This window comes from Cobetia sp. BMC6 (genome assembly GCF_029991385.1).
Lineage (GTDB): Bacteria > Pseudomonadota > Gammaproteobacteria > Pseudomonadales > Halomonadaceae > Cobetia.
In genome coordinates this window covers 1-115,343 of sequence record NZ_JAKUMF010000008.1, presented here as the reverse complement: position 1 = coordinate 115,343, position 115,343 = coordinate 1, and the positions used below count along the sequence as shown (strand labels likewise).

Genomic DNA, 115,343 nt, shown 5'->3' with positions numbered 1-115,343 from the left:
CGGCCGGGCGTCGCTTCAGTCTCATCCACCGCAAGCGCGGGTGAGTCACCGCCGCCATCCAGGCCACGCAGGAAGACATACAGCACCCCGCCCATGCAGCGCTCGTAATCGTAGTCCTCACCGAGGCGCGCCTTGAGCAGGCGATGCAGCGCGAGGGTGTAGAGCACGTATTGCAGGTCGTAGCGGTGCTCGACCATGGCGCGGGCCAGTGACTCGCCAAGATAATCCTCGGGGCGCTCGCCCAGATAGTTGGATTTCCAGTCCAGCACGTACCAGCGCCCGCCGGACTGGAAGGTCAGATCGATGAAGCCCTTGAGCATGCCGTGCATGCGACGTGGCGCGAGCCTGGGCCGCGAGCGCGGCAACGGTTCCAGCGCAGTGACCACGGCATCCAGCGGCAGACTGCGTGCGTGCACGGCCGGCAGCCAGAATTCCAGCTCCGGCAGCCAGGCCTCCAGCCGGTTGAGCAGGATAGGCTCGCCCTCGAAGCCCTGCAGCGGGCGGGTCAGCGCCTGCTCCAGCCAGTCGGTGAGGCGCGGCTGCCAGCTGGCATCGAAGCCACCGAAATGCAGCCGCGAGCCCACCAGCCGCTCAAGCTCGCCGCGATAGTCATCCGCACCGAGACGATCGAGATCCACCGCTTCCAGCAGACCATGCAGGAAGGTCCCCGGGCGCGGTCCGCGCGGGAAATCATGCAGATGGATCTCGCCCACCGTCATCGGCAGGCCGCCGGCCAGCAGCGGGCCGGACTGCCCCGCCACCTCGCGGTCCGGGCGCGTCAGGCCCTGCTCGCCCTCTTCCAGCGCGATCTCGGTGGCGCCCTCGGGCACGCGGTCATCCGCGGCATCGGCGGTGTCTTCCAGCGCCGCCGTCACCTGACGGGCATCGGTGAGCAAGGCGGTGTAGGAGGCGATCCACCAGTCATCCTCGATACCACCCGCGAAGTGGCGCGCGCCGTGGAAGTGCTGATCGCGCTCCGCCGGGGGCTGATATTCATGGCCTACTGGCGTGGGCAGGCCGGAAACGCGCGCCAGTCCGGCAGACTGCTGATCACACCAGCCGTGCAGCGCGGCCTCGATGGCGCTGGCCTCGATATCCGGGGTATCACTCAGGCCAAGCAGGTAGCCGACGGCGGTGGACGGCAGGCTCAGCTGCTTGCTGAAACCGCCCTTGCCGATAGGCGCCAGCCCCAGCCAGCAGGCGAACTTGGGACGCGTCAGCGCCACGTAGAGCAGACGCACATCTTCCATCAGCCGTGCATGGTCGGCCGCCGCGATGGCCTCCCTGGAGGGCTTCTTGACCAGGATGCTGTCATCGAGAGCGTCATCCTCCTGATCGACTCTGTGAGCAGGCACTTCCTCGTTATCGTCTTCCTCGTCAGCGCCTCCCTCGTCATCACCTTCCACGTCAGCCGAAGCCAGCCAGCGCTGCTTGAGGGTCAGCAGGCCGAAATTCCTGTCCGGCTCGGCCGCGCGGAAGCTGGCCATGAACGGCAACAGCACGATGGGATACTCAAGCCCCTTGGACTTGTGGATGGTGACGACGCGCACCAGCCCCTCATCACTTTCCAGTCGCTGACTGAGGCTGTCGCTGTCCAGCGCTTCATGGCCGGATTCCAGCGCCTGATGCCACCAGCGCAGCAGCGCCTGCTCGCCATCGAGGCGCTGGGCGGCATTCTGGGCCAGCTCACCAAGGTGCAGCACATCCGTCAGGGCGCGCTCACCCCCGGCGCGCACCGCCAACCGCTCACCGACCCGGAAGTCGCGCATCACGCCGCGCAGCATCGGCAGCACGCCACGCCGCTGCCAGTCGCGGTGATAGCCATCGAAACGCTCGACCTCACGCTCCCAGGCCAGCTCATCCACCGCGAGGCGTTCGACCAGCGAGAGATCCTCGGCCAGCAGCCGCGTCGCCAGCGCCGCGCGCAGGCGGCGGTCATCACGCGGATGGGCCACGGCCTCGAACAGCTGCAGCAGTTCGAAGGCCTCCGGCGTGTCGAATACCGAGCTCTTCTCGCTCAGATAGACGCTGCGAATGCCGCCTTCGGCCAGCGCGCCCCGCACCGCCGCAGCCTCGCGGCCGTTGCGCACCAGCACGGCGATATCGCTGGCGGCCACGCCACGCGGCGCCGCATCCCCTTCGTCCATGAACACCAGCCCCGGCTCGCCCGCCGCCAGACGCTGCTGTCCTTCCAGCAAGGCCTGGATCTGGGCGCGACAGGCACCACTCATGGCGCGGCGGTGGTCATCGGCGCTCAGACGCTCACCGCTGGCCCACCACAGATTCAGCGCGCAGGCGGCCTCTTCGCGGCCATCCGGATGACGCAGCACCAGCCGGGTGCGCGTGCCCTGGGCCTCGACCGGCTGGAAGGGAATGTCCTCACTGCCGAAGGGCGCCTGATGCTGGGCGAACAGGGCATTCACCGCGGATACCATCGCGGCGCTGGAGCGGAAGTTGCGCGGCAGGGTGAAGCGCGAGCTGGTGACCTTGCGCGCCGCCAGATAGGTGTCGATATCGGCGCCGCGGAAGGCATAGATGGCCTGCTTGGGATCACCGATCATCAACAGCGTGCTGGGCGCCTCGCCAGCATCGATGCCGACATCGTTGCTGAAGGCATCGCCATCAGTCGGGCCATCGCCCGCCGTCTGCGGATAGATGCGCCGGAAGATGCGGTACTGGACCGGATCGGTGTCCTGGAATTCGTCGATCATCGCCACCGGCAGCTCCTGACGGATCTGGCGCGCCAGTCGCTGGCTGGCCTCGCCATTGAGCGACGGGTCCAGTGCGTGATCGAGATCATTGAGCAGGTCCGAGAACTCCCACAGCCCGAGGCGGCGCTTCTCGCAGATCAGGGCACGGGCGACGCTGTCACGCGCGTGCACGGCGACCTGATCCAGCAGCACGGCGTCCGGGGCGGGCACCTCGGCCAGCATGTCCAGCGCCGCGAAGAAGGGATGACGCGGCGTCTGGCAGTTCTTCCTGGTGCCCTTCTCGAGCTTGGCCTGACTCAGCCAGCACAGCTTCTTGCTGTCGAGCATGTCGGCGGCGAAGTCGTGCTCGCCGCTGGCCAGCCAGGCGGCCGTCGCCGCCAGGCGGGGCTCGAGTTCGGCCTCCTTGTAGCTGTTGCCGTTGAGGGCCTTGCTGGCGAAGGCTTCGCCCATCACCGCGCGGATGGCCGCCTCATCGAAGCTTTCCTCGACGGCGCGCCGGGCGGCCTCCTGCTGCTGACGCCACTGTTCGGCATTGCCGAGCAGCTCGCTCAGGTCATGCGGGGCCTCAAGACATTCGCCGTCGCGGTACAGCGGGCGTGGCGTGCCATCCCGCAGCAGGCCGCGCAGCTCTTCTCCCAACGCGTCAGGCCCGGCCCAGCGCCCACGGATCAAGGCCTGCCATTCGCGGGCCAGCGGATAGAACTCGCAGCGCCAGTAATCCTCGACGCAGCGCGCCAGCAGCGACTGGCCATCCTGCAACAGCTCGGCGCCGAAGCGTCCGCCGGCATCGAAGGCATGTCGACTGAGCATGCGCTGGCAGAAGCCGTGGATGGTGAAGATGGCGGCGTCATCCATCAGGCGCGCGGCCTGATCGAGGCGCCGTGCCGCGGCAGCCTTGAGGCGCGCTGCGTCCTCGGCAGGTGATGGTGTCAGCAGCGGTGCGAGCAACTCGGCCAGCACCGGATCAGGACTGGCACGCTCCAGCAGCGCCTCACGCGCCTGCTTGAGGCGCGCTCGAATTCGGTCTCTAAGCTCCGCGGTGGCGGCTTCGGTGAAGGTCACCACCAGTATCTCCGGCGGCGTCAGCGGGCGCGGATAGCAGACGCCCGCGTCCTGGCCGGGCAAGGGCCCGAGCACCAGCCGCACGTAGAGCGCGGCGAGGGTGAAGGTCTTGCCGGTACCGGCACTCGCCTCGATCAGGTGCTGACCGAGCAGCGGCAGCGTCGGAATATCGAGGGCCTGGCCCTGCTGGCTCTGATCCATCTCGTCACTCATTGCCGCTTCCTTGTCCTGAGCGATGCCACTCCTCACGCCACTCTCCACACCGCGCATGTCTTCCACTCCGGTATCGCTCATGACGTCGCCTTCCCGGTGGCAAGCTCCACCGCGCGTTCGCCGAGAATGCCCTGCCGCACACCGATCATGCTCTCGATCAGCGGCTGGTAGAGCTGCACGCTGTTGAGCACGCCGCCGGCCTGTGCAAAGGCCTCGAACTCCGGCCACAGCTCGCCCAGCGCGCCTTCCTGCCGCCTGAGCGCCTGGGGGCCCTTGAAGATGTCTTCGCTGAAGCGGGTTTCCATGGCGCGCGCCAGGCCGTCGGCAAGCCAGGGCTTGTGAATGGCCCCGAGCGCCGTCTCAAGGTTTGCGCTGCCGTCCGCGGCCTGCGCCTTGAGTGCACCGAACAGGGCATTGCGATCCTCCTCGCCCACCACCTCCCAGAGGGTGGTCGCCAGTTCCAGCGCGGCCGCCAGCGGCGCCTGCCAGCCCTGGGCATAGGCCTTGACGAGATGGCGCAGCGCGGCCTCGGCCTGCTCGATGCGCAGCGCGGGGAACAGCAGCCAGCGGTCCTCGAACACCGCCAGCCACTGATAGCCCTCACGGCTTGCGCCCTGATCACCTGCCACTTCCCCGAGGCCGGGACGCGCGTTGGCCATCAGCCAGTCGAGGTAGCCGGCCAGCAGACGATGCGGCTTGCCGAGCTTCCTGTAGCGCCCTTCCTTGCCGGGCTTGAGGGTGCCGAAGTGGGTCGCCTCCAGCGTGGCCAGCAGGCGGCTCTCGCCCTCGGCGTCATCGCGCAGCTGCTGACGGCTGATCAGACGCGTGGTGAGGGTCACGCGCAGCATCTCGCCGCCCTCATCCTGCATGATCAGCGGTACCTCGAGGGTACGCGGCGGCAGCGAGATGGCATCGCTGAGCTGGTCACGCCAGCTGGCCAGCTGCTGATCGAGACGCTTGAGACGCGGTTCGATCAAGGCATCGGCAAAGCCCAGCGCCGGCAGCCGCCCAGCCCGGCGCAGACGTTCGGCGGCCAGCGGCAGTGACTGCCCGGCAAGCGCGGCGTCCAGCAGCTCGCGGGTCAGGGTGAAGTTCTCCAGCCCGTCGGGGGCGAAGGGTTCGTTGTCTTCATCCGGCACCTCGGCATCGCGGAAGCGCACGCCGACGCGGTCCAGCCCCAGCTGCCAGGGCCGGCGCAGGAAGCGCGCCAGCGAATCGGCACCGAGGCGCAGATGGGACTCCGGCGCCTGCTCCACCAGCTGCCTCAAGGCAGTCACTGCCGCCGCTTTCACCTGACTGGCATTGCTTGGGTTTTCCTGAAGTGTTTCAGTCACTTGAGCCTGACCCGCCGCGCGATACAGGCTCGACCAGCTGGCGTCATAGCTGAACAGATCGACGGCCGCTGCCTGGGAGGCATGGAAATAGCGCCGCGAGAATGGCTGCAGCGGGTGTTCGGTGATCAGGCGCTCTCGCAGCGCCGCCTCGCGCGAACGCTTGGTGGAGTGCGGCTGCTCGGGCTCCCAGCCCAGCTCGATGTAGTCGAGCAGTTCACCGACCAGCACCGAGGGCGGCCGCTCGCCGTTGTCGCGCTGGTCACGCCCGACCCACGAGATCGACAGGCGATCCCGCGCCGCCAGCAGCGCCTCCAGGAACAGGTAGCGATCATCGTCGCGCCGTGAGCGGTCCCCCGCCTGCGGGCGGCTGGCCATCAGGTCGAAATCCTGCGGCATGCGCACCCGTGGGTAGTCGCCATCGTTCATGCCCAGCAGGTGCACTTCGCGGAAGGGAATCGCACGCATCGGCATCAGGGTGGCGAAGTTGACCCGCCCGGCGAGAAAGCGCTGGGCGAGACCACCGCTGTCCAGCTCGCCGCGCAGCGCCTCGCGCACCACCTTGAGCGACAGGCAGCCCTCGAAACCGGCCTGCTGCCAGCCCTTGTCGAGGCGTGAGAGCGCCGCCTGCAGGCGCGCCAGAATGTCGAATTCCTCGGCGCTGTCCGGGCTGAGGCTCTCTTCCCACAGCCGCTGCAGCGTGGTGGCCCAGTCCGCCGGCGTACGCGAGGTATCCAGCCAGCGCCGCCAGCGATCCAGACTCTCGATCAGCTCGCCGACCTTGCCTGCCAGCTCGGCCTCGAGACCGGCCACTTCATCGAAGGGCACCACGCCGTCGAAGCTCAGGCCGTTCATGTCGACAAGGCCGTCCATCAGATCGTCCATCGGAGCGCCATTTTGCTCATCTCCAAGTTCCCCCTGCGCGGGACCCCCGGCCGCCGGGGTGCCGGTGGCGTAGCCCAGCAGCATGCGCTCGAGCCCGAAGCGCCAGCTGTTCTCGTCGAGGGGCATGAAGCCGAGCTGCTCCCGGTGCTCACCGGAGAGTCCCCAGCGCACGCCGCTGTCGGCCAGCCAGCGCCGCAGACGCTCGAGCTCGCCCTCCTCGATGGCGAAACGACGCCGGAAGGCGGCGACATCCAGCGCATCCAGCACCTCGCTGACGCCGAGGCGGCGCTCCGGCAGCTCCAGCAGCATCAGCACCAGCCCGAGCAGCGGATTGGCCTGGCTGGCCACGCGGTCGGCGATGGTGAAGGGAATATGGCGCGGATTGCCCGGCGGCAGCTGACCGAACACCGCCTCGATATAGGGGGCATATCGGTCGATGTCGGGCACCATCACCAGGATGTCGCGCGGCAGCAGCGGCTCGCCCTCACCGCGTTTCTCGGCCTCATGGGCGCGCTCGAAGGCCGCCAGCAGGCGGTCATGGAGGATCTCGACCTCGCGCAGCGCCGAGTGGGCGCTGACCAGACTGATGGAGTCGTCATCGGCCGCGAGCACCCGCGGACTGCCCTCGGCCAGGGCACGCTCGCCGGGGTGGACCAGCTCGAGTATCTCGTCCTGGATCTGCTGCAGCAGCGGTGCCTGCTCGGGTGGCATGTCCTCGCTGATGCGCGGCACGAAGACGTCCAGCTCGAGATCGAAGCCGCTGTCACGCCCCGACAGTGCACTCTCGAATTCATACAGGCTGACGATGAAGTCACGCCCCTGTGCGCCAAGCCCTGCCAGCAGCGGGTTGGCCTTGAGGTGCAACTCCTCCTCCGCCAGCCCGATCAGCGCCGGCGCCTCGGGGTGACGGGCACGCTGTTGCGCGAGGCGCTCGCTGTCCATGCGCTGGCTGTCTGCTCGCGAACTGCGCCGCACGGCTTCGCGGTCGGAGACGATATCGCCCCAGTAATGGCGGCAGGGATTGGTGATCATCAGGTAGATGTCCATCACCCCGGACAGCGCATGCAGCGCATCCAGCGTCTGGCCCGGCAACGCCGAGATACCGAACACGAACAGGCGTGGCGGCAGTGGATGACGACGTGTCGAGGGCAGTGTCTCCAGCGCGCGCGCCGCCGCGACGAAGCGACCATGCAGGGCGGCACGGTGATGCTGGCGGCTGCTGGATGGCGCATCGGCCAGCACCGCGCGCCACAGTGCCGGCTGCCACTGCTGGCTATCCGGCAGGTTGTCGGGCAGCAGATTGGCCGGCAGCTCGCTTGCGGCCTGCTGGCGCGCGAAGGCATCCCGGAAGTTGTCGTCTTCCAGCCCGCTCTCCCAACTGCGTACCCACTCGGGGCGATAGTTGAGGTACTGATCGAACAGGTCCGCCAGCTGGCAAGCCAGCTGCCACTGCTGACGTTCGGCCTCGGGACCCTCGGGCAGCGCTGGCAATGCGTCCTCACCGACCGCCTCGATCAGCTGGCCACGCTCGTCGCGACACAGGTAATCCCTGAGCGGCGCATAACATTCGGCCTGGGATTCATCGGCCAGCAGCCCCGGCAGCAGGCGCAGCAGGCGCAGCAGGCGCCAGGCAAGCGGGCCCTTGTCGAAGGGCGACAGTTCCGGAATCTCGTCGCCCAGCACGCCGCCCAATACCCCGCGATAGGCACGCCACACGAAGCTTGAGGGCAGTGGAAAATCCACCGAGGCGGCGATGCCATCGGCCTCGGCCAATGACAATCTCAGCCACTGGGCCATGCCGTTGGACTGGACGAGGAAGGTTTCCGGCACCAGCGGAGGCTGAGGCGCGGCCTTGATCACCTTGAGGGCCAGATCGCGCAGGTCCTCGAGGTGATTGGCGTGAAGAACGGTAAACATGCGGGCATCCTGCTGGGAGTGACAACCCGGCCATCGTGGCCGTGGCAAGCCGCTGCGCGGAGAGACAATGAATGGCTCTATCCTAGCGTCGCCGTGGCGCCGGCCCAAACGAAAAACGCGCACCACCCAGAGGGTGATGCGCGTTTTCAGGCAGAGGCAGGCCACAAGGGCCTGCCTCTCATCCTGCGATAGCAGACACGCTGATCAGACGATGCGCATCAGTTCGCGGCCGCGCGGGCTGATCGCCAGCCACAGGCCGAGCACCACGCCCATCAGCGACAGCGCCGCCACGTACCAGGTCGGCGACAGCGGCGAGACGGTCATCATCAGCGAGACCAGAATCGGCGTGAAGCCACCGAAGATGGCGTAGGCGACATTGTAGGAGAACGACAGGCCAGTGAAGCGCACCGCCGGCGGGAAGCCGCGGATCGCGATGCTCGGCACCGCGCCGACGATGCCGACGCTGAAGCCGGTCAGGCAGTAGAGCGGCACCAGCAGGCTGGGGTCTGAGTGCATGGTGGCGAGGAAGACCCAGTAGGTGATGCCCAGCAAGGTGCTCCACAGCACCAGGGTGACGCCGGCGCCGATGCGATCGACCATGTAACCGGAGACGATGCAGCCGACGCACACCGCCACGATCGCCAGACTGTTGGCGGAGAAGGCCGCGGCGCGGCTCAGGCCCTCGAGGCCCGCGATCAGGCTCGGCGTCATCAGGATCACGACCACGATGGCAGCGGTCAGAATCCAGGTGACCGCCATCGCCACGGCAATCGCCGGACGCTGCTCCCGCAGGATCATCTTCAAGGGCAGCTCGGCGGCCAGCGCCTTCTTCTGCTGCATCTCGGCGAATACCGGCGTCTCGTGCAACCAGCGACGCAGATAGACCGAGAACAGCCCGAACACGCCGCCGATGATGAACGGAATCCGCCAGGCGAAATCACTGACCTCTTGCGGGGTGTAGACACTGTTGATGGCGCTGGCCATCAGCGAGCCGAGCAGGATGCCACCCACCAGGCCCATCGAGAGCGTGCCGCAGGCCAGACCATTGTGACGCGGTGCGACGTGCTCACTGACGAACACCCAGGCACCCGGTACCTCACCTCCGACCGCCGCGCCCTGGAACAGACGCAAGATGATCAGCAGCAGCGGCGCCCACATGCCGATGACGGCATAGGTCGGCAGCATGCCCATCAGCAGGGTCGGCAGCGACATCATGAAGATGGACAGCGTGAACATCTTCTTGCGGCCCAGCGTATCGCCGAAGTGGGCCATGATGATGCCACCCAGCGGGCGCGCCAGATAACCGGCGGCGAAGATGCCGAAGGTCTGCACCTGACGCAGCCACTCGGGAATGTCGGGCGGGAAGAACAGCTGGCCGACGACGGTGGCGAAGAACACGAAGATGACGAAGTCATAGAACTCGAGGGCGCCGCCGAGAGCGGACAGACCGAGTACCTTGATATCACCACGCTTGAGCGAATTTTCGTTGGGCAAATCGTGTGCAGCGGGGGCGGAGCCCGCTGCGGGGACGGAATCGTTCATGGATCTCTGTTTAGCGGGGGCTGGTGTCCAGCGATGGTCAAGGGTGATTCACGCGTCGCACATCTTGTCTTGGAGGCTTTCAGTCGGGGAGACATCATCGAATCGAGAGACGTCATCCTGTCGAAAGACATCATCGAATCGAGAGACATCATCCTGTCGAGAGACATCATCGAATCGAAAGACATCATCCAACCGAGAGACATCATCGGTCACGGAGCGGAAGTCGTGCTGATGATGACTGAAAGCACCGGGGTTGCCCCGGAGGCGTGGCGATCATGCGGAATCCTGCCAGCGTACGACGCATCACTGTATTGCAAAAAACACAATACAGGTCGATGCAATCATGCGTCTCATGTATCGCGTCCAGAGTAGCAAAGGCGACCTTGGCTGGGTAGCGTTCGCTCACTGTTTGGCAGGGGTCTTGCGGGAAATCACGCCGACCTTGCCAAGAGTTGGCATGAAAAACCCCGGTGCCTCGAGAAGGCGGACCGGGGTGGTGAACGTCATCCTGTGCAGTTCAAGCAATGAGGGACGTGGTGGGTGTCATGCAGTGAATCATCTTCCCGCGCCTGCCGAGCGACGCCCGAGACCTGGATTCAGATTCAGGTTCAGGTTCAGGTCCAGGTTCAGGTCCAGGTTCAGGTTCAGGTTCAGGTTCATCGACAAGCGTCAGCTGCAGTAGCCCCAGCCTTCCAGGCGCTGGCGAATGTCCTCGACCCGCTGGCGGTTCTTGCCGAGATCGGAATGCCCTCTGCGCGAGACGCTGCGCACATGACAGACCCCCTCCTCTTCATTGCAGACGATTTCCACATCATCAACGAAGCCCAGCACGGGGGTGTGGAACTCGGCGTGCAGATAGCCGCCATCTTCGCTGACGATTTCAGCATGACCCATCGATTCTATGATGCCGTGCAACTTCTCCATCGCACTGACGCAGCAATCCTGCGGCATCGGGAGTGGCGCAACATAATGCTTGCTGTCAGTGGCCTGGGAACTGACCCCGTTGGGGGTGCTGGGGGCCGGAGCCAGCATGCCATCATGCAGGCCGAGATTGTCGGGACGAGGTGAAGCAAAAAGACCTTGGCGCATTTCGAATCCTTCCTGTCATCTCTGGGCGTCGGTAACAGCATCCTCTGTCACCAGCCTGATTGTTATCCAAGTCAGCTTGAAGACGTTGCGAAGACTGTGCGCAAGAAAGCCCCATGCGGGCTTCTCCGCTGATGTGATTCGCTTGAGGCAACTCCCACACGCTGCCATCGCGCGGGCTTGTCGGTGAATGACAAGGGCCTCGACTTTCAGCGTAGCGACTTTTGTCGATTTTGCCCGTGGAAGGCCTTGATCCAGATCATCTGCCTGATAATGCGCCGCACCTTGAGCGGCTTGAGGCCGTGCCCTCTTCCGCCCCAGCGAAGCCAGACCGTACACTGGGCAGCATTTCACCCGGCCCGGCTTGCCCCAGCCCCAGCCGCCGGCCAGACGACTTCGCAAGGACCCCATCGTGAGCTTCCGCTTTCTGCACACTTCCGACTGGCATCTCGGCCAGAGCTTTCACGGCCAGAGCCGTCATGTCGAGCACGCTGCCTTTCTCGACTGGCTGCTCGGGCAGCTCAAGACTCTGGCGCCGGATGCGCTGCTGATCGCCGGAGACCTGTTCGATGTGGTCAACCCGAGCCTGGCCGCCCAGGAACTGCTCTACGACTTCATCGTGCGCGCCCACGAGCAGGACGCGGCGCTGGAGATCGTGATGATCGCCGGCAATCACGATTCCGGCTCGCGCATCGAGCTGCCGGCCGCGTTGCTGGCACGTCTCAAGACCCATGCGCTGGGGCGTGTGCGCTGGGTGGATGATTCCGCCGACGGCGGCGATGCTCACAGTCTCGACTGCCAGCATCTGCTGGTGCCCCTGCATGATCGTGACGGCAAGCGCCGCGCCCTGTGCCTGGCGGTGCCCTTTCTGCGCCCGGCCGAGGTCACCGGCCTGAGCAGCGGCGAGCAAGCCGAGCAGGAAGGGCAAGCTGCAGGCAAGGCCGAACGCACCCGCAGCGAGGCCTACCGCGACGGCGTGGCCCGCGTGCACCAGCAGCTGGTCAGTGCTGCGCGCGCCGCCCGCCAGCCCGGCGAGGCGCTGATCGCCATGGGCCATGCCCACATGCGTGACGGCGAGGTGTCCGAGAACAGCGAGCGCCCGATCCTGATGGGCGGCGAAGAGGCGCTCTCGACCAGCCTGTTCCCCGACGACATCGCCTATGTGGCACTGGGCCACCTGCATCGCCCGCAGCGCGTGGGCGGCGAGGAGCGCATCCGCTACTGCGGCACGCCGCTGGCGATGGACTTCTCCGAGGTCGACTACGGTCACCGCATCCTCGATGTCACGCTCAACAATGAAAGCCTGGAGAAGGTCGCGGAGCATCGCGTGCCCTGCCATGTCGCGCTCACGCGCGTCGGGCCTGCGCCCCTGGCCGAGATCACCGCTCAACTCACGGCGCTGGTCGCCGAGGCGCAGGCGGATCTCGAGCCGACACGCTGGCCGTGGCTGGAAGTGACCGTGCAACTGGAAGCCCCGCTCATCGACCTGCGCGCCCGCATCGAGGCGCTGCTGGAAGGCGCGCCGCTGCGACTGATCAAGCTGGTCACCCGCTACCCGGCCCCCAGTGCCGAGCATCGCGCGCCGAAAGGCGTGAAGCTCGATGAGCTGGGGCCGATGGGGCTGTTCGAGCGTCACTATCGCGCCACCTATGACAATGAGCCGGACCCGACGCTGATCGAGGATTTCGCCCAGCTGCTCGAGGAGGTCGAGGCCGCGCGCGAGACGCGTCTCGAAGGCGAGCCAGCCACCCGACCTGCTCGCAAGGCCGACAAGGCGGCTTCGATAGACAAGACTGGCACGGCAGACAAGGCCAAGGGAGGTCAGGCATGAAGATTCTCGCCCTGCGCCTCGACAACCTGGCCTCGCTGGCCGGCGCACATGAAGTCGACTTCGAGAAGGCACCGCTGTCCGATGCCGGCCTGTTCGCCATCACCGGCCCCACCGGGGCCGGCAAGAGCACGCTGCTCGATGCCCTGTGTCTGGCGCTCTATGGCACCACGCCGCGCCTGCGCCAGACGCCGAGTGGCGGTCAGCTGGAGGATGTCGGCGAGCATCAGTTGACGCTCAAGGACCCGCGCAGCCTGCTCCGGCGTGGCTGCGGCGAAGGCAAGGCCGAGGTGGATTTCATCGGCCGCGATGGCCTGCGCTATCGCGCCAGCTGGACGGTCAGCCGCGCGCGCGGCAAGCCCGGCGGGCGCCTGCAGAATGCCAAGCAACATCTCCAGCTGCTGCCCACCGGCGATGACACCCAGCCGGCTCAGACCCTCAACACCACCAGCAATGACGCCAAGGCGTTGATCATCGACAGGCTGGGGCTGAATTTCGAGCAGTTCACCCGCGCCGTACTGCTGGCGCAGAGCGAGTTCAGCGCCTTCCTGCGTGCCAATGACAATGAACGCTCGGAGTTGCTGGAGAAGCTGACCGATACCGGCCATTACTCCGAGATCTCGATGGCCGCCCATGAGCGCGAGCGCGCCGCCCGCGAGGCCGTCAATGAACTGGAGCGCAAGCTGGAAGGCCAGCTACCGGCCAGCCCGCAGGAGCGCCAGGCGCTCGAGGAGGAGGTGCGTCTGCGCCAGACGACCATGACCCGGCTCAGCGAACAGCATGATGCGCTGACGGCCTACCACCAGTGGACCACCACGGCGGGCGAGCTCGAACAGGCCCTGCGTCAGGCGCAGCAGGAGCAGACCGAGGCCCACGCCGCCAGTGATGCGCTTTCCCGTCAGCGCGAGCAACTCAGCGCCCTGGAAGCCCTCGCGCCGATTCGCCCTGCCCTGCTGCGCCTCAAGGCGATCGCGCCGCAGCATGCGCAGCTGGTCACGCAACTGGCCCAGCTGGAGCAGCAGCTCGGCGCCCTGTCGCCCAGGGTTGAGCAGGCCAGAGCCGCCAGGCACACCGCCGATGAACGCATGCAGCGCTGCGATACCTGGCGTGGCGAGCAACTGCCGAAACTTGAAGAGGCACGTCAGGTGGCCTCGCGACTGGCGCAACAACGCGAAGCACACGCCAGCCAGCAGAGTGAACAGCAACGCCTGCGCGACACGCTCGGCCAACATCAGCAGGAGCTGGAGGCACAGGATCGCCAGCGCCAGCAGCTGGAGCAGCAACTCCAGCAGCTGCAGGCGACGCTGGTCGACGAGTCAGGCCAGCCGCTGCGCGATGCCGAAGACTATCGTGACCAGCTGCAACGTCAGCGCGATGCATTGCTGGAGCTCAAGCCCGTACTCAGCGAGCAGATCAGTGGTCTGGCTCGCCGTGATGAGGTGCAGCAGCGTCTTGTCGAGCTGGAGCAGCAACTGCCCCGACAACAACAGGCGTTGCGGGATGTGTCTGCCCGGCAGGCGCAGGCATTGCAGGCCCGTGATCAGGCGCGCCACGAGGAAGACGCCGAGCGCCGCCAGCAGGAGCAGGAGCGTCTGGCACGCAGCGACAACGTGATGGCGCTGCGCCGTGGGCTGGTCCAGGGCGAGGAGTGTCCGGTGTGCGGCAGCCACGAGCACCCCGCCGCCGGCCAGGCCGCACCGGCCGAGGCGCTGATCGCTCAGCTGGAACAGCAGGCCCGCGAGCGCCTTGACCAGCGCCGCCAGGCCACGGCCACCGCGCAGCAAGCCATGGAGACGGCCAGTCACGAGCACGCCCGCCTCGAGGAGCAGCTCGGCTATCTGCAGCAGGAACAGACCCAGCTGCACACGGAGCTGCAACGCCTGCAGCAGCAGGCGCAGAGCTGCCAGACGAACCTGACCGAGCTTCTGGCCCGGCATTCGCTGTCGGAGCAGCCTCAGCTTGCACCCTTGCCGCAGCTGCCGGCTGCCCACGCACTGCAACTGATCGAGCAGCGCCTTGGGGAACTGGACGCCTGCCAGAACACGCTGGTGACGACACTGCGTCAGCTGACGCCGCTGCGTGAGCAACGCCAGGCACTGGCAACACGCCACGCCACGCTGACGACGCAATGCCAGCATGGCGAGGCGCAGCTTCAACAGTGCGAGACGCAGATCACTGCGCTGGCGCGCGAGATCGAGCAACTCTGCGCCACGCTTGCCCAGCAGCTGAGCGCAGACCCCAAGCGACAGCATGCCAGCGTGAGCGACTGGTCCGACTGGATCGAGTCGCTGACCACCCGGATGCGCAACGAGCAAGAGGATGCGCGGCAGGCACTGCAGGAATTGAGCGACCAGCAACAGCAGCTGACGCAGCAGCAGGCCAACCTGCAGCAACGCCAGACGGAGCTGCGCGAGGAGCAAGACTCGCTCGACCGCGAACGCGCGCATTGGCAGACAGCGAACCCCGGCCTGGATGACGCGCGCATCGCGGAGTTGCTGGCCGTCGAGGATCACGAGCTGCAGGCACTGCGCCAGCAACTGCGCAGCGCCCACGAGCGCGTCGCACGCGCGGATGCCCTGTGTGAGGAGCGCAATGCGCGTCAGCTCACCCACTGGCAGGCCGCTCGGGCCTCCAGCTGGCAGACGGTACTCGAGCAGCTGGCAGCAGCGCTCGCCGTGGAGACGTCAGGAGCAGGTCCCGCTGGAGAAGGTCCGGCGAGAGAAGGTGTGGCAGGAGAAGGCACGGCGGGAACTGAAGAGATGGGCGTCATCCGCGCCCAGGCCCAGCAGACACTTGCGCTACATGCTCGCTTGCAGGCTCATGCGCAACCCCCACAGGAAGATGCCGCTGGCGCGCCGGAGGATGCGCAGCCACAGTCCGAGGAAGATAGCCACGCGCTTGGCGAGGCGTTGGCCACTCTGATCGCGGCGCTCAAGTCACCCCTCACTGCCGTGCGCGAGGCCCATCAATCGGCGCAGGCGGCGATACTCAATGATGACCAACGCCGCAGCGGCAGCGCCGAACTTGGCGAGCAGCTGGCCCGCGCCCGCGCAGTCCATGAACGCTGGGGCGCGCTGTCGGAGCTGATCGGCAGTGCCAGCGGTGCCAAGTTCCGCACCATCGCCCAGGCCTTCAATCTCGAGCGCCTGATCGAGCATGCCAATCTGCATCTGGCCAATCTGGTTCGTCGCTATCGTCTGGCGCGCGGCGCCAGCCCGCTGGGGCTGGTGGTGGTGGATACCGAGATGGGTGACGAGCTGCGCAGCGTGCACTCGCTGTCCGGCGGCGAGACCTTCCTGGTCTCACTGGCGCTGGCGCTGGGCCTGGCGGGCATGGCCTCCGGTGAGCTGCGCATCGAATCGCTGTTCATCGATGAAGGCTTCGGTAGCCTCGACCCGGATTCGCTGGCCCTGGCGATGGAGGCATTGGATGGCCTGCAGGCCAGCGGCCGTCGCGTCGGGGTCATCTCGCATGTGGCCGAGATGCATGAACGCATTCCGGTGCGTATCGCGGTGCGCCCCTCGGGCAACGGCCAGAGCCGACTGGAGATCGAGGGCTAGCGGCGGTCAGGCGTCACGAAGCCAGGTTCAGCGTAGCCGCTTGAGGCAGCTAGGTATCGCGGAGCCGCTTGAGGCGCCGGCTGGCGAGCTGGTCCGCCAGTCGGGTCGGCTCGGGCAGCTTGGTCTTGCCCAGACAGTGCAGGGTCATCGCCAGCGCCGTGTCCAGGTTCATGCGCTGGCCCGGCGAGACGAACACCGGCTTGACCTTCGCGCGCGAGCGCAGCACGGCGCCCAGCTGGCTGCGCTGTTCGCGTTTGGGCAGCTCGCTATTCTCGATGATGCCGAGCTCGCCATCCGCCTCACGCACGCGATCGGTCAGCGCGACCCAGTCGCCGCGCTCATCGCCCGGTTCACCATGCTTGCCGCACAGACGCTTCTTGGCCACGCCGAAGGATGGCAGGTCACACCACAGGCCGAGATGCGCCGCCACGCCCAGGCGGCGCGGGTGCGCGATGCCATGGCCGTCCACCATCAGGCATTCGGGCGCACGCTCCAGCGATTCGAGGGCGGCGATGGCGGCGGGCAGCTCCCGAAACGACAGCAAGCCCGGTATATACGGCATGCGTGTCGGCTGACGGGTCAGCTGCTGCTCGAGGGGCTCCAGCGTCGCCAGATCCAGCGTCACCACCGCCGCGCGTGTCACCTCGCCCCCATCCTCGAAGCCGATATCGACCCCGGTGATGGTCGCTGGCCACTCGCCGGGGCTTGCTCCCCAAGGCGGTGTCAGTGTCAGTCGAGTGGCCATTTCGCGTTGCTTGGCAACGGCGGCGGCAGGGTCGAGATTCCAATCGTGCAGTGCTGTCATCCACTCACTCATGCATTCCCTCTCGGCGGTTGCGGGTCTCTCTCCCTCAGATGCTATCGATCGCCCTCACCTTCAAGCTGCTTGCCCAGTGAACGCAGCACCTCCGCCGCCTGATTGCGGAAGGTGTCCAGCCCATTGCCGACCTCCCCCATGCTGCGCTCCAGCTGACGCGACAGCCGATTGGAAAGCGGCTGGTCCGCGCGGGACATCAGCTGCTCCGGCGTCATGTCGAGCACCAGGCGGTAACGGATGTCGCCGGGCGCCGCGGCCGCCAGCGGGTCACTGAACGCCTCACGGGTGAAGCGCGCGAAGTCGATGCTGGCCGCCTTGTCACCGCCGTCAGGGCGAATCAGCAGGCGATGGATCTGACCACGCGTATCGCTGAGCACATCCTCGACCTTGCCCAGCGCCTCGCCCTGCGGTGACACCACCGGCGCCAGACGCAGGGCCTCCAGCGAGACCAGCGGGATGCGAATCTCCGGCGTGGCGCTGCTGGCGGGCATGCTGGACTCGGCATGGGCCGCACTGAGCGACAGCCAGGGTGTCGCCAGCAGAGCGCACAGCATCAGCTGGCGGGCAGGCGTGGCCTGCAGGCCACGGCGCAAGGCATCGAGTGAAGAGATCATGTGGGCATCCTCGGGAATTGATGAGCGGTGGAGCTATGATGAGCGGTGGAGCTACGATGAGCGGTGGAGCTATGATGAGCGGTTGACCTATGCCAGCACAGGATACCAGCCCCGGTGACGCCTTTCGTCCAGGCACAAAAAAACCGGCACCTCGTGAGAGGTACCGGTCTTTTCAGAAGCCGTGGCCAGCACTGCGATCAGTGCCGGCCCGACTCAGGCCTGATCAGGCGCGACGACGGTCGTCGTTGCCACCTTCACGGCGCTGCGGACGAGCGCCCGCACCGTCTTCTGCCAGTTCCAGCGGACGGCCAGCGACGCGAGCACGCGCCATCTTGGACACGATGCTGGTCGGCAGACCGCTCGGCAGTTCCACGACACTGTGCGTGTTGCGGATGTCGATGCGACCGATGCGTGAACCTTCGATGCCGCCTTCGTTGGCGAGAGCGCCAACCAGCTGGCCCGGCTTGACGCCGTCACGGTGGCCGACGGCCACACGGTAGAGCTTCATGCCTTCACGCGCGACCGGCGCGGAGTTGCGACGCTCACCGCGTTCCGGACGCTCGGTGCGCTCACCGCGCTCGTTGCGACGCGCACCCGGCTTCGGCAGAGACTGGATCGGCGTCTCTTCGGCGCGAGCCATCTTGACGAAGACAGCAGCCAGCTCGACCGGATCGTGACCTTCTTCGACCAGGCTCTGGACCAGAGCGCGGTGACCGTTGGAGCTGCTGCCCAGGGCTTCGACGACGCGAGCACGGAAGGCGGCGTCACGGTGGCTACGGATCTCTTCTTCGCTCGGCAGCTGGCGTTCGGTGATGCGCTGGCCCAGGGCCTGCTCCATCCAGCGAACCTTGCGCATTTCGCGACCGCTGACGAAGGTGATGGCGCGACCTTCACGACCGGCACGGCCAGTACGACCAGTACGGTGGACGAAGGATTCGCTGTCACCCGGCAGGTCGTAGTTGAAGACGTGGGTGATACGCGCCACGTCCAGACCACGAGCGGCGACGTCGGTCGCGACCAGCACGTCGACCTTGCCACGCTTCAGGCGAGTCACGGTGCGCTCGCGCAGGGACTGGTCCAGATCACCGGACAGCGCTGCCGCGGAGATACCGCGAGCGATCAGCTGTTCGACGACTGTGGTACAGGCGGCACGAGTACGCACGAAGACGATGGCCGCATCGACGGTCTCGACTTCCAGCAGACGGGACAGCGCTTCCAGCTTGGCGCCGCCTTCGACACGCACCATCATCTGTTCGATGGTGGAAGCGGTACGCGATTCGGACTTGATGGCAACCTTGACCGGATCAACCAGGTAGCGGTTGACGATACGCTCGATCTCGGTCGGCAGCGTCGCGGAGAAGAAGACGCGCTGCGCTTCCTTCGGGGTATCGGCGACGACGCGCTTGACGTCATCGATGAAGCCCATGCGCAGCATCTCATCGGCTTCATCCAGCACGAGGGCTTTCAGGCCGTTCAGGTTCAGGCTCTTGCGATCCAGGTGGTCGATGACACGACCCGGGGTGCCGACGACGATCTGCGCGCCGCTCTTGAGGCTACGCATCTGCTCGCGGTAGTCCTGACCACCGCAGAGAGTGGCCACTTCCAGGCCACGCATGAACTGACCGTAACGTGTGAAGTTGACGGCGACCTGTTGGGCCAGCTCACGGGTCGGGGCCAGCACGAGAACCTGCGGTTCACGGCGGTCGAGGTCCAGACGGGTCAACAGCGGGAGTGCAAAGGCAGCGGTCTTGCCGGTACCCGTCTGTGCCTGGCCGATCATGTCACGGCCTTCGAGCAGACTCGGGATGGTCTGAGCCTGGATCGGGGACGGGGTTTCGTAGCCCAGCTTCTCGAGAGAGGTCAGGACGGCAGGCAGCAGGGCAAGATCGCTGAAGCGATCGACGACGGAAGTCGTGGTCATGTATATCTCACACCTAAATGGCTACAAGTAAGGCTTGCAGCTGAAGAATGGGTCGGGTTGAACCGACACGAAGCGTAAGGGCTCCGTCTGGCGATGCAGTCAGGCACGAGGCGCTGGCATCATCAGAAAAAACGTACGAGTGCTGGACGTCTTGGCATGGACGGGCCCGGGTTGCTCTGAAGGTGGACGCAATTCCACTTTCAGGCACAACGCTGCGGCGACCGTACAGCAACCAGAGGCTCTTCTACTCAGAGTCTCGGGGCGCTCCATCATGCACACTGTGGACAGGGACGGGTCTTGCATCGCGGCGGCCGGACATCGATCGAATCGAGGGGTCACGGATGGCTGGGGCAAGCTACGCCACGCGGTCCGGGAGGCGCGAAATACCGGCTGATGGCCACAAGAAACGGCGATCACGTCGGGCTCGGCTACTCAGGATGGTGGGTCACTACATGCGAGGAGCTGGCATTCTAGCAGCCTCTCACGCATTCTGCATCCTTTCTTTTGACCTTGGTCGCAGGCCAGCCGCCTTCGGGCAGGCATGCGCCCTGCCATCACGCCTCGCTGAACAGCCACCTGACAGGAGCCTGCATGACTGACGCGCAAGACCATGACGCCCCCTCCCCGGAGCATCCCGCCGAGCATGTCACCACGCTGTGGGTCGACGCCGATGCCTGTCCGCGCGCCGCGCGCGACATCCTGGTGCGCGCGGCGGAACGCACCGCGACCCCCACCTGGTTCGTCGCCAACCATCAGGTGCCGCTGCCGCGCTCGATGCACGTCAAGGCGCTGTCGGTTCCACAAGGGGCAGATGCTGCCGATCAGTTGATCGTCGAGCGCGCCCACCCCGGCGACATGGTGATCACCTCCGACCTGCCGCTGGCGCTGGAGGCGATCGAGAAAGGCGCGCTGGTGATGACGACCCGCGGCGAAGCGCTGGATGGCAACAACATTCGCGCCAAGGTGCAGATGCGCGACTTCATGGAGAGCATGCGCTCCAGCGGCGAGCACACCGGCGGCCCCTCCGCCTATGGCCAGCGCGAGCAACGCGACTTCGGCAATGCGCTGGACCGCTGGCTGGCGAAGATCAGACGCCCGACACCGCGCGCCTGATCCAACCGCCGCTGCTCGCCATCAACTCGGGCGCGATCAGCTCACACTTCAATACCTCAGGCGTGACGGCGAATGCCCTGGCCCGGCAGACGCTCGCGGTCATGGGGAGCGTCGAGCGCCAGGCTCGGGCCGACCGGCACGATAGCGGTGGGATTGATGGTCTGCTGACTGGCGTAATAGTGGGTCTTGATATGCGCAAGATCGCAGGTCTCGGCGATGCCTGGCCACTGATACAGCTCGCGCAGATAGTGCGAGAGATTGGGATAGTCGGCGATACGGCGCTGATTGCACTTGAAGTGCCCGAAGTAGACGGCATCGAAGCGGATCAGGGTGGTGAACGTGCGGATGTCGGCTTCGGTCAGCCATTCACCGGTGAGATAGCGCGAGTCGGACAGCCGGCGTTCCAGTGAATCCAGGCACTCGAACAGCGCCGTGAAGTGACGCTCGTAGACCTCCTGCCGCGTGGCGAAGCCGGTCTTGTAGACGCCATTGTTGACCTTGTCATAGACCTCGGCATTGATGGCATCGATCTCGCCGCGCAGGTCTTCGGGATAGAAGTCCAGATCATTGCCGGTCAGCGAATCGAAGGCGTCATTGAAGATGCGTACGAGTTCCGCCGACTCGTTGTTGACGATGCGACCGGTCTGCTTGTCCCAGAGCGCCGGCACGGTGACACGGCCGGTGTAGTGCGGGTCGGTCAGGGTGTAGAGCTGGTGGTGATAGCGCACGCCATTGATCGGATCACCGCTGGAGCCTTCTTCCTCGAGATAGCTCCAGCCATGTTCGAGCATCAAGGGGCTGGTGTAGGACATGCCGACCAGCGGCTTGAGCCCCTTGAGAGAGCGCATGATCAGCGCGCGGTGCGCCCAGGGGCAGGCCAGCGAGACGTAGAGGTGGAAGCGGTCTGCGCTGGCGGGCACGGCCGCTTGTCCCTGCGGCCCCTCGAGCGGGGCATCGGGCGCCACGACCCAATCCCTGAGCCGCGCGCTCTCGCGCTTGAATTCACCGCCGGTGCTGTCGGTGTCATACCAGCGATCCTGCCACTTGCCGTCGACCAGTAAGCCCATCTTGCACACTCCTTATATGGCTTGAGGGGATGCCCCCAGCCTAAGAATCGAGCGCGACAGCGCAAGCGAATTCACTGCGTGGCAACGATCGAGTTTCTCGAACGATCACGCCGCGCGCTCTTCTCAAGCCCTCACTCTTTTCAGGCCCTGCGCGCTTTCAGGAGCGCCGCTCGCTTGCCTCCTGCTCGACGGCAGCGTGCAGCTGCGCCTTCATCGCTCGGACGGCGGGACCCGCGCGATCATCGTCCGGCAGATAGAGCATCAGCGACACTTCACGCTCGCCGCCATTGGCCAGCGGCAGTGGCAGCAGCCGCCCTCGGGCCAGGGCCTCGCTCATGCGGGTACGGGGCAACCAGGCGAAGCCCAGTCCGCGTTCGGCAAGATCGACTGACGTGGCCAGGTGGCTCACCGTCCAGCGCGCCTCGGCCTTGAGCCAGCCGGCATCCATGCCGCTGGAACGGCTGCTGTCGCGCACCACCAGCTGGCGATGCTGCACGAGATCACGCAGATCCAGCGGCCGCCCGAGGGCGTGCAGCGGGTGCCCCGGCGCTGCCACGGCGATGAAGGTTTCACGCAGCAACGGGGTGCCGAGATGGCCATCCAGCATCAAGCCGCTGATCAACAGGTCCGCTTCCTTCTCCTCGAACAGCTCGCGCCCGCCGGTCAGCGTCGTCTCGTGCAGCTGGACACGCACCTGCGGGTAGGCCGTCGAGAAGGCTTCCAGCGCCCGTGCCAGCACATCCGGCGGAAACAGCTGATCCACCGCGATGGCGATCTCGCTCTCCATGCCTTCCGACAACGCATCGGCCACATCCTCGAGTGCCCGCGCATTCTCGATCAACTGACGCGCCCGGCGCAGCAGCAATTCACCCGCCTCGGTCAGCCGGACATTGCGCCCGACCGGCTCCAGCACCTGAACGCCCAGCAAGGCCTCGAGACGATGCACGGCGTGATTCAGGGTCGAGGGGCTCTTGTGGATCGCGGCCGCCGCCCGCGCGAAGCTGCCGTGGTCCACCACGGCGGCCAGCATCTGCCACTGAGCCAGTGTCACGCGTGACGACATCGGGATTCCTCTTGCAGAACGTACGGGAATGCACGGGGCAATCCTGACATGCCAGACGCAAAAAACCAGACACCTGATACTGCAACCCGACGGGAGCAAAAGAGCATTCTGTGCTGTCAGACTCCCGATATCTGGTCGCAATCCTCGGACATCAGGACGGCATCCTCTGAAATGCAGAAGGCCAAATACGCTATTTTGCGTAACTTTACAAAATTTAACACCAAGCAGGATTTACTGCCTGAACAGCGTTTCCTAAGCAAAAATGGCGCTATTTTCGCCAGACCTCATGTTGCCGGTACCGCCAATTGCGCCGTCAATGATCTAAACAGGGTTGAATTACTCATACTGGACATGCGTCCAGCCTATCGAACGATGGGAACCTTGGTTAAGGTTCGAATGCCTCATTGTTGCCATCTTTTCATTTCACATAACTTTATCGGTCACATATGCTGCGAATCCTTCATTCGCTCCCTCGCGCGCACAAGTATCTTCTTTTACCTGTTGCCACCATGGTTACCGTGCTGGGTGCTCACAAGCTTCTCGAAACATTCGATGCTCCTGATGTCTCTACGGCCTCACAGTCCATCGCCATCGACCTGGCCAGTGCAAATTCCAGCACCCCGGCCAGGCTGCCGCTGGCGATTGCTGCCGCCGATGACACTCAGTCTCCCCTGAGCCCGGCGCAGCTCGCCAATCAGACGGCGACCAGCCCGGCCTCCGGTGACATTCCGCTGGCAGCACTGACGCCGAGCGAGATCGTCGCCATCGATTTCGACATGCCGACGCTGCTGACGGATGCCAACTATCATCCCGACAGCCAGACGACAGGCCCGATCGTGGCACTGGCGCCGGCGGCAGTGAAGACCGCGGAAGCCGTCATCGGCACCGCGACCGACGAACAGGCCGGCGGCACCTCCTATGACGACCTCTCCGTCGACCCGGTCGAGCTCGGCGAAAGCCCGACGCTGCAGACCGAGCTGGCGGCCGAGGAAGTCTATGTGCCCGAGTGGCAGACCTATACCGTGCAGGCCGGCGATACCTTCGCCGTGATGGCGGAGCGCTCGCTGGGCCTTGGCTACAGCGAAACCACGCGCATCCTCAAGGCGCTGCCTGACAAGCGCGTGCTGACCCATTGGCGCATCGGCGACAGCTTCGATTACAAGCTGGATGAAGACGGCAACCTGCTGGCGTTGCGCATCATGAAGGACGCGCGTCGCGGCTTCATGGTCAAGCGTGAGGCCGGCGGTGAAAGCTTCAATGTCGCCAAGATCGAGAAGGCAACCCAGGCCACTCAGCGCATGTTCGCCGGTACGGTCAGTGGCAGCTTCTCCCTCTCGGCGGAAGCCACTGGCCTGGGCGTGGCGGAAGTCAGCCAGCTGACCCAGGTGCTGGGCAAGAAGATCGATTTCCGTCGCGATACGCGCAAGGGTGACAAGTTCCAGGTGCTGGTCGAGTCCGACATGATCGACGGCACCAGCATGGATTCCCGCATCCTCGCCGCACGCTACGAAGGGTCTCGCAAGTCACTGACCGTGGTGCGCAACAGCAGCGATGGCCGCTACTACACCCCTGATGGCAAGGGCCTCGACCCGGCCTTCAATCGCTATCCGCTGGCGCACAAGGCGCGCATCAGCTCGCCGTTCAACCTCAGCCGTCGCCATCCGGTGACCGGACGCATCAGCCCGCACAAGGGCACTGACTTCGCGGTGCGTATCGGCACACCGGTGCTTTCCACCGCGGATGGCGTCGTCGAGCTGGTCGGCAACCACCCGCTGGCCGGTCGCTATCTGGTGCTGCGCATGGACAACGGCTACAAGACCCGTTATCTGCACCTGTCACGCCCGCTGGTCAAGAAAGGCGAGCGCGTGACCATGGGTGAGAAGATCGCCCTGTCTGGCAACACCGGCCGCTCCACCGGCCCGCACCTGCACTATGAGGTGATGGTCAACAACCGCCAGGTCGATGCCATGCGTGTTCAGCTGCCGAACAACAAGTCTCTGTCCGGCAAGGCGCTTGCCAACTTCAAGCGTCAGTCAGAGAACATGCTGGCCAAGCTGGAAGCCGCCGACAACACTGGTGCCATCGCCAAGGCCTCTACCCCGAGTCAGGGTGACGAGAGCTAACGCGAACCCAGGCGCGCGCCCTCAAGCATAGGGCCTGCGCCTGACATGAAATACGCCTGACATGAAATGTGCCCGACAAAAGAAAAGGCCCCTCACCTCACGGTGGGGGGCCTTTTCTTTTGTCGGTGTCTCGGCCAAGGATCAGGTCACTTTTTCATGCCCTTGTTGGACGCCTGCTCCAGCAGCTCTTCCGCTTCGCTGCTCGCGCCCTCCTCTCGCATCTTGGCCACATCGGCATACAGACAGACGTAGGTACCGCAGGATGCACAGAACACCTTGTCGTCGGGATTGTGGACCTGCGAGACGCGGACTCGCTGGCTGCCACAGTCCGGGCACGGCTTGGGAATACGCAGTTCCTCGGAAAGATCTGACATGAAGCATTCTCCTGTTCGGTGTCTGGGCCGCTCGCCTTGAAGCTGGTCGATTGGCGTCTCCCCAAGACATGGGGCCACTCACACGGCATGCAACCCCGCTGGCGGGGAGTCGCTTGTCATTCGGCTCGAGCTACCTCACCGAGCTACCTCGCCCAGGCACTGCCCGGCACTACGCTCAGACGCAAAGCCCCGGCACGGTGGCCGGGGCTTGAGGGGCAGGCGCGAACAGACAGGTGTCACGCGGCGCTGATGCTGCCGGCAAGCGACTCATGACTGGTGCCGTGACTTGCGGTGTTGGACATGCGTGCGACGGGGCGCTCCGGCACACGGTGCTGGCCGTGTGATCTGGCGCCATCACGCGTCAGGCGGAACTCTTCCTGCAGCGCCATCTCACGTGCCGCCAGGCGAAAATCGCCCATCGAACACAACGCATGGCCGTTCGGGCACTTGAGGATGTGATCATCCGGCAGATCACGGGCAGGCCAATCCAGCGCTTCGTTGCATTCGGGACACTGAGGGCCATTACGGGTCGGGACTGATGGGGTAAACATGCGCGAACTCCTTTTCGACGCAAAAGATGACGATGTCATGACCAGATTCTCAGTACAGAAAACATCAAGACGTGGCTCGGTTTGCGTGCGCATGATGGAGACAGATAGCGACAGACTCCATTGCACTTTCGGTTAGATACCACAATTTTATCGCTGGTCAGTCTCTGCGCTCACGGCTGCGGAAGGTATCGCGCAGAGCGCGGAACACACTTCATGGCAGCGCGACGGGCAAGAGTCTGACAGCACTATCTTACAGTCTGATAACACCTCGCGAATGACGCAGATCAAACGCATACCAGATCAGGGGGTGTCCGCCGCACCATTCTTCAGACGGGCGTCAGACGGGCATTCATGGGCTTGAAGCCAAAAAAATCCCGACCAAAGGCCGGGAAAACACTCTCAGGCAGAACAGGACCTATCGCGGAAGCAACGCGGCTCGCCGCAGGTCGACCAGGACGCTGAACAGTCGTCAGCGGTATCACGGAAATCTCGACTCTACCTGCAGTGCCAGAAATTCAGTTTCGCTGCCCCGGGCAACAAGCCCGCGACCAGGGCGAAACAACGAATCCGACTGGCACTGAGGTAAAAATTCTTGTGCGCCCTCACACGCACTGGCGAACACTGGGCCTTACCGGCGCTTGCTTCAGGCCGAGGCGTCCAGCTGCTGGACCACCTTCTGCGCCATCAGGGCCGGGTCAATCGCAGCTCGCTTGCGGGCACTGACTTCAAGGCGATCACGCAACATGAACCAGACACCCAGAAACTCATCACATTCTGCACAACTGACGATGTCATCATCTGCCGGGGAATCTTCGAGGTGAACCCGGTTGCTGCCACAGCGTGAACACTCCATGGGAACCTTGCGTACTGTGTTCATCTCGATGCCCTCCATTGGATCCATGATGAAAACCTTGTACTCGAAACCGGTGGAGCGGGCGGCATGACGATGTGAAAACTTGCGGCAACCTGACAAGGGATTGAAAAAGCGGCTCTGCGGCTCCATCAATGTTGTATCAGGTGATCTCCTGCCTGCCCCGCCGTGCTTCGACAGTTGCAAAGTTAGACACTTCCAAAACCGTGTACAAGTTTTAACGCGTATCAGAACGTATCTGTATAGCTAATGTAGACGCATTGGCAGGCGTTTTCGTGTGCGCTGATCAAGCGTTTACCTCTCCCCATGCGCCCGCTGTGGCACGAGAGCGCCCCGCCAGAGCCGTGTAACACTTCGCTACAAAAAAGCCTCTTTTGACGTGCAAAAACAGCTTGCTCCACTCTTCAGGCAGCCAATCAGCGAGCAGAAAAAGCCTCGAACGCGCACTGATTGCGGCATATCCACGTGCCTTGCCTCGACTTCTTGCCTTGAACGGCGTGAGCATAGATATCCATGCAATCCTTCAGCACCTCACCTCCCTGCTCGCCCCCTCTACTCGCCCCCTTCGTCGGGGCCCTGCTGACAGAGCGCTTGCGGGCGGCCTGTTCGCGACAGGTACGGAGCACCAGAAAGCTCACTCTCGTGGCACGACGACATTGCCCCTTTACACCTTGCATGTGACAGACAGGGGAATTCTCGTACAAGTTTTTCTTTCACCCCCTTGAAACTTGTCGGTCTCGTCAGGATCTCAATGGGTAGGGTCATGGTTCTGGCGAATCATTTGCGCCACGAGCGAGAAGGAAGCGCTTGAGGGACCGGACCAGAAGTACCGATTCAACACGCAAGGAGTACGGCATGAGCAATATGAACCGCAAACAGATTCTGGGTGCGATCACCGCGACCACGCTGCTGTCCACTACCAGCATGGCCATGGCCAGTCCGCAGGGGCTCTACTCCGCAGATGAGCTGATGGATGCCGATGTCTACCTGCAGAACGATGACAACAACGTGATCGGTGAAGTCGAGGACATCCTGCTCGACGACAACATGCAGGTCGCCGCTCTGGTCGTCGAAAGCGATGACTCCATGGGGCTGGACGAGAACCAGTACGTCGTGGAAACGGGCAAGTTCACCCTCGAGACCGAACAGGGTGATGATTTGGATGCCCTGGAATACCGCATCCACCTCGACATGGATGTGAGCGAGTTCGAGCAGCAGCCGAACTACACCACCGACTGGTGGCAGGACACGCGCAAGAGCGCCGCAGCGGCCTGGGATGAAACCAAGAACACCGCTGCCAGCGCCTGGCAGGACACTCGTCAGGCGACCGCCAATGCGCTGACCACCGCCGGCAACGCCATCAGCGGTGCCGCCAATGACACTGAGCAGGAAATGGAAGAAGAGACTCAGTGATAGCGACCCTGCAAGAGATCACCCGAACCGGATGATCCGCGCCAATGCAGAGGAAAACGCCTCATGCCCCACGGCATGGGGCGTTCGTGGTTCAGGACCACGAGAAATCACGCCATTGATGCACTGGTGGGGGAAAGAAGAGAAAGAACAGCAAGAGAGGCCGAAGTGACAGGCACAAAAAAAGCCGCCATTGGCGACTTGTCGGGGCACTGGAGCTTTTGAGCATCAGCTGAATGAAACCCCACTGGAAGGCATGCATGGTGGGCCCAGCAGGACTTGAACCTGCGACCAATCGATTATGAGTCGAGTGCTCTAACCAACTGAGCTATGGGCCCATGCAGCGCGCATATGATAGCGAAAGCATGAGCCTCGGGAAAGCCCGAAAACTCAACAACATAGCGATTCTCCCCTCCCGGCTGCGGCGCGAGATGTGCGTTGATCATCCCCGTCAGCCTGCGGCTGCGACGAGTGTCGCGAACCCTTGGAGCCGCCGCCTGTCCAATGTCCCATCTGCAGCATCGAATCTTTTCCAGGCGCTCATGGCGGGCCTCACCCGATCAAGCCCCTGGCCATCAGGAGTCATGACATGTCATTGCCTTTCTCTCGCTGGACCCGCGCCCTGAGTCGTACGCTTGCGCGTCGCTCGACCGACAAACCCGCCAGCCGCCTCACCGCCATAGCCACCAAAAGCCGCTTCGGCGCCCCGATCAAAGCCGCGGCACTGGCCTTCGCCATGAGTGGCATCGGTGTCAGCCTGCCGACACAGGCCGCCTGGCAGCTGGTGCCCGACAGCAGCGGCGCCACCGCGACGCTGACCGCGCAGGGCAGCCAGGGCAATGTGGAGCACGTGCATTACCTCAATGGCCTGAGCGGCACCGTGGGAGATGACGGCAAGATGAGCATTCCCTTGAGCGTCGGCCAGACCGACCTGCTCGACAAGGTCGGCGAGCTGCCGCCGTGGCTGTCCGGCGTCAGCCAGATGCGCCTGGCCACGCTGACCCTGAATCTTGACCCGCTGGCCATCGCGGCGCTGGAGCCCGGTCAGACGACGCGCATGCAGGTGCCCTTCTCGGCCACCGATGGCAACCGCACCCACCGCGAGACCCTGCCGCTGGAGGTCACCCGTCAGGATGCCACCCACCTGACCTTCATCAACGCCGACCCCATCTCACTGGACAGTGCAGAAGTCGCCAGGAATCAGGTCGGCAGCACCCTGCTCAACCTGCTGGGCTACGGCAAGCTGGTAGGCGACATTCCCGTCACGCTGCAGGGCGAGATGGTCGACCAGTAACCTTCAGCACAGCGCGACGCCGCCAGACAAGCGCGGCGATCCCGTCGCGAGCACGTTCATCGCGTCATCAGAACCGCCCCACGGGGCAGTTTTTTTGTGCCGGTAGCAGCCGAGGATGACGGCCTGCGCCAGCCAGCGAGGGCGCGCATGACGGCGGTGGTCAGCCCTCATGACGCCACGACATAAGAGAATGATAAAAATAATTCTCATTCATGGTTCAGAAAGCGGTCATCTGAACGTCTACCCACAGGAGAGAACGACGAACAAGAATCATTCCTATATAAATCATTCCGGATGGAACACCGCGCTCATGAAAGACTCCGCCGCACATAATGCCACTCGCTCCCTGCTGATGACCCTGCCCAGGCACCCTCTGGCACTGGCGATTGGCCTTGGCCTGCCCTTCGCCGGTCAGGCCATGGCGGCCGACCACCGTGAGTCTCAGGACGAGACCCTCGACACCATGACGGTGACCACCACAGCGGCTACCAAGACCGACACCGGCTACCTGGAAACCCCACAGGCCGTCTCCACCATCACGCGCGACGATATCGACAAGCGCGCAGCCGAGACGGTCCAGCGTGCCGCGGACTACACGCCGGGGGTTTATACCAATCAGCTCGGGTCATCAAACCGCTATGACTTGATGGTGATGCGAGGATTCACAGATGAGTCCATCAGCAATACATTCCTCGATGGACTGAAGCTGATGGGTGACTCAGGCACCAATAGCTCGATGACCATCGACCCCTACTTTCTCGACAGCATCGAGGTCGTCAAGGGGCCCTCCTCTGTACTCTATGGTCGCTCCTCTCCGGGTGGACTGGTCGCGATGCAGTCCAAGCGCCCCGAGTTCACAGACTCCGGTCAAGTACGTTTTACCGTTGGGAATAACAATCAACGCAGTGCAGCCTTCGACCTTACCGGCCCGCTGGATGAAGAAAAGCGCATCGCCTATCGCCTTACTGGTTTGACTAGCGCGGCAGACACCCAGTATGACTCTCTAGAGGAAGAGCGTTATGCCTTCTCTCCCCAGATCACCATGGACGTCACCGACGACACTACCGTCACCTTGGTGGGCTACTTTCAGAAGGACCCGGAAGGCGGGGATTATCAAGCATTCCCATATGAAGGAACAGCGGTCAGCTATAATGGAATAAAGCTCGATAACAACACCTACCTGGGTGATGAGGAGTACGACAGCTTCGACAGAACTGAGCGTATGCTTGGCTATGAACTCGAACATCGCTTCAACGATAATTTGATTGCACGTCAAAAATTTCGCTATCTGAGTTCAGATGTCGAATATGGCACCGTTTATGCTTATGGATGGGCTTCAGATACAGAACTTTCTCGCTATTACTCCGGAGGCGAAGAGAGTCTGCATGCCTGGACTGTCGATAACCAGTTAGAACAACGCTTTTCCACTGGCAATTTCAAACATACTGTTCTCTTAGGTGCGGATTATCAAACTAGAGAAACTAATGTTGACTGGGAAAATGGCACTGCGAGCAATTACGACACCACCAGTAGCGATAACGATACTGATATTACAATAACATCGACAGACAGCCAGAAGAGAGAGCTAGATCAAACTGGTGTATACCTGCAGGACCAGATTAACTATGGCAAGTGGAACCTTGCTGCAGGGCTCAGAAATGACTGGGTTAAGGTCAAGAATACAGATAATGATACTGGTATCGTCAGCAAACTAAATGATAACGAGGTTTCTGGACGTGTTGGTCTAATGTATAGCTTTGAAAATGGCATTTCGCCATATGTAAGCTATTCAACATCATTTACGCCAAACACAACAACAGATGAAGATGATAACCTGCTCGACCCTACAACTGGCAAGCAAGTTGAAGCTGGATTGAAATATCAGCCCAATGGGACACGTGACCAATATAGCATCTCATTGTTCCGTATAGAACGTGAAAACTCTTCATCCAAAAGCCCTGACAATGACTATTATGAGCAAATCAGAAAAATTGAATCACAAGGTGTAGAGCTTGAAGCTAAAACTCAAGTCACAGATAATTTTTCTCTGCAAGCCGGCTATAGCTATACCGACGTAACGCTACTGGAGGCTGATGATACCTATGAAGGAAATAGTGAATATCAAGTTCCCAAACATCAAGTTAGCATCTGGGGTGACTATGCATTCGACAGAGGCGCTCTCGCAGGCCTGAGCACAGGTTTAGGGGTTCGCTATTATGCCGACATATGGGCTGACAGGGAAAATACTACCAAAATCCCTAACTATACCCTTGTCGATGCAAAGCTGGGTTACGACCTATCCCAAGTCGGCTGGGCCGGTACCAGCGTACAGCTCAACGTCAGCAACCTGCTTGACAAGGAATATGTCGCGTCCTGCTATGACACCAGCTACTGCTACTACGGTGCAGAGCGCAGTGTGACCGCGACACTGACCTATGATTTCTGATTTCGAAAACTCCGCAGTCCGTCGATTCTGAATCGACCCGCACGACCCGCCGGCGGCAAGGATGTCGCCGGCACCATCGCCCTGAACCACTCATCGTCTGATAGCTCTGGCGTGTCCAGCACATGACACCGGGGATGCCGGCCACCGGGATTGCCGGCCACCGAGATTGCCCGACACAGGGGTGCTCGGTGACGACTCACTCTGCCGATGCCCACGGCAGACGTGACTGACCACGCCGACGGCTTTGCCAACAGCTTCACCAACAACAACGACCGCAAACGCGGCACTTGATGAATGTCCTGACTGGTCCTCGCACCTGAGCCATCTGTCCCAGCTGGCTGCGAGTCTCTTCCAAGTCTTTATCTGCGAACATTCGCATAAGGTTATGTAATGCACAGCCTTCAAGATTCCGCCGCCACCTACGGCGCTGCCGCAGGATCCTCCGTGTCTGACGCCCAGACCGACGCCTGTGCGCGCTCACTGTCCAGCTCGCCGCGCGCCGCCTTGTTCTCGCCTGCCAACATGGATGCCTGGCAGGCAGGCATGGACCGCATCAGCAGTCTGGTGGCTGAACAGCTCGACAGTGTTCAAAAGCCGTTCAGTGGCATCACCCCGGAGGCCCTGCGTCCGGCCTTTGCCGACCTCGATCTCGAGACGCCCCTCGAGAACCTCGAAGCCGGTCTGGAGGAGCTCAAGTCGCTCTACCTGAAGGATGCCGTCTATTTCCATCATCCCCGCTACATCGCGCACCTCAACTGCCCGGTCGTGCTGCCCGGCGTGTGGGCCGAGAGCCTGCTGGGCGCGATCAATTCCTCACTCGACACCTGGGACCAGAGCGCCGGCGGCACCCTGATCGAGCAGCGCCTGATCGACTGGACCACCGAGCGCCTGGGCCTGGGCCCGACCGCCGATGGCATCTTCACCAGCGGCGGCACCCAATCCAACCTGATGGCACTGCTGCTGGCGCGTGACGCGGTCTGCGAGAAGCTGCCCAACCACCCCGGCAACCAGACCCACGGCCTGCCGCCGGAAGCCGGACGCCTGCGCGTCTTCGCCTCCGGCATCAGCCATTTCAGTCTGCAGAAGGCCTGTGCCCTGCTCGGCCTCGGCCACAACGCCGTCATCCCCGTCGCCGTGGATGAGCGCCGCCGCATGGACCCCGAGGCCCTGCGTGACGCCCTCGACAATGCCCGCGCCGAAGGCCTGATCCCGATGGCCGTCGTCGCCACCGCCGGTACCACCGACTTCGGCAGCATCGACCCGCTGCAGGCCATCGGCCGTGAATGCCACGCCCGTGGCATCTGGTTCCATGTCGATGGCGCCTATGGCGGCGGTCTGATCACTTCTCGCCGCCACGGTCACTGGCTCAAGGGCACCGAGATGGCGGACTCCGTCACCATCGATTACCACAAGACCTTCTTCCAGCCGGTCAGCTGCAGTGCCTGCGTGGTACGTGATCGCACCCAGCTGCGCCACGTCACCTATCACGCCGACTACCTCAACCCGGAGCTTCAGGCCCGCGAAGGCACGCCGGATCAGGTCAACAAGAGTCTGCAGACCACTCGGCGTTTCGACGCCCTGAAACTGTGGATGACACTGCGCCTGATGGGCGCCGATGCCCTCGGCGACATGCTCGATTGCGTGATCGACCTCACCCGCGAGGGCTACCAGCTGCTCGAGGCGGCGCCGGACATCGATGTCGTCCAGGCCCCGGAGCTTAGCACCCTGGTATTCCGCTTCCATGACGCCAACGAAGAGACCCTCAGCGCCGAGCAGTGGGACGCCTTGAACCGCGAGATCCGCAAGCGCCTGTCACGCAGCGGTGAGGCCATCGTCGCCGCCACCAAGGTCTCGGGCCGTCAGTACCTGAAGTTCACTCTCCTGAACCCGGAAACGCGCCAGGAAGACCTGGCCGCCGTGGTCGAGTTGATCCGCCAGCACGGCCAGGCGCTGGTCAAGGCGCATCATCTGGCCGTCAGCACCACCGCCCAACCGAACCATGGCGCACCACTGGTCGACATTCCGGCCGCCAGCCGTCGCAGTCACACCACAGAAGCCAAGGAAAGCCGTCATGCATGACACCTCGAACCCTCACGTCACAGACACTCTGGAAGCGCGCGATGATGTGCTGGATTTCGTTGCCATCGGCATCGGCCCCTTCAACCTCAGCCTTGCCTGTCTGAGCGAGCCGCTGGAAGACGTCCAGGGCGTCTTCCTCGAGCGCAAGGCCGCGTTCGACTGGCACCCGGGCATGCTGCTGGAAGATGCCAGCATGCAGACGCCCTTCATGGCGGACATGGTCTCGCTGGCCGACCCGACCAGCCACTTCAGCTTCCTCAACTATCTGAAGCTGCATGACAAGCTCTACAACTTCTACATCCGCGAAGACTTCTTCCTGCTGCGTCGTGAGTACAACCAGTACTGCCAGTGGGCGGCGCGCGAGCTGAGCTGCCTGCGCTTCGATCACGACGTCCAGGACATCCAGCATGTCGGCGACATCTATGTCGTGCGCGGCACTCGCCCCAGCACCGGCGAAGCCTTCGCCTATCGCGCACGCAAGCTGGTGCTGGGCACCGGCACCCAGCCCTACCTGCCGCAAGCCGCCGATGCCGTGCGTGACGTGGTGCCGGTCGCGGGCAGCCGCGTGTGCCACAACGCCCACTATCTGGCGCGCAAGGAGGAGCTGACCTCCCAGCCGGCTATCACCATCATCGGTTCCGGCCAGAGCGCCGCCGAGATCTATCTCGACCTGCTGCGCGAGATCGACCAGCACAGCTACCAGCTCAACTGGATCACACGCTCGCCGCGCTTCTTCCCGCTGGAATACGGCAAGCTGACGCTGGAGATGACCTCGCCGGATTACATCGATTACTTCCACGCCCTGCCGCGTGAGCAGCGCAACACCCTGCTGGCGACCCAGAAGGGCCTCTACAAGGGCATCAATCTCGAGCTGATCGACGAGATCTACGACACCCTCTACGCCAAGCAGCTGCAAGGCGTGGTGCCCACCACCCTGATGACCAATACCGAACTGACCTCGCTGAACAAGCAAGAGACTGACGGCGACTTCACGCTGGGGCTCTATCAGCGCGAACAGCAGCAGGCCTGGCGTCATGACACCAGCGCCGTGGTGCTGGCCACGGGCTATCACTACGTGGCGCCGCCCTTCCTGCGCAGCATCGAATCGCGCATTCGTCGTGACGAGGAAGGCCGCTACGCCGTCGGTCGCTTCTACGCCGTCGACACGCAAAGCACCGCAGACGCTGACGGCAACGAGGGCGATCAATCACCGTTCGCCGGCGAGATCTTCGTCCAGAATGCCGAGCTGCATACCCACTCGCTGGCTGCACCAGACCTGGGCATGGCCTGCTATCGCAACAGCTGCATCCTGCGCGCCATCACCGGTCGTGAGGTCTATACCATCGAGCGCCGCATCGCCTTCCAAAGCTTCGGTACTCCGGGCAGTGAAAAGGGCAGCGGCAATGGCTTCACACCGCTGCCCGCCGCACACCTGCCCTACGGCGAGACGGATATTCACGCCGGCACCGCCTCTACCGACAGCTCTTCTATCGGCACCGTCTCTGACACCCAGGCCGACACGACTCACACCGCTGCACCGCAACACCGGGAGACCACCGCATGAACATGCCAGTCGACATCACCAGCGCCGCAAGCGCCGAACAGTCCAGCAGCGCGGCAAGTTCTCACAGTGCGGCGACCCCGTCACAACAGATATTCGGGACGACCTCACTCGCCGTGCCGGCACCGCTCGATCTGCTCAGCCCGGCACCGGGAACGCGCTTCACCCGCCGCGCGGTTGAGCTGGAGCAAGCCCAGGCTCGCCTGCGCAAGCCGCAGGACGACAGCACGAGCGAGCGCGCCGAATTCGCGCTGCGCCCGCTCGACCTTGCCGCCGACATGGCGATGGTGGATGAGTGGACCAGCGGCGAACGCGCCAGCTTCTGGGGAATGAGTGATGACCTCATCACCACCAAGTACGACTTCTACCAGGGCCTGGAAGAGAGCCAGCACGCCCAGGGCTGGGTCGGTTTCTACAACGACCAGCCGGCCTTTCTGGTCGAGCTCTATGACCCGGCGCACGACCCGCTCGGCAAGCATTACAGTGTGCAGCCCGGCGACTTCGGCATGCACTTCCTCGTCGCGCCGCGCAGCGAGGACCAGGCCCCCATCAGCGGCTTCTCGCGGGCGGTGATCGAATCGATCATGGCGATGATCTTCGCCGGCCAGTTCCGCGATGAGCATGCCGATGAAGGGGAAGATGCAGTCCGTCCCGTGACCCGCGTGGTGGTGGAGCCGGACAGCCGCAATCGCGCCATTCATCCGCTGAATGCCGCGGTGGGCTTCGTCGATCATGGCCCGCTGGATCTCGACGGCAAGCCGGCCCGCCTGTGCTTCTGCACCCCGCAGGACTTCCGCGCCGCCCTGGCCAGCCGCAGCCCGCGTCTGGACAACGGCGTGACCGCCAACCCGGCCGCGGCCAGCCAGCATCTCACCGGCCCGGACTGGCAGCAGGCCAATCGCCTGCTGGTGCGCAAGGCGCTGGCCGAGTTCAGCCACGAGCGTCTGATCCACCCGCAATGCGCCGATGACTGCGGCACCCGCACCGCCTGCCAGAGCCATGACAACTGGCATCACTTCCGCCTGCCGCTGGCGGCGCAGGTCAGCGACACGCCGCCGGTCAGCCGCCGCGCGGCGGAATATCGCTTCGTGGCGCGCCGTTTCCAGCTCGATCACTGGCTGGTCGATGCCGCCTCCATCCAGCGTCTGGATGCCGACGGCAACGCCCTGCCGCTGGACGCGCGTGAGCTGATTCTGGAACTCAACGACGTGCTGGAGATTCCGCCACGTCTGCTGCCGGTCTATCTCGAGGAGGTCAGCGCCACGCTCGCCTCCAGCGCATGGAAGATGCAGCGCGCCGTGCGCGAGAATCAGTCCGCCCGCGTGCTGGCGGGCGCCTCCTTCCAGACCCTGGAATCGGCGATGAGCGAAGGCCATCCGTGCTTCGTCGCCAACAATGGCCGCATGGGCTTCGATGCGCTGGACTATCGCGCCTACGCGCCGGAAGCCGCCCAGCCGTTCTCGCTGGTGTGGATCGCCGTGCATCGCGACAACGCCCATTACTCGGCCGTGGATGGTCTCGATCCGCGCCGTCTGCTCGAGGAAGAGCTGGGTGAAGCCGAACTCGCCCGCCTGGAACAGCAGTTGACCGAGAAGGGCCTTGCGCCCGCCGACTACCTGATGATGCCGGTGCACCCGTGGCAGTGGAGCCACAAGCTGGCGATCACCTTCGCCGCCGAGATCGCCAGCCAGCACATCGTCTGTCTCGGCCTGGGGGAGGACCGCTATCAGGCGCAGCAGTCGATCCGCACGCTCTACAACCGCAATCAGCCGAATCGCCGCTATGTGAAGGTGGCGCTGTCGATCCTCAACATGGGCTTCATGCGCGGCCTGTCGCCCTATTACATGCGTGCCACTCCGGTCATCAATCAGTGGCTGCAGGGCCTGATCGATTCGGACCCATCCTTCGAGAAGTGGGGCTTCCGCCTGCTGCGTGAAGTCGCGGCCATCGGCTATCGCGATGATGTGCTGGAAGACGCGGACCCGGCGGCCGTCGGCTATCGCAAGATGCTGGCCAGCCTGTGGCGTGAGAGCCCGGAAGACGTCAAGGACGAGGGCGAGCGCCTGATGACCATGGCCGCGCTGCTGCATGTCGACAACGATGAGAAGGCCTTGCTGCCGGCGCTGATCGAGCGTTCCGGCATCGGCGCCGAAGCGTGGATCGACAAGTGGCTGACGGCTTACATGACGCCGCTGCTGCACTGCTACTTCAAGCACGACCTGGTGTTCATGCCGCACGGCGAGAACCTGATCATGCGTCTGCGCGATGGCGTGCCGTGCGGTGCGCTGATGAAGGACATCGCCGAGGAAGCGGCGCTGTTCGCCACCGAGGAGACGCGCGCACTCGAACTGCCGGCAGGGGTCGAGCGTCTGGTGGTCGAGGTGCCGGAACCGATCCGCATCCTGTCGCTGCTCACCGATGTCTTCGACTGCATCTTCCGCTTCGCGGTACCGCTGCTGGTGCGCGAGCAGGTGATGACGGAGGAGGCCTTCTGGTCTCGCGTCGCGGCCTGCATCCATGACTATCAGGATGCCCATCCGGAGATGGCCGACAAGTTCGCGCGTCATGATCTGTTCGCGCCGCGCTTCACGCTGTCGTGCCTCAACCGCCTGCAGCTGCGCAACAACCAGCAGATGGTCGATCTCACCGATCCGTCCGGCGCCCTGCAGCTCAAGGGCGAGCTGGATAACCCCATCGCGGCCTTCGCCCGCCGCTAGGCGGTGACACATCTGGCGATCATCAGGTCGCGATGACCTGGTGATCGCCATGACCCGTCAGCTACGGCCCGTCAGCCAAGACCAGCTAACTACGACCAGCTAACTACGACCAGCTAACTACGACCAAGCAGCACCGAGACCGCCCTCGTCATGCACGGGGGCGGTCCTTGGCGTGCCTGACACTCAACCATTGATAATGATTCGTAACAACAATACCATTACCCTCCCATCACGACAGATCTCATTGCGAGCCGTGGATGTCCTCTCACGCCAAGCCCCCAGTTCGGCCTCATCGCGACACGGATGAGCGAACGCCTGACGCACACGGGCCAGAAGCTGAAACGCCCGCTGAGCTGCAGGCTTGTGCTGCACAGCAATACCGTCACTCGCTGGACCAGCTGTTTGCCGAGCATCGTCACGAACTGACCGGCTTTCTGGTGCGCCAGCTGGGCTCGCATGAGCTGGCGGAAGACATCAGCCATGAGGTCTATCTGCGTCTGCGCCTGACCGGAGACTGGCCCGCCAACCCGCGCGCCTGGCTGTTTCGCATCGCTCGCAACCTGATCATCGACCACCACCGCCACCAGTCCCGCGCACCGGAATTCGAATCGGTGTCCGAGGGCGATGAACGCGTGGCGGCCGCCCATCTGGACCCGGAGAGGAGCCTGGCGCGCCGCCAGAAGCTGCAGGTCGTCGATGCGGCACTCTCCGAGCTGGCGGGCCATTTTCGCCTCGCCCTGACCTGGTATCGCCTCGAGGGCCTGACCAAGCGCGAGATCGGCGAGCGACTCGGCGTGTCCGAGCGCATGGCAGGCCGCTACGTCACCCAGGCGCAGCAGCACTGCGAGATGCGGCTGGCCGCGGCGGGCTGTTATCGCAATGAAGTCAGCCGCGACTGCGCCGCCAGCCAACAGGACACCGCGGATTCGCTGCCAGCCGTGCGCCAAACGTCAGCCGCGCCCGGCAAGGCGCGACGACGAAGCCGGCGTGATGACATCCCGACAACAAGAGGCGATCAGCACTGATGGCCCCGCGGAGCACGGATGGGCGAACGTCTCCGCGTCATGTCGCCCAGAATGAATCGCCCCTAGCCTGACGCCCTGACCACGGATGACGATGCTTTCATGTTCACTCTCGACCACCTGCGCTTTGACCTCGGCGAGCGCTGCCTGCTCAAGACGCAGTCTCTCGATTTCGCCCCCGGCAAGGTGCATGGCCTGATCGGCCACAATGGCTCCGGCAAGTCGACACTGCTCAAGCTGCTGGCGCGTCAGAACACCCCGACCAGTGGCAAGCTGGCGCTGGACGATCGCCCGCTCTCGCAGTTCGGCAGTCGGGAATTCGCGCGGGCGGTGGCCTACCTGCCTCAGCATCTGCCGGCGGCTGAAGCGCTGACCGGCCGCGAGCTGGTCGCCTTCGGCCGTTATCCGTGGCACGGCCTGCTCGGCCGTCCCGGCCCCAAGGATGAAGAAGCCATCGAGCGCGCCATCGCGCTGACCCACACCGAAGCCTTCGCCGAGCAGCAGGTCGATACCCTTTCCGGTGGCGAACGTCAGCGCGTGTGGCTGGCCATGCTGCTGGCACAGGGCAGTCGTTATCTACTGCTTGATGAACCGCTGGCGGCGCTGGATATCGCCCATCAGATCGAGGTGATGGAGCTGGTCTCGCACCTGAGCCACACCCTCGGGCTTGGCATCATCATCGTGCTGCACGACATCAATCTGGCGGCGCGTTACTGCGATCGCCTGGTGGCGCTGCACGGCGGCCAGGTGCTGGCCGAAGGCGCGCCCGACGAGATGATGAACCCCGTCACCCTCAAGGATATCTACGGCGTCGAGATGCAGGTGATCACCCCGCCGCAGAGCCAGCAGCAGATCGCGGTGCCGCTATGAAGTGGCTGTTGGCATTGATCAGTCTGAGCCTGCTGGCGGTGGGGGCCGCCAGCGCTGCCACGACGGACGATACAGCCCAGCCACCGGCCGGCTTCGTCGATCGCCCCATCGTGGCACTGGACTGGACCCTGGCCGAGACCCTGACCGGAATCGGGGTACGCGCCATGGGCGTGGGTCAGGTCGCGACCTACGCAAGCTGGGTGGATCAACCGGCGCTGCCGCAGGGCACGCGGGATCTCGGCCTGCGCACCCAGCCGAACCTGGAGCAGCTGGCCGCCCTCGCCCCCGCCGATATCCTGATCAGCCCGATGCTGTCCAGCCTCGCGCCGCGCCTGTCGGCCATCGCGCCGGTCACCAGCATCGCCATCTATACCCCGGACGCCGACACCTGGCAGACACTGGTCAAGGCGACCCGCCAGCTGGGCAAGCTGACGCAGCGCGAGCCCCAGGCCGAACAGCTGATCCGCCTGAGCACCGCTCGCCTCGCCGGTTACAACGCCGCGCTGCGCCAGCAGGCGGCACGCAAGGGTCAATCGCCCCTGCCGCTGTTGATGGTGCAATTCATGGATGACCGCCATGTGCGCATCTTCGGCGACAACAGCCTGTTCCAGGCCGTGATCGAGCGCATGGGCATCGCCAACGCCTGGCAAGGGGACACCAACGCCTGGGGCTTCGCCACCGTCAGTCTCGAGAAGCTGGTGACGCTGAAGGGCCGCATGGTGGTGGTGGAGCCGCTGCCGCCCGGCGGACACCAGGCACTGGCGCATAACGGTCTGTGGCAGGCCATGCCCGGCGTGCGCGAGAACAGTCAGGCCTCGGCGCCGCTGTTCCTGCCGCCGGTCTGGAGCTTCGGCGCCCTGCCCTCGGCCAATCGTTTCGCCGCACTGCTTGCCAGCCATCTGATTGATGATGAGGCGACACTTGAGGGGGAGACCACCGATGGCAACCACTGAGCAGGCCATGAGCACCCGCCCCGCATCAGGCCGGCGACCGCTGCATCTCTCGCCGGGCCGGGCCTGCAGCCTGTTGGCCCTGGCCCTTGTGGTACTCGGCAGCCTCGCGCTCAACCGTGAAGGCCTGAGCCTGATGCAGGGCCTGACCGCACTGTGGGCATCGCCCGACTTCAGCGCTGCGGCCAGTCTCGGCCAGGCAGACAGCGCGCTGCTCTCCGCGCAGCTGGTGGCCCATGTCAGCTGGTGGCCGCGTCTGGTCTGCGCGCTGCTGGCCGGTGGCGCGCTGGGCATGGCGGGCGTGCTGATGCAGCAGGTGCTGCGCAATCCACTGGCTGCGCCCACCACTCTCGGCGTCGCCAGTGGCGCGAGTCTGGCGATGATGCTGGCGACGCTGTTCGCCCCGGCACTGATGGCCGGCACGGGTCTTGGGGGAGACGGCTTCCAGCTGGGCCGTGAATGGGTCGCGCTGGCCGGTGGCCTGGCCGCCATGGGGCTGGTATTCGCGCTGGCCTGGGCGCGAGGCATGTCACCGACCGTGGTGGTACTGGCAGGGCTGGTGGTCAATCTCTACATCGGCGCGCTGGGCATGGTGCTGTTGCTGTTCAATCAGGAGGCCCTGCACGGCACCCTGGTATGGGGCGCAGGTTCGCTGGCCCAGAACAGCTGGGATGGCGTGATCACGCTGCTCTCCCGTCTGCTGCCGGGCATGTTGCTGGCACTGGTGCTGATGCGTCCGCTGGCAGTACTGGACCTCGACGAGGCCAATGCCAGAAGCCTTGGCGTCTCGCTGCGCAAGCTGCGCCTGATGAGTCTGGGACTGGCGGTATTTCTGAGCGCCTGCGTGGTCAGCGTGCTGGGCATCATCGGCTTCATCGGCCTGGCCGCGCCAGCGTGCGTGCGTCTGATGGGCGCGCGCCGCCTGGGCCAGCGCCTGCTGTGGGCACCATTGTTCGGGGCGCTACTGCTGGCGGTGACGGACCAGGTGGTCGCCAGTCTCGATGGCCTGCTGCCCAACCTGATTCCAACCGGCGCGATGACGGCGGCCCTCGGCGCGCCGCTGCTGCTGTGGCTGATTCCGCGCCTCAAGATGGCGCAGGGGGCTGGCCCCGCCAGTCATCACGGCATGTCACTGACGCATCGTCACCCCCGCCCCGACCGCCTGCTCGGCTGGCTGCTGGCCGGGGTCTGCGTGGCCCTGATGCTGGCCCTGCTGGTCGGCAATGGCGCCGATGGCTGGACCCTGGGCAGTGACATGCTCCAACAGCTGATGGCCGGCCAGACCAGCGTGCTGGACTTCCGCCTGCCACGGGTACTGGCGGCGGCAGGCGCCGGCGTACTGCTGGCCCTGGCCGGCACCCTGTTGCAGCGTCTGACCAGCAACCCGATGGCCAGCCCCGAGATTCTCGGCATCAGCGGCGGCACCGCCATCGCCCTGATGCTGACACTGCTGCTGGTCCCGTCACCGGGGCAGCTGACCCTGCTGGGCGCAGGCATCTGCGGGGCGCTGGCCTGTCTGGCGCTGCTGGTGATGCTCAATCATCGCAGTGGCTTCATTCCCGAACGCGTGCTGCTGTGCGGGGTGGCGATCACGGCGCTCTACGATGCGGTGCGCGGCATCATCCTTGCCGATGGCGACCCGCGCGGTCAGCAGATTCTGGCCTGGCTGTCCGGCTCCACCTATTACGTGGGTCTCTCCGCGGCGGTCGGCGTGCTCGCGCTGGCGATCATCGCGGTCCTGCTGGTGCGTCCGCTGGCGCGCTGGCTGGACATCCTGCCACTGGGCATGGCGAGCGCCAGTGCGCTGGGCATCGGCGTGACCCGCGCCCGCCTGGTGCTGCTGGGCGCGGTGGCGGTGCTCACCGCGCTGGCGACCCTGATCGTCGGCCCGCTGTCCTTCGTCGGCCTGCTGGCCCCGCATCTGGCGCGCCTGCTGGGCCTGAGCCGCGCCCGCGAGCACATGCTCGGCGCGGTGCTGTGCGGCGCGCTGTTGATGGTGCTGGCCGACTGGCTGGGCCGCCAGCTGCTGTCGCCCTACGAGATTCCCGCCGGCCTGATGGCCTCGCTGATCGGCGGCAGCTACTTCCTGTGGAGCCTGCGCAGAAGCTGACGCGCATACGCACACGCAGGAACGACGAAGCCCGCCACCGAAAGGTCGCGGGCTTCGTCGTTGGTGGACGTTGTGGAGCTCGTGAACTGCATGAACTGAGTGAACTGACGGACGCAGCCCGGGCTCAGTTACCGAACACCACCGTGCGCTTGTCATGCAGGAAAACGCGACGCTCGAGGTGATAACGCACGCCGCGCGACAGGGTCAGGCACTCGATATCACGGCCCTTGGCGATCAGGTCTTCGGGATAGTGGGCGTGATCCACCGTCTCGACGCCCTGGGTGATGATCGGCCCTTCATCGAGATCATCATTGATGTAGTGCGCGGTGGCACCGACCAGCTTGACGCCCTTCTCGTAGGCCTGGTGATAGGGGCGCGCACCCTTGAAGCCCGGCAGCAGCGAGTGGTGGATGTTGATCGCCCGCCCCGAGAGCTTCTCGCACATGTCGCTCGACAGCACCTGCATGTAGCGCGCCAGAATCACCAGCTCAGCCCCGGTGTCCTGCACGATCTGCCATACCCGAGCCTCCTGCTCGGCCTTGGTCTCGGCGGTGATCGGCAGGTGGTGATACGGCAGGCCATGCCACTCGGCCAGCGGTGCCATGTCCGGATGGTTGGAGATGACAGCGGTGATGTCCATCGGCAGCTGGCCGATGCGATGCCGATAGAGCAGGTCGTTCAGGCAGTGGTCCGAGCGCGAGACCATGATGACCACCTTCATGCGCTCATCCGGCGCACTCAGGCTGACGTCCATCTCGAAGTCGGCGGCACGCGTACCCAGGCCCTGCTCGAAACTCGCGGCATCGAAGCCGTCATCGAGGGTGCCGGCCTCGGTCTGCGGACGAAATTCGGCCCGGATGAAGAAGCGCCCCGACAGGCGGTCATCGAAGGAATTGAGCTCGGTGATATAGCAGCCCTGCTCGCGCAGGTAGCGTGTCACGACGTCCACCGTGCCGATGCGGCTGGGACATTGGGCGGTCAGAATCCAGGTATCACGCATACGTAGGTGCCTGTCATGTAAGGATTATCTATTGTTGGAAGCAGCAACGTCAGGGTTGCATCCGAGGCCCTGCGCGACAAACCAATATTATTGAGGCGGGCTTCAGTATTTCTGAAGCCCGCCTCCTGGCCCGGGCAAGGCCCCTGGCAGTCGATTCAGGTCATTGCGTGCGCCTGCGACAGACCTCTCTCCAGACGCAGATCTATCTCCAGACGCAGACCTCTCTCTCCAGACGCAGAATCAGCCCTTGATGCAGACCCCGAATTCCTCGCTGGCATCCAGCAGCCAGCGGCCGAGGTAATCGGCGAAGCTTCTGCGCACCACCAGCTCGAATTCGCTCTCGCTGACGCGGCGCAGCACCAGTGTCGCCTTGGCGAACACCGCCGGCACGCCACGTCCGACCGGGAAGGCACGCGGGTGCACATCGGTGGGCGTCGACTTCATCAGCACCTGACGCGCCTGGTCGCCACTCAGCGAGATGACGGTCTGACCACCGCTGACGTTGACCACCTGATAGCGGCCGGCCAACGCCTCATGCAGCGCCTTCTCGACAGTGAAGGCTTCCTCGCCGGGCACCAGGATCAGCCACTCATCCGGTGACAGCCACTGGATCGAGCGACCGCCCTCATTCTGGTGGAGGGTCGCCGGCGTCAACGGCAGCGCCAGACCCAGCGCCGCCTCGACACCCTCGGCGAAGCCCGGCTGCGCGGGGTCACCGCGCAGCGTCAGGTGACCGAGAAACGCCTTTTCCTGCAGCACGATGCCGGCATCGCCGTCATCGCGGGCCGTGAACAGATGCGCCAGCGGCGAACGGGCGCACTGAGCGTGGACCTCGGGCGTCGGGCGCTGGTCGATCACCGACGTCTGAGAACTTGTCATGTCCTGCGGCTGCGCATCGACGGCGGCACCCGCTTGCGGGTCGAGTGTGGTGGCATCAGACATGCTGGCGCTCCCCTTTCTTGTCGTAGAACACCGGTGAGGTGATTTCGGCTTCCAGCGTCGTGCCATCGGCCTGCGGCAGGAACACCGTCTCGCCGATGCGCTTGGCACCGCCCTTGACCACCGCCAGCGCGAAGCCATGTCCCAGCGTCGGGCTGTAGTAGCTGGAGGTCACGTGGCCGACCATCGGCATCGGGATGGCATGCTCGGGGTCGAAGACGATCTGCGAGCCTTCCGGCAGCACGATGCGCTCATCGCCGGCCTTCTTGCGCGTCGGAATCAGGCCGACCATCTGCTTGCGGTCATCGCGACGGGTATCCGGACGCGACAGCGCACGCTTGCCGATCCAGGAATACGGCTTGTTGTAGCCGACGCACCACTGCATGCCGAGATCTTCCGGGGTGATCGAGCCATCGGTGTCCTGACCGACGATGATGAAGCCCTTCTCGGCGCGCAGCACGTGCATGGTCTCGGTGCCGTAGGGCGTGAGGCCGTACTTCTTGCCGCACTCGAACAGGCGCTTCCAGACATGCAGCCCGTAGTTGGCCGGCACGTTGAGCTCGTAGGACAGCTCGCCGGTGAAGGAGATGCGGAAGATGCGCCCGGGAATGTCGGCAATCAGTCCTTCACGCACTTCCATGAACTTGAAGCTGTCGCGATCAAGGTCGATGTCGGTCAGCTCGCCGACCAGCGCACGCGCCTCGGGGCCGGTGACGGTCAGGGTTGCCCAATGATCGGTGACGCTGGTCATCTGCACGTCCAGTTCCGGCCATTCGGTCTGGTGCCACAGTTCCAGCCATTCCAGGATCGAGGCCGCGCCACCGGTGGTGGTGGTCATCAGGAAGTGGTCTTCGGCCAGACAGGTGGTGACACCGTCGTCCATCACCATGCCGTCGTCGTGACACATCAGGCCGTAGCGCGCCTTGCCGACGCCCAGCTTGGCCCAGGCATTGGTGTAGATGCGGTTAAGGAATTCGCGCGCATCGCGACCGGTGATGTCGATCTTGCCCAGGGTCGAGGCGTCCAGAACGCCGACCTTCTCGCGCACCGCCAGACACTCGCGCTCCACCGCGGCATGCATGTCCTCACTGCCCTGCGGGTAGTACCAGGGGCGCTTCCACTGGCCGACATCCTCGAACTTGGCGCCCTGCGCTACGTGCCATTCGTGCATCGCGGTGTAGCGGATCGGGTCGAACAGCTCGCCGCAGTGACGGCCGACGATGGCGCCGAAGGTCACCGGCGTGTAGTTGGGGCGGAACACGGTGGTACCGGTGTCGGGGATGGTCTGCCCCAGACAGCGCGCGGCGACCGCCATGCCGTTGATGTTGCCCAGCTTGCCCTGGTCGGTGCCGAAGCCCATCGCGGTGTAGCGCTTGACGTGCTCGATGGACTCGAAGCCTTCACGGGTGGCGAGCTCGATACCGGCGGCGGTGACGTCGTTCTGCAGATCGACGAACTGCTTGGGCGCGCGAGCGGTGGGCTTGTCGTGCGGCACCTGATAGAGCGGCAGCATCGGCGTTTCTGCAAGTTCGGAGACCGCAGGCACCTCGGCCTGGGCGGTCTCGAACTCACAGGCTTCCACCGCGGCGACACCGCTGGCGTAGGCCGCGACCAGCACATCTTCCAGCGCGAAGCTGCCATTGGCGGCGCCGCAGGCATCGAAGCCCTTGAGCATCGGTGCGCCCAGCGCGGGCAGGAAGCCGTGGATCTCGTCGCTCCATACCGGACGCGCACCGGTGTGCGCCGCCAGGTGAACCACCGGGCTGTAGCCGCCGGAGCTCGCGATGGTGTCGCAGGCGAGCTCTTCCACTGCCCCCGTCACGCTGAAGGCATCGATATCGATGGCCGCGATGCGTGCGCCTGTCACGCGACGCTCGCCCTTGGCCTCGATCACCGCGGCGCCGGCGATGATGCGAATGCCCGCGGCACGCGCCGCCTCGACCATCACGCCGGCAGGGTCCGGACGCGCATCGGCGATCGCGACCACTTCACGACCGGCCGCCGCCCAGGCAAGTGCCGCGCGATAGGCGTGGTCGTTGTTGACCGACAGCACCAGCTTGTCACCGGCGGCGACGCCGTAACGGGTCAGATAGGTGGTGACGGCACCGGCCAGCAGGTTGCCCGGCACATCGTTGTGGCTGTAGACCAGTGGCCGCTCGTGGGCGCCGGTGGCCATGATGACGCGATGGGCACGCACGCGGTGCAGACGTGAACGTGCCTGCTGGGCGCCGCGGGCATTCAAGGGCGCGAGGTCAGCCTGATGCTCGGTACGGCGCTCGTGCAGGGTCACGAAGTTGTGATCGTGGTAGCCGTTGGCGGTGGTGCGCGGCAGCAGCTGCACATCCTCGCAGGCTTCGAGTTCCGCAAGCACCGCGTCACGCCATTCGATGGCAGGCTGGCCATCCAGGGTCTGATCGAGACAGTCCGCCGACATGGAGAGCAGCGAGCCACCCAGCTCTTCCTGCTCATCACACAGGATGACGCGCGCGCCGCTGCGGGCCGCGACCAGCGCCGCCATCAGGCCCGCCGGGCCGGAGCCGATCACCAGCACATCGGTGTGCTGATGCAGGTGATCGTAGATGTCCGGGTCCTCCTCGAGCGGAGAACGCCCGAGACCGGCGGCCTTGCGGATGTACTTCTCGTAGGTCATCCACAACGAGGCCGGCGCCATGAAGGTCTTGTAGTAGAAGCCCGGCGGCATGAACTTGCCGCCCAGCTTGCCGACCTGCGGCAGGAAGCGGCTCATCAGGTCCTTCTGCGCCTTGACCCAGCCGCTGACGGCGTGGGCTTCCAGGCCGTCGTAGAGCGCCTGCTGGGTGGCACGCACGTTGGGCACCTGGCCGGCTTCGGTGCTGCCCAGCTGCAGGATGGCGTTGGGCTCTTCGGCACCGGCGGCGACCAGACCGCGCGGACGCGCATACTTGAAGCTGGCGTTGAGCACGTCGAGGCCGTTGGCCATCAGTGCCGAGGCGAGGGTATCGCCTGCCAGGCCCTGATAGCGCTTGCCATTGAAGGTGAAGGTCAGCGGCGTGGCGCGATCGATGCGTCCACCCGAGGCGAGACGGCGCGGGGCAGCGGCGGTCTGGTTGTCTTGCTGGCTCATGCGCTCACCCCCTTGGCTTGCGTAGTCGGATCGGCTTTCGTCTCACCGGTGATGGTGGGCTGCTCGCCCATGCGATAGGTCTCGAGAATCTCGTAGGTCACGGTGTGGCGGGTGATGTTGAAATACTTGCGACAGCCCACGGCGTGAATCCACAGCTCGTGGTGGACGCCACGCGGGTTGTTGCGGAAGAACAGATAATCCCCCCACTCGGCATCGGAGCAGGCTTCGGGGTCCTTCGGGCGCTCGATATGCGCCTGGCCCTTGACGTGGAATTCCTCTTCCTCGCGCAGCTCGCCGCAGTAGGGACAGAAGATATGCATCATGGTCGGTCGTCTCCTGACGGCAGGTTCAGTGCGCGACGCCAGCGGCGCCGTGTTCGTCGATCAGCTTGCCCGTGTTGAAACGGTCATAGGAGAAGGGTTCTGCCAGCGGATGGGTGCGCCCCTTGGCCAGTGTCCAGGCAAAGACGTTGCCGGACCCCGGCGTGGCCTTGAAGCCACCGGTCCCCCAACCGCAGTTGAAATAGAGCCCCTTCACGGGCGTCTTGGAAATGATCGGACAGGCGTCCGGGCAGGTGTCGACGATGCCGCCCCACTGACGGTTCATGCGTACCCGCGAGAAGATCGGGAACATCTCGACGATGGCCTGCAGGGTGTGCTCGATGGTCGGGTAGCTGCCACGCTGGCCGTAGCCCACGTAGCCGTCGATGCCGGCACCGATGACCAGGTCGCCCTTGTCCGACTGGCTGACATAACCGTGGACGTGGTTGGACATCACCACGGTGTCGAGAATCGGCTTGAGCGGCTCGGAGACCAGCGCCTGCAGCGGGTGGGATTCCAGCGGCAGGCGGAAGCCGGCCTTCTCGGCCATCACCCCGGAGTTGCCGGCGGTGACCACGCCGACACGCTTGGCACCGATGAAGCCGCGTGAGGTTTCCACCCCGACGATGGCGCCATCCTGCTTGCGGAAGCCAGTGACTTCGGTCTGCTGGATCAGGTCGACGCCGAGGCTGTCGGCACCGCGCGCGAAGCCCCAGGCCACGGCGTCGTGACGTGCCACGCCACCGCGCGGCTGCCAGGAGGCGCCGAGAATCGGGTAGCGTGCGCGGCTCGAGCAGTCCATCGCCGGCACCAGTTCCTGCACCTGCTGAGCATCCAGCACTTCGCCATCGATGCCCTGCAGACGGTTGGCATTCACGCGCCGCTGGATGTCACGCATGTCCTGCAGGGTGTGGCCCAGGTTGAGCACGCCACGCTGGGAGAACATCACGTTGTAGTTGAGATCCTGGGACAGGCCTTCCCACAGCTTCATGGAGTGCTCGTAGAGCGCCGCCGCCTCATCCCACAGATAGTTGGAGCGCACCAGGGTGGTGTTGCGCGCGGTATTGCCGCCGCCCAACCAGCCCTTCTCGATCACCGCGACATTGGTGATGCCGTGCTCCTTGGCCAGATAGTAGGCCGTGGCCAGACCATGCCCGCCGCCACCGACGATGACGACGTCGTATTCCTTCTTGGGTTCTGGACTACGCCAGACCTTCTGCCAGTTCTCATGGTGGCTGAGCGCATGCTTGACCAGCCCGAATCCCGAGTAACGCTGCATTTGCCACCCTCCTCACATCTTTGCCACCGCAAGCGCTGTCCGGTGCTCTCGCCCGAGTGATGTCTGTTGTTGTCACCCGAGTGATGTCTCTGCGCTTGCGGCATGTGTCGTTGTTATCGTTGTCTCTCGCCAGCGCCTTGTTCAGGCAAGCGCGGCGGGGTCGGTCACGCTGTTCGATGCATAGACCGGGAAGCGGGCACAGACTTCCTCGACCTTGCCGCGCACCTCGGCTTCCACCTTGGCGCTCTCGCCGGTGGACAGCGCGTCGAGCAGATCACAGATCCAGCCGGCCAGTGCCTCGCATTCCGCCTCGCCGAAGCCGCGCGTGGTGGCGGCCGGAGTGCCGATGCGCAGCCCGGATGTCACGAAGGGACTCTGCGGGTCATTCGGCACGCTGTTCTTGTTGACGGTGATATGGGCGCGGCCCAGTGAGGCATCCGCGTCCTTGCCGGTCACGCCCTGACGGATCAGCGAGACGAGGAACAGGTGGTCATCGGTACCGCCGGAGACCACGTCATAGCCGCGCGCCATGAAGACCTCGGCCATCACGCGGGCATTGGCGATCACGCGGGCCTGATAGCTGACGAAGTCCTGGCTCATCGCTTCCTTGAAGGCCGCGGCCTTGGCGGCGATGACGTGCATCAGCGGGCCGCCCTGCTGGCCGGGGAAGACGGCGCCATTGAGCTTCTTGTGCAGCGCTTCATCACCGGTGGCGGAGAGAATCAGGCCACCGCGCGGGCCGCGCAGCGTCTTGTGCGTGGTGGTGGTGACGACATGGGCGTAGGGCAGCGGGCTCGGGTAGTGACCCGCCGCGACCAGACCGGCCACGTGGGCCATGTCGACCATCAGCCAGGCGCCGATCTCGTCGGCGATATCGCGGAAGCGACGCCAGTTGACCACCCGCGAGTAGGCGGAGAAGCCGGCGATGATCATCTTCGGCTTGTGCTCGCGCGCCAGACGTTCCATTTCCTCGTAGTCCAGCTCGCCGCTCTCGGTCAGGCCGTATTGGATGGCGTTGTAGTGCTTGCCGGAGAAGTTGGGCGCCGCGCCGTGGGTCAGGTGGCCACCATGCGCCAGGCTCATGCCGAGGATGGTGTCGCCCGGCGAGACGAGTGCCATGAACACGGCCGCGTTGGCCTGGGCGCCGGAGTGCGGCTGCACGTTGGCGTAGTCACAGCCGAACAACGCACAGGCGCGCTCGATGGCCAGCGTCTCGACCTTGTCGACGAATTCGCAGCCGCCGTAGTAGCGCTTGCCGGGATAGCCTTCGGCGTACTTGTTGGTCAGCTGACTGCCCTGAGCCTCCATCACCAGCGGGCTTGCATAGTTCTCGGAGGCGATCAGCTCGATATGCGCTTCCTGACGCGCTGTCTCTTCGAGGATGGCCTCGGCCAGTGCAGGGTCGAGTCTGGCCAGTCGGTCATCACGGGTGTAGCCATGTTGCTGAGACATTGCGCGCCTCCGGTAAGCGGATCGTTGTTGTTGGAGTGGATCGATGAAGGGTGATCAGTGTTCGTCTGTTCGCTCAAATCCTGTCGAGTCAGCCGGCGCCAAGGCCATGGGTGGCTGTCTTGACCCGATACTAGCCCTGCCCCCCTGCGGCAAACTGCTTGTCAGCGTCACCCCGCAGCGCGAATGCGACATCGGCAGGCAAAAGCGACATCTCGACGGCCCGCGCAGAGCTGCTGCGAATAGTGGCTGCCCGCCACTGGCGCTACACCGAAGCCCCTGCGGGCAGGTATGCTAGACACCGATATCGTGCGATCAGGCGCCGGATGACGACTGATCCATGCAAGCGCGCGCCTGAGGAAGGGAGTTGAGAATATGCTGATGGAATTGCTGGCGGTGATGGCACCGGTACTGTGTGGCGCCGCCATCGGCTTCTTCTGGGTCAGGCTGGGCAACGACTACCCGATGGCCTTCGTCACCCGGCTGGTGCTCTACATCGGCACGCCGGCGCTGATCCTCAATGCGCTGGGTAGCGCCGAGATCGACAACTCGAGCTTCCTGCGTACGGGCCTGGCGACGCTGTCCGTGATGGCTCTGCTGCTGGCGCTGAGCTGGCCCTTCGCGCGCCTGATCGGCAAGCCCTGGAAGGTCGCGGTGGCGCCGTTGCTGTTCTCCAACGTCGGCAACATGGGCCTGCCGGTCTCGCTCTACGCCTTCGGTCAGGCCGGCTTCGCCTACGCCATCACCATCATGGTCACCATGTCGCTGCTGCAGTTCACCCTCGGCGCCTGGCTTGCCAGCACCAGCGGCAACCCGCTGCGCAGCGTGGTGCGCTCGCCGACCATCTGGGCCAGCATCGTCGCCACCCTCATGCTGCTCTGCGATGTGCACATGCCGCGCTTCGTCGCCAACAGCCTGGAGTTGATCTCCGGCTTCACCGTGCCGCTGATGCTGATCACCCTGGGCGTGTCGCTGGCCAGCATTCGCGTCAGGAATCTGGCGGCGGGCGTGGGCTTCAGTGTCCTGCGCATTCCCTTTGCCGCCCTGTGTGCCTGGGGGATCGGCACCCTGCTGGACCTGCCCCCGCTGGCGCTGCATGTGTTGACCATGCAGATGGCCATGCCGGTGGCGGTCTACAACTACATGTTCGCCCAGAAGGCCGGGCGTGAGCCGGAGTACGTCGCTACGCTGGTATTCTGCTCGACGCTCGCCGCCTTCCTCTATCTGCCCATGCTGCTGGCGGCGATGGGGGCGACACTGGGCTGAGCAGACTGCGGCTGCCCGAGCATTTCCGCAGTGAATGACAGGCACAAAAAAACCACGCGAGCCTGAGCTTGCGTGGTCGTGTGACACCTTCCTGCGGAAACTGCCGTGCCGTGAAGAAGACGGTATTGCACCATCCCGATATTGAGCAGCACGGCGCTTCCTGTTGCGACGATCAGCCTTGTAGTCCTGCTGGCACCCGCTCCCGGCCTGGAGGTGGCGCACTGTTCCCCTGTGTCATCATTGCCCTTTTGACCAAACCCGTGACTGGAGTGGCAGTCGTGGACCTGACGTGAACGCTCTCCGCTCTCGACCCGCAGCTGAAGGTGGCATGCAGCCCAACGGGGCCTTGTGCTTATGGCACCAGGGCAAACCCTGGCATGGCCTGGCGGGACTTCCCGCAGAGCCCCCTGCACTGCATGCGCTCATTCACGTGGCAACATCTGAAGGGTAGCCCCGAAGTCGTCTGCACCTCCAGATGGTTTGTGCCGTCTTCCTGCGCGAGTCGACTTGCTCATGAACCTGAGCATGAAGTCTTAGAGCACTCATGCCGAGCAGACTGTCAGCGCACCTCGGGCGTGGCGGCTGGCAGTCCCGCCAGGCCCTCGGCCTGCTGCTGACGCAGCTGGGCCAGCGTTGTCACGGCATGTCCCCTGGCTTGCCATTCGGCGCGCTCATCATCATCGGCCCGAATGATGAAGCGTCCAAGCAGGGTGTAGAGCAGCCCCAGCAACGGTGACAGCCAGCAGGCGAAGGCCAGCGGAATGTACAGCAGCCCCTCCATGCCCGCGCCACCGGCCATCAGCCCCAGTGAACTGACCACCACCGCACCACCGGCATTCCAGGGAATCAGCGGTGAGATCAGCGTGCCACCCTCTTCCAGTGAGCGCGACAGATTGAGCGTCGAGTATCCCTCACCGCGATAGATCGGCGCGTACATGCGCCCCGGCAGAGCGATGGAGAGGTAGGGGTCGCCCGCGATGACATTGGTCAGCGCCGCCGTGGAACTGGCCGCGACCTGCAGACCGAAGATACCGCGCACCTTGACCAGCACCGCGGCACACAGCGCCTCCAGACAGCCGATGATTTCCAGCAAGCCCCCGAAGGCCAGTGCGATCATCACCAGCAGGATGACCCAGGCCATCGACATGATGCCGCCGCGATTGAGCAGGCTGTCGATCTCGCTCACGCCGGTGCTCAAGGCGTAGCCGCCCTGCATATAGCCGAACAGTGCCTTGACCGCCTCGCCCTGTACGCCGAATGCCACGACCGCCCCGGCCAGCACCCCGACGAACAGCGCCGGGAGTGCCGGCATGCGCGCAACGGCCAGTGTCATCACCAGCAGCGGCGGCATCAGCACCCACAGATTGAAGGTGAAGTGTCCGGAAAGCCCTTCGGTGATGGCGGTGATGCGCTCGAGATCCAGCACCTGACCGGCGGCGAGCAGGTTGCCGGCGATCAGGTAGATCACCAGTGCGATCAGCATGGCGGGAATGGTGGTCGGCATCATGTTGCGGATGTGCGCGAACAGATTCACACCCGTCACCGCCGGCGCCAGATTGGTGGTATCCGACAGCGGCGAGACCTTGTCACCGAAGAAGGCGCCGGACACCACCGCACCGGCGGTCCACCACGGCGGAATGCCGAAGCCGGCCCCGATGCCCATCAGCGCAAGCCCCACCGTGCCCACGGTGCCCCAGCTGGTACCCAGCGCTACCGAGACCACCGCGCACAGCAGCATGGCCGCCGCCAGGAAGTATTCCGGCGAGACCAGCTTGAGTCCGTAGTAGATGATCATCGGCACGCTGCCGGAGGCGATCCAAACCCCGACCGTCATGCCGACCAGAATCAGGATCGCGATGGAAGGCAGGCCGACACGCACGATGCGCATCATGCCCTCTTCCATCGCCGACCAGCCGTGGCCCAGCTTCCAGCCGACCAGCGCCGTCATCGCGACGCCACAGATCAGCGGTACGTGCGGAGTGAATTCACCGAAGACAAACAGTTGCAGGGCCAACACGGCCAGCGTTGCCAGGATAGGCAAGCTGGCCATGGGCAGGGAGGGGCGTTGCGGTGCATCGACATCACGAGTCATGAGACATTGCTCCATTAGCCAGTTTTACTTGTTGTACCCCCACGCTAACCGACCCATGTCCCGACAGATGACTGACAGCGTCACCGGCCTCCCTGTATGCGACATCGTCTACGACTTTCCGCCTATCACTTGCGCGAGATTCATTCACCTCGCCGGGGACTGTCACCAACTTCATCTTGTGGTGAAAAGACGCTCTCCACTAGAACCTCAGATCCTCAGTAATCGATCACCACATCGCCATTGGGCACACTGCAGCAGGACAGGATGAAGCCTTCGGCGACGTCTTCATCGGTGATGCCGCCGTTGTGTTCCATCTCGACCTCGCCCGAGACCTTCTGCACCCGGCAGGTGCCGCAGATGCCCATGCCGCAGGCCTTGGGAATATGCAGGCCGAGCTTGGCGGCGGCGGCGTGGACGGTCTCGCCCGGGGCGATCTGCACCGACTTGCCGGTGGCGGAGAACTCGACCCGCGTGAGATCGGAGCGGTCCAGCTCATCGGCCAGCACCTCGGCCTGTTCGGCCTGCTCGATGGCCTCTTCCTCGACATCGACCGGCGTGGCACCGAAGGATTCCTCGTGATAGCGGCTCATGTCGAAGCCGTGGCTGCGCAGCAGATGCTTGACCGCATTCATGTAGGGCGTGGGGCCACAGCAGAAGATCTCGCGCTCCATGAAGTCCGGCGCGATCATCTCGAGCATCGCATCGGTGAGATAGCCGCGATAGCCGGACCAGGTCTGGCCGGTCTCGAAGCGTTCACAGATGACGTGCATGTTGAACTCCGGCACGCGGGAATCCATGAACTCGAGCTGACGCCAGAAGATGATGTCGCGCGGGCTGCGCGCACTGTGCACGAAGGAGATGTCCACATTGGCATTGGTATCGAAGTACCAGCGCGCCATCGACATCAAGGGCGTGATGCCCACGCCACCGGACAGCATCAGAATGCGTTCCGCCGGGTAGTCGATGCAGTTGAAGTTGCCGACCGGGCCGTGCACCGCCAGCACATCGCCTTCATTGAGGTTGTCGTGCAGCCAGTTGGAGACCAGCCCGCCCGGCACGCGCTTGACGGTGATCGAGAAGCTGTAGGGCACCGACGGTGAGCTGGAGATGGTGTAGGAGCGCATGATCTGCTGGGCATCGATCTCGAGCTCCAGGGTCACGAACTGCCCCGGCTTGAAGAAGAACATCACCGGCTGTTCGGCCATGAAACAGAAGGTGCGAACGTCCCAGGTTTCCTGAATGACCTTCACGCAGCGCACGCTATGTCGACCGTTGGTCCAGGTCTGCGTCGTAACTGGATTGAAGTTGCTGAGAGTGGTGCTCATGAAGGCCTCGCTGGGCATGTTGTTCTTGGAGACATGTTCTTGAAGAGACAGTGTCAGGCCACCCTGCGCTGCGTGCGCGGCCAACGGTGGGACATGCTCAGGATTGTCGAGTCAGCGCCCGGCAAGCATTTATCCGTGCACGACAGAAACATGCCCGATCACTCCAATCCCGCCCCCGCAGCGCCCTGCCGCCGCCTCATCGCTACGCCTGCCTGTGCCTCAAAGCCCCTGCGCAGACGACCGGCGTCGGAAATACATCATTGAGCGTCGCCATCAGACATAAGTCGTGACTTGACCTCAGCCACACTGCGATCCATGCGTGGCAATGCCACTCAGATGTCATGCGGACTGCCTGAACTTCCACGCTGACTATCCTGTCGAGCGAGCGGCACTCTGCCTGCGCCGCCCTCGACACCCGAACCGACCAGGACGGGATGACGCACCGCGCGATGCATTGGCACTCCCTCATGGGGCCCCGATGTAGCCCCGCGGTGCTGCCCGGCAATGGTCTGTTCACTCGTTCCCTCTGTCCCGGCTTCACAACAACAATGATCAGCACACTCACTCAACCCAAGGCGACCCTGCTCCCGGCGCCTACCGACCGTGCGAGGACACCGCGATGAGCGACTTACTGGAACACGCTCAGGATCAGCAGCGTCAGGCGGTACGCGAGGCCGCCGCGCGGCTTCTAGAGGCCCGCAGTCCCGGCTACACCCTGCCCCAGCCCTTCTACAATGATCAGCGCCTGTTCGATCTCGACATGAAGGAGATCTTCGAGCGCGAGTGGCTGTTTGCCGGTCTCAGCAGCGAGATCCCGCTCAAGGGCAACTTCATGACCATGGATGTAGGCAACAGTCCGATCATCATCGTGCGCGGTGACAACGGGGCCATCCATGCCTTCCATAACGTCTGTCGCCATCGCGGGTCCCGCCTGTGCAGCACCGAGCGTGGCAAGGTCGCCAAGCTGGTGTGCGGCTATCACAAGTGGACCTATGAGCTGGATGGCCGCCTGCTGTTCGCCGGTTCCGACATGGGTACCACCTTCGATACCAGTGAATACGGCCTGCACCCCGTCCACGTGCGCTCAGCCGGCGGCATGCTGTTCATCAACCTCGCCGAGCAGCCCGAGAACTGCGAGCCGTTCTTCAAGACGCTGGAGTTCTACCTCAAGCCCTACGACATGGAGAACGTCAAGGTCGCGGCCAGCTCCTCCATCATCGAGGAAGGCAACTGGAAGCTGGTGATCGAGAACAATCGCGAGTGCTATCACTGCGATGGCTCCCACCCGGAGCTGCTCAACACCCTGCAGGAATTCGATGACACCGATGACCCGCGTGCCACCGAGGCCTACAAGGCGCTGGTCGCCAAGAAGCAGGCCGACTGGGATGCCGAGAAGGTGCCCTATCAACTGGTGCGCTTCGGTCGCCGCAATCGCATGACGCGCACGCCGCTGCTGGAAGGCACCGTCTCGATGACCACGGACGGCACCCCGGCGTGCAAGAAGCTGCTGGGTCGCCTGCAAAGCCCCGACATGGGCTCGCTGCGCATCCTCAACCTGCCCAACTCCTGGAACCACTTCATGGGCGATCATGCCGTGGTCTTCCAGGTCGACCCGATCGGCCCCCTCAAGACCCGCGTGACCACCAAATGGCTGGTGCACAAGGACGCGGTGGAAGGTGTCGACTACGACCTGGCGAAGCTGCGCAAGGTGTGGGACGCCACCAATGATCAGGACCGTCAGCTGGTGGAAGAGAACCAGCGCGGCGTCAACTCCAGCGCCTATCAGCCCGGCCCCTACTCGGCGACCTTCGAGTTCGGTGTCGTCGACTTCGTCGACTGGTATGCCGAGCGCATGCAGGAAGCGCTCAAGGGACAGCAGGAGCCGCATCTGCAGCTGGCCTGAGGGCTTGAGTCCTTGAGTCCTCGAAACCTGAGACTCTGAAAGACAGGCAAGAAAAAACCCGCCACCGGCAAGCCGGTGGCGGGTTTTTTTGGCTTTCACTCGGGCAACACGCCGATGGCGGGTCACCCGAGAGGTACTACGGCTGGATTACAGCTGCGTGTCCAGGCTCATCATCAGGCTGAGCGCCATGACGATGATGATGGAGAAGCCGAACAGCTTGCGTGCCCAGGAGGCATCAGGCTGATCCTTGAGGCGCCAGGCGGCCAGATACAGCCACCAGCCACCCGTGACGGTCGCGACTACCAGATACCAGATGCCGGTATATCCCCACAGTGTCAGCAACAGCGACACCGGGATGAAGCCGGCAATGTACCCCGTCACTACACGCTTGGCATGCTCCATGCCTCGCGCTACCGGGAGTACCGGAATATTGGCGGCCCGATAGTCATCGACACGAAACATGGCAATCGCATAGGAATGCGGCATCTGCCACATGCTGAAGATGATCAACAGCAGCAGCGCCCCCATGTCCGCCTGACCGGTGACGGCCAGGTAGCCGACCACTGGCGGCGCAGCGCCGGACAGTGAGCCGATGAGGGTGCCATACACCGAGCCACGCTTGAGCCACATGCTGTAGGCCCCGACATAGATCACGAAGCCCAGCCCCACGGCGATCATCGCCATGAGATTGGTCATCGCGGCCAGAAGCCAGAAGCCTGCAAGGCCCAGCACGCTGCCGAAGACGAAGGCCCCCTTCAGCGAGATGTCGCCCTGCACCAGAGCACGGCCCTGGGTACGTGCCATGTGGCGGTCGATATCGCGATCGATGCAGTTGTTGAACACACAGCCTGAGGCCACGATCAACGCCACCCCGACCAGGGTGGCGATGAACAGCGCCCAATCCACCTCACCACCGGAAGCGAGAAAGAAGCCGCCGCTGACGGTGATCAGGTTGCCGAAGATAATGCCCGGCTTGGTGGTACGCAGGTAGTCCTTGATCATCAGGCTCACGCTATCAGATGGGCATCATGTTCTGATTCAGCTCGATCATGATCCATATGGAACCACCAACGACGATTGCCACGATCACCACGGTGAACAGCATGGCCATGACATTCCAGCTCTGCTCCTTGGAGCCGTCCAGGTGCAGGAAGAAGTACAGCTGCACGAAGACCTGAGCGATGGCGAAACCGTAGATGGCCCAGATCACGCCGACACCCGGATCATCCATCATCATCACCATCCCGAACGGGATGATGGTCAGGATGATGGAGAGAATCAGACCGGTCACGTACTGCTTGACGCTGCCGTGATTGTCGTTGTGGTCGTTGTTGGAATGGCTCATAGCATCACTCCTGTGAGATAGACGACGGTGAAGACGCAGATCCAGATGACGTCCAGGAAGTGCCAGAACAGGCTGAGCATCATCAGACGACCGCGATGCACTTCCGTCAGACCTTTCTTCTTGACCTGGAAGATCAGCAGCGCCATCCAGATCAGACCGACGGTCACGTGCAGACCGTGGGTGCCGACCAGGGTGAAGAAGGCAGACAGGAACGCGGACTTGTCCGGACCCTGGCCGTTCACGATCAGGTGGTAGAACTCATAGATTTCCATCGCGATGAAGCCTGCGCCACAGGCGAAGGTGATCATCAGCCACTTGATCACCGCGGAGCTGTCTCCGCGGTTCATGCCCAGCATCGCCAGGCCGTAGGTGAAGCTCGAGGCCAGCAGCAGCGCGGTCTCGACCAGCACGAAGTTCAGCTCGAAGATCTCGGCGCCCGTCGGGCCACCGGCATACGCCTGGCTCAGTACCACGTAGACCGCGAACAGCATCGCGAACAGGATGCAGTCGCTCAGCAGATAGAGCCAGAAACCGAAGACCTTCAGGCCGTTGGTATCGTGATGCTCGTGATCGTCATGGGCGTCATGCGCCCCATCGTGAGATGTCATTGCATTATTCGCCATGATTACCCCTGAACCACTGTGTCGTTAGGTGTGCGGGCGCTGGGCAGGGCGCGACGCTCGCGACCCTCACGCTCGACACGCTCCACTTCCTCGACGGACACGTAGTAGTCGATGTCGTAGTTGAAGGAGCGCACGATGAAGGTAGCGATCATGCCGACCAGCCCGACCACGGCCATCCACCAGATGTGCCAGATCAGTGCGAAACCGAACACCAGGCTGAAGGCGGAGATGATGACGCCAGCAGCGGCGTTGCGCGGCATGTGGATCGGCGCATAAGGCTTCTTGGCCTCCTGCTCGATGCCACGTTCCTTCATTTCCCAGAACTCGTCGAGCTCGGAAACCTGCGGCTCGTGAGCGAAGTTGTAGAACGGTGCCGGTGAAGTGGTGCTCCACTCCAGGGTACGACCGCCCCAGATATCGCCAGTGGTGTCCTGCAGCTGCTTGCGGTTCTTGATGCTGACCGCGATCTGGATCACGGTGCACGCGATACCGATCAGGATCAGGACAGCACCGATGAAGGCGACGACCAGGTACGGCACCCACAGCGGGTTGTCGACGTGCTGCAGACGACGGGTCATGCCCATGAAGCCGAGGATGTACAGCGGCATGAAGGCGAGGTAGAAGCCAGTGATCCAGAACCAGAAGGAACGCTTGCCCCACTTCTCGCACAGCATGAAGCCGGTCGCTTTCGGGAACCAGTAGGTGATACCGGCCATCGCACCGAAGACCACGCCGCCGATGATGACGTTGTGGAAGTGGGCGATCAGGAACAGCGAGTTGTGCAGTACGTAGTTGGCGCCCGGAACGGCCAGCAGAACGCCGGTCATGCCACCGATGGTGAAGGTGACGATGAAGCCCAGGGTCCACAGTACCGGAGAGGTCATTTCGACGCGACCGCGGTACATGGTGAACAGCCAGTTGAAGATCTTCACACCTGTCGGGATCGAGATGATCATCGTCGCGATACCGAAGAAGGCGTTCACGTCAGCGCCGGCACCCATGGTGAAGTAGTGGTGCAGCCAGACGATGAACGACAGGACGGTGATGACGAGAGTCGCCCACACCAGCGAGGTGTAACCGAACAGCTTCTTCTTGGAGAAGGTGGCGATGACTTCGGAGAACACACCGAAGACCGGCAGCACCAGGATGTACACCTCAGGATGGCCCCAGGCCCAGATGAGGTTGACGTACATCATCATGTTTCCACCAAGGTCATTGGTGAAGAAGTGGAAGTCGAGGTAGCGATCGAGCGTCAGCATCGCGATGGTAGCGGTCAGAATCGGGAAGGCCGCGACGATCAGGACGTTGGCGCACAGTGCGGTCCAGGTGAAGACCGGCATCTTCATCAGGGACATGCCCGGCGCACGCATCTTGAGGATGGTGGCGATGAAGTTGACACCTGTCAGCAGGGTACCGACACCGGAGATCTGCAATGACCAGATCCAGTAATCCACCCCGACCCCGGGGCTGTAATTGGCCCCCGACAACGGCGGATAGGCCAGCCAGCCAGTCTTGGCGAACTCACCCAGACCCAGAGAGATGTTGACCAGCAGCGCGCCGACCACGAACAGCCAGAAGCTGAGCGAGTTCAGGAACGGGAAGGCCACGTCACGTGCGCCGATCTGCAGCGGCACGACAACGTTGATCAGACCGATGACCAGCGGCATCGCCACGAAGAAGATCATGATCACGCCGTGGGCAGTGAAGATCTGGTCGTAGTGATCCGGGGGCAGATAGCCCTGACCACCACTGGACGCCAGCATCTGCTGGGAACGCATCATGATCGCATCGGAGAAACCACGGATCAGCATCACCAACGCGACGATGATGTACATCATGCCGATCTTCTTGTGATCGACAGAGGTGAACCACTCATTCCACAGGTAGGCCCACTTTTTCTTTACCGTGATGAAGCCGACAAGGGCTGCACCACCGAGGATTACCGCCGCAAGCACGATCATGATGATCGGCTCGTGATACGGAATCGCCTCTAATGTGAGTTTTCCAAGCATTGCTTATTCCTCGGTTGCCATCGCAGATTCAGCGTGACCAGAAGCGTCATGATCGGACATGCCGTCTTCGGCGCTGTCGTGATGCATTCCACCCTTCTTCATGTGGCGCATCTGATCATCGCTCATGCCCAGCTCCATGCCGTCCATGTAGGGCGCCATGATCTGCTCATACAGGTTCGGCTTGACCTGACCATAGAAGGTCGGGGCGACGTCCTCGCTCGGCTCCTTGAGAGCGGCAAGACCAGCGTCATCCAGCACCTTGCTGCTGCCGCGTGCCTTCTCGATCCAGGCGTCGAAGTCGCCTTCGCTCATGACATGCGCCTTGAAGTGCATGTCGGCGAAGCCGGCGCCGCTATAGCTGGCAGAGATACCGTCGTAGGTACCCACTTCACTGCCGATCAGGTGCAGACGGTTTTCCATCCCCGCCATTGCATAGATCTGGCTACCGAGCTGCGGGACGAAGAACGAGTTCATCACCGTGTCGGATGTGATGTGGAAGCGAACCTGACGATCCACCGGCATGGCCAGTTCATTGACCGTCGCGATGCCCTGCTCCGGATAGATGAACAACCACTTCCAGTCCATGGACACGACCTGCACCTCGATCGGCTCACCGCCGTCGACGATCTCGGCACGCGGGTCCAGCTCGTGCGTGCTCTTCCAGGTCAGGATGCCCAGAGCGAGGATGATCAGGCACGGAATGCCCCAGACCACGATCTCGATCTTGGTGGAATGCGCCCAGTTGGGCGTGTAGGTCGCCTTGCTCTGCTTGGTATCGCGATAGCGCCAGGCGAACCACAGCGTCATGAAGATGACCGGGATAACAACCACGAGCATCAGGTAGGTAGCAGTCAGGATCAGCGACTTTTCGGATTCACCGATAGGCCCCTTGGGATCGAAGAGTACGGCGTCACAGCCGGACAGCATCAATAATCCCGCGAGGATAGGGAGTCCCCGCAGAGCCCCCCGCATTAGGCTTTTTCTCATCTCACGACCTCGTTGGAACACGCCATGGCGTCATGACGAGCCCACATGTGGAACACAGCGTTCGAAGAAATGACCAACAGGAAGCCGTCGATCTTTCGAACGAAATCAGAAGATTTCCCGCAGGCGGGCACAGGATAGAGAAAAGACAGGGGGGCTGACTACGGGGCAGGATGACGCACCAGGGGCCACATGCGGATGACTTCGGCCATCCGGTGCGCGCCAATCATGCCTTGAGCGGCATGAGTTCTCTCACGCTCGAGGGAGGTTAAAGCAGCGGGATCGGAGGGGGAAGCCGACACTCACGGCAATGATGTCGCGACAGTGCATGCCTTGCAGGGCCAGACAGCTCGTCATTCACCGGCCTTCTCCGCGATGCCAGCCCCCCTGCCCTGCTTGATGATGCCCGTGAGAATCACGACCTTGTCGCGTCACAATTCAGTGCATCCCCACAGATGTCCTCGCCATCGGCGCACCAGGTGGCGTCGAAGCAACCACTACCGCCACACGATACTGCGCAACAAAACCCCAATAAACAGCCACCAATTGAAATTAAATGCCAAAAATTGTACCGATAAGCCTTTCAAAAGTTGCTGAAGTACTCCCCCAACCCGGGCGAGAGAGGCATTTTCCCGACATGATACTTGTATGAGGCCGGCGTTCATTGACGAGAAAACATGCATCATTATCGATCATTACCTGACAGGTAAATGCACCATGATGCGTCTCACATGATGCTGGCATTCCCGATCAACAGGGGACACTTTTTCGCAACCTTGGCATGCCATTCTCATGATCAATGCCGAACCAAATGGCCTGATGAGTGTCATTTTCCGTCATTCATTTACGCGGACTCACCACCTTTCTGCCAGATGACGCCCAGCCTTCCATCATAAAAAATACACAAATAAACACACCTCAGAAACTCTCTGGTTACCAATTTTGCACAAAAATCCGGTTTCCCGCCCCCATTGTGTGACTTGAGTCAGACAAGGAATGAACTCGACCGCGGCGTCAGGAACAACATCCTCGAAAAAGGTCAAGACCTGCGACAATTGACCACACCAAAAATAGGGACAATGATCTGGGAGAATTTCCCGGGGCCTTTTCCACGCCCAGCGGCCACACAGGTCTCTCTTCACCAGCACCATCGGCCTGAGGTCAGGCGCGATTCGCGTTCCCCATCAGCGATGATTCGCGGCCGCCACTCGCCGCGACGGCCAGATTCTCGAGCTCTCGGTCTAGCGGTCTCTTGGCTTGCCGGGTCTCTTGGCTTGCCGGGTCTCTTGGCTTATCGGGCTCTGGGCCTGGCGGGCTCACACTCTCTCCAATGTCAGGGCCGTGCGACATGCTGCCTGAGCGGGTCGAGAGCCATGCCCTGAAACGCCCGCTTTGCGATGACAGCTCTGCGATGACAGCTCTACAGCTACAGCTCTGCAATGACAGCTCTACAACAACAGCCCTGCAACGAGAGCCCTACCATGACTGCCTCCTCGACCACGCATTCCCTCATCGCCGCCGACCAGCTTCCCGCAGGCATCCTCTATCGCCTGTTCTCGGGCAGCATCGCGCCCCGGCCGATCGCCTGGGTCTCGACCATCGATGCGGCAGGCAACACCAACCTCGCGCCCTTCTCGTTCTTCACCATCGCCAGCATCAATCCGCCGGTGCTCGCCTTCAGCCCGCTGCGCAATGGCGAAGGCAAGACCAAGGACACCCTCAACAACCTCGGGCAGGTCGCGGAATGCGTCATTCACATCGGTGGCGAGGCGATGAGCGAGGCGCTCAATCTCACCAGCGCCAGTCTCGCCGCCGACGAGGATGAGTTCACCCACGCGGGCCTGAACAAGGTGGCCATGCCGCCGCTTGCGGTCCCGCGCGTGGAGGGCGCCCCGATCGCCTTCGGCTGTCGACTGCGCGACATCATCTCGTTCGGTGATCAGCCGCTGGCCGGTTCACTGGTGCTGGCCGAGGTGGTGGTGATGCATGCCGACGCAGCGGTCTGGGATGGGCGGCATGTCGACAATGAGGTGCTGCGTGCCATCGGGCGCATGGCCGGCAGTGACTATGCACGCACGGATAGCCTGTTCAGTTTACAGCGCCCCGAATGACTTTCCGGCACGGATAGGAAATCCATAAACCTTAATACAATCAATGCCTTTCAGCGCACGACAAGGATGGCTCAAGGTTTGACGCCACCACCTGCAACTGGCAGAAAGGCGCATGTTGCACAAGGCTTCAGACCAAGGTCTGAACGCTTCCACCAGGCGGGACAAGGTCCCTCATTCTGACTCGAGATGCCCACAGGAGCGGCTATCGAAAGAAAACATACGAGGTAACTCCATGTCATCGAATCCGTATGTGACGGATTACCAGATCGGTCAGGACAATGTTCAGCGACTCGGGCTGGATGTCCACAAGCCGGTCTTCACCATCAGTGCGCTGCTGATCGTAGGCTTCATCCTGTTCACGCTGCTGATGCCCGAGTCGGCCGAGTCGGCACTGGGCGGCGCCAAGGCATGGTCCATCACCCATGGTGATTGGCTGTTCATGCTCTCCAGCAACTTCTTCATCCTGTTCTGCCTACTGCTGGTCCTGCACCCGGTCAGCCGCCTGCGTCTGGGCGGACGCGACGCCAAGCCGGAATTCAGCCGGATGGCCTGGTTCGCGATGCTGTTCGCGGCCGGCATGGGCACCGGCCTGATGTTCTGGGGGGTCGCCGAGCCAGTGGCGTACTACACCGACTGGTCCGGCACGCCACTGAACGCACCACCGCGTACGCCGGAAGGCGCAACGGCGGCACTCTCGGCCACCGTCTTCCACTATGGGCTTCACCCGTGGGCCATGTATGCCGTGATCGGCCTGTCGCTGGCCTTCTTCGCCTACAACAAGGGCCTGCCGCTGACGCTGCGCTCGGTGTTCTACCCCTTGCTGGGTGAACGTGTATGGGGCTGGAGCGGCCATATCATCGATATCGTCGCGGTGCTCGCCACCCTGTTCGGCCTTGCCACCTCTCTGGGGCTGGGCGCGGCACAGGCGGCCTCGGGGCTGGACCATCTGTTCGGCATCGGCGATGGGCTGGTCAGTCAGATCGGCGTGATCGTGGCGGTCACGCTCGCGGCCATCTACTCGGTGAGTCGCGGCCTGGATGGCGGCGTCAAACGCCTCTCCAATCTCAACATGATGCTGGCCGCGCTGCTGGTGGTGTTCCTGTTCATCGTCGGCCCGACCATGGACATCATCACCGGACTCGGCACCACCAGCGTCGGCTATCTGGAATATCTGCTGCCGCTCTCCAACTGGATCGATCGCCCCGACGAAGGCTGGTTCCATAGCTGGACCATCTTCTACTGGGCCTGGTGGATTTCCTGGTCGCCGTTCGTCGGCATGTTCATCGCGCGTATCTCGCGCGGACGCAGCGTGCGCGAATTCGTCACCGCCGTGCTGGTGGTACCGACCCTGGTCACCATCGTGTGGATGACCGTCTTCGGCGGCACCGCACTGGAAGAGGCACGAGCCGCCGGCAGCGAGCTGGCCCAGGGCATCGACACTCCCTCGATGGCCATGTTCCAGATGTTCGACAGCCTGCCGCTGTCCTCCATCACCTCCTGCGTCGCCATCGTGCTGGTGCTGGTGTTCTTTGTGACCTCCTCCGACTCCGGCTCGCTGGTGATCGATTCCATCACCGCCGGTGGCAAGCAGGATGCTCCGACGCGCCAGCGCATCTTCTGGGCAGCGGCCGGCGGCCTGATCGCCTGTGCCCTGCTGTATGGCGGCGGCAGCACCGCACTGAGTGCGCTGCAGGCGGGCGCCATCTCCACGGGACTGCCCTTCACGGTGGTGCTGCTGGTGATGTGCTTCTCGCTGTTCCGCGGTCTGCGCTGGGAGAAGCGCGAATACGATCGCGCCAACGCAGCGACCTGAGCCACTGCGCGCAGTGAAAAGAGGCGAGTGAGCACCCACGCAAAAGGGCCTGTCAGTCGACAGGCCCTTTTGTTCATCTGGCAATCAGTGTCAGCGCGCGGCGCGCAATCTTTCAGGAGTGCCGCGCCTAGCGCAGTCCCGGCAGCAGATACTTGTCCAGCGCCTGGCGCACCGACGGCAGCAGGATATCGGAGTGCATCACCAGCTCGCGCACCAGTTCCTGCAGGCCCGGCACGCCCACCTCGGCATGCTTTCTGAGTGCCATGCGCGCGCAGGTATCCGCGCAGGCATGCTCGGAAATCTGCACGCCCAGCGCCACCAGCCGCTCACGAAAGTCTTCGTGATCAATCAGCTCCACGATCATCATCGTCATTCTCCTTGCTCGCTGACGGCGGGCATTGTCATTGGTATTGACCCACTCTGTTCTGAGCATAGCCTTTCTGAGGATAGCCGAAATGCACGACGGGCTGTCTCCGACATTCTGGTCAGACCGGGGCGCCCTCTGCGTGCCTGCCCACGCCACTGGCGTAGGCATTTGCGTCAGGCGCGTCTGGCTCGGTTGCGGTCTATTGCCTCGATCTATCCGCTCGGTCCAGCCCGCTTGCCATGTCCGCCTCACATGTCTGCTTCAGCTCTCCACACCCGCCGAGGCGGGTTCGGCTCTGGCCAGACGGCAGGCGGCGTACTTGAACTCGGGAATCTTGCCCACCGGATCGAGCGCCGGATTGGTCAACAGGTTGGCGGCGGCTTCGGCGTAGCAGAATGGCACGAAGACCATGCCGGCCGGCGTCAGCGGATCGGCGCGGGTAGCGAGGGTGATCTGGCCACGTCGCGTGGTGATCGAGAGCGGCTCGCCCGGCGTGATACTCAGGCGCTCCAGCTCCACCGGATTGAGCGTGGCCACGGCGGCCGGCTCGAGATTGTCGAGTACCGCCGCGCGGCGCGTCATCGAGCCGGTATGCCAGTGTTCGAGCTGACGGCCGGTGGTCAACACCGTCGGATAGTCGTCATCCAGCGTCTCATCCGGCGGCGTGGGCCAGGTCGGTACGAAGCGGGCACGGCCGCTGGCGCGCGGGAAGCCCTCGCCGAATACCACATCCTCGCCCTCGCCCCCCGGCGTCAGGCACGGATAGGTCACCGAGTTCTCCTCGGACAGCCGCGCCCAGTCGATGTTGTCGAGGGAATCCATGCCTTTTTGCATCTCGGCGTAGATCTCCTCCGGCCCGGCGTAATCCCAGTCAAGCCCCATGCGCCGCGCCAGCTGCTGGGTGATCCACCAGTCCGGCTTGGCCTCGCCCGGGGCGCGCAGTGCCGCCCGGCCACGCTGCACCTGCCGGTTGGTATTGGTGACGCTGCCGTCCTTCTCCGGCCAGGCGTACGAAGGCAGCACCACATCGGCGAACTGTGCCGTCTCGGTGACGAAGATGTCCTGCACCACCAGGTGCTCCAGATGCGCCAGCGCGCTGCGCGCATGCTCGAGATCCGGGTCCGACATCGCCGGATTCTCGCCGAGAATGTACATGCCGCGGATCTGATCGGCGTGGATGGCGTGCATGATCTCCACCACCGTCAGGCCCGGCGTCGCCGAGAGCGGGGTCTGCCACAGCGCTTCCAGCCGCTCGCGCGCCGCCGTGTCGCCCACCGGCTGATAGTCGGGGAACACCATCGGAATCATCCCGGCATCCGAGGCACCCTGGACATTGTTCTGACCGCGCAGCGGGTGCAGGCCGGTGCCTTCACGCCCGACATGACCACACACCAGCGCCAGCGCGATCAGGCAACGCGCGTTGTCGGTGCCGTGGGTGTGCTGCGAGATGCCCATGCCCCAGAAGATCATCGCGCGCCTGGCGGTCGCGTACTCGCGGGCCACGGCGCGAATCTCTTCTGCCGCCACGCCACACAGCGGCGACATCGCCTCCGGCGTCAGCGCCGCGACATGCTCCGCCAGCGCGGCGAAGTCCTCGGTGTGTGCCTCGATATAGGCCTGATTGGCCAGCCCCTCGCTGATGATGACGTTGAGCATGGCATTGAACAGCGCCACGTCCGCCCCCGGCGTGAACTGGATCGAGCGATGCGCCTGACGACGCAGCGCCAGCGCACGCGGGTCGATCACCACGATGCGTGTGCCACGCTTGGCGGCGCGCTTGAAGAAGGTCGCCGCCACCGGATGATTGACGCCCGGGTTGCAGCCGGTCAGCACGATCAGATCGGACTGCTCGGCCTGCATGAAGGAGGCGCTCACGCCGCCCGAGCCGACGCCTTCCATCAGCGCCGCCACCGAACTTGCATGACACAGACGCGTACAGTGATCGACATGGTTGGAGCCGAAGCCGGTGCGCACCAGCTTCTGGAACAGCCACGCCTCCTCGTTGGTGCACTTGGCGCTGCCGAAGCCCGCCAGGCTGTCGGGGCCATGCGCGCGCTTGAGGCGCATGAGCCCCTCGGCCGCGACCTCGAGGGCCTCGTCCCAGCTGGCCTCACGGAAGTGGGTCAGCGGGTGGGCGGGGTCAAAGTTCGCATCCAGCCCCTTGGCTACGCCGTCACGGCGGATCAGGGGGCGGATCAGACGCTCCGGATGGCGCGGATAATCGAAGCCGAAGCGCCCCTTCACGCACAGCCGGCCGTGGTTGGAGGGCCCGTCGCGGCCACTGACCGCGATGATGTTGTCCAGCCGCGTATCCGCGACGCGCTGTCGGCGCTTGTCAGTCTTGAGGGAGTCGCCGTCCGCCATGCCCTGCTGGGCATCCGCCAGGGTCGCGACCGGCTGGCCCTCGACACTCAACGCCTCGCCGCTGCCGCGACTGACCTGATACTCCAGCTGACAGCCCACGCCGCAGTACGGGCAGATGGAGGCGACGCGCTCATCGACGGCGGCGCTGTCGCCGAAGCCCTGCTCATCCACCTGGGCGGCAGGCATCAGGGCGCCGGTCGGGCAGGCCTGCACGCACTCGCCGCAGGCGACGCAGGTGCTGTCGCCCATCGGGTCCTCGAGATCGAACACGATGCGCGTATTGCTGCCGCGCCCCGCCAGCCCGATCACGTCATTGACCTGTACCTCGCGACAGGCGCGCACGCACAGGCCGCAGCTGATGCAGGCATCATGATTGACCGCCATCGCGGTATGGGAGTGATCGAGAGCGCTGGCCTGCGTCGGCAACCACTCCTCCACCGTATCCCCCAGCCACTCGCGGACCGTCTCGCGGGCGCCGCACAGGGTCTCGCGAGCGCGCCCGACATCCACCGCCAGCAGCTCGGCCATCGCCATGAAGTGGCTGCTGACATCGGGGTTGTGCGCCTCGGCGGGCATATCGGCGGCGAGCAGCTCCACCACCATCGCACGCGCCTCGCCGGCACGCCGTGAGCTGGCACTGCGCACCACCATGCCCGCCCGCGCCTCGCGGATACAGCTGGCGGCGAGAGTGCGCTCGCCATCGATCTCGACCATGCAGGCGCGACAGTTGCCATCGCCGCGATAATCCGGCGCTTCGCTGTAGCAGAGATGGGGAATCGTCTCACCGGCACGCTTGGCGATCTTCCATAGCGTCTCGCCGGGATAGGCCGTCACCTCCGCACCATCCAGCGTGATGGTGAAGCCATCCTCGCGCAGCGGCTGATCATCCGAGGATGAGTTGGCCAACCCTGTCAGCGCATTCATGCCTCACCTCCCGTGGCGTCAGCCGCATGGCTCGTGGCGATCAAGCGCACCCCGCTGCTGGCGAGGGTCTCCCGGAAGTCCTTGAGCAGGCCGAGCACCGGATTGGGCGCGGCCTGACCGAGCCCACAGATCGAGGCGTCCATCATCACCTGCGACAAGCGCGTCAGTAGCGTCTCATCCCACTCATCGCCGCTGAGCGCCGCCAGCATCTGACGCGTGCCGACACGACACGGCGTGCACTGGCCGCAGGACTCGTCCATGAAGAAGCTCATCAGATTGCGCGCCACCGCTGCCAGATCGTCCTTATCCGACAGCACCACCACCGCGGCCGAGCCGATGAAGCAGCCGTGGGCCTGCAGGGTGTCAAAATCCAGCGGCAGGTCCGCCTTGCTGGCCGGCAGAATGCCGCCGGAGGCGCCGCCGGGCAGATAGGCACGCAGACGATGGCCGTCGGCCATGCCGCCGCCATATTCCTCGACCAGCTCGCTGAGCGTGATGCCGGCCGGTGCCAGATACATGCCCGGGCGTCTGACGCGCCCGGAGAGCGAGAAGCTGCGCAGCCCCTGACGTCCCTGACGGCCGGCCGCGACGTAGTGGTCATGGCCTTCGCGATGGAGCCGCGCGATCCAATAGACCGTCTCGACGTTGTTGACCAGGGTCGGGCGACCGAACAAGCCACATTGCGCCACGAAGGGCGGCCGCTGACGCGGCTTGCCGGGCTTGCCTTCCAGCGACTCGATCAGTGCCGATTCCTCGCCACAGATATAGGCGCCGGCGCCACGCCGCAGCTGGATATAGCCCGGCGCGACGAGGCCTGCGGCTTCCAGCTCCGCGATGCACTCGCGCAGCACCTCATTCAGGGTCGGGTATTCGTCGCGCAGATAGAGGTAGAGCGCCTCGGCCTCGATGGCATGCGCACTGGCCAGCGCGCCCTCGAGGAAGGTGTGCGGCTCACGCTCCAGATAGCAGCGGTCCTTGAAGGTGCCGGGCTCGCCTTCATCGGCATTGATCACGCAATAGCGCGGCCTCGCCTCGGCACGCACGAAGCCCCACTTGCGAAACGTCGGGAAGCCCGCCCCGCCCAGGCCACGCAGACCGGCCTGCTCGATCATCTGCGCCAGGTCCTCGATGCTGACCTCACCGCCATCCAGCGCGGCGAGCAGCCCATAGCCACCACTGGCGCGATATTCCGCCAGCCGCGGATAGTCGAGACTCGCTGCCGGCGCGGCATGCACATGGCCTTCGGCAATCGCCGCCGTGACGCCTTGCACGCTGGCGTGGCCGAGATGGTAATGCCCGACCTCCGCCACCGGCGCACTGTCGCAGCGCCCCATGCAGGGCGCACGCAGCACGCGCACCTGTTCGGGGTCCAGCCCCGAGGCGAGACCGGCGCGCAAGGCCTCGGAGCCGGCCAGCTGGCAGGACAGCGAATCACAGACGCGCACGGTCAGCGCCGCGGGCGGCGTCTCGCCATCGCGAACCACGGTGAAGTGGGCATAGAAGGTGGCCGTCTCGTAGACCTCGGCCATCGGCAGGCGCATCCACTCGGCCAGCGCGCGCAGATGGGCCAGTGTCAGGTAGCCGACCTCATCATTGAGCACATGCAGATATTCGAGCAGAAGGTCACGCTGCGCCGGGGCATCGCCCAGCAGGCGCTGTACCTCGGCCCAGGCCTCGGCATCCAGCGGACGGCCGCGCAACTGGCTGCGCGAACGGCGGCGAGCGACAGGTGTCGGCTCGGTCAGGGTCTCAGGCGTCATGGCGGCACCACGGTGTTGTTATTGGGCAGGAGCAGGCAAGGACTGGCGTATCGCGCGAGGAGTGAAGTCTCGGGCGCGAAAGTGGTGCGCGGTCAGGGAGCACGCACCACTTTCCTTCACTGTAGATCGCAATCTACAAAGCGGGCACACCTGCGACAACCGCTCTGAGCGCTGAATCGCCCCCTATGTCAGTCACGCATATGCCGGCGTCGTATCCAGCTAACTCGCTCTCGCCCAGCCCTCACACAATCACGAGGGCCGGTGGCGACCTGCCCCGCAGTCAGACTCGCCACCGCGCTCCGGATTGCCATTCCACCCCCTTCCCACATCGCAGCCCCGGGAGACACCCACGACAACACCTCGCTTCACGCCAGCTGCCCTGCCCGGCTGGCGACACCAATAACAACATGAGGTCACCACATGTCATCGAATCCGTATGACACGGACTACGAGATCGGCCAGGACAATGTCCAGGTCATGGGTCTCGATGTTCACAACCCCGTCTTCGCGATCAGCGCCGTGCTGATCGTCAGCTTCATCCTGTTTGCCATCCTCTTCCCAGCGGGCGCGGAAAGTGCCCTGGGCGGCGCCAAGGCCTGGTCCATCGCACATGGCGACTGGCTGTTCATGCTGGCCGGCAACCTCTTCGTGCTGTTCTGCCTGCTGCTGATCGTGCACCCGGTGGGCAAGCTGCGCCTGGGCGGTCAGAAGGCGAAGCCCGAGTTCTCGACACGCTCCTGGTTCGCGATGCTGTTCGCCGCTGGCATGGGCATCGGGTTGATGTTCTGGAGCGTCGCCGAACCGGTGGCCTACTACACCGACTGGTACGGCACGCCACTGAACGCACCCGCCGGGACGCCGGAAGGAGCACGCGCCGCGCTGGGCGCCACCATGTATCACTGGGGCCTGCATCCCTGGGCCATCTACGCCGTGGTCGGGCTGTCGCTGGCCTTCTTCACCTACAACAAGGGCCTGCCGCTGACCATCCGCTCGGCGTTCTACCCGATACTCGGTGAGCGCACCTGGGGCTGGATGGGGCATATCGTCGATATCCTCGCCGTGCTGGCGACCATCTTCGGTCTGGCGACTTCGCTGGGGCTGGGCTCCGCTCAGGCAGCATCGGGGCTGGACTACCTGTTCGGCGTCGGCGATGGCCTGCCGACCCAGATCGCGATCATCATCCTGGTGACGCTGGTGGCCATCTACTCGGTCAGTCGTGGCCTGGATGGCGGCGTGAAGCTGCTTTCCAACATCAACATGATCATCGCCGCTGTCCTGATCATCTTCATCCTCATCTTCGGGCCGACACTCGCCATTCTCATGGGCCTGGGCACCACCACCCTCAGCTATGTGGAATATCTACTGCCGCTGTCCAACTGGATCGGCCGCCCCGATGAAAGCTGGTTCCACGGCTGGACCGTCTTCTACTGGGCGTGGTGGATTTCCTGGTCACCGTTCGTCGGCATGTTCATCGCACGTGTCTCGCGCGGCCGCACCGTACGCGAATTCGTCACCGCCGTGCTGCTGGTACCGACACTCGTCACCATCGTGTGGATGTCAGTCTTCGGCGGTACCGCACTGGAACAGGCCATCAATGGCGTCGGCGCGCTGGCCAATGGCATCGATTCCGTGTCGCTGGCCATGTTCCAGATGCTCGACAACCTGCCGCTGTCCGGTGTGGCGTCCTTCATCGCCATCCTGTTGGTACTGGTGTTCTTCGTGACCTCCTCGGATTCCGGTTCGCTGGTGATCGATTCGATCACCGCCGGCGGCAAGGTGGATGCACCGATCAGCCAGCGCATGTTCTGGGCAGCGATGGAAGGCCTGATCGCCGGTGCCCTGCTCTATGGCGGCGGAAGCGCTGCGCTGGGCTCGCTGCAGGCGGGCGCCATCGCCACGGGGCTGCCGTTCACGCTGGTACTGCTGGTGATGTGCTATTCGCTGTTCCGTGGCCTGATGCAGGAAAAGAAGGCACAGGACATGCTCATTCGTCCGGTCGCCGGCGCCTGACATGCGGCGCTGACCATAGCTTTACTGACCAAAGCTTTACTGACCAAGGCGGTACTGACTGACAGGCCGCAAGACATGGGCACAAAAAAACGCCGCCCCCGGCAACCGGGGGCGGCGTTTTCATTGGATGACCCGAACGTCATCCAGGCGAGATCAGGAGTTTTCCTGAGCCAGCTTCTGCACCTTCTTCATCAGGTCCGGGTCGTTCTGGACCGCTTGACCGATGGAGTTGAAGGTAGCGACTTCCAGACCGGAGTCTTCGACAGCGCTGACCATCTCGTCGTTGGCTTCCTGACGCACGCTCTGCTTGGCAGTCTCGTCGTCGGCTTTCTGCAGCTTGCCGGCGAATTCCTGAGAGATGCGTGCGATGTCCTGAGAGGCCGCAGCGAACTGTTCCAGCTGAGCGTCAGTGAAATCGCCAGCCTGAGCCTGTGCCGCCTGGGCAGTAGACTGACCCTGGGCCGGTGCGTCAGCAGCGAACGCCGGTGCCGACATCATGCCCGCGGAAATCAGGGCAGCCGTCATGTATGCAGTCATCCGTTTCATTGCAGCCTCCAGCAGTGATCAATAAGTGTTTGCCCTAACTCAGACGGGCCTGACGACAGGATGTTCATTTTTTCATGCAACTCTTTGAAAACATTCTGTATCGCCAGAGTTACATGAGTCGCAGATCAGCAACGTAAAAACCGCGGGGCCGCGCATGGCGGGCGTCATGACGGCTGGACGCGCATACAGCTTGCGCCACGATTGTGAAAATATCTGCAGCAAGCCGCGTGAGGTCTGCCCGCCACGCACTCGCCCCGCCCTCGATACAGACATGCCTCTGCGCTCGCTACGCGCTCTAGCAAGGCATGCCACCTGCTGCCGCCGCTATCGGTATGTCGCCACTGGCCTTTTCACAGGCTGAATGAGGGTGGCATGTCATGAAGTACCACATAAATCGCGCGCCAACGGGCAGCAAACTCTCGGCGACTGTCTTAGTCTTGAAGGAGAGGCTGTCATCCCGGGTGTGCCATTCTCCTGTGCAACCTGCTTCTGCAGCCCAGGCTGGCTAGCCCAGCTCATAACATTCGTTGCCGGAGGACTGCCATGTCCACGCACATACCGTCCACGCAGAGACTGTCCAAGCAGAGACTGTCCAAGCAGAGACTGTCCAAGCAGGTACTGTCCACACAGATACCGCCCGCACTGCCTCGACTGCTCTCGCATCACAGGCTGATGCCGGGCCTGATGAGCCTCTTGTTGGCCCTGCTGCCGGCCCTGCTGTTGAGCTCGCCGGTGCATGCCATCAGCCTGCTGGATTCGGATGCCGACCTGAACGCGCCCGCCGAGACATCCACTGGCGCGCCGCCGCCCCCGACCTCGCCGGACACCGCGGAGACCACCATGACCGCCGCCAATGTCGACCCCGCCGCCAACCCGCTGCTGGGCGAGACCTGGAACCGACGCTCGCTGGTGCTGATCGCGCCGGATGAGCAGGACCGGGACCTCGAGCGTCAGCGCGAGGAACTGCGCGCCACGCGTGGCGAGATGCAGCAACGCGACATGACGCTCTATACGCTGATGGGCACGCGCGGCATCCACGATGGCGTGCCGATGAGCTTCGAGGAGGTGCGTGCCCTGCGTGATGCCATGCAACTGCGCGAGGGCGCGCCCTTCACCGTCATCCTGATGGGCAAGGACGGCGGCAAGAAGATGCAGCAGGAAGGCTTCGTCTCCCCCGACCAGATCTATCAGGTGATCGACAACATGCCGATGCGCCAGCGCGAAGCCAGTCAGGCAGCGCGCAAGCCCCCCCAGGGCACCGACGAGCACACCTCGCCCGACCCCTTGAACGATGAGGACTGGCAGTGGGAGGAGTGACCTTTCTGTAAGGAGCGACCTTCTGTGAGGAGCTACTTTCTGTGTTGCATGAAAAAGCCCCTGTCAGCTCGGCTGACAGGGGCTTTTTACCGTCTGCGCGGCTTCAGCGCAGTACGCCTTCCTCACGCAGCAGCTTGAGGATTTCCGCCGCGCCCTCCTCGGCGCTTACGCCTTCCAGCCGCTTGCCACCACCCCCTTCGGCCTTGGCGGCCGCGGCCTTGAAGCGGTCCCGCGCGCTGGTCGCCTTGATGCGCTTCAAGCGCTTGGGACGCTTGCGAGCCGGGGCCACGCCGAAGGTCTCGGCCTGTGCATCATGCACCAGCTCGCCGCTGGCCAGTGTGGACAGCTCACCGCGCCGCGCCTGTGCAAAGGCCGACTGACGCGCCGCCGGCGCCGCGGAATCGACGCTGACAAGTGCCGGCAGCTTCACGCGCAACCGTCGCCGCTGGCCACGCGGCAGCGCCTGCAAGGCGGTGAGATGCGCGCCATCGCAGCTCTCGATCGCGACGATACCCTCCACCAGCGGCCAGCCAAGACTCTCCGCCAGCAGATGCGGCAGCAGGCCACTGCCCTCACCGGTCTCGCCCTGGCCGCCACACACCACCAGCTGCGGTGCCGCCTGCTTGAGGCGCGTGACCAGCAGCGGCCAGACATCAACGACCGGTTGATCAACAGCCTTGAGCGGGTCAGCGCCAGGAGCATTCGGCGTCACCAGCGTCAACGACTCCAGCCCCATGCCCAGATAGCCGCGTAGCGCCTGATCCTGCTCGCTGCCGAGCGCGATCTCGCTGCCACTGGCATGCCAGGCGCTGAGGCTTACGGCACCGGGTGCCGACTGACGCTCCAGCGCCAGACACAGCTCCAGGGCGCGGGCGTCCTGCTCGGCGCGCCGCAGACGCCCCGAAACCGGGTGCTGCCCCAACGACACCAGACTCACGACCTCAAGCGGCGCCGAGGCCTGCTGCGCAACGGACGAACGATCTGCCTTCATGTCCTTCTCCTTTCCCCTGTCACAGGCGCGAGTTCAGGCCGCGTCGGCGGCAAGCGTGGCGGATGACGCACTGGATGATGTCGAGGGCGCGGCAGGTGCCTGACCCGCCGCCGAGGCATCACTGACGGCACTGCGTTCGGCCTCGAGCTGCTGACAGAGGCTGGCGAGAATCGCCCCGGCGTCACCGATCACCGAAAGATCGGCACGCTTGACCATGTCACAGCCGCCATCGGTGTTGATGGCCACCACCTTGTCGCAGCGCTGGATGCCCTGCAGATGCTGGATGGCCCCCGAGATACCCACCGCGACATAGACCCGCGCCGTCACCCAGGTACCGGTGGCGCCGACCTGGCGGGCACGCGGCATGAAGCCGTCATCCACCGCCACCCGCGAGGCGCCTTCGGTGGCGCCCAGCAGGCTGGCGGCGCGGTGGAAGCCATCCCAATCGCGGATGCCGTTGCCCGCCGAGAGAATGAATTCGGCCTCGCCCAGCGCGATCGCGGAGGGATCGACGGCCACCGGGCCAAGGTCTTCGATCACGTCTGGCACGGCGCGCGCGGTGCTGGCCGCCTCCCACTCGAGCGGCAGCGCGGCGTGGCGCACATCTTCCACCGGCTCGGCGCATTCCGCCTCGCACAGCACGATACGGGTCAGCGGGCGGGTCAGGTCCTGCTGACCATTGCCGCTGCGCCCGGTGACGCTCACCTCGACAAGCTCGCCACGCCCGATGGCGGCAAGCTCGCCGTCAAGCTGATAGGCATTGCCGCTGGGCCGCGCCAGCGCATCGCCCCGGCACAGCAGGCGCGCACCGAGACGTCGGCCGCGTTCGCCGCCGCCGGTACGGGATTCCGGCAGCAACCACAGCCGTGGTGCCAGCTTGCCATCGATGGCCTCAAGCTCCGCCAGCTGAGCCAGCGGCGCGTAGCCATCGTGGAGAGTATCGGCAAAGTGCAGCCAGCGATCGGCACCCGCCGCGCCGAGTCCGACACTGTCGGCGGCGTCACCATCCTCACGCAGCGTGCCGAAGGTGATGGCCAGCACCGCGCCCTGATGGGCGGGGTCGGCATCGGCGATCTGACGCGCCAGCCCCAGTACATCGCGGTCGTGACTCGACAATCGCCCACCGGTCATGTCCGGCACCACCGCGATCAGGAAGGCGGGTGATGCGATCTCGACCAGCGGCAGTACGCGCGCCTTGGCCACGACTGCGGGCTGGCCAGCACCCGCCGCGGCAGGCCCGGAGCGGCCACTGCGGTCGATGCGCTTGCGACCATTGGCGGCGATGAAGTGGCCGACGTGCGGATCGCGACGCGTCACGCCCTTCGGGCCCATCCAGCGTTCCTGAGGGGCTGCCGCGCCGCGGCCCAGCGCCTGCAGCGCGATGAGATGCTGCGGGTGCAGGCGATTGCGTGCCTGCTGCTCCAGACGCGGGTCACGGCGTGGCAGTGACTCGCGCTCGGTTGCTTGTGGATCGACGGGAATCGTCATGCCGCCACCTCCGCGTCAGTGGGCTGCGTGGTCGACGTCGCCAAGCCTTGCGTGGACGCTTCCAGTACCAGCGCCCGCGCCATCAGTTCCGCCAGATCCAGCACCTGGGGTTCGGCTTCACCGGCCGGAGCCACCACGCCTTCCAGCATCGCGGTGCACTGCGGGCAGCCGACCGCCACGACCTCGGCGCCGGTCTCGCGCACATCGCCCATGCGCATGTCGGGGATACGCTGCTTGCCGGGGATGTCCGTCACCGGCGCTCCACCACCGCCGCCACAGCAGCGTGAGCGGAAACCGGAGCGCTGCATCTCGCGCACTTCCAGCCCCAGCGCCGCCAGCAAGCTACGTGGCGCCTCGAATTCACCGTTGTAGCGACCCAGATAGCAGGGGTCGTGCCAAGTGACCGCGCCGAGCGTCGCCAGTCTGGTGGCATCAAGGCTCAGGCGACCGGCCGCCAGCAGCTCGTTCATGTAGCTGGTGTGGTGGTTGACGAGGTAGTCGCCACCGAAGGCGGCATATTCGCGCCCCAGCACATGGAAACTGTGCGGATCGCAGGTGATGATGCGCGCGAAGCGATACTTCGACAGGGTGGCGATATTGCGGGTGGCCAGCGACTGGAAGGTCGCCTCATCCCCCAGGCGGCGCGCCACGTCGCCACTGTCACGTTCTTCCGCACCGAGGATGGCGAAATCCACCCTGGCGGCGCGCAGCACCTGCACGAAGGCGCGCAGCGTGCGCTGATTGCGCATGTCGAAGGCGCCATCGCCCAGCCACAGCAGCGCTTCCACCGGACGCGGATCACGCGCTGCCTCGCGGGCGGCCTGCAGCTCGGCGATGCGCGGCAGGTCGAGGTCCGCCGCCCAATGCAGACGCGCTTCGAGCGCGAAGCCGCCCGGATTGTCGGTGGCGATCAGGTTGTCGAGCACCTCGACACCCTTGCCCGGTGTCGCGCCCTGCTCCAGCGTCATGTGACGGCGCATGTCGACGATGGCATCGACGTGCTCGATCATCATCGGGCACTCCTCGACGCAGGCACGACAGGTGGTGCAGGCCCACAGGGTTTCCGGCTCGACCAGTACCTTGAATTCGTGGATCAGCTTGTCGCCATCTGTCGCCTCACCCGCAGCACCCGGTGCCGCCTTCATCTGGATCGGCCCAGAGGCAACGGTCTGGCTATCAGAGTCAACGGCCTGAGCTGCCGGGCGAGCATGCGGAGAGGCCCCGACGATGGTCTGCTGCGGGCCGCCGCCATGCTGGCCGGGCGCGCGCCTGGGCTCATCGCCCGGATAGGGCGAACCGGCGTAGGCGGCATCGCTGCCACCGGCCATGCCCACCACCATGTCCTGAATCAGTTTCTTGGGATTGAGCGGCTGACCGGCCGCGAACGCCGGGCACACCGCTTCACAGCGCCCGCATTGCACGCAGGCATCGAAGCCCAGCAGCTGACGCCAGTTGAAGTCGGACGGCTTGCCGACGCCCAGCGGTGCCTCGGGGTTGGTCAGGTCCAGCGGCAGCAGTGCGCTGTCGCGGATGCCGGCACTGTCACGGGTGCTGAAACGTGCCGGACGCCGATGGAAGGCCAGATGCAGCGCGCCGGCGAAGGCATGTTTCGTCGGCCCGGTGATGCGCGAGCCGCCGCCGGTCATGCCGACGATCATCTCCAGCAGCCCCCAGCCGATGCCCGCTACCAGCACCAGCCCGAGGATGCCGCCGGAGATCATGCCGCCGACGCCTTCCGGCAGCACCAGTGACAGACTCATCACGAACAGGCTGGCGGAGAACACCAGCAGGCTCTTGGGCAGACGCATCCACGGACCACGCGACAGGCGTGCCGGCGGGTCGAGGCGACGACGACGCACGAACAGCGCGCCACCGAACATCGCGCCACTGGCCAGCAGCAGCAAGACGCCCAGCCAGGCGGAGTCGATGCCGAAGCCGTAGACCACCACCATCAGCAGCGCCGCGGCCACGAAGCCACCCCCGGTGGCGACGTGGGTGTTGGCCATGTAGCGGTCCCGCGCGACCACGTGGTGCAGGTCCACCCCGTAGCGGCGCGGCACCTTGGCAAGGCTCGCGATCAGCTCTCCCATGCTCATGGACGTGGCGTCCGCCCGCCCCTGGCGCCACAGGCCGATGCGCTTGACCGCACCGAGGGCAGCCAGCGCCAGCGCGGTGAAGATCAATACCGACAAGATCGTGTCATTCATGCTGCTCACCCTCTTTCTTCAAGCCCGCTGTCGACCGGACGACTGCCGAGCCGGCGGCATAGGAGCAGCCGGCTCGGCAGATCACGTCATCAGAAGTCCTTGCACAGACGCAGGGCGTCATAGATGGCGGCGTGGGTGTTGCGCGGTGCGTTGCAGTCACCGAGGCGGAACAGCAGGTAATCATTGCCCTCGGTGGCCTGGCTCAGGCACGGCTGCGGCTTGATGGCGTAGAGCGACTCGACGTCGATCTGGCCCTTGTTGAGCGAGCCGTCCTTGAAGGCGTAGTAGAGCGCCTCATCCGGGCGTACGCCGTTCTCGACCACGATCTGATCGACGACGCGCTCTTCCAGCGTGCCGGTGTATTCGTTCTCGAGCACCGCTACCAGGCCCTCGCCTTCGCGGTAGACCTCATGCAGCACCATGTCGGAGGTCATCACGACTTCCTTGGCATACAGGCTGCGATAGTAGGTCGGGAAGGTGGTGCCACCGACCGCCGCACCCGGCTTGATGTCGTCGGTGACGATCTCGACCCTGGCGCCCTTGTCGGCCAGATAGTCGGCCACCGAGACCCCGGAGAACTCGCAGATGCTGTCGTAGATCAGCACGTTGCTGCCCGGCGCGACGCGCCCGTCCAGCACGTCCCATGAAGAGACGATCAGGCTCTTGGCCGGGTCTTCGTCGTAGCCCCAGGACGCGAACTGATCCATGAACGGGCGACCGCCCACCGCAAGGATCACCACATCGCCACGCAGATCACGGATGGTGGCCTCATCGGCCCGCGTGCCCAGGCGCAGGTCGACCTTCAGGCGTGCCAGTTCCAGCTGATACCAGCGCGTGATACCGGCGATCTGATCACGCTGCGGCGCCTTGGCGGCGATGGTGATCTGGCCGCCCAGCTCGTCACGGGCCTCGAACAGCGTCACGTCGTGGCCACGTTCGGCGCATACGCGGGCCGCCTCCATGCCGGCCGGACCGCCGCCGACGATGACGACCTTGCGCACCGGGCCGCTGGTCTTCTCGATCTGGTGCGGCAGGCCCATGTATTCACGTGAGGTGGCGGCATTCTGGATGCACAGCACGTCGAGGCCCTGATACTGGCGGTCGATGCAGTAGTTGGCGCCGACGCACTGCTTGATCTGGTCGAGCTGGCCCATCTTGATCTTGGCAATGATGTGCGGGTCGGCGATGTGGGCGCGGGTCATGCCGACCATGTCGACATAGCCGCCTTCCAGAATGCGCTCGGCCTGGTTGGGGTCCTTGATGTTCTGGGCGTGGATCACCGGAATCGAGACGACTTCCTTGATGCCGGAGGCCAGGTGCAGGAAGGGTTCCGGCGGGTAGGACATGTTGGGAATGACGTTGGCGAGGCTGTTGTGGGTATCACAGCCGGAGCCGATCACGCCGAAGAAGTCGAGCAGACCGGTGGCGTCGTAATAGGCCGCGATCTGCTTCATGTCGTCGTGGGACAGGCCATCGGGATGGAATTCATCGCCACAGATGCGCATGCCGACCACGAAGTCGTCGCCGACCTCGGCACGCACCGCCTTGAGCACTTCGAGACCGAACTTCATGCGGCCCTCGAAGCTGCCGCCCCACTCATCGGTGCGCTTGTTGACGCGCGGGCTCCAGAACTGGTCGATCAGGTGCTGGTGCACGGCGGACAGCTCGACGCCGTCCAGGCCGCCTTCCTTGGCACGCCGCGCCGCCTGGGCGAAATCGGCGATGATGCGCTGGATCTCCTCCACCTCGATGGTCTTGCAGGTGGAGCGGTGTACCGGCTCGCGGATGCCGGACGGTGACATCAGCGAGGTCCAGTCGAAGCCGTCCCAGCGCGAGCGACGGCCCATGTGGGTAATCTGGATCATGATCTTGCCGCCATGCTTGTGCACGGCATCGGCCAGATTCTGGAAATGCGGAATGATGCGGTCGGTCGACAGATTGACGGAGCTCCACCAGCCCTGCGGGCTGTCGATGGAGACCACCGAGGAGCCACCACAGATGCACAGGCCACACCCGCCCTTGGCCTTCTCTTCGTAGTAGCGCACGTAGCGCTCGGTGGTCATGCCGCCATCGGTGGCATACACCTCGGCGTGGGCGGTACTGACGACGCGGTTGCGGATGGTCAGCTTGCCGATCTCGATCGGCTGGAAGAGTGCGTCGAATGCCATGGTGAGAGCTCCTCGCCGGGGAGAGCGCCGCCTCGTCACGCTGGCCTGGCCTGCCCGCCGCCACGAGTCGTTGCTGGTGGCGGCGGGGTCGGCGTCAGGCGTCTTGCATGTCAGGAAAGGCGGCGCTCAGGCGTTGCGTTGTCGTTGTTGTGGGTGGTGAGTGTCGTGACAGAGAGATGCTCGGGCAGCCGGCTTGTGCTGTTGCCTTTTGCCTGGGCCGGGCCTGGGCCTTGACCCGAGCCATGGAATAGAGAGTGGCGGATCCGAAAACGTCACACTGTTCCGGGAGCGACCTCGAAATACCCCACGTCACAGCCTTCCTCACCGCCGCTCTGGGTCTGGACGGCGACGGTGCGCAGCTCGCTGCCACGCGCGGCCAGAATCTGGTCCATCGCGCCGGCGAACCAGCCGGTGAACATGTACTCGAGTTTGGTGCCGGTCTTGCCCTGCTGATAGACGAAGCAGGAGTGTTCCAGGCGCACCTTGCAGGTACCGCGCTCCAGATCGATCTCCTCGGTGATGAACAGACCCCAGCCGCGCTGCGACAGGCGCTTCATGTAGTGCTCGAAGACTTCCACGCCGACCAGGCCATGCAGCTCGGCTTCCTTCTCGCACCAGTGCCAGGCGCTCTTGTAGCCGGCGTGATAGAGAATCTCGGCGTATTTCTCCACGCCCAGCGCCTCTTCCACCGCGACATGGTTGTTGATGAAGAAGTGGCGCGGCACGTACAGCATCGGCAGCGCATCGGACGTCCAGACGCCAGTCTCGCTATCCACTTCGATCGGCAGTTCAGGGGCCATCTTGCTCATGTCGGTGTCCTCCAAAGGGGGCTTGAGGGAATTGCAAAAGAGAGATCAGGAAAGAGAGATCAAGCAAGAGCGATCAATAAAGGGCACAGGCAGCCAGACTCAGCCGCCCCAGACATTTTCCAGCGTGCGCAGCCAGTTCTCGCCCATGATCTTGCGTACCTGATGCTCGCTCATGCCGCGACGCAGCAGCGCCTCGGTCAGATTGGGGAACTCGCCGATGGTGCGGATGCCTTCCGGATTGACGATCTTGCCGAAGTTGGTGAGACGACGGGCGTAGCCCTTGTCGTGGGTCAACCACTCGAAGAAGTCCTGGCCGTGACCCTGGGTGAAGTCGGTGCCGATGCCGATGGCATCCTCGCCGACCAGGTTCATCACGTATTCGATGGCCTCGACGTAGTCGTCGACGGTGGCGTTGACGCCGGCCTTGAGGAAGGGAGTGAACATGGTGACGCCGACGAAGCCGCCGTGTTCGGCGATGAAGCGCAGCTCGGCATCGGACTTGTTGCGCGGGTGGTCCTTGAGACCGGCCGGCGCGCAGTGGGAATAGCAGACAGGTACCCTGGACTCGAGGATGACTTCCTCGGAGGTCTTCGAGCCAACGTGGGAGAGATCACACATCACGCCGACACGGTTCATCTCGGCGACCATCTCGCGGCCGAAGCCGGACAGACCGCCGTCGCGCTCGTAGCAGCCGGTGCCGACCAGATTCTGGGTGTTGTAGCACATCTGCACGATGCCCACGCCGAGCTGCTTGAAGACATCGACATAGCCGATCTGGTCTTCATAGGCGTTGGCATTCTGGAAGCCGTAGATGATGCCGGTCTTGCCGGCGGCCTTGGCGGCGCGGATGTCGGCGGCCGTGCGCGCCACGCAGACCAGATCGCTGCTCTCGGCGATCAGCTGGTTGCTCTTGACGATGTTGTTGACGGTCGCCTGGAAGCCTTCCCAGACCGAGACAGTGCAGTTGGCAGCGGTCAGACCGCCCTTGCGCATGTCCTCGAACAGCTCGCGCTGCCACTTGGCGATCACCAGACCATCGATGACGATGCTGTCATCGTGCAGGGCGCGGGCCGCATCGGACCCACCGAAGGAGGAGGAGAATTCAGACATCATGTCGCTCCGGCGCTGGGCAGGCGGCTCTGGAAGTCAGGTCACTGCCCGTACCCGGCGGACAGGGCCTGCCGGAACACGATCTCCAGCAGGCTGTGCCAGCATAGTCCTGCCCTCTTTCCCCTCTGACGCCAGATGCGACCCGTGGCTATCGAATCGCGTCAGGGCTGTCGTTTCTGAAACGACGACGCCCCGACTCGAGAGAGCCGGGGCGTCGTGGGACAGCCGATGGTGAAGCGTCAGGCCGGTCAATGCGCGGGGGACAGCTCCTTGAGCGAAGGCAGCAGGTCCCAGCTCAGCCAGCCACGCGGCTGTTCCAGACGCTTCAAGTAGCCCATGCCGAGATTGTTCATCTGACGGCGCGTCCAGCTGGCACGGCGCTGGATATAGGCCGAGGGCTTGCCGGCATTGAAGCGGATCGGGTTGGGCAATACCGCCGCCAGCAGACTGGCCTGGTAGGCGGAAAGGCTGGCGGCATCGGTATTGAAGTGATGCTCGGCCGCGGCCTCGACGCCGAAGACCCCCGGCCCCCATTCGGCGACATTCAGGTAGACCTCGAGAATGCGCTCCTTGGGCCAGATCATCTCGATCAGGATGGTGAACCAGACCTCCAGCCCCTTGCGCACCCAGCTGCGCCCGTTCCACAGGAAGACATTCTTGGCGGTCTGCTGGCTGATGGTACTGGCGCCACGCAGACGCTCACCGGCCAGCCGTGCATCGATGGCCTTGACGATCTGATCGACATCGAAGCCGTAGTGATCGGGGAATTTCTGGTCTTCCGAGGCGATCACCGCCAGACGGGCATTGTTGGAAATCTGCTCCATCGGCACCCAGTCATGCTGCAGTGCCATCGGCTCGCCGGTGACCAGGCCATAGCCCCACTTCTCGAGCATCACCATCGACACCGGCAGCGGCACGAAGCGCAGCAATACCACCAGGCCGATGCAGGCCACCATCCAGCAGGCGACGACCTTGAATGCCCACACCGCCAGCCAGCGCAGGCGCTCCATCGGGCGCATGCCGGCACTCGGCGTCGGACGGCGTGTCGCCCCGCGCCGAGCACCCGCCACACGCTCCGTGCCTTCCTGCCTGCGTTGCTGTCCTCGTGCCATCCCTTGCCGTCCCCTGTCGTGCGTGTCGTGGCTCGCCGCCGAGCCATTGTCGTGTCAGCCACTGCTTCCTGGTGTCATCGAGTGTACCAGAGCGTGCCGGTGGCTCCTGTGAAAACGACAACGCCCCTGCCGGAGCGGCAGAGGCGTTGGACGTTGCGGGAGGCTGGTGTCAGTCGGCGGCGTCAGCCCTGCAGACGCACGCTGGCGTAGGTCGGCTCACCGCGCGCATTGGCCAGTGCCAGAATCGCCGAGGAGACGGGGGACTCGCTGGCCGGTTGCAGGGGCGCATTGCCGACCATGCTCTGGCCGATCGACTGGTGCAGCAGCCCTTCCAGACTGGCGACACCGGTCAGCTGGTGATCGCCATCGGCGCGACACGGCACCTCCAGCACGCTGACACTGCGCTCGCCACCGATGCGCTCGTCACGCGGCGGCATGCCGAAGTACTCGCGGTAGCACTTGGAGAAGTGCGGCGTGGACACGAAGCCGCAGGCCGAGGCCACCTCGATGATCGACAGCGCCGTCTGCTTGAGCAGCTGACGCGCGCGGGTCAGGCGCAGCTTGAGGTAGTAGCGCGACGGCGAGCAGTGCAGATACCGCTGGAACAGCCGCTCCAGCTGACGGCGCGAGACATCGACATAGTGCGCCAGCTCGTCCAGGCCGATGGGCTCTTCCAGATTGGCCTCCATCAGCGCGACGATTTCCAGAAGCTTGGGCTGGGTGGTGCCCAGCACATGCTTGAGCGGCACGCGCTGCTGGTCCTGCTCGCCACGCACGCGATCGCAGATGAACATCTCGGAGATGCCCGCCGCCAGTTCGCGGCCATGCTCGCGACCGATCATGGTCAGCATCATGTCCATCGGCGCGGTACCGCCGGAGGCCGTGGCGCGGTCCTGATCGATGGAGAACAGTCGTGTGGTCAACGGCACGCGCGGGAAGGCTTCCTGCATCGCGGCCAGACACTCCCAATGGATGCTGGTCTCATGGCCTTCGAGCAGCCCCGCCTGGGCCAGCGCCCAGCTGCCGGTACAGACGGCGCCCAGCTTGCGGCCGGCACGTGCCTGCGCCTGCAGCCAGCTGACATGCGGGCGATGCACGGAGCGCTGGATGCCGACGCCACCGCACACGATGACGATATCCAGCGGCGGGCAGGCCTCGGTGGAGGTATCGGGCGTGACCTGCAGGCCATCGCTGGCACGCACGGGGTCGCCTTCCAGCGTCACGGTATACCAGCGGTACAGCTCGCGTCCGGCCAGCTGATTGGCCATGCGCAGCGGTTCCACCGCCGAGGCCAGCGAGATGAGCGTGAAGCTGTCGAGCAGCAGGAAGCCGATGGTCTGCGGCTGGCGCGTCTCGCCGGCCATTCCTGCAGCGGATGAGTGAGCTTCGTACGGGCGGGCGAAACGGCCACTGGTCAATGCCATGAGGGGAGTCCTTCTCTATATCTGCTTGAGTGGCAGACCGGGGCCTCGTGATGCCCTCTCCCGTGGCCTGATGAGGCCGGCGGGGGTCCGCAGTATTATCGTTATTGGGTCTCAGCAGGGAGCAAACCCTGAGGGGTCAGCTCCAGCAGCGACGACATCGGCGATCGGCCCCATCAGGGGGAGGTCAATAAGCGACCTCTGCAATTCCGATAGCGTCAGGGATGTCGTGATTCACTGCCTGGACGTCGTGCGTTGTCCACCTCTCGACAGTAAACCATCGCGCCTGCCTGGCGCAGTGACTTTATCGCCGCTGCGCAGCAAATCATCGTTGCCGTACGGCACAGAATAACGCCTGAGTTGGCTACCACTGACGCAGCATAAGCAAACGCCACCAGAACGGGCTTTCATGCCTTGGAGTTCTGAAAAACGCCGCTTCTCATGACGAAAAAACGACAGTCCCGCTATCCATCAATCGGTAGCGGGACTGTCGTTTCTGTCTTTCACGCAGTGTCTCTGCTCGGCGAGCGATCAGCTGCGATTGGCACTCTCACACCTCAACGCCTGAGGCTCACCTCAAAGCAGGTACTTCGCGTGCCTTTTCATTTCTACCGGCGACCACACTCACACCTCAAAGGAGGTGTTTCGCGTGTCTATTCATCTCTACCAGCTACCACACTCACACCTCAAAGGAGGTGTTTCGCGTGGTAGGCAAGATGCTCATCGATGAAGCTGGCCATGAAGAAGTAGCTGTGGTCGTAGCCCGGCTGACGACGCAGGACCAGCGGGTGATCCAGCTCGGCGCAGACCGCCTCCAGGCGCTCCGGCTTGAGCTGCTCCTCGAGGAACTGATCACTCTCGCCCTGCTCGACGAACAGCTCCTGACGCGCGGCGCCGCTCTTGCTCGCCTGCTTGACCAGCTCGCAGGTGTCCCACTGCGCCCACTGGGCGCGGTCATCGCCGAGATAGCCGCTGAAGGCTTTCTCGCCCCACGGGCAGGCCATAGGATTGACGATCGGCGCGAAGGCCGAGACCGAACGATAGCGGCCCGGATTCTTCAGCGCGCAGATCAGCGCGCCGTGGCCGCCCATGGAGTGACCGGAGATCGACTCACGCTCGCCATCCACCGGGAAGTGACGCTTGACGAGCGCCGGCAGCTCCTCGGTGACGTAGTCATACATGCGGTAATGACGCGCCCACGGCTCGCGGGTGGCATTGACGTAGAAGCCTGCGCCACTGCCGAAGTCGTAGCTGTCGTCTTCGCCGTCCAGATTGACGCCGCGCGGACTGGTGTCCGGGCAGATCAGGGCGATGCCCAGCTCCGCCGCCTTCTTCTGCGCGCCGGCCTTCTGCATGAAGTTCTCGTCGGTGCAGGTCAGCCCCGACAGACACCACAGCATCGGCACCGGGCCCTGTTCGGCCTGGGGCGGCAGATAGATGGCGAACACCATGTCGCAATCCAGGCTGCCGCTGCGGTGACGGTAACGCTTGAGCCAGCCGCCATGCACCTTGTTGGCGCTGACCAGCTCGAGTTGTTCGGTCGCGGTCATCATGCTCTCCCTTGTGATATCGCCCATGAAAACGGCGTCGGCAAGCCGACGCCGTTTCGCGTTCCAGACCTCACCGGGCAACAGGTGCTTCCGTGTTGCCCGGCGGCAGTTCAGCCCCGGATCAGAAGCTCAGCACGGTACGGATCGACTTGCCTTCGTGCAGCAGATCGAAGGATTCGTTGATCTTCTCGAACGGCATCTGGTGAGTGATGAAGTCGTCCAGATTGATCGCGCCGTCCATATAACGGTCGACGTAGCCCGGCAGTTCGGTACGGCCCTTGACGCCACCGAAGGCGGAGCCTTTCCAGACGCGCCCGGTCACCAGCTGGAACGGACGGGTGGAGATCTCTTCACCGGCACCGGCGACGCCGATGATGATGGATTCGCCCCAGCCCTTGTGCGCGCATTCGAGCGCCGCACGCATGACATTGACGTTGCCGATGCACTCGAAGGAGTAGTCGACGCCGCCGTCGGTCATGTCGACGATGGCTTCCTGGACCGGCACGGACAGCTTGCTCGGGTTGACGAAGTCGGTGGCGCCGAACTTGCGGGCCAGGTCGAACTTGTCTTCATTGATGTCGATGGCGATGATGCGCGACGCCTTGGCCATCACCGCGCCCTGGATGGCGGCCAGACCGATGGCACCGAGGCCGAAGATGGCGACGGTAGAGCCCGGCTCGACCTTGGCGGTGTTCATCACCGCGCCGATACCGGTGGTGACGCCACAGCCCAGCAGGCAGATCTTGTCCAGCGGCGCTTCCTTGGACACCTTGGCCAGCGAGACTTCCGGCACCACGGTGTATTCGGAGAAGGTAGAGGTGCCCATGTAGTGGTGCAGCATCTTGCCATCGAGGGAGAAGCGCGAGGTGCCGTCCGGCATCAGGCCGCGACCCTGGGTGGCACGCACGGCGCTGCACAGGTTGGTCTTGCCGGAGAGGCAGAACTTGCACTTGCCGCATTCCGCGGTATAGAGCGGAATGACGTGGTCGCCCGGCACCAGGCCAGTCACGCCCTCGCCCACTTCCTCGACGATACCGGCGCCTTCGTGGCCCAGTACGGACGGGAACAGGCCTTCCGGGTCTGCGCCGGACAGGGTGAACGCATCGGTGTGACAGACGGCGGTATTGACGATGCGTACCAGCACCTCACCGGCCTTCGGCCCTTCGACATCGATCTCGACCAGTTCCAGCGGCTTGCCGGCTTCCAGCGCAATCGCAGCACGTGATTTCATGAATCTCTCCTAGTGAGCATCAATAGCGGTAAACTGGCTGCCAATCTCATGCCCCCTGGTGTGGTGACGATCACCACGGAGGCCACCCTGAAAGGTAGCAGCACCTGACAGGTTGCATGGATGAGTCGCCCGAGGGACTCCCCACGCGACAGGCACTGGGCTCGTCCTTGCGGTTCATCCTTGCGGGCTTGGCATGGAACACAGTCTACGCAGTCATGCGGGTGGGATTAAGCCGTCGGCACTCAGATGATTATTGCCACTCAACAACAATGAAAGAGGAGCCAGCATGCAGCGCTGGGACCGTATCGAAGCCTTCGTGGAAGTCGTCAGAATCGGCTCATTTTCCGGTGCCGCCCGTCATCTCGGGGTGTCCAGCTCACATGTCAGTCGTCTGATCAGCCAGCTGGAAGCCCAGCTCGATACCCAGTTGCTCTACCGCACCACCCGTCAGACGCGTCTCACCGATGCCGGACAGGTGTATTTCGAGCACTGCCATCACCTCTTCGATGGCTTCCGCGCCGCCGAACAGGCCATCGGTGACTTTCATGCCCGCCCCAGCGGCGTGCTCAAGCTGACCAGCGCCACCACCTTCGGCGAGCGCTACGTCGCGCCGCTGGTCAACGACTTCCAGCTGCTGCACCCGCAACTGGAAGTGCAGATGCACTTCACCAACCGTCCGGTGGAACTGATCGACGAGGGCTTCGACGTCGCCATCCGCATGGGCGTGCTCAAGGACTCCTCGCTGATCGCAAGGCGGCTGGTGGACCGCCGCGAATTCGTCGTCGCCTCGCATGACTACTTCCAGCAGGCGCCGCGCCCGCACACGCTGGCCGAGCTCTCCAGCCACCGCTGTCTGGCCGGCTCCAAGCGCGAGTGGCTGTTCGAGGTCGAGGGCCAGCGTCGTGAGGTGCGCATCACCGGCAGCTGGCAGGCCAACTCCGGTCCGGCGCTATTGGACGCCACGCTCAAGGGCCTTGGCCTTGCCCAGATTCCCGACTATTACGTCGCGCCCCACCTGGCCAGCGGCAAGCTGATCTCGGTGCTCGATGAGTACCAGGTGCGCGATACCGGGGTGTGGATCGTCTATCCCCGCCATCGTCACCTCTCGCCCAAGGTGCGCCAGTTCGTCGACTTCATGGTCGAGCGCTTCGAGCACGGCATTCCCGGACTCGCGGGCTGACACCCCCGACAGACGATAGACGATAGACGACAAACGATAGACGGGCTGCCGATGGGCAGCCCGTCTGTCGTTGTACTCACCGTGTTCACCAGCGGCGTCAGGCGCGTTGCGCTCCGCTGCCCGGCACCGCCTCCGGCAGGTGCACCGGCGGCGCCTTGACCAGCAGCTTGCTGGAAACGAAGTAGACCAGTGCGCCCAGCAGCGAGCCGGTGAACCAGCCGTAGTCGTAGAACCAGGACAGTCCGGGCTGCGAGAAGCTGATCACCGTCAGTCCCACCGGCACGAAGAAGGCGATGAAGCCCGCCGGATTGAAGGCCGGATAGGTGCTGCCATCCAGATAGAGTGCCGGCAGATCAAAGGACTGACGACGGATCACGAAGTAGTCGACGATCATGATCCCCGCGATCGGCCCCAGCAGGCTCGAATAGCCCAGCAGCCAGTTGGAATAGAGGCTCTCGAGACTCACGTCCGAGACGATCCAGCCCATCTTCTTGATCAGCTCGAAGCCCATCAGCAGCACCCCGACCAGCCCGGTCAGCAGCACGCCGCGCGTCTGGTTGATCAATTTCGGCGCGATGTTCTGGAAGTCATTGGTCGGCGAGACGATGTTGGCCGCGGTATTGGTGGAGAGCGTCGCGATGATGATCAGCACCATGGCGATGGCGACCCAGCCGGGGCTGTCGATACGACCGATCAGGTTGACCGGGTCGGAGATGGTCTCGCCCACCAGCGAGCTGGACGCCGCGGTCAGCACCACGCCGAGCGCCGCGAAGAAGAACATCGTCAGCGGCAGGCCGATGATCTGACCGACGATCTGGTCCTTCTGGCTCTTCGCGTAACGGCTGAAGTCAGGAATGTTCAGCGACAGCGTCGCCCAGAAGCCGACCATCGCGGTCAGGCCCGCCATGAAGTAGCTGGCCACGCCATCGCCTTCGGGACGATTCGGCGGCTGGGCCAGCAGCTCGCTGATCGAGGTATGCGGCAGCGCCCACACCATCAGGCCGACACCCACCGCCAGCAGCAAGGGCGCGGAGAGCGTCTCCAGCCACTTGATGGATTCCGCGCCGCGAATCACCACGAACAGGTTTAGCGCCCAGAACACGAAGAAGCCGATGACCTCGCCTACCCCACCCAGCGCCTTCCAGTCGGCCGAGAGGCTCGACAGCAGCAGGTGGATCGCCAGCCCGCCGAACATCGTCTGGATACCGAACCAGCCACAGGCGACCACCGCGCGAATCATGCATGGCACGTTGGAGCCGATGATGCCGAAGGAGGAGCGCAGTACCACCGGGAAGGGAATCCCGAAGCGCGTGCCGGGGAAGGCGTTGAGGGTCAGCGGAATCAGTACCACCAGGTTGGCGACCAGAATCGTGAACAGCGCCTCGCCGACGCTCAGACCGAAGTAGGCGGTCAGGACGCCACCCAGGGTGTAGGTCGGCACGCAGATCGACATGCCGACCCACAGTGCGGCGATGTTCCAGCGCGACCAGGTGCGCTCGGCACTCTTGGTCGGCGCGATATCCTCGTTGTAACGCGGGCTGCGGGCGACATCCTGTGCCACCACCAGCTCGATCATTTCCTCATTGCTGCGCACCATGTGCGAGCGCGTCTGTGTCGGGGCCATGAGTCCTCACCTGTTCAGCTGTTGTTATTGTTGAGGGTGATGCACTGCGCTTGCCTTGTGTCACTTGTCGTTTCCTGTCTTCCTCACCTTCTCCGTCGCTTTCCTGACTCCTCTTCGCTCCTCCCCGTTCGGCACACTTCATCAGGCTCACTTCATTCGGCATTGCATGCAGAAAATTCCGATGCAGAAGATTCTGCGGCAGACGAATCTGCGGCAGACGAATCTGCGGCAGACGAATCTATGGCAGGCCGTGTAGAAGAAACACCTTGCGCAGTTCACGTGTAAAACCCTGTGGCAAATCGCATGCCGCCGGCCGGATTATTGCCGACAAATCAAACCTGTCTTGCAAGACAACTTGAGATGCAATGGCGTGTATTTTCATGCATGACGCCTGTCAGGTGGCGACAAGCCGTGTTCGCGACAACTGTCAGTATGGTCAGGTTCCAAGCTGGTGCAAGGCGGTCTTGCGCAATGCCCCTGCAAACGATCACAAGCCACTGTTGTGCATCGCCTTTTGCCTTGAAAATCGCGTGAACCACGCTGATCCCCCAGGCACCACAATGGTGAAACATGGCCTTTTCTTGGACAAAAACTCTTTGATAACAACAAGATAAATCCAAAAGACTTTATTTGACACTTCATCTTGCCGAACGCGGGAACACTGTCTAATGTTCATTAAGCTGACTGGTGAGACAGGATTTAAATCGGACCTTTCCTGACCCACGATGCCTGCCAGCGGCATGCAGACTTGCCAGGCAGGCGGCGTGTTTTTCCTGGAGCCATTTCGCGCTATCCCTGCCCACCCGTTCAGTCCACCAGCACTCATTGAAGACAACAACAACCGGCGCCAAGCGCCCGATGAGGAAGACATGTCGAACGATTCCCGCATCTCCTATACCGAAGATGCCGGCAAGCTGCGCTGCGCCGTCATCCAGATGGGACTCAACGTCTCCACCGACCTCGAGCCCGCGCAGATCCGCGATGCCATGAACGAGGCCCACCTGCCGCTGATCGACCAGGCCGGTGAGGCAGGCGTCAAGATCCTGTGCTTCCAGGAAGTCTTCAATCAGCCCTATTTCTGCCCGAGCCAGGATGCCAAGTGGTATGCCGCCGCCGAGCGCGTGCCCGACGGCCCCACCGTCACCCTGATGCAGCAGTACGCGAAGAAGCATCAGATGGTGATCATCGTGCCCATCTACGAGGAAGTGCAGCCGGGGGTGTACTACAACACCGCCGCCGTCATCGATGCCGACGGCAGCTATCTGGGCAAGTATCACAAGACCCACATCCCGCAGGTGGCGGGCTTCTGGGAGAAATTCTTCTTCAAGCCGGGCAAGTCCGACTGGCCGGTCTTCGACACCGCCTACGGGCGCATCGGCGTCTACATCTGCTACGACCGCCACTTCCCGGAAGGCTGGCGCGCATTGGCGCTCAACGGCGCCGAGATCATCTTCAATCCCTCCGCCACCGTCGCGGGCCTCTCCCAATACCTGTGGGAGCTGGAGCAGCCCGCCTCCGCCGCCGCCAATGGCTGCTACATCGCCGCCATCAACCGCGTCGGCCATGAACAGCCCTGGGATATCGGCGAGTTCTACGGCTCCTCCTACTTCGTGAATCCACGCGGCCAGATCGAAGCCCAGGCCAGCGCCACCGAGGATGAGCTGCTGATCCACGACCTCGACATGGCGATGGTGCGCGAGGTGCGCAACAACTGGCAGTTCTTCCGTGACCGTCGCCCCGATGCCTATACCCGCCTCACCGACGGCGAGTGACGGACTGACGACCCGCACGACAACAACAAGACGACCTGACACTCAATGCCGGACAAGGCCGCGCGATGCGGCCGGGAGAGACTCATGGCAATCCTGATCAAGGGCGGCAGCATCCAGACCCACGAAGAGCGCTACACCGCCGATGTGCTGTGTGACGGCGAGACCATCACCGCCATCGGCACCGACCTGGACGTACCGGACGACTGCGAGGTGATCGACGCCAGCGGCTGCCTGGTGATGCCCGGCGGCATCGACCCGCACACCCACATGCAGCTGCCCTTCATGGGCACCGTGGCCAGCGAAGACTTCCAGACCGGCACCGCCGCGGCGCTGGCCGGCGGCACCACCATGATCATCGATTTCGTGATCCCCTCCCCGCAGCAGCCACTGATGGAGGCCTATCACACCTGGCGCGAATGGGCCGAGAAGTCGTGCTGCGACTACAGCTTCCACGTCGCCGTCACCTGGTGGGACGAGAGCGTCAGCCAGGACATGGCGACGCTGGTCGCCGATTACGGCGTCAACAGCTTCAAGCACTTCATGGCCTACAAGAACGCCATCATGGCGCCGGACGACACCCTCGTCTCGAGCTTCGCGCGCTGTCTGGAACTGGGCGCGATTCCCTCCGTGCATGCCGAGAACGGCGAGCTGGTCTACCACCTGCAGCAGAAGCTGCTGGCCGACGGCATCACCGGCCCGGAGGCGCATCCGCTGTCGCGCCCGCCGCAGGTCGAGGGCGAAGCCGCCAGCCGCGCCATCCGCATCGCCGGAACCCTGGGCACGCCGGTGTATCTGGTCCACGTCTCCACCGCCGATGCGCTGGAGGAGATCCGCTACGCCCGCGAGCACGGTCAGCCGGTCTACGGCGAGGTGCTGGCAGGCCATCTGCTGATCGATGAAGAGGTCTATCAGAACAAGAGCTGGGAATTCGCGGCCGGCCACGTGATGAGCCCGCCGTTCCGCTCGCTGGAGCACCGCCAGGCACTGTGGGGCGGCATCCAGTCCGGTGATCTGCAGACCACCGCCACCGATCACTGCTGCTTCTGCGCCGAGCAGAAGGAAATGGGCAAGGACGACTTCTCGAAGATTCCCAACGGCACCGCCGGGGTCGAGGACCGCATGGCGATGCTGTGGCACGAAGGCGTCAACACCGGGCGCTTCTCCGCCGAGGACTTCGTCGGCCTGACCTCCACCAATGCGGCCAGGATCTTCAATCTCTATCCGCGCAAGGGCGCGATCCGCGTCGGCAGCGACGCCGACATCGTGGTCTGGGACCCCAACGCCGAGCGCACCATCTCGGCCAAGACCCACCACCAGAACATCGACTTCAACATCTTCGAAGGCCGAACCGTCAAGGGCATTCCGCGCCACACCATCAGCCGCGGCGACTGGGCATGGCGCGATGGCGAACTGCATGCCAAGCGCGGCCACGGCCAGTATGTCGAGCGTCCGGCCTACCCCAGCGTGTTCGACCAGCTCAAGGCCCGCGCCGAGAGCAACGTCGTCAGTGCCGTGGATCGCAGCTGACGGTCGGCGAACGACCCACCCGAGAACAGTACGAAACGGCTGAGACCAGTACGGCACGACTGAACGACGACCTGGCGGCGCACCTGACGCGCTGCCGGTCCCTTAGCACTTCCAAACAAGCCGCTGCCAGCCAAGAAGCGCAACCCGACTCGCCTGCAAGATCAACAACAACGACCCCGCGCCTGAGCGCGGGCAGGAGCCACACCGTGACCACATCCTCCACTCCTTCCCACTGGGCCCCGAGCGGGCTCGCGGAAGAGGCGCTGAGTGCGCGTTTCACAGACCTGCATCCGGCGCTCAGCAAGCGCCAGGCCTTCATCGAGAGCTCGCGCTGTCTGTACTGCTACGATGCACCCTGCATCAAGGCCTGCCCGACCAGCATCGACATCCCGACCTTCATTCGCCGTATCCACGATGACAATCTCGAAGGCGCCGCCAGCGAGATTCTGGATGCCAATATCCTCGGTGGCAGCTGCGCCCGCGTCTGCCCCACCGAGATCCTCTGCGAGCAGTCCTGTGTGCGCAATCAGGGCGATGAGTGCCAGCCGGTGCTGATCGGCCTGCTGCAGCGACATGCGCTGGACAACGCCCAGTTCGAAGCCCATCCGTTCACGCGTGGCGCCAGTACCGGTCGGCGTATCGCGGTGGTCGGCGCCGGGCCTGCCGGGCTTTCCTGCGCCCATCGTCTGGCGCGTTTCGGCCACGACGTGGTGGTCTTCGAGGCCGAGGAAAAGGCCGGCGGTCTCAACGAATACGGCATCGCCCGCTACAAGCTGACCGATGACTTCGCCGCCCGCGAGGTCGAATTCCTGCTCGAGATCGGCGGCATCGAGATCCGCCACGGTCAGCGCCTCGGCGACAACCTGGCGCTAGCCTCTCTGACACGCGAATTCGACAGCGTCTTCCTGGGCCTCGGCCTTGGCACCAGCCATGCCCTCGGCCTGACCGGCGAGGATGCCAGCGGCCTGATGGCGGCCACCGACTTCATCAAGGTGCTGCGTCAGAGCGGCGAACTGAACGCCCTGGCAGTACCGAAGCACGCGGTGGTGATCGGCGCGGGCAACACCGCCATCGACATCGCCGTGCAGGCCAAACGCTTGGGCGCGCAGACGGTGGACCTGGTCTACCGGCGTGGCGAGGAGCAGATGTCCGCCACCCATCACGAACAGGAAATCGCGCGCGCCAATGGCGTGATGATCCACACCTGGGCGCGCCCGCTGGCCATCGATGTGGCAAGCGGCAGTGAGGGTGGTGATGCCGCGCTCAGTGCGATGCAGTTCGCGCGCACGCGGGTCGAGGATGGCCGCCTCGTCGATACCGGCGAGACCTTCACGCTGGCCTGCGATGGGGTCTTCACCGCCATCGGTCAGGGCTTCGATGACGCGAGCCTGAGCGATGCGCATGCCGCAGGGCTGGCCCGCGAGGGGGCCAAGATAGAGGTGGACGAGATGCTGCGCACCAGTCTGCCCGGCGTCTATGCCGGCGGTGACTGCATCGCCCGCGGGCAGGACCTGACCGTTCAAGCCGTCGCCCACGGCAAGCTGGCCGCCGAGGCCATCCATCACGATCTGATGCTCAAGGTGGAGGCCGCCTGATGACCATTCATACCCCGCTCAATGACGACAACGCCCACCCGGCAGGTGCTGGATCAAGCGGCGATCACGTCGCCAGCTACAAGGCCGATCTGTCGGTCAACTTCGCCGGCATCCGCGCCCCCAACCCCTTCTGGCTGGCCAGCGCTCCGCCCACCGACAAGGCCTACAACGTGGTGCGCGCCTTCGAGGCCGGCTGGGGTGGTGTGGTCTGGAAGACGCTGGGTGAAGACCCGGCGGCGGTGAACGTCTCCTCCCGCTACTCGGCGCACTATGGCCCGAATGGCGAGGTCAGCGGCTTCAACAACATCGAGCTGATCACCGACCGCTCGCTGGAGATCAACCTGCGCGAGATCACCCAGGTCAAGAAGGACTGGCCGGACCGCGCGCTGATCGTCTCGCTGATGGTGCCGTGCGAGGAAGAGGCCTGGAAGACCATCCTGCCGCAGGTCGAGGCCACCGGCTGTGACGGCATCGAACTCAACTTCGGCTGCCCCCACGGCATGCCGGAACGCGGCATGGGCGCGGCGGTGGGCCAGGTGCCGGAGTATGTCGAGCAGGTCACGCGCTGGTGCAAGACCTACAGCTCGCTGCCGGTGATCGTCAAACTGACCCCCAACATCACCGACGTGCGTGAACCGGCCAAGGCCGCCTGGCGTGGCGGCGCCGATGCCGTCTCGCTGATCAACACCATCAACTCCATCACCCATCTGGATCTCGACCGCATGGTCGCGCATCCCATCGTCGGTGACCGCAGCACCCACGGCGGCTATTGCGGCAGCGCCGTGAAGCCCATCGCGCTGAACATGGTGGCCGAGATAGCGCGCACGCCGGAAACCGCCAACCTGCCGATTTCCGGCATCGGCGGCATCTCCAACTGGGAGGATGCCGCGGAATTCATCGCCCTCGGCGCGGGCAGCGTGCAGGTGTGCACGGCGGCGATGCTGCACGGCTTCCGCATCGTCGAGGAGATGAAGGACGGCCTGGGGCGCTGGATGGACAGCAAGGGCTATCAGCGTATCGACGAGTTCTCGCGCGCGGCGGTGCCCAACACCACCGACTGGAAGCAGCTGGACATGAACTATCAGGTGATCGCCCGCATCGACCAGGACAAGTGCATCGGCTGCGGACGCTGCTACATCGCCTGCGAGGACACCTCGCACCAGGCCATCATGCATCTGGCCAAGGACAACGGCACCGCCCGCTATGAGGTGAAGGACGCCGACTGCGTAGGCTGCAACCTGTGCGAGATCACCTGCCCGGTCGAGGACTGCATCACCATGGAAGTGCAGGACACCGGCAAGCCGTACATGAACTGGATGGAGGACCCACGCAATCCGCATCGCGCGGCCTGATCGTCAGGTGCTCCTCTGATCCCGGGAAACAGCTAGCAATAGATGAGAATGGAAAAGGGGCTGCCAGCAATGGCAGCCCCTTTTTGATTGGCTTTATGGCCCACCAATGATGACCATAATTAGCTTAAGGACAATAAAACCATGAAGTCACCTGCTGACTCAGGCGGACAAACCGACCCCCTTCAGCAGCACCCGCGTCACGTTCTGCACCGCCTGCTCGAATTCCCGATCACTCAGCGCCTTGCCCTGATTGAGCACCGCGATCTGATGATCGAAGTCGGCATAGTGCTGGGTGCTGGCCCAGATCATGTACAGGTAGGCGGAGGCATCGACGTTGTCGATGCGGCCCTCGCCGATCCACTGGCGCAGGCGTGACTTCTTCATCTCGGCCCACTCGTCGAGCCACACCGTCAGCTCTTCGCCCAGCACCGGCGCACCCTGCATGATCTCGCTGGCCCACACCTTGGAGCCATAGGGGCGCTGGCGCGAGTGCATCATCTTGGCGCGAATGTAGGTGGAGAGCACCAGCTGCGGGTCGTCGTAGGCCTCGAAGCACAGCGCATCTTCCTTCCACAGCGCCAACAGGCCATCGAGCACCGCGCGATACAGCGCTTCCTTGGTGCTGAAGTAGTAATGCAAATTGGACTTGGGCAGCTCTACCTCGGCGGCAATATCGACCATGCTGGCGCCGACATAGCCCTTGAGAGCGAAGATCTTTTCGGCGGCGAGCAGGATGCGGCCGACATTATCCTTGCGAATCTGAGACTTGCGAGTGGTCATGCGATCCCCTGACGCGGTGCTGGCAGTGCGATGAGAATATCACAACCGCACTGCCAACATGTCTGAGCCGTCAGGTTTGCCCTGTCATCCGGCAAAGGAGATGGCGACTCTGCAAGTGCTGTGCAATCCCGCGCCAGCGCGGATCGGCAAGAACCGCGCCTGCGACATCATTCGAAGACCGCGCCATCGATGAAGCCATCCGCCGGCATCGGCACCTGGCCTGCCTCGCCGCTCAGCCACCAGGGTGCCGGATGCGTGCCTTCACTGCGCTCATCCGCCACCGGCACCACCATGCCCAGCTTGCGGGCCGCCGTGCGGTAGAGGTCCGGGCGCACACAGCGTGTCAGCGTCGCCTCGAGATCCTCGTCATTGAAGCCCTGCAGATGCCCCCAGCGCTGCATCTGGGCGATGTACCAGCGGGTCTGGGAACGCCACGGGAAGTTGGCCGCATAGTGATGGAAGATGGTCCAGCCGGGATTGTGCTGCTGGAAGTCGTCCACCGACTGCTCGACATCGACGTCTTCCAGCCCGCGCGTCACCACGCTCATCGGCACCTCCGGCATGCCCTCGTCGTGCAGCCACTCGGCGGCTCTGGCCCGATTGCCGGGGCGGTCCAGCCAGGCGCAGGCATTGAGCAGCGCGCGAATCAGCGCCTGATGCGCCAGCGGATGCTGCTCCGCCCAGTCCTCGCGCACGCCCAGCACCTTTTCCTGCCCGAAGCGCCAGATATCGTGACTGCCCGCCACCACCTGCCCCATGCCCTGCGCCGCCGCCAGGCTGTTCCAGGGCTCACCGACACAGAAGCCATCCAGCGCACCGCTGGCCAGCTGCGCCGCCATCAGCGGCGGCGCCACGGCGCGCATCTCGACGTCGCGGTCCGGATTGATGCCGCCCGCCGCCAGCCAGTAACGCAACAGATAACGGTGCGAGGAGAACGGGTGCACGCTGGCCAGCTTGAGCAGCGGCTCACCGCGCTGCTTGCGCTCGCGCACATGCGCCGCCAGCGCCTTCGCGACCTGCAACGGACTGGATAGGTCGTGGCCGTCCTCGCCGAGGGTGGCCATCAGCGCGCGCGACAGCGTGATGGAGTTGCCGCCCAGATTGAGCGTCATGGCACTGATCACCGGCGTGGCGCGGCCATCCAGGCCCAGAGTCGAGGTCAGCGGCATCAGCGCCAGCATCTGCGCACCCTGCAGCACACCGGTCTGCAGGTCATCACGCAACGCCGCCCACGAGGGTTGCCACTTGAGTGTCACCGCCAGCCCCTCCTCGCGGAAAAGCCCCAACTGCTCAGCGACCACGAAGGGCGCGGCATCATTGAGTGGCATCAGGCCCAGCGTCAGCTGATGGCCATTCAGGGGTACATCTGTGGGCATCACGCACACCTCTTGAACGATCGAGAGAGAAGGACAGTACGGCGACCGGCTCAGCGCCGACGCGCGGCCTTGAGCAGCTCATCGGCCAGCTCATGCAGGGCCAGGCGCCGGTTCATGGCGGTCTTGCGCAGGTATTGGTAGGCGGCATCTTCACTGAGCCCACGCGTCTCCATCACCACGGCCTTGGCACGATCGACGCTGCGCCGCTGCACCAATGTGGTCTGGGTACGGTTGAGCTCCCCCTTGAGCGCACGGTGCGCCTCGAAGCTGGTGATGGCGACCTCGACCATGCTGCGCACCATCGCTGGCATGACGTGGTCCACCACATAGGCCGAGACACCGGCGCCGGCCGCCTCACGCACGAGGTCCGGGGCATCTTCACTGGCCAGCATGATCATCGGCTTGGGATAGCGTCGCCCCAGCTGGCCGAGATGCTCCAGGGTGTCGCGGCTGGGCAGGTCGGCGTCGATGATCACCGCATCGGGCTGATGCTGCTCGACCAGCGCGTGCAGGTCCTCGTGCTCGTCAACGCGCAGCGCCACCTCGAAGCCGGCGCTCAATAGCGCCTGCTCCAGCGCGGCGGAGCGCTCACTGCGGACATCGACGATCAGCACGGTCACGGGCATGTCAGGTTTCCTTGGGTCGGGCATGAGACTTGCCGTACACCCAAGCAGGATTCGTGCCGCAATCTGGTGCAACCCTGCGGCCAAGGGCCTTCAGAGCGGCCGAGCCGAAAGCGTCGCTGCACTGCAATGAGGCACGCGCCTGCCCGACCCTCCCAGCGCCATTCGCGTGCGCCAGACTGGTACCTCGCGCCTCGATGACGCACCGCCAGCGCGCATCGAGCGCGCACCCAGCCCGGGGCACCGCCTGCGCATGCCAACCTATTGCCCTCGCCAAGCCATTGATCTTCTGGGACTTGTCCCGCCCACACCCCCGCAACTGGCGCGCTACTTGCTTTGTTCCTGTCACTTGCCGCACAGACGCTCTGCTGCCGGCAACCATGGCATCACCGACTGCTGCCATCGCTATCCATGACGTGGACCAGGCTCTTCGGAGTACGAGTGCGTCGAACCAGGCCCCTCAATGACGAGGCGCCCTTGCTGTCGTTCATTCACAGCCGTTCGACCACTCGCCGAGCACACCTGACTTCGTGCCCGGCACCGACGCTGAATCAGGAGCCCACTCATGGATATCCGCAACAAGGCCAGCCGCATCCGGCTGTTCAGCTTCAACACCCCGCAAATGCGCGCCTTCCACATGTCGTGGTTCGCCTTCCACGTCTGCTTCTTCGGCTGGTTCGGCATCGCGCCGCTGATGGCCGTGGTGCGTGACGACCTCGGCCTGACCAAGACCCAGATCGGCAACACCATCATCGCCTCCGTCGCCATCACGGTGATCGTGCGTCTCGCCATCGGCGTGCTGTGTGATCGCATCGGGCCACGCAAGGCCTACACCTGGCTGCTGTGCCTCGGCTCGCTGCCGGTGATGTGCATCGGCTTCGCCGACAGCTTCGAATCCTTCTTCCTGGCCCGCCTGGCCATCGGTGCCATCGGCGCCTCCTTCGTCATCACCCAGTACCACACCTCCGTGATGTTCGGCCCCAACGTGGTCGGCACCGCCAACGCCACCACCGCGGGCTGGGGCAACCTGGGCGGCGGCACCACCCAGATGCTGATGCCGCTGGTGATGGCCGGCCTGCTGATGCTGGGCGTCGAGCAGACCCTGGGCTGGCGTCTGGCGATGGTCGTGCCGGGCATCGTGCTGTTCCTGACCGGTATCGCCTACTACTTCTTCACCCAGGATGCGCCGGACGGCAACTTCAGCGAGCTGCGTGAGCGCGGTGAGCTGCCCAAGGCCGAGAAGGAATACAGCATGCGCGCCACCTTCGGCGCGGCAGCACGCGACATCCGCGTCTGGGCCCTGTTCCTCGTCTATGGCGCCTGCTTCGGGGTCGAGCTGACCATCAACAACGTCGCCGCCATCTACTTCTTCGATCACTTCGATCTCGACCTCGCCACCGCCGGTCTCATCGCAGGGCTGTTCGGCCTGATGAACCTGTTCGCCCGCACCCTGGGCGGCGTGTTTTCTGATCTCTTCGCCCGCCAGTCCGGCCTCAAGGGCCGCGTGCGCTGGCTGTTCATCGCGCTGCTGTGTGAAGGCGTGGCGCTGGTCGGCTTCGCCCAGATGGAAACCCTCGCGGTGGCCATCGGCATCATGCTGGTCTTCAGCCTCTTCGTGCAGATGGCGGAAGGCGCGACCTTCGGTATCGTGCCCTTCGTCAATCGCAAGGCACTCGGCGCGGTCGCCGGTATCGTCGGTGCGGGCGGCAACGCGGGCGCGGTCGCCGCGGGCTTCCTGTTCCGCAGTGAGGAGCTGACCTACCAGGAAGGCCTGATGTACCTGGGCATGGGCGTGATCGTGATCTCGCTGTTCGCGCTGCTGGTGCGTTTCAGCGCCGCCACCGAAGCCGAGGAAAGCCGCGCCTACGACGCCGCCGTCGCGGACCGCAAGCAACAGAGCGAGCAGCAGCCCGCCTCGGCATAAGCGGATTGCTTTCTCCCCTAGCCAGACACAAGAAGGCCCCACCTCATGGGAGGCGGGGCCTTCTTGTGTCTGTCGACAGCTCAGGTCAGCGGCGATTCATCGCGGCGCTGACAGCCGAGCCTCAGCTATCGGTGGCGTTCTCGACGCTATCACCGGCTTCCTCGACGGCGTTGTCCATCTTCTCACCGGCCTTCTCCATCGGGCCTTCGTCCTCGCAACCGGCGAGCGACAGGCCACCGAGACCGAGCATGGCAATCATCAGCGAACTACCCAGAGTCTTGAGCTTCATGATGTCTCTCCTTGAATCATCGGTCGGAATGACGCGACAGCTGCCATCTCACGCAGGCTGCCACGTGGTGTTACCCATGACATGGAGCGGGAGCCTTGCCGTTTCAAGGGTCACGCAACGCCGAGTTGCCTGTTGCTGATCAAATACCCAGCTCAGAGAAGGTATCGGGAAACTGCACTTCACCGCCCAGCCCCTCCAGATAGTCCGGCAGCAGCTCGAAGGCGACGAAGGAACCCGGCACGTCGTCATGATGGCAGTAGAGCCCGTAATGACACGCCGGATGAAAGCCCAGATGGGTATAGAAATCCGCATGGCCTGCCGCCACCACGGCCCCCGCCCCCAGCAGCCGACAGCGCTTGACTGCCGAGATCACCAGCCGCTTGCCGATGCCGTGACGCTGATGCTGGGGCAGCACCGCCAGCGGCGCCAACGCCATCAGCACGCGGTCCGGATAGCCGGAAAGCTCCACGCGCGACACCATCACATGCCCCAGCAGGCCGCCCTCGCCTTCACTGAGGTGGCGGCCGGTTTCCGGGTCGGTGACACGCTCGGCCACCAGCGAAATCTGCGCCAGATTGCCTCGACGCAATCTGTCACCCAGGCGCGCTTCACGATGGCCGGCAAAGACGGATTCATGAATGCGGTAGATGCGCTCATGATCAATGAGACGTTCTTCACGAATGCGAAGATTATCGACGGCGTTGGCAGTCATCACGAGGTACCGGATCAGCGCCCTGATGGTCAGGGACGTTACCTCAAGCTTAGCCACCGCCCGCAGCGGCTGCGAGCGTCAATCTGCTGCTCAAAAAGCACGATGCCCGCCGTGGTGGCGGGCATCGCTTGGGGTGATATCAAGGTCGCATGGCAGATGAAAAGCCTGGTTCAGCCCCTCTCAGGCTTCTCGCCGCTACCGGTCAGACACGTCGCCGACACTGCTCGAGCATCGCGCCGACGCCGCCCGCCTCAGCTCTTGAGACGACGCGCGCGGAAGGAGCGCCCCTTGAGCTTGCCATTCATCAGCTGGGTGAGTGCCGACTTGGCGACATCACGCTCCACGGCGAGGAAGGTGGTCCGCGCCAGTACCTTGATCTTGCCGATCTTGCTGCCTTCCAGGCCGCCGTCACCGGTCAGCGCGCCGAGGATGTCGCCGGGGCGCAGCTTGTCCTTCTTGCCACCGTCGATCTGCAGCGTCGCCATGCGCGCATGGAACGGCTCGCGCGTCAGCATGCTTTTCGAGGGCAGCGGCTCGACTTCCAGCGTCTGCTCGAGGAATTCGCCCAGCCTGGTCAGGCGATAGTCTTCCTTCTCGGTGTAAAGCGTGCAGGCGATACCGGAGCTGCCCGCACGGCCGGTACGCCCGACACGGTGCACGTGGGCGTCGAGATCACGCGCGATCTCGTAGTTGAACACCGCATCCAGCGCTTCGATATCCAGCCCGCGCGCCGCGACATCGGTGGCCACCAGAATCGAGGTGCTCTTGTTGGCGAACATCACCAGTGTCTGGTCACGCTCGCGCTGTTCGAGATCACCGTGCAGCGCCATGGCACTGAAGCCGTGCTCATTGAGCGCGTCGCTGACTTCCTGCGCCTGACGCTTGGTGTTGCAGAACACCACGCTGGATTCCGGGCGGTACTTGAGCAGCAGGATACGCAGCGCCTCGAAGCGCGCCTCGTCATCGGCGACACGGTGGAACAGCTGACGGATGCTGCTGTCATCGTGGGTGGAGGCCACCTCGATGCTGACCGGATCACGCAGCATGCGCTCGGCGATCGGGCGCACGCCATCGGCGAAGGTCGCGCTGAACAGCAGCGTCTGACGCTCCTCCGGGGTCTCGGCGACGATGGCATCCAGCACCTCGGCGAAGCCCATGTCGAGCATGCGGTCGGCTTCATCCAGCACCAAGGTATTGAGTTCGACCAGGCTCAGGCTGCCCTTGCGCAGGTGCTCATCCACGCGTCCCGGCGTGCCGACGATGATGTGCGCGCCGTGTTCCAGCGAGCCCAGCTGCGGGCCGAAGGGGGCGCCGCCGCACAGAGTCAGCACCTTGACGTTGTGCAGGCCGCGCGCCAGACGACGGATCTCGCCGGCAACCTGATCGGCCAGCTCACGTGTCGGACACAGCACCAGTGACTGCACACGGAAGCGCGAGACCTTGAGACGCGACAGCAGCCCCAGACCGAAGGCAGCGGTCTTGCCGGAGCCGGTCTGGCCCTGGGCGATGACATCGCGGCCTTGCAGCATCGGCGGCAGGCTCTGCGCCTGAATCGGCGTCATGGTGTGATATTCGAGCGTGGCGAGGTTGTCGAGCAGCTCGGGCGCCAGCGCCAGAGAGGCAAAGGCAGGGGTGGCGGTGGCGTCAGTCACGGGGACATTCCTTCAATCGATGAACAGGCACGAGCCGAACGGGCTTACGCGCGGGCGCAGAGCATAGCAGAGCGTGGCCACTAACGCCTGCCACGGATGCCAGCACCTGATACCGGCTCCCCAGGCGAGATAGCCTTTTTGAGCAACGCCCTCTCTTGCCCGCCAGACTCACCTCTCAGCACACCGTATGAGCCAGCTCGAATGTGACTCAACTCAAAGCATGATTTTCGTCACGACAGGATTCGATTCCCGCCAAATATCATTTATTAATTATCGTTAATTAAACAAAATGGCCAACGGTCAGTTGGCATGTCACGAAATCCCATATCAGGCGGTGGTTGAGTCGCTGCATATTTCACGCCGTGCATTTCCTGCAGCGCACTTCACGAAAATGGCGCCGACATTCGTGTCGGGATAATCATCAAGACGTTCTTGTTATCTGCCTCAGACTATCAGTGCCAATGACACACCAGGATTGGCGCATACCGAGATGGGCCCATCCCCATGCCGGGTATGAGGAATGCCACCTCTCATCAGTGATGTGCTGCTGGATACCGCTCGGCTATTGCTCGGCTACCGCAGCGGTGCCGCTGCGCGCCCAGAGGCTCCATCTGAATCGATGTCATGAATATCAATGACTTGCAGATAGCGAAATGCTGTCTGTGTCGCACAGGCGTTTTCGATCTCGGGGTGGTCTCCCGAATTGGATCGTTGCAAGCGTACTGACAGCTCGTGCGAAGCCGGTCATCACGCTGGTCATGAAACCGGTCATCAAGCCCGGCGCAAGGCACAGGTCGCCGGCACTCAGAACCGGCACTCAGAACCGGCAACACCATGGAAACACCATGGAAACACCATTGACGTGAATCCGGCAGCTTCATTGCCGCAATGCACGGCATAACGCGCATGCAAGTTGCTGTAATAGCACGTCAAAGAGCAAATGATATCGCACGGACAGGCGATCTTTGCCACCCGCAACACCACGGTCACCGCTGCCCCGACAACAGGGGAGCAGCAATAGAGCGGCGCAGTCTTCAAGCCGCCAGCTGTCAGAGGGGATCACACCTCTCTACCGAAACAGCCACAAGATGTCACTACGACCCAGGGAGCAAGACGACATGAAGGACCTCTCAAGAATCACGGGCTACGGATGTATCGTGGCCGGTGTCGGCCCGGCAGGCATGGGATTTCTGTTCAATGCCCTCAAGACAGGCCAGATCACGACACTGGCCCGCCACGGACTGTTGATTCTCGATGCCGGCGGTACCCACGCCAGCGGCAAGCTTGGCGCTGGTCGACTGGGCGAATATCGCATCACCGCCAACTCGGTCGGCGATGTGTTCCTCGACTGCCTGCGCGACCCGGCACTCGCCGACGTGCTGGCCCCGCTTGAAGGCGAAGCCTGCCTGGAGCGAATCCGGGCCGATCCCTATTCCTCCCCGCGACTCGATGAGATCGGCGAGCTGCTGGAAGCCGCCAGTGCCCTGGTATTGGCGCACATCACCGCCCTGCCGGGCGTCGAGATGTGGTGCGGCACCAGCCTGGACACGCTGCAGTACCTCGACGGCACCAGCATTCTGACTCTCTCGCATGAACCGGAAGTGGCCCAGCGCACGTCGCGGCTGCGCACCGAGAACCTGGTGCTCAATCTGGGCGGCCAGCAGTGCCCGGAGCAACTGACTCAGAGCCTCAATCGTCAGGGACTGACACCGTCGCGGCGCGCACGCATCTACAGCGGCGATGAGCTGTTGCGCATGCCGCCGGGACAGCTGCGCAGCCTGCTGCTGCCGCGCCTGCGGCGTGGTGGTCGCGTCTGTGTGGTGGGGGGCTCGCACAGCGCCTTCTCGATGCTCGACGTGCTGGCCGACGCGCTGCGCAATACCCGCGTCAAGGAGATCACCCTGCTACATCGCTCGCCGATTCGGCTGTTCTTCGAGAACGCCGAAGAAGCGCGCGCCGCAGGCTATCACTATGATGCCGAGCGCGATGTATGCCCGATCAGCGGTCGCATCAACCGCTCCGGCGGGCTGCGCTACCGGGCGCTGGCCATCGGTCAGGAAATTCTGGCCACCGGCCGCATCGAAGAGTGCGCGATGGACATCCAGCTGGTGCAGACCGGCCCCGGCAGTGCCCAACGCCTGGAACTGGCCAGCGAAGTGCTCGCCGACGCGCCCATCGTGGTGCAGTGCAACGGCTATCAGCCGATTCTACCCACCATCAGCGACGCTCATCATCAGCCCATCACGCTGCGTGAAGTGAATGGCGGGCTGGATTCCGATGCCAACGGCAACCCCTGCGATATCCACGGCCAGCGTCTTGCGGGCCTCTACATGTTCGGGCTGGGCGCCGGTCTCGCCGTCGACCCGACACTGGGCAGTGAAGCCTCCTTCGATGGCCGCATCTACGGCGTCTGGCAGTTCCACAACCACGCCAGCCTGCCGGCCCTCCACGCCATCATCGCGCGCAACGCCAGTGACGACGCACTCGGCAGCGACACTGCTCACTCCGTCGGTCAGGTGATCGCCAGCGATCGCGGCATGGCCAGCGTCAGCGGCAGTGGAATGACCAGCGACAAGACCTGCGCAAACAGTGTCGTCAGCGAGAAGTCCAGCGCGGACAGCCTCGCACAGGCGAGCGAAGCCGAGGACTTCTCCAGCGCCCTCAAGGTGCTGAGTGACTCACTGGGCCTGCAGCAGAAATCCCGCATGGCGTAGCAAGGCATGACGTGACCTGAGCAAGCACAGTGCTGCCTGTGGGCCTTGCCATCAGATGATTACGTAATGCTGATTATGGAGAACAGCAGACACAATCATGGGCTTAATCACCTGCACATAAGCCAGCCGATTGCCTTTTGGGTAAACATAACAAGAAAAAACACATAACGACGCTGGAACCCCCACTCTCCCCGGCGCAAGCAAGCAAGGCCACACGAAGACGCACGATGGCGATACCTCCCCACACAAAAGCGCCGCCCGGGCATGTCCCGAGCGGCGCTTTTGTGTGTCATCTCAGCAAGGGCAGTGGCCGAACCTTGCAGCCAGCTCGGCCACGGTCACTTAGCGTGCCGCTTCTTCCTCAAGACGCGCCTGCTTGCCACCGAGGGTGAAGCAGGTGTCGATCTCGCGCAGCATGAACAGCGCGACACAGGCGGCCAGCATCGGCCAGGCAGCGAAGAACAGCAGGTGATCGAACGGGTCCAGATACTGCTTGAAGGCAGAGAAGGTAGACCCGGCGTGCAGCAACAGCACCAGACCGTAGGTTAGGGTCTTCTTCACGCCGGTGACGAACAGCAGCAACAGCACCATCTCGATGACGGCAATCGCGATGACGATGCCCTCGCCCATGCCACCGATGGCATAGAACTTCTCGAAGATGGCGGCGGCGTGGCCAGGATTGAAGAACTTGTCCAGTGTCCACATCGTGATCACGAGGAAGACCCCGAGGCGCAGCAGCAACAGGGAAATGCGGATTCGATCGGCGTACTTCGTCATGTCAATTCTCTCCAGGGGGAATGGGCCTGCGCTGCAACGCAGCGGGCACGTGCTGCTGTGTACGCACGAAGTGGCCGTCTGGTTGCATCGATTGATGTTTTTTCTCGCAAAATTAATCACTTGGCAGCCCCACCCCGCCTCATGACTACTTGGCGCAAACGCCTGCTTCGTCTGCCGGCTTAGCGCCCCCGAGCTGCCATTGTTGGGCAAAACAGCAGCAGTGACTGCCGCGCAAGCGACGCTGACTCGCCCGCAATCCAACACTCTGCCTTTCTCGCTGTCTGATTCATCAGCGGCTATGGCCTTTGCTGCCTCGCCCTGACCCTCAACCCTCGCCACTTGCCACTTGCCCCTCGACCGGCCTGCCGGCTCGCCCTTCGCGCTGGAGTTTATCCACATGGCCTCCAAGACTGACCATCCGTCTGCTTGCCCGTCGTCAGACGCTTCAATGCCGGGCTCTTCAATCAAGCCCCCTCCTGTGCTGCGCCGCTGGCAAGCGCCCGGGCTTGGCGACTCTCGCCTGCCGGCACGCATTGCAAAGGCGCGCTTTCCGGCCTTGAGCGCCCAACTGCTGGCGCATGCCGCGCGCATTGCAGCAGAACGCGAGCGCGGCGAGATTCTCGACTACGCCTGTGCCATGAGTGCGGTGCCGACGGTGATTCAGGAGATCTGGCTGGCCAGTGGCGAGCTTGAGACATTCGCATTACGCGAAGGCATCCAGATCGAGAGCCTGGCGGAGCTGCTGGGCGAGCACACTCCGCCTGACAGCCCCGCCACCGCTGAACAAAGTGGCGTGCCAGCGCGGGTCGTGAGGCCACTTGATACTTTTGACTGGCTGCATCTGGCGCTGGAGCAGCTGTTGCAGATACATCAGGATAAGCAACGTTTACACTCAGACTGATGTATCTCGGCGCCAAAACTCGTATGGTGGGAGAGAGGCTCGGCCTGTCGTCGATCAAGATGACGCGCGAGCCTCGAGCACGACTGTCATATGCACGACTGGAACGCATTTCTGGTACGAGCAACAAGGCACGACATCAAGCACAGCACGCGGAGCAGAACATCACGATCGATCATTGAAAACGACCAGCCGAGGAGGTTCACATGAAGGTCTACAAACCTGAATGGCGTTGCACGCTCGACGTGACGGAAGGCCCCGACCCCACCGCCCGCTGGAAAACACGGCTTGCCTGGCGCTTGCGCGCCCTCGCCGACCGCTTTGATGGCGGTAGTCGTACGATGAAGATTGACTGCAATGTCACCCCGGCGCTCACCCGCGAAGAGGTCGACACCTGCCTGGGCAAGGGCTTCGCCCTCAGCCAGAATCTGATGCTGCAACTGGCCAACCACAGCGCCTGCGAAGATGTCCTACGCGACGCCAAGGCCGAGCTCTACGAAGAAGAGCAACACCCGATGTAACGGTCTGATCTCAGTAGAACCCCGCAGATCACCCGATCGGTGAAGGTAATCCGCAAGACGCATGAAAAAGCCCTCCCGGCGACGCCGGGAGGGCTTTTTTGATGTTGTATCTCAGCGCCTTGAATAGACCTTTGATCCCAGCACTCCCTACCTATAACAGCGCCAAAAATACTGACAACGCCGCTCCCCGCCTCACCCTGTACAATGGCTCCCTCAAGCCGCTCCCCACGACCTCAGGCCTTCCATGTCCATTTCCGCGCGTCCTTCCAAGCTGAGCTTGCCTCAGGTCAATCCCGGTGTGACGACGGTGCTGGAGTATCTGCTGCTCAAGTTTCCGGCGATTGCCGAGTCACGCTGGCGCGAGCGCATGGCCGAGGGCAAGGTGCATCGCGATGATGGCTCGCGGATTACGCCAGAGTCGCCCTACCAACCACATCTGCGCGTGTTCTATTACCGCGAGGTGGCAAGCGAGCCGAGCATTCCCTTCGCGGAGCGGATTCTCTATCAGGATGAGCACATTCTGGTGGCCTACAAGCCGCACTTTTTGCCGGTGACGCCCGGCGGCCTGTACGTGAACGAGTGCCTGCAGCAGCGGCTGCGCAAGCGCACCGGAATAGAGGCGCTGCAGGCGGTGCATCGGCTGGATAGAGTCACGGCGGGGCTGGTGCTGTGCTCCGTCAATCCCGACACGCGCCCCCTCTACCATCAGCTGTTCAAGTCACGAAATATCCACAAGACCTATCAGGCCATCGCCGAGACCCACAGCGATGAATCCCTGGTGGGCCAGCAGTGGGAGGTGAAGAATCGTCTCGAGCAGAGCGAGCAACGCTTCCGCATTCATGTCACCGACGGCGCGGCCAACAGCCACTCGGTGATTCGCTGCGTGCAGCAGACAGAGAGCCAAGCATTGTTCGAGCTGCACCCTGTCACCGGCAGAACCCACCAGCTACGCGTGCATATGCAGACTCTGGGCTGGCCGATTCTGAATGACCGCTACTACCCCGTACTGCAACCGCTCTCGCCGGATGACTACGCGCGCCCCCTGCAGCTGCTCTCCAAGGGATTCGAGTTCATTGACCCCGTCACCGGCGAGGAAAGACGCTTCGAATACGACGGTGATCTGACACTGGCGTGAGCCGTGACATGGCCCGTGGCTGTCGTCGCCAGCCGACGCACAGCCCACCGCATGTGCACAAAGAAATCATCGGGTGAAGGCTTCCTGCTCGACGTCAGGCGGGCTAAGGTTTTCCTCCTGTCCCCGGAAAATAGGCCCAACGATGTCCCGACGTCTCGCAGTGACCGGAGGAGCCGCGCTGGCCGCGCTTCTGTCCTTCCCCGTCCTCGCACAACAAGGGCACGACGGGCCGCCGCCCGATCACGATGGCCCGCCGCCGATGTCAGCGGAAGACCAGGCCCTGAGCGAGGCACTGCGCGCGCGCATGGGCGATACCAGCACCCAGATGCAGAGCGTGCCCATCCCCGAGAGCGCCGCCGAGTGCGGCGACACGCCAGGTTATGAGCGCATGCTGTGCCTGATTGACCTGCTCAAGGCGGATATCTCCGGCGATGACATCCTGCAGAACCTGCAGCATGACTACTCGCTCGCTGAGGCCGAGAACTGGAGCAATCTGCCCGCTGGCGCCTTCCCGAAACGCCCCGGCGTGCTGCTGGGCGAGCTGAACATCAAGCAGCGCGGCCTCGTCAAAGCCATCATGCTGGAAGCCACCGGCCACGCGCCCGATGAAGGCTTCGACGAGATGCTCCAGACGCTCAACGCCGATGACTACATCAACACCGTCAGCACCGACTACAAGGCCGGTTACTCCTCCTACAACACCAAGTTCGCCTTCCTCGGCACGCCCGGCGAGACCGGCACCTGGGAGCTGTACTACGGCGGCCACCACATGGCCTTCGCCAGCACCTACACCGACGGCAAGCTGGCCGGTGCCACGCCCTCCTTCCGTGGCGTGGAACCCTTCCCCTATTTCGAGATGAACGGTCGCGTGAACGAGCCGCTGACCCAGGAACGCGATGCCTTCGCCACCCTGTTGAGCTCGCTCTCCGATGACCAGAAGGCCGAGGCCACGCTGGAAGGCACCTACCGCGACATCCTCGCTGGCCCCCAGGCCGACGACGCCATCCCCGAAAGCTATGAAGGCCTGCCGGTCTCCGAACTGGATGATGACCAGCAAGCCCTGCTGCTGACGGCCATCGAGACCTACGTGGACGACATCTCCGCCCCCGAAGCCGCGGCCTACATGAAGAAGTACACCTCCGAGCTTCCCGAGACCTATCTCGGCTTCTCCGGCACGCCGCAGGTCAGCGCCGAAAACGATTATGTGCGGATACACGGCCCGTCGCTGTGGATCGAGTTCTCGTTGCAGTCCAACAAGTCCACCGACAAGGTCGGCAACCATCCGCACTCGGTATGGCGTGACCGCACCGACGACTACGGCGGCCAGAACGAATGACCCGCTGCTCGCCGTGGCGCGCGGCGCTGCTCACGCTCGCGGTGATGATCGGCGGGACTACGCTTGGCGGCAATGGTAGGGGAATCAGCGGCATGGGAGTCAGCGGCATGGGCATCGTCCAGACGGCTCACGCCCATGCCCTGCCCGGCAGCACGCTCATCTTTGAGCAGCAGCCAAAGCACACGCTCAAGCTCACTCTCCAGTTCCCGCGTGAAGATCTGCTGATCGCCGCGCCACAACTGGCAGCGCTTGGTGACGCCAAGCCCGATGCCCCCTTGGCGCAGACGCTGACAGATCAACTCGGTGACTATCTCAGTCGGCACTTGGCGCTCTCCAAGGACGGCGACGCGCTGCCGCTGACGCTCACCGAGGCGCATCTCACCTCTACCTATCAGCCACAACTCGGCGACTACCTGCTGGTCGTCACACAATGGGATGTGAAGACCGAGGAAGCCGAACCGGACTCACTGCTGCTGAAATACGACGCCGTGATGCACGAAGTCCGCAATCACCGCGCCGAAGTCGAATGGCAAACTCCCGCAGGCGACACCCGCCTGATGGCCGACTTCGGCTTCTTCCACTCCGCCCACAGTGTCCGGCTCGACCTGAGCAAGGCCAGGCAGGCGCCAGCCAAGCAGGAATGAGCCGAGCTGGAGTAAACAAGGCGGTAAGCGTTTCCTGAATCGCGCCCACAAAAAAGCCCTTCCGGCCAATGGCCAGAAGGGCTTTTTGCTTGCTGCGTTCTCGTCTCGATCAGTTCAAGAGACCGTCAGGACGAAACGCTGCGTCAGCTCAGCGAGGGGTGATCGTCAGGCGATCATTCCCACTCGAACATCAATGAGCAGAAAATACATCGAAATAACAGCTAGTTAGAAAGGCCACCTTTCTCGATACCATCATCTATACCATGCTCAAAATTTTTTTGATTATTTCCAGCTCGTCGACGTTTTAGTTCAGCTTTGGCCCAAGCTGACGATTCTGCCATGTCACGACGAAGCTCTTGCCTCTCTTCAACAGTAAGCATTCGTGGTCCCGAGGTAATTCTATCCATCTTGTACTTCCAACTTGTCGCAGTACATTTTTAAAACGCACCAAATCATGAGTTACCAGCAATAGACCTTGGGAATATTTTTGTATTAATTTTCATACACATCTTGAAAGCCATCAATACTGCACAAAAATTATACAGCCAAGATTAACCTTCTTAAATAAAAGGGTCAAATCATGGATTTGAAACCAAGACCATCATCAATAGACAAGTCTACTGGCAAACCAGATCAACGTCGAGGTGACAACAAAAAACTGGCTCTTCGACGCCAGGTGTGGAATTAGTGCCCTGGAATGGTCCAGGATATGGGCCCCGAACAGACTGGAGAATTGACATGGATGGTACTCAGGTCCTGACCCTTGGCTTGGGCTTGCAAGCGCCTTGGAAACTCAAGGACCAGCATCTGGATACCACGTCATCTCCGCATCGTCTCGAGCTTTACGTGGAAGCCGACCGGGGGA

80 protein-coding genes and 1 tRNA gene (1 of these 81 running past the window's edge) are annotated in these 115,343 nt (G+C 63.8%); 32 read left to right on the top strand and 49 right to left on the bottom strand.

What is annotated here, in order from left to right:
* From recB to MKZ40_RS13915, 4 genes are all read right to left on the bottom strand, one after another.
* On the bottom strand, positions 1-4,067 hold the 5' portion of the coding sequence (recB, locus tag MKZ40_RS13930; RefSeq protein ID WP_175090196.1) for an exodeoxyribonuclease V subunit beta. The gene continues 208 nt to the left of window position 1, outside the view; the window shows 4,067 of its 4,275 coding nt (coding positions 1-4,067); its start codon is at positions 4,065-4,067; its stop codon lies off the left edge, out of view.
* On the bottom strand, positions 4,064-8,119 hold the full coding sequence (gene recC, locus MKZ40_RS13925) for an exodeoxyribonuclease V subunit gamma (RefSeq protein ID WP_175090195.1): 4,056 nt from the start codon (positions 8,117-8,119) through the stop codon (positions 4,064-4,066). The genes recB and recC overlap by 4 nt, the downstream gene beginning before the upstream one ends.
* Positions 8,120-8,323: 204 nt before the next feature.
* Positions 8,324-9,661, bottom strand: a complete 1,338-nt coding sequence (locus MKZ40_RS13920) for an MFS transporter (protein ID WP_175090194.1) — start codon at positions 9,659-9,661, stop codon at positions 8,324-8,326.
* Between the two features lie 669 nt (positions 9,662-10,330).
* Positions 10,331-10,750: a DUF1499 domain-containing protein gene (locus tag MKZ40_RS13915; protein WP_043333122.1), complete on the bottom strand. Its 420-nt coding sequence runs from the start codon at positions 10,748-10,750 to the stop codon at positions 10,331-10,333.
* A gap of 409 nt (positions 10,751-11,159) precedes the next feature.
* Between MKZ40_RS13915 and MKZ40_RS13910 the strand changes: the two genes are divergently transcribed.
* Positions 11,160-12,578: an exonuclease SbcCD subunit D C-terminal domain-containing protein gene (locus MKZ40_RS13910; RefSeq protein ID WP_175090193.1), complete on the top strand. Its 1,419-nt coding sequence runs from the start codon at positions 11,160-11,162 to the stop codon at positions 12,576-12,578.
* Positions 12,575-16,135 carry an AAA family ATPase gene (locus tag MKZ40_RS13905; RefSeq protein ID WP_175090192.1) on the top strand — a complete coding sequence of 1,187 codons (3,561 nt, stop codon included), beginning with the start codon at positions 12,575-12,577 and terminating at the stop codon, positions 16,133-16,135. Before MKZ40_RS13910 ends, MKZ40_RS13905 begins: the two co-directional genes overlap by 4 nt.
* A gap of 49 nt (positions 16,136-16,184) precedes the next feature.
* On the opposite strand, the gene MKZ40_RS13900 is transcribed toward MKZ40_RS13905, so the two are convergent.
* The 3 genes from MKZ40_RS13900 to MKZ40_RS13890 all read right to left on the bottom strand — a co-directional run bounded on the left by MKZ40_RS13900 (position 16,185) and on the right by MKZ40_RS13890 (position 19,487).
* Positions 16,185-16,940, bottom strand: a complete 756-nt coding sequence (locus MKZ40_RS13900) for an endonuclease V (protein WP_175090191.1) — start codon at positions 16,938-16,940, stop codon at positions 16,185-16,187.
* A 53-nt stretch (positions 16,941-16,993) separates the two neighbouring features.
* A complete protein-coding gene (locus MKZ40_RS13895) occupies positions 16,994-17,566 on the bottom strand; it encodes a hypothetical protein (RefSeq protein WP_175090190.1) in 573 nt (190 codons plus the stop codon).
* Positions 17,567-17,789: 223 nt separating this feature from the next.
* On the bottom strand, positions 17,790-19,487 hold the full coding sequence (locus tag MKZ40_RS13890; protein ID WP_175090189.1) for a DEAD/DEAH box helicase: 1,698 nt from the start codon (positions 19,485-19,487) through the stop codon (positions 17,790-17,792).
* A 591-nt stretch (positions 19,488-20,078) separates the two neighbouring features.
* On the opposite strand from MKZ40_RS13890, the gene MKZ40_RS13885 reads away from it, so the two are divergent.
* Positions 20,079-20,600 (top strand): YaiI/YqxD family protein, encoded by a 522-nt coding sequence (locus MKZ40_RS13885; RefSeq protein WP_175090188.1) that lies wholly within the window; start codon positions 20,079-20,081, stop codon positions 20,598-20,600.
* A gap of 56 nt (positions 20,601-20,656) precedes the next feature.
* Here the strand turns inward: MKZ40_RS13885 and MKZ40_RS13880 are convergent, their stop codons facing one another.
* Together MKZ40_RS13880 and MKZ40_RS13875 are read right to left on the bottom strand one after the other, a co-directional pair.
* Positions 20,657-21,667 (bottom strand): glutathione S-transferase family protein, encoded by a 1,011-nt coding sequence (locus MKZ40_RS13880; protein ID WP_175090187.1) that lies wholly within the window; start codon positions 21,665-21,667, stop codon positions 20,657-20,659.
* A 157-nt stretch (positions 21,668-21,824) separates the two neighbouring features.
* Positions 21,825-22,730 carry a LysR family transcriptional regulator gene (locus tag MKZ40_RS13875; RefSeq protein ID WP_175090186.1) on the bottom strand — a complete coding sequence of 302 codons (906 nt, stop codon included), beginning with the start codon at positions 22,728-22,730 and terminating at the stop codon, positions 21,825-21,827.
* A 509-nt stretch (positions 22,731-23,239) separates the two neighbouring features.
* On the opposite strand from MKZ40_RS13875, the gene MKZ40_RS13870 reads away from it, so the two are divergent.
* On the top strand, positions 23,240-24,853 hold the full coding sequence (locus MKZ40_RS13870; RefSeq protein ID WP_254627144.1) for a peptidoglycan DD-metalloendopeptidase family protein: 1,614 nt from the start codon (positions 23,240-23,242) through the stop codon (positions 24,851-24,853).
* Between the two features lie 146 nt (positions 24,854-24,999).
* Here MKZ40_RS13870 and MKZ40_RS13865 read toward each other — a convergent pair whose 3' ends face one another.
* The 3 genes from MKZ40_RS13865 to MKZ40_RS13855 all read right to left on the bottom strand — a co-directional run bounded on the left by MKZ40_RS13865 (position 25,000) and on the right by MKZ40_RS13855 (position 26,835).
* A complete protein-coding gene (locus MKZ40_RS13865; protein WP_054555349.1) occupies positions 25,000-25,227 on the bottom strand; it encodes a hypothetical protein in 228 nt (75 codons plus the stop codon).
* Between the two features lie 236 nt (positions 25,228-25,463).
* Entirely contained in the window at positions 25,464-25,778 is a 315-nt protein-coding gene (locus tag MKZ40_RS13860) for a hypothetical protein (RefSeq protein WP_043333132.1), read from the bottom strand.
* 643 nt (positions 25,779-26,421) lie between these two features.
* On the bottom strand, positions 26,422-26,835 hold the full coding sequence (locus tag MKZ40_RS13855; protein ID WP_175090184.1) for a hypothetical protein: 414 nt from the start codon (positions 26,833-26,835) through the stop codon (positions 26,422-26,424).
* 669 nt (positions 26,836-27,504) lie between these two features.
* On the opposite strand from MKZ40_RS13855, the gene MKZ40_RS13850 reads away from it, so the two are divergent.
* Complete coding sequence (locus tag MKZ40_RS13850) at positions 27,505-28,062, top strand: hypothetical protein (RefSeq protein ID WP_052384472.1); 558 nt, start codon at positions 27,505-27,507, stop codon at positions 28,060-28,062.
* Between the two features lie 258 nt (positions 28,063-28,320).
* Here the strand turns inward: MKZ40_RS13850 and MKZ40_RS13845 are convergent.
* Positions 28,321-28,397: transfer RNA gene (locus tag MKZ40_RS13845), tRNA-Ile, on the bottom strand.
* 251 nt (positions 28,398-28,648) lie between these two features.
* Here MKZ40_RS13845 and MKZ40_RS13840 point away from each other — a divergent pair.
* The 9 genes from MKZ40_RS13840 (at position 28,649) to fhuB (ending at position 43,108) form a co-directional block, all read left to right on the top strand.
* Positions 28,649-29,353, top strand: coding sequence for a hypothetical protein (locus MKZ40_RS13840; RefSeq protein WP_175090183.1), 705 nt, complete (start codon positions 28,649-28,651; stop codon positions 29,351-29,353).
* A 310-nt stretch (positions 29,354-29,663) separates the two neighbouring features.
* Entirely contained in the window at positions 29,664-31,799 is a 2,136-nt protein-coding gene (locus MKZ40_RS13835; RefSeq protein ID WP_254627143.1) for a TonB-dependent siderophore receptor, read from the top strand.
* Between the two features lie 444 nt (positions 31,800-32,243).
* The gene (locus MKZ40_RS13830; protein WP_282627938.1) at positions 32,244-33,878 is read left to right on the top strand and encodes an aspartate aminotransferase family protein; all 1,635 of its coding nucleotides are present in this window, start codon (positions 32,244-32,246) and stop codon (positions 33,876-33,878) included.
* Positions 33,871-35,442, top strand: coding sequence for a SidA/IucD/PvdA family monooxygenase (locus MKZ40_RS13825; RefSeq protein ID WP_175090182.1), 1,572 nt, complete (start codon positions 33,871-33,873; stop codon positions 35,440-35,442). The genes MKZ40_RS13830 and MKZ40_RS13825 overlap by 8 nt, the downstream gene beginning before the upstream one ends.
* Positions 35,439-38,156 (top strand): GNAT family N-acetyltransferase, encoded by a 2,718-nt coding sequence (locus MKZ40_RS13820; RefSeq protein WP_217485903.1) that lies wholly within the window; start codon positions 35,439-35,441, stop codon positions 38,154-38,156. The genes MKZ40_RS13825 and MKZ40_RS13820 overlap by 4 nt, the downstream gene beginning before the upstream one ends.
* A 257-nt stretch (positions 38,157-38,413) precedes the next feature.
* Positions 38,414-39,181, top strand: a complete 768-nt coding sequence (locus MKZ40_RS13815; protein WP_175090181.1) for an RNA polymerase sigma factor — start codon at positions 38,414-38,416, stop codon at positions 39,179-39,181.
* A 99-nt stretch (positions 39,182-39,280) separates the two neighbouring features.
* A complete protein-coding gene (locus tag MKZ40_RS13810) occupies positions 39,281-40,048 on the top strand; it encodes an ATP-binding cassette domain-containing protein (protein ID WP_175090180.1) in 768 nt (255 codons plus the stop codon).
* Between the two features lie 8 nt (positions 40,049-40,056).
* On the top strand, positions 40,057-41,001 hold the full coding sequence (locus MKZ40_RS13805) for an ABC transporter substrate-binding protein (protein ID WP_254627142.1): 945 nt from the start codon (positions 40,057-40,059) through the stop codon (positions 40,999-41,001).
* Positions 40,988-43,108, top strand: a complete 2,121-nt coding sequence (gene fhuB / locus MKZ40_RS13800; RefSeq protein ID WP_225347501.1) for a Fe(3+)-hydroxamate ABC transporter permease FhuB — start codon at positions 40,988-40,990, stop codon at positions 43,106-43,108. Before MKZ40_RS13805 ends, fhuB begins: the two co-directional genes overlap by 14 nt.
* A 124-nt stretch (positions 43,109-43,232) precedes the next feature.
* Here the strand turns inward: fhuB and purU are convergent, their stop codons facing one another.
* The 6 genes from purU to glyA form a co-directional block, all read right to left on the bottom strand.
* Positions 43,233-44,108: a formyltetrahydrofolate deformylase gene (purU, locus tag MKZ40_RS13795; RefSeq protein WP_043333136.1), complete on the bottom strand. Its 876-nt coding sequence runs from the start codon at positions 44,106-44,108 to the stop codon at positions 43,233-43,235.
* 240 nt (positions 44,109-44,348) lie between these two features.
* Entirely contained in the window at positions 44,349-45,050 is a 702-nt protein-coding gene (gene soxG / locus MKZ40_RS13790; RefSeq protein ID WP_225347500.1) for a sarcosine oxidase subunit gamma family protein, read from the bottom strand.
* Complete coding sequence (locus MKZ40_RS13785) at positions 45,043-48,150, bottom strand: sarcosine oxidase subunit alpha family protein (RefSeq protein WP_043333137.1); 3,108 nt, start codon at positions 48,148-48,150, stop codon at positions 45,043-45,045. The genes soxG and MKZ40_RS13785 overlap by 8 nt, the downstream gene beginning before the upstream one ends.
* On the bottom strand, positions 48,147-48,473 hold the full coding sequence (locus tag MKZ40_RS13780) for a sarcosine oxidase subunit delta (protein ID WP_043333138.1): 327 nt from the start codon (positions 48,471-48,473) through the stop codon (positions 48,147-48,149). Before MKZ40_RS13780 ends, MKZ40_RS13785 begins: the two co-directional genes overlap by 4 nt.
* 25 nt (positions 48,474-48,498) lie before the next feature.
* A complete protein-coding gene (locus MKZ40_RS13775; RefSeq protein ID WP_043333139.1) occupies positions 48,499-49,749 on the bottom strand; it encodes a sarcosine oxidase subunit beta family protein in 1,251 nt (416 codons plus the stop codon).
* Between the two features lie 141 nt (positions 49,750-49,890).
* Positions 49,891-51,201 (bottom strand): serine hydroxymethyltransferase, encoded by a 1,311-nt coding sequence (gene glyA / locus MKZ40_RS13770; protein WP_043333140.1) that lies wholly within the window; start codon positions 51,199-51,201, stop codon positions 49,891-49,893.
* Between the two features lie 372 nt (positions 51,202-51,573).
* On the opposite strand from glyA, the gene MKZ40_RS13765 reads away from it, so the two are divergent.
* Positions 51,574-52,464 (top strand): AEC family transporter, encoded by an 891-nt coding sequence (locus tag MKZ40_RS13765; RefSeq protein WP_043333141.1) that lies wholly within the window; start codon positions 51,574-51,576, stop codon positions 52,462-52,464.
* Positions 52,465-53,023: 559 nt separating this feature from the next.
* Here the strand turns inward: MKZ40_RS13765 and nhaC are convergent.
* Together nhaC and MKZ40_RS13755 are read right to left on the bottom strand one after the other, a co-directional pair.
* Positions 53,024-54,556 carry a Na+/H+ antiporter NhaC gene (nhaC, locus tag MKZ40_RS13760; protein ID WP_052384475.1) on the bottom strand — a complete coding sequence of 511 codons (1,533 nt, stop codon included), beginning with the start codon at positions 54,554-54,556 and terminating at the stop codon, positions 53,024-53,026.
* A gap of 215 nt (positions 54,557-54,771) precedes the next feature.
* Positions 54,772-55,881, bottom strand: coding sequence for a hybrid-cluster NAD(P)-dependent oxidoreductase (locus MKZ40_RS13755; protein WP_043333184.1), 1,110 nt, complete (start codon positions 55,879-55,881; stop codon positions 54,772-54,774).
* A gap of 619 nt (positions 55,882-56,500) precedes the next feature.
* Between MKZ40_RS13755 and MKZ40_RS13750 the strand changes: the two genes are divergently transcribed.
* Entirely contained in the window at positions 56,501-57,784 is a 1,284-nt protein-coding gene (locus MKZ40_RS13750) for an aromatic ring-hydroxylating dioxygenase subunit alpha (RefSeq protein ID WP_043333142.1), read from the top strand.
* 147 nt (positions 57,785-57,931) lie between these two features.
* On the opposite strand, the gene cyoE is transcribed toward MKZ40_RS13750, so the two are convergent.
* From cyoE to cyoA, 5 genes are read right to left on the bottom strand one after another with little or no spacing between them, the layout of a single operon-like run.
* Positions 57,932-58,786 carry a heme o synthase gene (gene cyoE / locus MKZ40_RS13745; RefSeq protein WP_043333143.1) on the bottom strand — a complete coding sequence of 285 codons (855 nt, stop codon included), beginning with the start codon at positions 58,784-58,786 and terminating at the stop codon, positions 57,932-57,934.
* A gap of 13 nt (positions 58,787-58,799) precedes the next feature.
* Complete coding sequence (gene cyoD, locus MKZ40_RS13740) at positions 58,800-59,129, bottom strand: cytochrome o ubiquinol oxidase subunit IV (protein WP_043333144.1); 330 nt, start codon at positions 59,127-59,129, stop codon at positions 58,800-58,802.
* Positions 59,126-59,752: a cytochrome o ubiquinol oxidase subunit III gene (cyoC, locus tag MKZ40_RS13735; protein WP_043333145.1), complete on the bottom strand. Its 627-nt coding sequence runs from the start codon at positions 59,750-59,752 to the stop codon at positions 59,126-59,128. Before cyoC ends, cyoD begins: the two co-directional genes overlap by 4 nt.
* Before the next feature lie 2 nt (positions 59,753-59,754).
* The gene (gene cyoB, locus MKZ40_RS13730; RefSeq protein ID WP_052384476.1) at positions 59,755-61,764 is read right to left on the bottom strand and encodes a cytochrome o ubiquinol oxidase subunit I; all 2,010 of its coding nucleotides are present in this window, start codon (positions 61,762-61,764) and stop codon (positions 59,755-59,757) included.
* A gap of 3 nt (positions 61,765-61,767) precedes the next feature.
* Positions 61,768-62,736, bottom strand: coding sequence for a ubiquinol oxidase subunit II (gene cyoA, locus MKZ40_RS13725; RefSeq protein WP_084589337.1), 969 nt, complete (start codon positions 62,734-62,736; stop codon positions 61,768-61,770).
* 1,493 nt (positions 62,737-64,229) lie between these two features.
* On the opposite strand from cyoA, the gene MKZ40_RS13720 reads away from it, so the two are divergent.
* Both MKZ40_RS13720 and MKZ40_RS13715 read left to right on the top strand, forming a co-directional pair.
* Positions 64,230-64,859, top strand: coding sequence for a flavin reductase family protein (locus MKZ40_RS13720; protein ID WP_052384477.1), 630 nt, complete (start codon positions 64,230-64,232; stop codon positions 64,857-64,859).
* Positions 64,860-65,091: 232 nt separating this feature from the next.
* A complete protein-coding gene (locus MKZ40_RS13715; protein WP_043333147.1) occupies positions 65,092-66,672 on the top strand; it encodes a BCCT family transporter in 1,581 nt (526 codons plus the stop codon).
* Between the two features lie 127 nt (positions 66,673-66,799).
* On the opposite strand, the gene MKZ40_RS13710 is transcribed toward MKZ40_RS13715, so the two are convergent.
* From MKZ40_RS13710 to MKZ40_RS13700, 3 genes are all read right to left on the bottom strand, one after another.
* Positions 66,800-67,039 (bottom strand): hypothetical protein, encoded by a 240-nt coding sequence (locus MKZ40_RS13710; protein WP_043333148.1) that lies wholly within the window; start codon positions 67,037-67,039, stop codon positions 66,800-66,802.
* Between the two features lie 261 nt (positions 67,040-67,300).
* A complete protein-coding gene (locus MKZ40_RS13705; RefSeq protein WP_175090178.1) occupies positions 67,301-70,327 on the bottom strand; it encodes a molybdopterin-dependent oxidoreductase in 3,027 nt (1,008 codons plus the stop codon).
* On the bottom strand, positions 70,324-72,087 hold the full coding sequence (locus MKZ40_RS13700; protein ID WP_052384562.1) for an NADH-ubiquinone oxidoreductase-F iron-sulfur binding region domain-containing protein: 1,764 nt from the start codon (positions 72,085-72,087) through the stop codon (positions 70,324-70,326). The genes MKZ40_RS13705 and MKZ40_RS13700 overlap by 4 nt, the downstream gene beginning before the upstream one ends.
* 420 nt (positions 72,088-72,507) lie before the next feature.
* Between MKZ40_RS13700 and MKZ40_RS13695 the strand changes: the two genes are divergently transcribed.
* Complete coding sequence (locus MKZ40_RS13695; RefSeq protein WP_043333742.1) at positions 72,508-74,097, top strand: BCCT family transporter; 1,590 nt, start codon at positions 72,508-72,510, stop codon at positions 74,095-74,097.
* Between the two features lie 153 nt (positions 74,098-74,250).
* Here the strand turns inward: MKZ40_RS13695 and MKZ40_RS13690 are convergent, their stop codons facing one another.
* Complete coding sequence (locus tag MKZ40_RS13690; RefSeq protein WP_043333741.1) at positions 74,251-74,643, bottom strand: DUF4168 domain-containing protein; 393 nt, start codon at positions 74,641-74,643, stop codon at positions 74,251-74,253.
* 684 nt (positions 74,644-75,327) lie between these two features.
* On the opposite strand from MKZ40_RS13690, the gene MKZ40_RS13685 reads away from it, so the two are divergent.
* Positions 75,328-75,960, top strand: a complete 633-nt coding sequence (locus MKZ40_RS13685) for a DUF4174 domain-containing protein (RefSeq protein ID WP_167333696.1) — start codon at positions 75,328-75,330, stop codon at positions 75,958-75,960.
* A gap of 103 nt (positions 75,961-76,063) precedes the next feature.
* Here the strand turns inward: MKZ40_RS13685 and MKZ40_RS13680 are convergent, their stop codons facing one another.
* From MKZ40_RS13680 to MKZ40_RS13635, 10 genes are all read right to left on the bottom strand, one after another.
* Complete coding sequence (locus MKZ40_RS13680; RefSeq protein ID WP_043333740.1) at positions 76,064-76,951, bottom strand: hypothetical protein; 888 nt, start codon at positions 76,949-76,951, stop codon at positions 76,064-76,066.
* Positions 76,952-76,984: 33 nt separating this feature from the next.
* Positions 76,985-78,439 (bottom strand): electron transfer flavoprotein subunit alpha/FixB family protein, encoded by a 1,455-nt coding sequence (locus MKZ40_RS13675; protein ID WP_064503289.1) that lies wholly within the window; start codon positions 78,437-78,439, stop codon positions 76,985-76,987.
* Complete coding sequence (locus tag MKZ40_RS13670) at positions 78,436-80,646, bottom strand: (Fe-S)-binding protein (RefSeq protein ID WP_175090177.1); 2,211 nt, start codon at positions 80,644-80,646, stop codon at positions 78,436-78,438. The genes MKZ40_RS13675 and MKZ40_RS13670 overlap by 4 nt, the downstream gene beginning before the upstream one ends.
* 89 nt (positions 80,647-80,735) lie before the next feature.
* Positions 80,736-82,814 carry a dimethylglycine demethylation protein DgcA gene (dgcA, locus tag MKZ40_RS13665; RefSeq protein ID WP_043333738.1) on the bottom strand — a complete coding sequence of 693 codons (2,079 nt, stop codon included), beginning with the start codon at positions 82,812-82,814 and terminating at the stop codon, positions 80,736-80,738.
* Positions 82,815-83,086: 272 nt separating this feature from the next.
* Positions 83,087-83,623, bottom strand: a complete 537-nt coding sequence (locus MKZ40_RS13660; protein ID WP_043333737.1) for a DUF5943 domain-containing protein — start codon at positions 83,621-83,623, stop codon at positions 83,087-83,089.
* 99 nt (positions 83,624-83,722) lie between these two features.
* A complete protein-coding gene (locus MKZ40_RS13655) occupies positions 83,723-84,733 on the bottom strand; it encodes a dipeptidase (RefSeq protein ID WP_107335565.1) in 1,011 nt (336 codons plus the stop codon).
* A gap of 248 nt (positions 84,734-84,981) precedes the next feature.
* Positions 84,982-85,845 (bottom strand): monofunctional biosynthetic peptidoglycan transglycosylase, encoded by an 864-nt coding sequence (gene mtgA, locus MKZ40_RS13650; protein ID WP_254627141.1) that lies wholly within the window; start codon positions 85,843-85,845, stop codon positions 84,982-84,984.
* Between the two features lie 182 nt (positions 85,846-86,027).
* Positions 86,028-87,209, bottom strand: coding sequence for a GlxA family transcriptional regulator (locus tag MKZ40_RS13645; RefSeq protein ID WP_175090208.1), 1,182 nt, complete (start codon positions 87,207-87,209; stop codon positions 86,028-86,030).
* A gap of 743 nt (positions 87,210-87,952) precedes the next feature.
* The gene (gene fghA / locus MKZ40_RS13640) at positions 87,953-88,816 is read right to left on the bottom strand and encodes an S-formylglutathione hydrolase (protein WP_175090176.1); all 864 of its coding nucleotides are present in this window, start codon (positions 88,814-88,816) and stop codon (positions 87,953-87,955) included.
* Positions 88,817-88,937: 121 nt separating this feature from the next.
* Positions 88,938-90,047 (bottom strand): S-(hydroxymethyl)glutathione dehydrogenase/class III alcohol dehydrogenase, encoded by a 1,110-nt coding sequence (locus MKZ40_RS13635; RefSeq protein WP_175090175.1) that lies wholly within the window; start codon positions 90,045-90,047, stop codon positions 88,938-88,940.
* 286 nt (positions 90,048-90,333) lie between these two features.
* Here MKZ40_RS13635 and MKZ40_RS13630 point away from each other — a divergent pair, with 286 nt between their 5' ends.
* Entirely contained in the window at positions 90,334-91,227 is an 894-nt protein-coding gene (locus MKZ40_RS13630) for a LysR family transcriptional regulator (protein WP_175090174.1), read from the top strand.
* A 97-nt stretch (positions 91,228-91,324) separates the two neighbouring features.
* On the opposite strand, the gene MKZ40_RS13625 is transcribed toward MKZ40_RS13630, so the two are convergent.
* Positions 91,325-92,803: an NCS1 family nucleobase:cation symporter-1 gene (locus MKZ40_RS13625; RefSeq protein ID WP_254627147.1), complete on the bottom strand. Its 1,479-nt coding sequence runs from the start codon at positions 92,801-92,803 to the stop codon at positions 91,325-91,327.
* 917 nt (positions 92,804-93,720) lie between these two features.
* Between MKZ40_RS13625 and MKZ40_RS13620 the strand changes: the two genes are divergently transcribed.
* From MKZ40_RS13620 to preA, 4 genes are all read left to right on the top strand, one after another.
* Positions 93,721-94,623, top strand: a complete 903-nt coding sequence (locus MKZ40_RS13620) for a nitrilase-related carbon-nitrogen hydrolase (protein WP_052384559.1) — start codon at positions 93,721-93,723, stop codon at positions 94,621-94,623.
* A gap of 84 nt (positions 94,624-94,707) precedes the next feature.
* Positions 94,708-96,150 carry a dihydropyrimidinase gene (gene hydA, locus MKZ40_RS13615; protein ID WP_175090172.1) on the top strand — a complete coding sequence of 481 codons (1,443 nt, stop codon included), beginning with the start codon at positions 94,708-94,710 and terminating at the stop codon, positions 96,148-96,150.
* Positions 96,151-96,356: 206 nt separating this feature from the next.
* The gene (locus MKZ40_RS13610) at positions 96,357-97,745 is read left to right on the top strand and encodes an NAD(P)-dependent oxidoreductase (RefSeq protein ID WP_175090171.1); all 1,389 of its coding nucleotides are present in this window, start codon (positions 96,357-96,359) and stop codon (positions 97,743-97,745) included.
* Positions 97,745-99,097: an NAD-dependent dihydropyrimidine dehydrogenase subunit PreA gene (gene preA / locus MKZ40_RS13605; protein WP_175090170.1), complete on the top strand. Its 1,353-nt coding sequence runs from the start codon at positions 97,745-97,747 to the stop codon at positions 99,095-99,097. Before MKZ40_RS13610 ends, preA begins: the two co-directional genes overlap by 1 nt.
* A gap of 159 nt (positions 99,098-99,256) precedes the next feature.
* Here preA and MKZ40_RS13600 read toward each other — a convergent pair whose 3' ends face one another.
* The 3 genes from MKZ40_RS13600 to MKZ40_RS13590 form a co-directional block, all read right to left on the bottom strand.
* Positions 99,257-99,877 (bottom strand): TetR/AcrR family transcriptional regulator, encoded by a 621-nt coding sequence (locus MKZ40_RS13600; RefSeq protein WP_043333730.1) that lies wholly within the window; start codon positions 99,875-99,877, stop codon positions 99,257-99,259.
* A 167-nt stretch (positions 99,878-100,044) separates the two neighbouring features.
* Complete coding sequence (locus MKZ40_RS13595; RefSeq protein ID WP_175090169.1) at positions 100,045-101,253, bottom strand: CmpA/NrtA family ABC transporter substrate-binding protein; 1,209 nt, start codon at positions 101,251-101,253, stop codon at positions 100,045-100,047.
* Positions 101,254-101,303: 50 nt separating this feature from the next.
* The gene (locus MKZ40_RS13590; protein ID WP_054555320.1) at positions 101,304-101,879 is read right to left on the bottom strand and encodes an ANTAR domain-containing protein; all 576 of its coding nucleotides are present in this window, start codon (positions 101,877-101,879) and stop codon (positions 101,304-101,306) included.
* Positions 101,880-102,441: 562 nt separating this feature from the next.
* On the opposite strand from MKZ40_RS13590, the gene MKZ40_RS13585 reads away from it, so the two are divergent.
* Positions 102,442-103,800 (top strand): NarK family nitrate/nitrite MFS transporter, encoded by a 1,359-nt coding sequence (locus MKZ40_RS13585; protein ID WP_043333727.1) that lies wholly within the window; start codon positions 102,442-102,444, stop codon positions 103,798-103,800.
* Between the two features lie 121 nt (positions 103,801-103,921).
* On the opposite strand, the gene MKZ40_RS13580 is transcribed toward MKZ40_RS13585, so the two are convergent.
* The 3 genes from MKZ40_RS13580 to dbpA form a co-directional block, all read right to left on the bottom strand.
* The gene (locus MKZ40_RS13580; RefSeq protein ID WP_166019763.1) at positions 103,922-104,089 is read right to left on the bottom strand and encodes a hypothetical protein; all 168 of its coding nucleotides are present in this window, start codon (positions 104,087-104,089) and stop codon (positions 103,922-103,924) included.
* Between the two features lie 139 nt (positions 104,090-104,228).
* The gene (locus MKZ40_RS13575) at positions 104,229-104,801 is read right to left on the bottom strand and encodes an N-acetyltransferase (RefSeq protein WP_054555319.1); all 573 of its coding nucleotides are present in this window, start codon (positions 104,799-104,801) and stop codon (positions 104,229-104,231) included.
* 251 nt (positions 104,802-105,052) lie between these two features.
* The gene (gene dbpA / locus MKZ40_RS13570) at positions 105,053-106,453 is read right to left on the bottom strand and encodes an ATP-dependent RNA helicase DbpA (RefSeq protein WP_175090168.1); all 1,401 of its coding nucleotides are present in this window, start codon (positions 106,451-106,453) and stop codon (positions 105,053-105,055) included.
* Positions 106,454-107,571: 1,118 nt separating this feature from the next.
* Between dbpA and MKZ40_RS13565 the strand changes: the two genes are divergently transcribed.
* Positions 107,572-109,167 carry a pyridine nucleotide-disulfide oxidoreductase gene (locus tag MKZ40_RS13565; RefSeq protein ID WP_175090167.1) on the top strand — a complete coding sequence of 532 codons (1,596 nt, stop codon included), beginning with the start codon at positions 107,572-107,574 and terminating at the stop codon, positions 109,165-109,167.
* A 342-nt stretch (positions 109,168-109,509) separates the two neighbouring features.
* On the opposite strand, the gene MKZ40_RS13560 is transcribed toward MKZ40_RS13565, so the two are convergent.
* Entirely contained in the window at positions 109,510-109,944 is a 435-nt protein-coding gene (locus MKZ40_RS13560) for a hypothetical protein (RefSeq protein ID WP_043333725.1), read from the bottom strand.
* 448 nt (positions 109,945-110,392) lie between these two features.
* On the opposite strand from MKZ40_RS13560, the gene MKZ40_RS13555 reads away from it, so the two are divergent.
* From MKZ40_RS13555 to MKZ40_RS13535, 5 genes are all read left to right on the top strand, one after another.
* Positions 110,393-110,845 carry a hypothetical protein gene (locus MKZ40_RS13555; RefSeq protein WP_175090166.1) on the top strand — a complete coding sequence of 151 codons (453 nt, stop codon included), beginning with the start codon at positions 110,393-110,395 and terminating at the stop codon, positions 110,843-110,845.
* A gap of 203 nt (positions 110,846-111,048) precedes the next feature.
* A complete protein-coding gene (locus tag MKZ40_RS13550) occupies positions 111,049-111,363 on the top strand; it encodes a hypothetical protein (protein ID WP_043333722.1) in 315 nt (104 codons plus the stop codon).
* A gap of 244 nt (positions 111,364-111,607) precedes the next feature.
* On the top strand, positions 111,608-112,498 hold the full coding sequence (locus MKZ40_RS13545; protein ID WP_175090165.1) for a pseudouridine synthase: 891 nt from the start codon (positions 111,608-111,610) through the stop codon (positions 112,496-112,498).
* Positions 112,499-112,640: 142 nt separating this feature from the next.
* The gene (locus MKZ40_RS13540; RefSeq protein WP_217485900.1) at positions 112,641-113,834 is read left to right on the top strand and encodes a DUF3500 domain-containing protein; all 1,194 of its coding nucleotides are present in this window, start codon (positions 112,641-112,643) and stop codon (positions 113,832-113,834) included.
* Positions 113,831-114,478, top strand: coding sequence for a hypothetical protein (locus tag MKZ40_RS13535; RefSeq protein WP_175090164.1), 648 nt, complete (start codon positions 113,831-113,833; stop codon positions 114,476-114,478). Before MKZ40_RS13540 ends, MKZ40_RS13535 begins: the two co-directional genes overlap by 4 nt.
* Positions 114,479-114,699: 221 nt before the next feature.
* On the opposite strand, the gene MKZ40_RS13530 is transcribed toward MKZ40_RS13535, so the two are convergent.
* Positions 114,700-114,885 carry a hypothetical protein gene (locus tag MKZ40_RS13530; RefSeq protein ID WP_175090163.1) on the bottom strand — a complete coding sequence of 62 codons (186 nt, stop codon included), beginning with the start codon at positions 114,883-114,885 and terminating at the stop codon, positions 114,700-114,702.
* Positions 114,886-115,343: the final 458 nt, after the last annotated feature.

Bases quoted from the DNA above. Each gene is read 5' to 3' on its own strand.
- MKZ40_RS13600 (WP_043333730.1), bottom strand. From the start codon at position 99,877: ATGACCACTCGCAAGTCTCAGATTCGCAAGGATAATGTCGGCCGCATC.
- MKZ40_RS13660 (WP_043333737.1), bottom strand. From the start codon at position 83,623: ATGAGCAAGATGGCCCCTGAACTGCCGATCGAAGTGGATAGCGAGACT.
- MKZ40_RS13810 (WP_175090180.1), top strand. From the start codon at position 39,281: ATGTTCACTCTCGACCACCTGCGCTTTGACCTCGGCGAGCGCTGCCTG.
- MKZ40_RS13590 (WP_054555320.1), bottom strand. From the start codon at position 101,879: ATGCCCGTGACCGTGCTGATCGTCGATGTCCGCAGTGAGCGCTCCGCC.
- MKZ40_RS13645 (WP_175090208.1), bottom strand. From the start codon at position 87,209: ATGGCCGGCGAGACGCGCCAGCCGCAGACCATCGGCTTCCTGCTGCTC.
- MKZ40_RS13535 (WP_175090164.1), top strand. From the start codon at position 113,831: ATGACCCGCTGCTCGCCGTGGCGCGCGGCGCTGCTCACGCTCGCGGTG.
- MKZ40_RS13575 (WP_054555319.1), bottom strand. From the start codon at position 104,801: ATGACTGCCAACGCCGTCGATAATCTTCGCATTCGTGAAGAACGTCTC.
- MKZ40_RS13695 (WP_043333742.1), top strand. From the start codon at position 72,508: ATGTCATCGAATCCGTATGACACGGACTACGAGATCGGCCAGGACAAT.
- MKZ40_RS13890 (WP_175090189.1), bottom strand. From the start codon at position 19,487: ATGACCACGACTTCCGTCGTCGATCGCTTCAGCGATCTTGCCCTGCTG.
- cyoB (WP_052384476.1), bottom strand. From the start codon at position 61,764: ATGCTTGGAAAACTCACATTAGAGGCGATTCCGTATCACGAGCCGATC.
- MKZ40_RS13885 (WP_175090188.1), top strand. From the start codon at position 20,079: ATGACTGACGCGCAAGACCATGACGCCCCCTCCCCGGAGCATCCCGCC.
- MKZ40_RS13880 (WP_175090187.1), bottom strand. From the start codon at position 21,667: ATGGGCTTACTGGTCGACGGCAAGTGGCAGGATCGCTGGTATGACACC.
- MKZ40_RS13625 (WP_254627147.1), bottom strand. From the start codon at position 92,803: ATGATCGAGCTGGTGGTGGCACAGGATGTCGCCCGCAGCCCGCGTTAC.
- MKZ40_RS13840 (WP_175090183.1), top strand. From the start codon at position 28,649: ATGTCATTGCCTTTCTCTCGCTGGACCCGCGCCCTGAGTCGTACGCTT.
- soxG (WP_225347500.1), bottom strand. From the start codon at position 45,050: ATGTCTGATGCCACCACACTCGACCCGCAAGCGGGTGCCGCCGTCGAT.
- MKZ40_RS13785 (WP_043333137.1), bottom strand. From the start codon at position 48,150: ATGAGCCAGCAAGACAACCAGACCGCCGCTGCCCCGCGCCGTCTCGCC.
- MKZ40_RS13850 (WP_052384472.1), top strand. From the start codon at position 27,505: ATGAGCAATATGAACCGCAAACAGATTCTGGGTGCGATCACCGCGACC.
- MKZ40_RS13710 (WP_043333148.1), bottom strand. From the start codon at position 67,039: ATGATGATCGTGGAGCTGATTGATCACGAAGACTTTCGTGAGCGGCTG.
- cyoD (WP_043333144.1), bottom strand. From the start codon at position 59,129: ATGAGCCATTCCAACAACGACCACAACGACAATCACGGCAGCGTCAAG.
- MKZ40_RS13835 (WP_254627143.1), top strand. From the start codon at position 29,664: ATGAAAGACTCCGCCGCACATAATGCCACTCGCTCCCTGCTGATGACC.
- MKZ40_RS13655 (WP_107335565.1), bottom strand. From the start codon at position 84,733: ATGTCTGAATTCTCCTCCTCCTTCGGTGGGTCCGATGCGGCCCGCGCC.
- MKZ40_RS13865 (WP_054555349.1), bottom strand. From the start codon at position 25,227: ATGTCAGATCTTTCCGAGGAACTGCGTATTCCCAAGCCGTGCCCGGAC.
- MKZ40_RS13530 (WP_175090163.1), bottom strand. From the start codon at position 114,885: ATGGATAGAATTACCTCGGGACCACGAATGCTTACTGTTGAAGAGAGG.
- MKZ40_RS13595 (WP_175090169.1), bottom strand. From the start codon at position 101,253: ATGCCCACAGATGTACCCCTGAATGGCCATCAGCTGACGCTGGGCCTG.
- purU (WP_043333136.1), bottom strand. From the start codon at position 44,108: ATGCGTGATACCTGGATTCTGACCGCCCAATGTCCCAGCCGCATCGGC.
- MKZ40_RS13815 (WP_175090181.1), top strand. From the start codon at position 38,414: ATGTCCTCTCACGCCAAGCCCCCAGTTCGGCCTCATCGCGACACGGAT.
- cyoE (WP_043333143.1), bottom strand. From the start codon at position 58,786: ATGATCAAGGACTACCTGCGTACCACCAAGCCGGGCATTATCTTCGGC.
- MKZ40_RS13750 (WP_043333142.1), top strand. From the start codon at position 56,501: ATGAGCGACTTACTGGAACACGCTCAGGATCAGCAGCGTCAGGCGGTA.
- fhuB (WP_225347501.1), top strand. From the start codon at position 40,988: ATGGCAACCACTGAGCAGGCCATGAGCACCCGCCCCGCATCAGGCCGG.
- recC (WP_175090195.1), bottom strand. From the start codon at position 8,119: ATGTTTACCGTTCTTCACGCCAATCACCTCGAGGACCTGCGCGATCTG.
- MKZ40_RS13670 (WP_175090177.1), bottom strand. From the start codon at position 80,646: ATGAATGACACGATCTTGTCGGTATTGATCTTCACCGCGCTGGCGCTG.
- MKZ40_RS13780 (WP_043333138.1), bottom strand. From the start codon at position 48,473: ATGATGCATATCTTCTGTCCCTACTGCGGCGAGCTGCGCGAGGAAGAG.
- MKZ40_RS13700 (WP_052384562.1), bottom strand. From the start codon at position 72,087: ATGACGCCTGAGACCCTGACCGAGCCGACACCTGTCGCTCGCCGCCGT.
- cyoC (WP_043333145.1), bottom strand. From the start codon at position 59,752: ATGGCGAATAATGCAATGACATCTCACGATGGGGCGCATGACGCCCAT.
- MKZ40_RS13620 (WP_052384559.1), top strand. From the start codon at position 93,721: ATGTCGAACGATTCCCGCATCTCCTATACCGAAGATGCCGGCAAGCTG.
- MKZ40_RS13555 (WP_175090166.1), top strand. From the start codon at position 110,393: ATGCCGGGCTCTTCAATCAAGCCCCCTCCTGTGCTGCGCCGCTGGCAA.
- MKZ40_RS13630 (WP_175090174.1), top strand. From the start codon at position 90,334: ATGCAGCGCTGGGACCGTATCGAAGCCTTCGTGGAAGTCGTCAGAATC.
- MKZ40_RS13905 (WP_175090192.1), top strand. From the start codon at position 12,575: ATGAAGATTCTCGCCCTGCGCCTCGACAACCTGGCCTCGCTGGCCGGC.
- MKZ40_RS13675 (WP_064503289.1), bottom strand. From the start codon at position 78,439: ATGACGATTCCCGTCGATCCACAAGCAACCGAGCGCGAGTCACTGCCA.
- MKZ40_RS13870 (WP_254627144.1), top strand. From the start codon at position 23,240: ATGGTTACCGTGCTGGGTGCTCACAAGCTTCTCGAAACATTCGATGCT.
- MKZ40_RS13860 (WP_043333132.1), bottom strand. From the start codon at position 25,778: ATGTTTACCCCATCAGTCCCGACCCGTAATGGCCCTCAGTGTCCCGAA.
- mtgA (WP_254627141.1), bottom strand. From the start codon at position 85,845: ATGGCACGAGGACAGCAACGCAGGCAGGAAGGCACGGAGCGTGTGGCG.
- MKZ40_RS13900 (WP_175090191.1), bottom strand. From the start codon at position 16,940: ATGACAGCACTGCACGATTGGAATCTCGACCCTGCCGCCGCCGTTGCC.
- MKZ40_RS13765 (WP_043333141.1), top strand. From the start codon at position 51,574: ATGCTGATGGAATTGCTGGCGGTGATGGCACCGGTACTGTGTGGCGCC.
- glyA (WP_043333140.1), bottom strand. From the start codon at position 51,201: ATGTCTCAGCAACATGGCTACACCCGTGATGACCGACTGGCCAGACTC.
- MKZ40_RS13580 (WP_166019763.1), bottom strand. From the start codon at position 104,089: ATGAAGCTCAAGACTCTGGGTAGTTCGCTGATGATTGCCATGCTCGGT.
- MKZ40_RS13875 (WP_175090186.1), bottom strand. From the start codon at position 22,730: ATGTCGTCACGCGTGACACTGGCTCAGTGGCAGATGCTGGCCGCCGTG.
- MKZ40_RS13690 (WP_043333741.1), bottom strand. From the start codon at position 74,643: ATGAAACGGATGACTGCATACATGACGGCTGCCCTGATTTCCGCGGGC.
- MKZ40_RS13540 (WP_217485900.1), top strand. From the start codon at position 112,641: ATGTCCCGACGTCTCGCAGTGACCGGAGGAGCCGCGCTGGCCGCGCTT.
- MKZ40_RS13560 (WP_043333725.1), bottom strand. From the start codon at position 109,944: ATGACGAAGTACGCCGATCGAATCCGCATTTCCCTGTTGCTGCTGCGC.
- hydA (WP_175090172.1), top strand. From the start codon at position 94,708: ATGGCAATCCTGATCAAGGGCGGCAGCATCCAGACCCACGAAGAGCGC.
- dgcA (WP_043333738.1), bottom strand. From the start codon at position 82,814: ATGGCATTCGACGCACTCTTCCAGCCGATCGAGATCGGCAAGCTGACC.
- MKZ40_RS13775 (WP_043333139.1), bottom strand. From the start codon at position 49,749: ATGCAGCGTTACTCGGGATTCGGGCTGGTCAAGCATGCGCTCAGCCAC.
- MKZ40_RS13635 (WP_175090175.1), bottom strand. From the start codon at position 90,047: ATGAAATCACGTGCTGCGATTGCGCTGGAAGCCGGCAAGCCGCTGGAA.
- MKZ40_RS13705 (WP_175090178.1), bottom strand. From the start codon at position 70,327: ATGAATGCGCTGACAGGGTTGGCCAACTCATCCTCGGATGATCAGCCG.
- MKZ40_RS13550 (WP_043333722.1), top strand. From the start codon at position 111,049: ATGAAGGTCTACAAACCTGAATGGCGTTGCACGCTCGACGTGACGGAA.
- MKZ40_RS13895 (WP_175090190.1), bottom strand. From the start codon at position 17,566: ATGATCTCTTCACTCGATGCCTTGCGCCGTGGCCTGCAGGCCACGCCT.
- preA (WP_175090170.1), top strand. From the start codon at position 97,745: ATGACCATTCATACCCCGCTCAATGACGACAACGCCCACCCGGCAGGT.
- nhaC (WP_052384475.1), bottom strand. From the start codon at position 54,556: ATGACTCGTGATGTCGATGCACCGCAACGCCCCTCCCTGCCCATGGCC.
- fghA (WP_175090176.1), bottom strand. From the start codon at position 88,816: ATGACCGCGACCGAACAACTCGAGCTGGTCAGCGCCAACAAGGTGCAT.
- MKZ40_RS13720 (WP_052384477.1), top strand. From the start codon at position 64,230: ATGACTGCCTCCTCGACCACGCATTCCCTCATCGCCGCCGACCAGCTT.
- MKZ40_RS13585 (WP_043333727.1), top strand. From the start codon at position 102,442: ATGGATATCCGCAACAAGGCCAGCCGCATCCGGCTGTTCAGCTTCAAC.
- MKZ40_RS13680 (WP_043333740.1), bottom strand. From the start codon at position 76,951: ATGAAGGCAGATCGTTCGTCCGTTGCGCAGCAGGCCTCGGCGCCGCTT.
- MKZ40_RS13545 (WP_175090165.1), top strand. From the start codon at position 111,608: ATGTCCATTTCCGCGCGTCCTTCCAAGCTGAGCTTGCCTCAGGTCAAT.
- MKZ40_RS13825 (WP_175090182.1), top strand. From the start codon at position 33,871: ATGCATGACACCTCGAACCCTCACGTCACAGACACTCTGGAAGCGCGC.
- MKZ40_RS13715 (WP_043333147.1), top strand. From the start codon at position 65,092: ATGTCATCGAATCCGTATGTGACGGATTACCAGATCGGTCAGGACAAT.
- MKZ40_RS13820 (WP_217485903.1), top strand. From the start codon at position 35,439: ATGAACATGCCAGTCGACATCACCAGCGCCGCAAGCGCCGAACAGTCC.
- MKZ40_RS13915 (WP_043333122.1), bottom strand. From the start codon at position 10,750: ATGCGCCAAGGTCTTTTTGCTTCACCTCGTCCCGACAATCTCGGCCTG.
- MKZ40_RS13565 (WP_175090167.1), top strand. From the start codon at position 107,572: ATGAAGGACCTCTCAAGAATCACGGGCTACGGATGTATCGTGGCCGGT.
- MKZ40_RS13755 (WP_043333184.1), bottom strand. From the start codon at position 55,881: ATGAGCACCACTCTCAGCAACTTCAATCCAGTTACGACGCAGACCTGG.
- MKZ40_RS13685 (WP_167333696.1), top strand. From the start codon at position 75,328: ATGAGCCTCTTGTTGGCCCTGCTGCCGGCCCTGCTGTTGAGCTCGCCG.
- MKZ40_RS13920 (WP_175090194.1), bottom strand. From the start codon at position 9,661: ATGAACGATTCCGTCCCCGCAGCGGGCTCCGCCCCCGCTGCACACGAT.
- cyoA (WP_084589337.1), bottom strand. From the start codon at position 62,736: ATGCGGGGGGCTCTGCGGGGACTCCCTATCCTCGCGGGATTATTGATG.